The sequence below is a fragment of the Stenotrophomonas sp. CASM106 genome, from assembly GCF_049384825.1.
GTDB classification, from domain to species: Bacteria; Pseudomonadota; Gammaproteobacteria; order Xanthomonadales; family Xanthomonadaceae; genus Stenotrophomonas; species Stenotrophomonas muris.
Window position 1 is genome coordinate 397027 of record NZ_JBMRFS010000004.1, and the last position, 111036, is coordinate 508062.

The window sequence follows — 111036 nt, forward strand, 5'->3', positions numbered from 1 at the left end:
CGAGCCCACGCAGCCCCTGGATACCCGACCCACCGAGCCACCGGTTGCTGACCCCAGCGAACCGGTGGCCTCGGGCAACACCCCGGTGGCGGCGGACATCGCCGCCATCGCCGGGCTCGGCGCGCAGTTCGACCCGGCCCGCAACCCCGCCGACGACCTGGCCACCGCCAAGGTGGAAGCCCAGCGTGGCAAGAAGCGGATCCTGCTGGAGGTCGGCAACGCCGCCTGTGAGCGCTGCCGGGCGCTGGACGACGTGGTGGAAGGCAACGGCGACCTGCGTCGCTTCCGCGATGCCCACTACGTGTGGGTGAAGGTCAACGCCAGCGACGAGCAGCCCAACACCGCCTTCTTCGCCCAGTACCCGGTGATGGCGCGCGACTACCCGTACCTGCTGGTGCTTGATGCAGATGGCGGCCTGCTGGTATCGCAGGCCACCGGCGAGCTGCGCAGGGGCGAGGCGTTCCAGCCTGCGCGGGTGAGCGCCTTCCTCAAGCAGTGGGCGCCTGACAAACCGGAATAGGGTAGTGCCGGCCGTTGGCCGGCATGCTCTGGTGGGTGCCGACCGCTGACCGCCCACCCCGGTGGGTGCCGACCGTTGGTCGGCACTGAGGCGCATCCACGCATGGCGCGGATCTACTGCGCGCACCGTCACACTCTCTGAATCGGCGTCTCAACTTCACCGTGAGCACGCCGTTACCGGCAAGGACCTCAGTCGACACCCCGTCGATGCAACCTTCCGGAACGCCCATGCACAGCGACCACGCCGAACGATTGCCCGAACCCGCCAGCGACCTGGCCGAGGGTGGGGCAGGCGAGGGCGTGACCCTGCCGCCGCAGGAAGCGCTGCTGGATGACGCCGGTACCGGCGAGGACAGCGTCGACCTGGCGCCGCCACGCCATCGCCTGCCGCAGATCGCGCTGCCCGACAACGTGGTGCTGAAGGGGGCGGTGCAGAAGCTGGTCGAGCAGAAGTCCCGGCTTGATGCGCTGGCCGCTGAAGGCCAGCTGGCCGGGCTGCTGCCGCCCGAATGGCAGGGCCACGGCGCGCGCGCGATCGAGCTGTCCACCTTCATCCAGGGCGTGCTGCCCTTCCTGCAGACCGGCGAGCGTGGCGAGACCGCCCCCGCGCGACTGCCGGTGCGCCATGTGTTGGGTGACGACAGCCGCTGGGGCCTGGACGATGTGGCCGAACCGAAATCACTGGCGTGGTATCTGGCCAGTGACGAGCGCGCCACGGCCGGCAGCAAGGACGTCGCCGAGGCGTATCTGGTGGGCGCACTGGGCCTGGCGTGGATGCAGGAAGGTCGCAGCCGCCCCGGCTTCCTGCGCGCGATGGGCCAGGACAGCCTGGCCGCGCGGGTGACCATGCTCGGCTATCCGCCGGCCAACGAACTGGCGCTGTACAGCGTCACTGCGCACGGCCAGCCGCAGATCTGGTGCGTGCACGGGCGCCGCCGCATGCGCCCGCTGGTGGCGCCGTGGTTGAGCGTGCCGCTGCTGACCGCCTACGGCGTGCCGGCGCCGGTTGCATGGCCGTCCAGCTTCCCGCCGGTGGAAGCGGTGGCAGAGCTGCTGGCGACCGCCCGCCTGGGGCGCGCGCTGCCGGAAGTGGACCTGGCCAAGGCCGTGGCGAAGATCGCCGAGGACGCCGCCTCTGACGCCTGGCAGCCGGTCAGCCTGCTGCAGCTCAACACCTGGTCACCGCGCTGGCACTTCTTCCTGGGCACCTTCGTCGGCCTGCCGTCGTTGCTGCTGGTGGCGGCGGCGCTGGCGCTGCCGGGGGCGGTCGAAGCAGCGACGGTGGCCGCATCGCTGGGCTTCGCCGGCGGCGCCATCGCAGCACTGGCCGTGCCGTGGATCCACGCACGCCGCAAGCACCTCAGCTGAAAAAAGGGGACGGAGGGGATTAAGCCGCAATCAGCACAGGTGTGCCTGATGCGACTTAATCCCCTCCGTCCCCTTTTCTTTCAGACGCCTTCGCCCATCCGCTCCAGGCCTTCGCCGGCCAGGCGCAGGATCAGCTTTTCCAGCACCTGCTCTTCCTCTTCGCTCAGCACCGACATCAGCTTGCGGGTGATCTCGATCACCATCGGCGCGATGGTCTCGTACACCTCGAAACCGGCAGCCGACAGCGCCAGCACCGAGCGGCGGCGATCGTCGCCGTGGGTCTCTCGCTTGATGAAGCCGCGCTCCAGCAGGCGGGCCACGGCGCGGCTGACCGCCACCTTGTCCATCGCCGTGCGGTCGGAGACCTCGCTGGCCGAGGAGCCCGGGTACAGCGCCAGGATGGTGATGACCCGCCACTCGGGGATCGCCAGACCGTAACGATCGCCGTACAGCTTGGCGATGTTGCCGCTGACCCGGTTGGACAGCACGCTCAGCCGGTACGGCAGGAACTGTTCCAGGTCGAGCAGGACGTGCGAGGCACGCAGGCGGGTCGAAACGGGATCGGCGGGGCTCATGTTGCGGTGCACCTTGCTGGTGGTTTCAAGTGTAACTATAAGGGGTGGGTCCAGACCCTGCATTCTCGCCGGGTCCCTACCTGCCCGCACCTGGTTTGTACCGATGCGGTACCGATTCGGAGCCACGCCATGAATACCGCAGTCCCGACCGCCTCGCATCCCAATCCCGGCATGCAGGTCACCACCTTCGAGAACCCGATGGGCATCGACGGCTTCGAGTTCGTCGAATTCGCCGCCCCGGCCGGCCGTGGCCAGGAGCTGCACGAGTACTTCCGGAAGATGGGCTTCAGCGCGGTGCTCAAGCACAAGCAGCGTCCGATTACCGTCTATCGCCAGGGCGACGTCAACTTCCTGGTCAACGAAGACCCCGATTCGTTCGCCGCCGACTTCGCCGAAAAGCATGGCCCCTGCGCCTGTGGCTTTGCCATCCGCTTCAAGAAGCCGGGCCAGGAGGTCTACCAGACCGCGCTGGGCAACGGCGCCGAAGCCATCGCCTTCAAGCCGGACAGCAAGGCGGTCAGCGCGCCGGTCATCAAGGGCATCGGCGACTGCATGCTTTACCTGGTCGACCGCTATGGCAGCGCCGGCAGCATCTACGACGGCGACTACGAGCCGATCGCAGGGGCCGACCTGCACCCGTTCGGCTTCGGCCTGACCTTCATCGACCACCTGACCCACAACCTGTACTTCGGCAACATGCAGCAGTGGTCGGACTACTACGAGCGCCTGTTCAACTTCCGCGAGATCCGCTACTTCGACATCAAGGGCCTGAAGACCGGCCTGGTGTCCAAGGCGATGACCGCACCGGACGGCATCGTGCGCATCCCGCTGAACGAATCGTCCGACCCGAAGAGCCAGATCAACGAGTACCTGGACGCGTACAAGGGCGAGGGCATCCAGCACATCGCCTGCTTCACCGAGAACATCTACGAGACCGTCGAAGCGATGCGCGCGCAGGGCGTGGATTTCCTCGACACGCCGGAAACCTATTTCGACGTGATCGACCAGCGCGTGCCGAACCACGGTGAAGACGTGGCGCGCCTGGCCAGGAACAAGATCCTGATCGACGCCGATCCGGAAACCCACCAGCGCAAGCTGCTGCAGATCTTCACCCAGAACTGCATCGGCCCGATCTTCTTCGAGATCATCCAGCGCAAGGGCAACGAAGGCTTCGGCGAAGGCAACTTCACCGCGCTGTTTGAAAGCATCGAGCGCGACCAGATCCGCCGCGGCGTGCTGTAAGGTCCGCAGGCAATGTCGGCGTCCCGCCGGCATTGCCTGTCCGAATGGTAGTGCCGGCCGCTGGCCGGCAATCTCTGGAGTTCCCATGTCCCCCGCCATCTCCGCCCGCGGCTACCAGTCCGGCTTCGGCAATGAATTCGCCACCGAGGCCGTCGCCGGCGCGCTGCCGGTCGGGCAGAACTCACCGCAGAAGGTGGCCCACGGCCTGTACGCCGAACAGCTGACCGGCACCGCCTTCACCGCGCCGCGCGGCAGCAATCGCCGCAGCTGGCTGTACCGGATCCGCCCGGCGGTGACCCATGGCGAGTTCACTCCGTTCGCGCAGTCGCAGCTGCAGTGTGATTTCGGCGCACAGCCGGCTTCACCGAACCAGCTGCGCTGGAGCCCGCTGCCGCTGCCGGAGCTGCCGACCGACTTTGTCGAAGGCCTGTACACGATGGGTGGCAACGGCTCGCCCGACGCGCATGCCGGCGTGGGCATCCACCTTTACGCTGCCAACCGCGACATGGTCGGCCGCTACTTCTACGACGCCGACGGTGAACTGCTGATCGTGCCGCAGCTGGGCGCACTGCGCCTGCTGACCGAGCTGGGCGTGATCGAGATCGAGCCGCAGCAGATCGCGGTGATCCCGCGCGGCGTGCGGTTCCGCGTGGAACTGCCCGATGGCCCGAGCCGCGGCTACATCTGCGAGAACTACGGCGCGCTGCTGAAGCTGCCCGACCTTGGCCCGATCGGTTCCAACGGCCTGGCCAACCCGCGTGACTTCGAGACCCCGCACGCGGCGTTCGAGGATGTCGATGGCGATTTCGAACTGATCGCCAAGTTCGAGGGCCGCCTGTGGCGCGCGCCGATCGACCATTCGCCGCTGGACGTGGTGGCCTGGCACGGCAATTACGCGCCATACCGCTACGACCTGCGTCGCTTCAACGCCATCGGTTCGATCAGCTACGACCATCCGGACCCGTCGATCTTCCTGGTGCTGCATTCGCCCAGCGACACACCCGGCACCAGCAACATGGACTTCGCGATCTTCCCGCCGCGCTGGCTGGTGGCGCAGAACACGTTCCGCCCGCCGTGGTTCCACCGCAACATCGCCAGCGAGTTCATGGGCCTGGTGCATGGTGCCTACGATGCCAAGGCCGAAGGCTTCGTGCCGGGTGGCGCATCGCTGCACAACTGCATGAGCGGTCACGGCCCGGATGCGCCGACCTTCGACAAGGCCTCCAATGCCGATCTGTCCAAGGCCGATGTGATCAAGGACACGATGGCCTTCATGTTCGAGACCCGCGCGGTGATCCGTCCGACCGCGCAGGCGCTGGCCGCCGGCCATCGCCAGGGCGATTACCAGCAGTGCTGGAACGGCCTGCGCAACAACTACCGCTGACCCGAAAAAGGGGACGGAGGGGATTAAGCCGCAATCAGCACACGTGTGCCTGAAACGACTTAATCCCCTCCGTCCCCTTTTTCTTCAGGCGGCCTCGGTGAACGCTTCGCAATGCTCCAGCGGCAGCGCTTCCAGCAGGCGTTGCCGCACACGCTGGCAATAACCCTCCGAGGTCAGCCCGGGCAGCATCTGCATCGCCGAGTGCAGCACCTGCAGTACTTCACTTTCGGCGCGCGCCTGCTGCAGGTCGCGGAACAGCGCCGCCGCCTGCGGGTGGCGCTGCATTTCCAGGATGCCCAGTACATAGATGCGCGCGGCCACCAACGAGCGGCGGCGCTCGCTGCCGGTTGCGGGTGCAGCCGGTGCCGCCGCCGGCGTGGTGGGTGCCGGTGCTGCCGCGTCTGCGGGTGGTGGCGGTGCGGCTGTGGCGCCGGTACCGGTGCTCAGGTAGCCGGCCTGCACCAGCTGGATGACCATGGCGGGCGCGTCCTGGCCGAGCAGGCCGGTCAGGTCGGCGATGCTGCGCTGGCCGTCGCACAGGATCAGCAGCCGGCGCTGGCGCATGTCCAGCGGCGCGCGATGGGCCTGCAGCGCGGTTCGGGCGAGTTCGGTCTTGCGCGGTTGCATGGAAGGGACAGCCAAGTCGGTGCACGCCGAGCCTGAACGAAGGCGATGAAACCGCGATGACAATGCAGCGCCTGCACACGGGATGGGCTAGCGTGCAGCCATCTTCGTGCCAGGGAACCGCACCGATGAAGCACCTTCCGCTTGCTGGTCTGTTGCTCCTTTCGCTCACCGCCTGCAGTGCTGGCCCCGACAAGCAGGGGGCGGCCGGCAGTGGCAGCGACACTCCGGCCGAAACCGCCTCGGCGACCGGGCCCGCGCAGTCGGCGGATCCCGACCTGGCCGCCCGCCCGGCCAACGACCTCCGCAAGGACAGTCCAGCGCGCCTGGACGGCTTCGGCGGCGTCACGCTGGGCGCCGGCATCGCCGAGGTCCGCAGCGGCTTCGGCACGCCGCTGCAGGGACTGGGCACCGACGCCAATGGCAAGCCCCTGCCGGCCGACGACAGCAACGACGGCTGCTACTTCCTGCGTCCGCAGGGCGCCGAAGACCCTCGCCTGATGATCGAGGCACGCAAGCTGGTGCGCTATGACGTGCGCAGTGCGGCGATCGTCGCTCCGGGCGGCGGCAAGGTCGGCATGACCCTGGGCGAGCTGCAGGTGCTGTACCCAGAGCGCGCGGACGTCGGCCCTGACAAGTACGACGAGAAGGCGCAGCACCTGCGCGTGCGGCCGGCGCAGGAAGGCGGGGCGGTCATCGACTTCGCGCTCGGCGCCGATGGTCGGGTCAGCGCCTGGCGGGTCGGCCAGACCCCGCAGGTCGATTACGCCGAAGGCTGTGGCTGATCCTTGATCCACCGCCCAGCGATGCGCTCGGGCCAAGCGTAGAATCGCGCCACCACTGCTGGGGAGTGCTCGATGATCGCCATTGCCATTGCCTGGTTCCTGCTCGGCCTGCTGTTGCTGGCGCTGGGCGGGGATTCCATCGTCAAGGCCGTGTCCGGCCTGGCCCAGCGCTTCGGGGCCAGCCCGTTCACTGCCGGGCTGCTGCTGCTCGGGGTGACCACCTCGTTGCCGGAACTGGCGGTCAATGCGCGCGCGCTGGCGGTCGGCCAACCGGAGCTGGCACTGGGCAATGCCGTGGGCAGCAGCATCGTCAACCTGGGCTTCACCCTGGCGGTGGCAGCCATCGCCGCGCCCCTGTTGCTGCGCGCGCGCCTGCAGACGGTGCTGTGGTGGTCGCTGCTGGTGGCCGGCGTGCTGCTGGTCCTGTTCGGGCTGGATGGTCGCCTGGCGCGCTGGGAAGGCGGCGTGCTGGTGGCAGGCTTCATCGTCGTGCAGGTGCTGCTGCTGCGCCGCGGCCGCGTTGAGCGTGCCGAGGTGCAGGCGGCCATCGCCGAGTCCGCCCTGAGCCGCACCAGCCTGCCGTTGAACGTGCTGCGGGTGCTGATCGCAGCGCTGACGCTGTACTGGGGCGCGCGCCTGGTCGTGGGCGCCGCCGCTGACTTCGGTGCCGCGCTGGGCTGGACACCGCTGCTGGTCGGCCTGCTGCCGGTGGCGATCGGCACCGCACTGCCGGAGGTGGCAACCGCAATTGCTGCCGCGCGTCGCGGCCACGGCGACATGGTGCTTGGCCACGTGCTGGGCTCCAGCGTGGTCAACCTGCTGCTGGTGATCGGGGCGATGGCGGTGTTGCAGCCGTTGGCGTTGCCGGCCTCGTTCGTGCGCCTGGAACTGCCGGCACTGCTGGCGTTCGCCCTGGTGCTGTACCCGATGCTGCGTGGCGATCTGAAGATCAGCCGCAGTGAAGGCGGAATCCTGCTGGTCGCGTTCGCCGGCTGGTTCGTGCTGGAGCTGCTGCTGGTCGGCGCGGCATGAGGTAGTTCCGGCCGCTGGCCGGCAACCTCACTGCCTCTGACGGAACCCTTGCCACTGCCGGCCAGCGGCCGGCACTACCGGTTCTGCGTGGCTTCCTCTTCCCGCGCCGGTTCCGGCGGCGGAAGCTGTTCCTCGGCAGCCGGCTCGTTGCCCGGCAGGCTGGGACGGGTTTCCATCAGCAGCGACAGCGCCGCCTTGGCCATCATGTGGGCGCTGATCGGCGCGGTGATGAACAGGAATACGGTGATCAGCAGCTCGCGCGGCTGCGGGTCCTGGCCCAGGAAGATGTGGTAGCAGACCGAGCACACCAGCACGCAGCCCACGCCCAGCGTGCTGGCCTTGGTCGGCGCGTGCAGGCGCTTGAAGAACGTGGACAGCTTCACCAGCCCCAGTGCGCCGACCAGGATGAAGAAGCAGCCGAACAGCAGCAGGATCGACAGGCCGATCTGTATCGCGGTGATCATTCGACGATGTCCCGGCGCAGCACGAACTTGCTCAGCACCACGGTGCTGCCGAAGCCGAGCATGGCGATGACCAGTGCGGCTTCGAAGTAGATCGCGGAGTTGAGGTACATGCCGAACAGCATCAGCTCGGCAATGGCGGTCACCGACAACGTGTCCAGTGCGAGGATGCGGTCGGGCACGGTCGGTCCGCGCAGCAGGCGCCAGGTGGCCAGCAGCATGGCCAGGCCGACCACGTGCATGCACACCACCAGCGTGGTCTGGATGATCTGGAATCCAGTCATGGGAAGATCTCCATCAACGGTGCCTCGTAGCGGCGCTTGATCGTATCGATCAGGTCCTGTGGGTCCTCCAGGTGCAGCACGTGCACCAGCAGGAACTTGCGGTCGTCGCTGAGCGCGGCCGAGACCGTGCCCGGGGTCAGCGTGATCATGCTGGTCAGCGCCGCGATGCCGTGGATGTTGGCGATGTCCAGCGGCAGCCAGATGAAACCGGGGTGGATCTTCTTCTCCGGGCCCAGCACCTGCAGGGCCACGCGGATGTTGGACATCAGGATGTCCCACAGGGTCACGCATACCAGCTTGGGCAGCGGCCGCAACGTGCCGATGCGCGCGAACTCGCGGTCCAGGCGTGCGGCGAACAGCGGCACCACCACGCCCAGCACCAGCCCCAGCACGATCTGGCCGAGGGTGAAGCTGTCGGACATCAGCAGCCAGAATGCCACCACCATGATGCTGAGCATCGGCGAGGGAATCAGGCGACGGAACAGGGAGCGCTGGGCGGTCATGGCTGGCGGATCTCCGGTGCGGTCGCGCGCAGCTGCTGCACGTACTCGCTGGGTTGCAGCAGCTGTGCGGCGGTGGCGTCGGTGTAGCGCATCAACGGTGCAGCGGCCAGCGTCATCCCGATGCCGTAGGCCAGCAACAGGCAGGCGGCGTAGAGCTCCACCCGGCGCAGAGGAGCCTTGCGCGGCTTCGGCGCCTCCGGATCGACAGGCGGCACGCGCCAGAACAGGCGGATGCCGCCGCGGGTCAGGCCCATGATCACCAGCAGGCTGCTGACCAGCACCGCGGTCCAGACCGGAGCGGTGTACTGCGCCGGCATGCCGGCCAGCAGTGCGGCCTTGGCCAGGAAACCGGACAGCGGTGGCAGGCCGGCCACCGACACCGCGCCGATCAGGAACAGCACGGCGGGTGTCTCCTTGCCCGGCATCGGCGCGACCACTTCCTTGCGGTCGCTGGCACCGCCGCGACGACGGCGGATCAGGTCGGCGATCAGGAACAGCGCGGCGGCGACGAAGCTGCTGTGCGGCAGGTAGTACAGGCCGGCCGAGAGCACCTGCGGCGTGCCCACCGAGAAGGCGATGAACAGCGTGGCTGCCGACACGATGACCAGGTAGGAGATCAGCACGCGCAGGCGGGTCGCGGCGAGGGCGCCCAGGCCGCCCAGCACCAGCGTCGCCACACCGGCCCACAGCAGCCAGTCACGGCCGTAGCCGGCCATCGCGCCGGCATCGTCGCCGAACCACAGCATCTGGATGCGCAGCACCGAGTACAGGCCGACCTTGGTCATGATCGCGAACAGCGCAGCCACCGCCGCCGGTGCGCGCGAATAGGCTTCCGGCAGCCACAGGTACAGCGGCATCAGGGCGGCCTTGGCGCAGAACACCAGCAGCAACAGGCCCATCGTCGCCTTCACCAGGGTCAGCTGCGCCGGCGGTACCTCGGCGATGCGCTGCGACAGCTCGGCCATGTTCAGCGAACCCAGCGTGGCGTACAGCAGGCCCAGCGCGATCAGGAACAGGGTCGAGGCGGTGACGTTGAACACCACGTAGTGCAGGCCGATGCGCATGCGCAGGCCACGGCCACCACTGAGCAGCAGGCCGTAGGAAGCGATCAGCATCACCTCGAAGAACACGAACAGGTTGAAGATGTCGCCGGTCAGGAACGCACCGTTGAGGCCGACCAGCTGGAACTGGAACAGCGCATGGAAGTGCGGTGCGCGGCGGTCCCAGCCCGAGCAGGCGTGCAGCAGGCAGGGAATGGCCAGCAGCAGGGTGGTCAGCAGCATCCACGCCGAAAGCCGGTCGGCCACCAGCGCGATTCCCAGCCGCGACGGCCAGTCGCCCAGCAGGTAGACGTTGATATCACCGCCCGCGGTCGACGCGAACAGCAGGCCCACCGCCAGCGCCAGCGCCGACAGTGCGGTCCAGGCCACCGCGCGCTGCACCCTGGGGCCGTAGCGGCGGTGTTCGACGAACAGCGACAGCGCGGCGCCGAGCAGCGGAATCAGGATCGGCAGGATCACCAGGTGGTTCATGCGCGGTCCTCGCCCTGCCGTGGCGGCACGCGATCATCCTGCAGGTCGTCATCCGGCTCGTGCGCGTCCACATGGTCGCTGTGGTTGTCGCTGCGGCTGCGCATGGCCAGCACGATGCTCACCGCGGTCATCGCGAAGGCGATCACGATCGCGGTCAACACCAGCGCCTGCGGCAGCGGGTCGGTGTAGTTGCCCAGGTGGCTGTCCACGCCGTCCTGCAGTACCGGCGCCTTGCCCAGCACCACGCGGCCACCGGCGAAGATCAGCAGGTTGGTCGCATAGGACAGGAAGGTCATGCCGAGGATCACATCGAAGCTGCGCGCACGCAGCAGCAGGTAGATGCCGATGGCGGTCAGCACGCCGATCGCGGTAGCCAGGGCCAGTTCCATCAGTGCATCTCCCCGGTGCGTGCCGAGCGGCGTTGCAGGTCGATCTCACCCTTGCGGGCGGTACGGGTACGCGATGCCTTGATCGTGCCCATCATCGACAGCATCAGCATGGCACCGCCGAACACCACCAGATAGACGCCGATGTCAAAACCAATCGCACTGGCCAGCGGCACGTCGCCGATCAGCGGCAGGTGCAGGTCGAGGTGGCCGCTGGTCAGGAACGGCACGCCAAACAGCATCGACGCGCTGCCGCTGAGCAGGGCGATCAGCAGGCCCATGCCGATGCAGCGGATGTAGTCGAAGCCGAAGCGCGACTCCACCGACGCAGTGCCCTGGATCACGTACTGGATCAGCAGCGGCACCGCCAGCACCAGGCCGGCGATGAAGCCGCCACCCGGCGCGTTGTGGCCGCGCAGGAACAGGAAGATCGACACGGTCAGGGTCAGCGGGAACATGATCTGGGCCAGGTCGGCCGGCACCGGCAGCTTGATCGGCGGGCCGGGCATGATCTGCTCCGGCGCCATCCGCGTGCGCCGCAGCAGGGCATGCACCACCAGCGCGGCGATGCCGAACACGGTGATCTCGCCGAAGGTATCGAAGCCGCGGAAGTCGACCAGGATCACGTTGACCACGTTCTGGCCATAGGCCTCGGGCAGGGCACGGGCGAGCAGCTCGCCGGCCATGGTGTTCGGCGGCAGGGTCATCGCGGAATAGGCCAAGGCGCCAAGTCCGGCACCGGCGATGATCGCGATCACCGCGTCACGGCGCTTGCGCCAGCGCGGCCGCTCCGGCCCGGACTGCGCAGGCAGGTAGTTCATGCCCAGCAGCATCAGCACCAGGGTCACCATCTCCACCAGCAGCTGGGTCAGGGCCAGGTCCGGCGCGGACAGGAACACGAACGTCAGCGCCACCATCAGGCCGACGCCGCCGACCAGCAGCACCGCCAGCAGGCGCTGCTTGTAGATACGCAGGGTAGCCACCGCGCAGGCCATCATCACCAGCCACAGCGCCCAGCCCAGCAGCGGGATCGGCTGCGGCCTGGTCCAGTTCGGCGAGGCGGGGTTGGCCACGAACGGCGCGGCGGCGGCCACGATCGCCACCAGCACCAGGCCCAGCAGCATGCGCTGAAGGCTGCCGTTGGCGATGCCGTTGGTCAGGCGCATGGCCAGTGCGGAGATCGCGTCCAGCTGCGCATGGAACACATTGCGGCCAGTGCTGACGTTGGTCACGGCGTGCAGGTTGATCAGCTTGCGCAGGCCGAAGTACAGCGCCACGCCGCCGATCACGCCGATCGCGCTCATCGCCAGCGGCAGGTTGAAGCCGTGCCATACCGCCAGGCTGTACTCGGGCATGGCGTCGCCGAGGATCGAGGCCGCAGCGGCGTGCAGCACCGGCGCTACGGTCAGTGCCGGTGCCACGCCCACCGCCACGCAGATCACCACCAGCAGTTCCACCGGCACCTTCATCCAGCGCGGCGGTTCGTGGGGCACGCGGTCCAGGTCGTGCGGGCCGGGGCCGAAGAAGGTGTCGTGCACGAAGCGCAGGCTGTACGCCACCCCGAATACGCCCGCCAGCAACGCTGCGATCGACACCGCCGTGCGCATGATTCCCGGGCCGCCGGCCGTGATCGCTTCGGCGAACAGCATTTCCTTGGACAGGAAGCCATTGAGCAGGGGGATGCCAGCCATCGCCAGCGAGGCGATGATCGCCAGCGCGCTGGTAAACGGCATCAGCCTGCGCAGGCCTCCCAGCTTGCGCATGTCTCGGGTACCGGTCTCGTGGTCGATGATGCCGGCGGCCATGAATAGCGAGGCCTTGAAGGTGGCGTGGTTGAGGATGTGGAACACGCCGGCCACCACCGCCATCGGCGTGGACAGGCCGAACAGCAGGGTGATCAGGCCCAGGTGGGAAATGGTCGAGTACGCCAGCAGGCCCTTCAGGTCATGCTGGAAGATCGCATTCCAGGCGCCGATCAGCAGGGTCAGTGCGCCGATGCCGCTGACCGTGTAGAAGAACAGGTCGCTGCCGGCCAGTGCCGGATGCAGGCGCGCCAGCAGGAACACGCCGGCCTTCACCATGGTGGCCGAGTGCAGGTAGGCCGAGACCGGGGTCGGCGCCGCCATCGCGTGCGGCAGCCAGAAGTGGAACGGGAACTGCGCGCTCTTGGTGAAGATGCCGGCCAGTACCAGGAACAGGGCGTAGGGGTACAGCGCGCTGGCGCGGATCTGCTCGCCAGCAGCCAGCACCACGTCCAGGTCGAAGCTGCCGACGATGCGGCCGATCAGCAGCACGCCACCGAGCAGGGCCAGGCCACCGCCACCGGTAATCACCAGCGCCATGCGTGCGCCTTCGCGGGCGTCCTGGCGGTGCGACCAGAAGCCGATCAGCAGGAACGAACTGATGCTGGTCATTTCCCAGAAGATCATCAGCAACAGCAGGTTGCCCGACAGCACCATGCCCAGCATGGCGCCCATGAACAGCAGCAGGTAGCAGTAGAAGCGGTGCGCGTTGTCCTGCTGGCTCAGGTAGTAGCGCGCATACAGCACCACCAGCGCGCCGATGCCGAGCACCAGCCCGGCGAACATCCAGGCCAGCCCGTCCAGTCGCAGGGTGAAGTCCAGCCCGATCTGCGGCAGCCAGGGCACCAGGGTGCGGACCACCTGGCCATCGAGCACCGACGGGGTCAGCCAGCCGAGGATGGCCAGCCCGCCCAACGGCGCCAGCGCCGCCAGCCAGGCAGCAGTCGAGCGCGAACTACGGGGGAAGGCCGCAACAGCCGCTGCCATCAGGAACGGCAGGGCCAGCAGCAGGGGCAGGCTGGGGAGCATGCAGGGAATCCATGATTCACGAGCAGGTCAGGGAGGATAACAGGCTGCGAAATGTCGCCGAAACCCATCGAACAGCGATCAATTGCATGTAACGTTCGCTGATTCATTTTTTCTGCGATGCAACATCACATTCCTGCATCCCTTCCCTGGCTGCCCTCGGGGGACACCCTACGCCCACGCAGGGAGACCGCAGGCCCTGTCGCACAGGGGCTGCCGTCGACGGGCGGGCAATGGGGAGCGGATCACCGGCGCAGGCTGGCAGGGCTCCCGTGGACTACGGGTGACGGAATCCGCCCGTTCAGGAAACGACGGCCGCTGTCGGCCGCCGCCAGGTCAGTAGCGCCAGTCCAGCTTGCGGTAGAACTTGGCCATCACCCAGGCCGGGCCGATCAGCAGGTAGGTCAGGTCGGTCAGGAAGCTGGGCTTGCGGCCCTCGAATTTGTGGCCGATGAACTGCGCGATCCAGGCCACCACGAACACGCCCGCCGCCAGCCAGCGCAGGGCCTGCAGGCCGATCTCGGCCTCCAGCAGCCGGCACAGGCAGCCGAACACGAAGAACTGGATGAGCATGCCGATGCCCAGCGGGCGCGACAGCTTGTTGTAGAAGCACCACGCGCTGAACATCGCCAACGCCGACCAGATGCCGTACTGGAACCAGGTGATCAGCGGCGGCAGGCACCACAGCAGGGCCACCACCGACCACAGGATCGCCGGGACCGCCACCACGTGGATGCGCTGGTTGATCACATTGCGGTGGTCGTCGGAGTAGCTGGCGAAATAGCGGTCGATCGGCCGCGCAAGCTGGGTGGATGTCTGCATGCTGCGTCGCTTCCTCGGGCAACGGTAGTGCCGGCCGCTGGCCGGCACTCCAGAGCATAGCCGAGTTCGCGAGGTTGCCGGCCAGCGGCCGGCACTACCGCGATCAGAGCGCCCCCCCGCCTTTCCGGCCGGGGGGACGCGGGGGGATCAGTCGACGCTGATCCCGGCCAGGCGCTGCAGCGCCTCGGCGTACTTGGCGCGGGTGCGCTCGATGATCTCGGCCGGGATGCTCGGGCCCGGGGCGGTCTTGCCCCAGTCCAGCGTCTCCAGGTAATCGCGCACGAACTGCTTGTCGTAGCTCGGCGGGCTGGTGCCCACTTCGTATTCGTCGGCCGGCCAGTAACGGGAGGAATCCGGCGTCAGCATCTCGTCCATGATGTACAGGCGGCCATCGGCGTCGGTACCGAACTCGAACTTGGTATCGGCCAGGATGATGCCGCGCTCGCGGGCGTAATCGGCCGCGAACTTGTAGATGCGCAGGGTGGCGTCGCGCACGCGCTCGGCCAGTTCCGCACCGACCTGCTTCACCATCGCATCGAAATCGATGTTCTCGTCATGGTCGCCGACGGCGGCCTTGGTCGAGGGGGTGAAGATCGGCTCCGGCAACTGCTCGGCCTGGCGCAGGCCATCGGGCAGGTCAATGCCGCTGACCTTGCCGGTGCGCTGGTAGTCCTTCCAGCCGCTGCCGATCAGGTAGCCGCGGGCGATCGCTTCCACCGGCACCGGCTTCAGCTTGCGGGTGACCACCGCACGCTTGGCGTACAGGGCTGGGTCCACGCCTTCGGGCAGCACGCTGGCCACGTCGATGCCGGTCAGGTGGTTGGGCATCAGGTGCGCGGTCTTGGCGAACCAGAAGTTGGAGACCTGGCAGAGCATCTCGCCCTTGCCCGGAATCGGGTCAGGCAGGACCACGTCGAACGCCGACAGGCGATCGGTGGCGACCATCAGCAGGTACTCGCCCGGCGGGGTTCCGGCTGGCAGCCGCTCGCGCGGGATATCGAACACATCACGCACCTTGCCGCGATGGCGCAAGGGCAGGCCGGGGAGATCGGATTGCAACAGCGTGGTTGGCACGGGCACTCCTGGGGCGTTGTCGATACGGCTGCTGCCCAACGGACCCGGCGGGCCCGCTGACCAGCGGGCGGCCTAGTGTAAAGCGGTCCGGGCCCGCTGTGACGTAAAATGAGCGTCCATTTCGTCGGTCGACCCCGGAGCGCCATGCGCTGGTACGGAAAACTGCTCGGATTCATCGCCGGCGCCCTGCTGTTCCGGCCCAATCCGCTGTTCGGTGCGGTGGTCGGCCTGTTGATCGGCCACGCCTTCGATTCGGACTGGTTCCGCCTGAACAAGGAGAACCCGTACCGGGAGCTGGGGCTGACCTCCGAGGCCACCGATGCCGAGGTCGAGCGCGCCTACCGCAAGCTGATCTCGCAGTACCACCCCGACAAGCTGGGCGGTGCCGCCCCCGAGCTGCAGCAGCAGGCCGAGCAGAAGTCGCGGCGGATCAATGCCGCCTACGACCGCATCAAGACCCTGCGCAAGCGCTGATTCCAGAGTCCCGCCTGCGGGCGGGAGAACCTTTTCCCCGTTCCGAAGGCCCCGGCCATGTCCAACTGCCTCATCGCCCCCTCCATCCTGTCTGCCGACTTCGCCCGCCTCGGCGAGGAAGTCGACAACGTCCTCGCCGCTGGCGCGGACTGGGTCCACTTCGACGTGATGGACAACCACTACGTGCCGAACCTGACCATCGGGCCGATGGTCTGCCAGGCGCTGCGCAAGCATGGCGTCACCGCGCCGATCGACGTGCACCTGATGGTCGAGCCGGTGGATCGCATCATCCCGGACTTCGCCGAGGCCGGTGCCACCTACATCAGCTTCCACCCGGAGGCGAGCCGCCACGTGCACCGCACCATCCAGCTGATCCGCTCGCTGGGCTGCAAGCCGGGCATCGTGCTCAATCCGGCCACTCCGGTGGACATCCTCGACTGGGTGCTGGATGACCTGGACCTGGTGCTGCTGATGTCGGTCAACCCGGGCTTCGGCGGCCAGGCCTTCATCCCCTCGGCGCTGGACAAGCTGCGCGTGGTGCGCAAGATGATCGATGCCAGCGGCAAGGACATCCGCCTGGAGATCGACGGCGGCGTGAAGGCCGACAACATCGGCGAGATCGCCGCTGCCGGCGCCGACACCTTTGTCGCCGGTTCGGCCATCTTCAACGCCAGGACCAGCTACCAGGATGTGATCGCGCAGATGCGCGCCAACGTCGCTGCGGCACGGGGCTGAGCCATGAGTACGGTGGCCGTGTTGAACATCCGCCCGGCCACCGTAGCCGATGCTGGCCTGATCCTGCATTTCATCCGCGAGCTGGCCATCTACGAGAAGGCCGAGCATTCGGTGCAGACCGATGAGATCGGCATCGCCGAGAGCCTGTTTGGTCCCGATGCCACGGCACGCGCACTGATCTGCGAAGCCGACGGCGAGGCCATCGGCTATGCGGTGTATTTCTACAACTATTCCACCTGGCTGGGCCGCAAGGGCATCTACCTGGAAGACCTCTACGTCAGCCAGGAAAAGCGCGGTGCGGGCGCCGGCAAGGCACTGCTGAAGTACATCGCGCGCCAGGCCGTGGCCGAGGGCTGCGGCCGTTTCGAATGGTCGGTGCTGGACTGGAACACCCCGGCCATCGAGTTCTACACCGCTGCCGGTGCCAGGCCGCAGGACGAGTGGACCGTGTACCGGTTGCAGGGCCAGGCGCTGCACGATTTCGCCAACGGGTGAGGCGTGTGGTGGCTGCGTACCGCAACCCGGTGGGTGCGAACCTTGGTTCGCACTCCCTGCGTACCCCCCCCAAAAAAAAAGCCACGCCAATCACTGGCGTGGCCTCGCTGCATGCGTGGGAGGCTGATCCTGCCTCCATCCATCGTCCCTGCTATGGCCTTCCATTCTCCAGCAACTGAATGACACCTGCGTGACATTCACCGCGGGCAAACAGCGCATTGCTAGCCTGTGCCACCCCCTCCTGGAAGTACCGCATGACCACCCCGCGCTGGCGCCTGATCCTCAATGGCAAATCCGCTGGCAACGAGGAGCTGCGCGATGCCGTCGGCCACTGGCGCGGACAGGGCGTGCAGCTGGACGTGCGGGTGACCTGGGAGGACGGTGACGCCGAACGCTACGTGGCCGAGGCCATCGATCATGGCGTGGACGTGATCGTTGCCGCCGGTGGCGATGGCACGCTCAGCGCGGTGGCCGAAACCCTGGCGCATCGTGAGGAAGCGGCGGATGCGCTGCCCTCGCTGGCGCTGATCCCGATGGGGACCGCCAACGATTTCGCCACGGCTGCGGGTATTCCGACCGAGCCTGAGGGCGCGTTTGCGTTGATCGGACAAACCACGCCGCGTGCCATCGATCTGCTGCGCGTGGATGCCGATGGCACGCCCTGGTGGTGCGCCAACCTCGCCAGCGGTGGCTTCGGCACGCAGGTGACGGTGGAGACCGATGCCGGCCTGAAGAAGATGCTGGGCGGGCTGGCCTATGTGATCACCGGCATCGCCAAGCTGGGCCGCATCGAGCCGATCACCGCGCGGCTGTCCGGCCCGGATTTCGCGTGGGAAGGCGACTTCATCGCCCTGGGCATCGGCAATGGCCGGCAGGCCGGCGGTGGCCAGCAGTTGTGCCCGCAGGCCGTGATCGACGATGGGCTGCTGGATGTCACCGTGCTTCCGGAACTGGAAGGTGAGGTCACCGCCACGCTCGGCCAGATGCTGAAGTCGGGCACCCAGGCGGCGCTCGAACAGCTGGCCACGCGCGCGCGGCTGCCGTGGCTGCAGATCGACGCACCGAAGGCGCTGACCCTCAACCTGGACGGCGAACCAGTCCAGGCCCGCCAGTTCCGCATCGCGTGCGTGCCGGGCAGGGTGCGGATGCACCTGCCGACCGGATGCCCGTTGCTGGCCGGGCAGGGGTAGGGTCGACTGTTGGTCGACTGCTCTTCGTTCCGACGGCGTAAAACCCCGCGCTACGCGCGCAAGTCGACCAACAGTCGACTCTACCGGTCCGCGCCACCGGTCCCCGCGGCCGGCTCGGCCGTCCCGTGGTTCAGTTTCCCAGGGTTCCCCTCCCGCCCCGGCTGCGATACAGTCAGGGGGTGTCCAGCCTGACGACCCCGCATACCCTTTCTTCCGCACGCCGTTGGTGGCGATGGTGGCCCGTTGCCGTCGTCCGCCCCCATAACGCTGTGTCCCGGAAGGAAAGTCGTCTTGAACTCGCACGCTCAGTTTCAGCAGCAGGCCGCTGAAGGCCACACCCATATTCCCGTCGTCCGTGAAGTGCTGTCCGACCTGGACACGCCGCTTTCGGTCTATCTGAAGCTCGCCGACGGCCCCAATACCTACCTGTTTGAATCCGTCGAAGGCGGCGAGCGCTTTGGTCGTTACTCGATCATCGGCCTGCCGGCGCGTCGCGTGTACGCCTTCCATGGCCACACGCTGACCGTGCGCGAAGACGGCCAGGTGGTGGACACCCGCGAAGTGGCCGACCCGTTCGCCGAGGTCGAGGCGCTGCGCAGCGCCCACTCGGTGCCGAAGCTGGACGGCCTGCCGGGCTTCACCGGTGGCCTGGTCGGCTGGTTCGGTTTCGAGTGCATCGGCTACATCGAGCCGCGCCTGGCCCCGCCGGCCGGCCGCGATGAGCTGGGCACGCCGGACATCCTGCTGCTGGACTCCAACGAGCTGGCGGTGTTCGACAATCTGAAGGGCCGGCTGTACCTGATCGTGCACGCCGACCCGCGCGTCGACGGTGCCTTCGAGCAGGCCCAGGCGCGCCTGGATGCACTGACTGCCAAGCTGCGTGCACCGGGTGCCGGCTATCCGGCGCCGCTCAACAGCGACGTGCTGGACGAATCGGATTTTGTCTCCGGTTTCACCCGCGAAGGGTTCGTCGATGCGGTCCAGCGCAGCAAGGAATACATCCGCGCCGGCGACATCTTCCAGGTGGTGCTCAGCCAGCGCCTGAGCGTGCCGTTCAAGGCGCGCCCGGTGGATGTGTACCGCGCGCTGCGTGCACTGAACCCGTCGCCGTACATGTACTTCCTGGATGTCGGCGACCTGCAGGTGGTCGGTTCATCGCCGGAAATCCTGGTACGCCTTCAGGATGGCGAAGTCACCGTGCGCCCGATCGCCGGCACCCGCCCGCGTGGCGCCACGCCCGAGCTGGACCTGGCGCTGGAAGCCGAGCTGCTGGCCGATCCGAAGGAACGCGCCGAGCATCTGATGCTGATCGACCTGGGCCGCAACGATGCCGGCCGCGTCTCGAAGGCAGGTACCGTGGAGGTGGGCGAGCAGTTCGTGATCGAACGCTACAGCCACGTGATGCACATCGTCAGCGAAGTGACCGGGCAGCTGCAGCCGGGCCTGAGCTATGCCGACGTGCTGCGTGCCACCTTCCCTGCCGGAACGGTCAGCGGCGCGCCGAAGATCCGCGCGCTGGAAGTGATCCGCGAGCTGGAACCGATCAAGCGCAATGTCTACGCCGGCAGTATCGGCTACATCGGCTGGCACGGCGATGCCGATACCGCGATCGCGATCCGCACCGCGGTGATCAAGGATGGCCGCCTGTACGTGCAGGCCGGTGCCGGCATCGTCTACGACTCGGACCCGGACAAGGAATGGGACGAGACGATGAACAAGGGCCGCGCGCTGTTCCGCGCCGTCGCCCAGGCCGCCAAGGGCCTGTGATCCTCCCCGTGCCGTGGCCTGCGCCGCGGCACCTTCCGCTGTTCCCATTCAAGACAAGGAGTACCGCATGAAGCTGCTGAGCGCATTGCTGTGGTCGTCACTGCTGGCCACGATGGCCCCGTCTGCGTGGGCGCAGGCCAACACGATTCCCTCGCAGCCGCACCTGCTGGTGAAGGGGCAGGGCAGCCGCACGGTGATGCCGGATCGGTTCGGCCTGCAGTTGAACATCGAAGAGACCGACATGGACGCCGACGCCGCACGCCGCCGCGTGCAGGACAACGTTGCCCGCGTGCTGGCACTGTTCAAGCAGCACAAGGCGGTGGAGGGCAGCGTGCGCGCGGACAACCTGCGGATCGGCCCGGCCACGCGCTATGAGCAGAACCGGCAGGTCTTCATCGGTACCCGCGTATCGCGCCAGCTGCGTGCCAGCTTCGCCAGCGTGAAGGCGATGCAGGATGTGCTGGGGGCGTTGAAGGCCAACGAGAACGTACAGGTGAGCAGCCTGGCGCCGACCTATTCGGGCGAAGTGGCGCTGCGCCGCGAACTCAAGGGCGAGGCAGCGGCCCAGACCCGCGAGTCCGCGCAGGGCCTGGCCAAGGCCTATGGAACAAGAGTGCGTGGCCTGTACAGCATCTCCGATGTGGCGCCGGACTTCGCCTACGGCATCCGGGCCGGGCAATGGCCGCAGCAGGGCGAGGACGGCGGGGACCTCGACAGGATCTCGGTGACCGGCAGCTACGCGCCCGCCTCCGCGCCCGCGCCCGCGCCCGCTGAGCCCGAATCCATTGAAGCCGGCCCCATCACCTACACCGAAAACGTGTACGCCATTTTCCTGATAAGCGACGGAACCTGACCATGTTGTGGATGATCGACAACTACGACAGCTTCACCTACAACCTCGTGCAGTACCTGCAGACGCTGGGCGCCGAGGTGAAGGTGGTGCGCAACGATGCGATGAGCGTGGACGAGATCGCCGCGCAGAAGCCCGAGCGCATCGTCATTTCGCCCGGCCCGTGCACGCCCAACGAAGCGGGCGTGTCGCTGGAGCTGATCCAGCGCCTGGGCCCGACCACGCCGATCCTCGGCGTTTGCCTGGGCCACCAGGGCATCGGCCAGGTCTACGGCGGCACGGTCATCCGTGCCGGCAACATCATGCACGGCAAGACCTCGCCGATCCGCCATGAAGGCAAGGGCGTGTTCGCCGGCCTGCCGGACCGCTACCAGGCCACCCGCTACCACTCGCTGGTGGTGGACAAGAACAGCCTGCCCGATGTGCTGGAAGTGACCGCCTGGACCGAGAACGACGACGGCTCGATCGAAGAAATCATGGGCCTGCGCCACCGCCAGTTCCCGGTGGAAGGCGTGCAGTTCCATCCCGAATCCATCCTCACCGAACACGGCCACGCCCTGCTGCGCAATTTCCTGCAGCGTCCGGCGGCCTGATCCAAGGAGCATTCCCATGAGCTTCTCCCCCCAGGAAGCCCTGCATCGCACCATCGAACACCGCGAAATCTTTTTCGACGAAATGGTCGACCTGATGCGGCAGATCATGCGCGGCGACGTCTCGCCGATGATGACCGCGGCGATCCTGACCGGGCTGCGCGTGAAGAAGGAGACCGTGGACGAGATCGCCGCGGCGGCCACCGTGATGCGTGAATTCGCCCGGCCAGTGCCGGTGGCCGATACCTCCAACCTGGTTGATATCGTCGGTACCGGTGGCGATGGCTCGCACACCTTCAACATCTCCACCTGCTCGATGTTCGTGGCCGCTGCCGCCGGTGCGCGCGTGGCCAAGCATGGCAATCGCAGCGTGTCGTCCAAGTCCGGCAGTGCCGATGCGCTGGAAGCGCTGGGCGCGGTGATCGAACTGCAGCCGGATCAGGTGGCCGCGGCCATCGAGCGGACCGGCATCGGCTTCATGTTCGCGCCGATCCACCATCCTTCGATGAAGGTCGTTGCGCCGGTACGCCGCGAGATGGGCGTGCGCACCATCTTCAACATCCTCGGCCCGCTGACCAATCCGGCCAGCGCGCCGTCGGTGCTGATGGGCGTGTTCCATCCCGATCTGGTGGGCATCCAGGCCCGCGTGCTGCGCGAGCTGGGCACCGAGCGCGCCATGGTGGTCTGGGGCCGCGACAACATGGACGAGATCTCGCTGGGTGCCGGCACGCTGGTGGGCGAACTGCGCGACGGCAAGGTGCGCGAGTTCGAGATCCACCCGGAGGACTTCGGCATCGCCATGTCGGCCAGCCGCAACCTGCGCGTGGACAGCCCGGAGCAGTCCATCCAGATGCTGCGCGCGGTACTGGACAACGAGCCCGGCCCGGCGCTGGACATCGTTGCGTTGAATGCCGGCGCCGCGCTGTACGTTGCCGGCGTGGCCAGCGACATCGGCGACGGCCTGGCCCGCGCCCGTGCCGCCATCGCCAACGGCAGTGCCCGCCAGCGCCTGCAGCAGTATGTTGAGACCACCCGCGCGCTGGTTGCCTGAGCGCGCGGTTCAGCCTGACCCCGTCGATGGCCGATAATGGCCGTCCTCACCGCCCCCGCACCGAACCGAAGACGATGAGCGACATCCTGCAGACGATCCTGGCCCGCAAGGCCGAAGAAGTGGCCCAGCGCCGCGCCCAGCGCCCGCTCGAGGCGCTGCAGGCCGCCGTGGCCGGCGCCCCGCCGGTACGTGGCTTCGTGCGCGCCTTGCAGGCGGCGGTGGCCAACGGCGATCCAGCGGTGATCGCCGAGGTGAAGAAGGCCAGCCCGTCCAAGGGCGTCATCCGCCCGGACTTCCGCCCGGCCGACATCGCCGTCAGCTACGAATTCGGCGGTGCCAGCTGCCTGTCGGTGCTGACCGACGTGGACTTCTTCCAGGGCGCCGACGCCTACCTGCAGCAGGCGCGCGAGGCGTGCACGCTGCCGGTGCTGCGCAAGGACTTCGTCATCGACGCCTACCAGGTGTACGAGGCACGCGTGCTGGGCGCCGACTGCATCCTGCTGATCGTCGCCGCGCTGGACGACACCCAGCTGGCCACGCTGTCCGAACTGGCGCTGTCGCTGGGCATGGACGTGCTGGTGGAAGTGCACGACATCGACGAGCTGGAGCGTGCGCTGCAGGTGCCGGCGCCGATGATCGGCATCAACAACCGCAACCTGCGCACGTTCGAAGTGTCGCTGCAGACCACGCTGGACATGCAGAACGCGGTGCCGCGTGACCGCCTGCTGGTCACCGAGAGCGGCATCCTTGGCCCGCAGGACGTGGCGCTGATGCGTGACGCCGGCATCCATGCCTTCCTCGTCGGCGAAGCCTTCATGCGCGTGGAAGAGCCGGGCGAGGGCCTGCGTCAGCTATTCTTCGCGGCATGACAACGCACTATCCAACGCCGCGCGAGGATGCGCCGCTGGTGGTCTTCGACTTCGACCACACCCTGTACGACGGCGATTCGGGCACCCACCTGTTCGCCTCGCTGATCAAGCGCAACCCGCTGCGCATGCTGGCGGCGCTGCTGGTCACGCCGATCGCCGGGCCGATGGTGGCGATGCTGCCGACCCGTCGCGCGGGCATCTCGGTCTATGTGTGGATCGGCAGCTTCGGCCTGCACCGTGCGCGCGACTTCAACAAGGTGATCGACGCCTATGTGCTGCGCAACCAGGCGCAGATGCGCGCCAAGCTGCTGCCGCAGGCGCTGGAGGTGTTCGCCGCGCACCGCGCCAAGGGCGACCGCGTGGTGGTTGCCACAGGTGCGCCGCCGGAGCTGGCGCGCGCGATCCTGGCTTTCGTGGCCCACCAGGACGTACCGGTGATCGGCACCGAGGTCGGCCCACGGCTGGGCGGCGTCGGCCCGACCCGCCACTGCCACAACGAAGAGAAGATGCGCATGCTGCGCGAGCGCGGCTACGGCGACATCGATATCGCCTATTCCGACAGCACCGCCGACCTGCCGCTGCTGCTGGCAGCCAAGGCGCCGGTAGTGGTGAACCCCAAGCCGGGCCGGGTGGCGTTCTTCCGCCGCGTGCTGCCGGCGGGCACCCGCATCCTCAACTGGGGTTGCGTGGACCGGGGCGGCGACAAGGCCTGATCCCGCCGCACGGTGATGGATCTGCCGGCCAGCGGCCGGCACTACCCTTCTCCGTCGCGGTTGTGCCGGCGCTTCTCTGTCCCGGTAGTGCCGGCCGCTGGCCGGCAAACGCTCAGCGGTACAGGTGCCCGTACACCGCGTGGCCAATCTGGAACAGGCTGATCCCCAGCACCAGCACGCCGACGGCCACCAGCACCCAGCGCTCCTTCACCCGCTTGACCAGGATGGCCGCTACCGGCGCGGCCATCATGCCGCCGATCAGCAGGCCGGCGACGATCTGCAGGTGCTGCACCCCCATCGACAGCAGGAAGGTCGCCGACACCGTCAGCGTGACCACGAACTCCGCCGCATTGACCGTGCCGATCGTGGTGCGCGCCTGGCCACCCCGGGCGAGCAGGGTGGACGTGGCGATCGGCCCCCAGCCGCCGCCACCGCTGGCGTCGAGCAGGCCCGCGAAGAAGCCCAGCACCGGTACCCGGCGGATCTCGCCCTTGGGCATCCAGCGTCCGGCCGCGCGGGCCAGGATGATGATCGCCAGCACCAGCAGGTACAGGTAGATCAGTGGCCGGATGATCTCGCCCGGGATCTGCGTGAGCACGTACGCGCCCACGGCACCGCCCACCGCGCCAGGCAGGGCCAGGCGCAGGAACAGGCGCTTATCGACATTTCCGGCTGCGAGGTGCGACACACCCGAGGCGCCAGTGGTGAACACTTCAGCGGTGTGGATGCTGGCGCTGACCTGCGCCGGGGGCAGGCCCATGCTCAGCATCACCGACGAAGACACCAGGCCGAACGCCATGCCCAGCGCGCCGTCGACCAGCTGTGCGCCCAGGCCGATGAGGATGAACCACCAGAATTCGCTGCTCAGTTCCATGCCCCGAGCCTAGCGCGCGAAGGAGTGCGGACCAAGGTCCGCACCCACCGGGTGCTCAACGGTCAACGGGTGCCGTACAGCACCACGGTCTTGCCACGGGCATGCAGCAGGCCGTCGGTCTGCAGCTTCTTCAGCACGCGGCCGGCCATTTCCCGCGAGCAGCCGACCAGGCGTGCCAGCTCCTGGCGGGAGACGCGCAGCTGGCTGCCCTGCGGATGGCTCATCGCCTCCGGTTCCTGCGCCAGGTCGTGCAGGGTGCGCACGATCCGGTCGGTAACGTCCAGGAATGCCAGGCGGCTGGCCTTGCGGCTGGTGTCGAGCAGGCGCTTGGAGATCTGCTGGCCCAGCGCGTACAGCAGGCGCGGGGCGTCGGCCGACAGCGGGCCGAGGAACAGCTGATGCAGGCGCTCGTAGCTGATTTCAGCCAGCTCGCAGGCGGTACGGGTCCGCAGGATCACCTCGCGGCGGTCCGATTCGACGAACAGGCCCATCTCGCCGACGAACTCGCCGGCACCGAAGTAGCCCAGCACAAGCTCGCGATCGTCATCTTCCTCGGCCATGATCGAAACCGAGCCGCTGATGACGTAATACAGGGTTCCCGCCGGGTCACCGGGTCGGAAGACGTCGGTACGGGTGGGATATCGCCGCCTGTGGCTGTGCGCCAGGAAACGATCGATTGTGGCGATATCCAGGGCCAGTGGACTGCTAGCTAGGCGCACGGTTGACACGATAGGGGCGCTCCCTCTGCGCATGAACGGATTCACGGGGTCGATAGCGGAGCTTAACCAGCGCAATTGTTAAGGGCAAACAGTGTGCCAGAACTCTTGCGTCTTCACGTTCCCCCCGGGGGCAGTTTGCCCCATAATTCCCCCTTTCCCTTCTTACACAGGAATCGACCGCCGTGGTCAAGCCGTTGCCTCGCCTGAGGCTGCAGGGTTTCAACAACCTCACCAAGGCGCTGAGCTTCAACATCTATGACGTGTGTTACGCGCGCACCGAAGAGGAGCGTCAGCGTTACATTGAATACATCGATGAAGAGTACAACGCCGACAGGCTGACTCAAATCTTGACCGATGTCGCCGAGATCATCGGCGCCAACATCCTGAACGTGGCCCGCCAGGACTACGACCCGCAGGGTGCCTCGGTGACCATCCTGATCTCCGAAGAGCCGGTGATCGACAAGAAGCAGGCCGGCAAGGAACTGATTCCCGACGCCGTGGTCGCGCACATGGACAAGAGCCACATCACTGTCCATACCTACCCGGAAACCCATCCGCAGGAAGGCATCGCGACGTTCCGCGCGGACATCGACGTGGCCACCTGTGGCGTCATTTCGCCGCTGAAGGCCCTGAACTACCTGATCGAGAGCCTGGAATCGGACATCGTGATCATGGACTACCGTGTCCGTGGCTTCACCCGCGATGTGAAGGGCAAGAAGCATTACATCGATCACAAGATCAACTCGATCCAGAACTTCCTGGCCAAGAACATCAAGTCGCGTTACGAGATGTTCGACGTCAACGTCTACCAGGAAAACATCTTCCACACGAAGATGCACCTGAAGGACTTCGACCTGGACCAGTACCTGTTCGAGGAAAAGGCCAAGAACCTGTCGTTCAAGGAACGCATGAAGATCGAAGCGCTGCTCAAGCGCGAGATCGAAGAGCTGTTCCACGGCCGGAACCTGTCCGAGTAAGCCCCATGTGCGATGCCCGCAGGCATCGCCGCCCAGGCGGGACGACCCGCCCCGTGGAACCAGTGCCTCGCACGCGTTACAGTTCCACGGTGATGTACCGACCCACGGCCCGGTGTGAAAACACCGGGCCGTTTCGTTTTTCCCAAAAAGGTAAGGAGCCCCCACCCATGCCCTGGATCTATCTGCTGCTGGCCGGCCTGTTCGAGATCGGTTTCGCCCTCGGAATGAAGTACTCCGAAGGCTTCAGCAAACCCCTGCCCACCGTTGCCACGGTGGTGTCCGCCCTGATCAGCCTGTACCTGATGAGCCAGGCGATGAAGAGCATCCCCGTCGGCACCGCCTACGCGATCTGGACCGGCATCGGCGCCATGGGCGTGGCGGTGCTGGGCATCTACCTGTTCAACGACAGTGCGTCGCCGGCCCGCCTGGCCTGCGTGGGCCTGATCGTAGCCGGCGTGATCGGCCTGAAGCTGGTCTCGCCGAACTGATTGATGGCCCGACCAACGGTCGGGCCCCACCGTCGCCCCCGCACCTCCTGGTAGGCCCGCACCGTTGGTGCGGGCGACCCTTCAAATGCGGTAGGCGATGGTCTTCATCACCCTGGAAGCCAGCGCCATCGCGCCCGGGATCGGGAACGGCAGGCGGCGTGCGCCGGCCTGTTCGGCGTGCTCCGCATGGCGGGCCTCGTCTTCCTTCATCACCTGGATGACCGCGCGGCTGCGCAGATCGCCGGCCGGCAGGTCGACCAGGTGCTCGTCCAGATGGGCTTCCACCTGGCGCTCGGTTTCAACCACGAAGCCCAGGTTCCAGCCGTCGCCGCGCAGACCCGCCAGGGTGCCGATGGTGTAGCTGCCGGCGTACCACAGCGGATTGAACAGGCTCGGGCGGCTGTCCAGTTCATCCAGTCGGGTCGCGCACCAGGCCAGGTGATCGGTCTCTTCCTGGGCCGCTTCCAGCAGGTGTTCACGGGTGGCCGGGTCGCGGGCCACGGCCGCCTGGCCGAAGTACAGGCCCTGTGCGCAGACCTCGCCGACATGGTTGATCCGCATCAGCCCCGCGGCGTGGCGGCGCTCGGCGCGGTCCATGCCCGGCTCGCCGGTGCCTGCGGCCGGGTAGGGGCGGGCCGCCGGAGGGTTGCCGAACACCGTGTCCAGGGCGCGCTGCGCCTCGGTCAGCAGGTGGTCCAGCGGGGTGGTCTGGCGGAGCACGGTCATGGCGGCACGCGGTGGGGCGGGAGACGCGCCGATTCTCGCCCGCCCCCGCTCCCCTGCCAACCCGGGGCAGGGCCAGCTTGCACCGAGGGCGTGACCTGCGTACAATCCCGCCTCTTGCGCTTCACCTTTCACAACGCGTGGCAGAGTTCCGGCGAGTCCTTCGCCGCAATGAGCCCGACCTAACCTAGAGTTCTTCATGAGCACTTTCACTGCCAAGAACGAGACCGTCCAGCGCGACTGGTACCTCGTCGACGCCGAGGGCAAGACCCTGGGCCGTCTCGCCACCGAGCTGGCCCGCCGTCTGCGCGGCAAGCACAAGCCGGTCTACACCCCCCACGTTGATACCGGCGACTACCTGGTCGTCATCAATGCAGAAAAGATTGCCGTCACCAGCAAGAAGCTGCAGGACAAGATGTATCACCGTTTCACCGGCTACATCGGCAACCTGAAGACCGAATCCCTGGCCCAGGCGCTGGAGCGCCACCCGGAGCGCGTGATCGAGATCGCCGTGAAGGGCATGCTGCCGAAGGGCCCGCTGGGTCGCCAGATGTACCGCAAGCTCAAGGTCTACGCCGGCACTGAGCATCCGCACGCCGCACAGCAGCCGCAGGTTCTGGATATCTAATCATGGCTATCACTCAAAACTACGGCACTGGCCGCCGCAAGTCCTCCACCGCTCGCGTGTTCCTGCGCAAGGGTTCGGGCAACATCACCGTCAATGGTCGTCCGCTGGACGAGTTCTTCGGTCGTGAGACCGCGCGCATGATCGTGCGCCAGCCGCTCGAGCTGACCAAGAACACCGAAAGCTTCGACATCCTGGTCACCGCCGCTGGCGGCGGCACCACCGGCCAGGCCGGTGCGATCCGCCTGGGCATCGCCCGTGCGCTGGTCGAGTACGACGAAACCCTGAAGTCCGAGCTGCGCAAGGCCGGCTTCATGACCCGTGACGCCCGTGAAGTCGAGCGTAAGAAGGTCGGTCTGCACAAGGCCCGCCGCGCCACCCAGTTCTCCAAGCGCTGATCTACCGCGCCTGGTTGGGCTCCTGCGGGAGCCCGCTGGTTGGAAAAGCAAAAGCCCGGCTTCGGCCGGGCTTTTGTCGTTTTGGAGTCAGGCATTTCGTGGTTGCCGGCCAGCGGCCGGCACTACCCGGGGTTTCGCATCTCGGAAGGGGTGGGGTCAGAGCCTTTTCCTTTGGAAAAGGATCCGACCCCGGGCCTCTCTCTGGAGAAGAGCCCCCTTGATGTTCAAGGGGGCGCGCCGACAGGCGCGGGGATAAGGTGGGATGCGCGACCAAATTAAAAGCAAAAGGCCAGATCTTTCGATCTGGCCTTTTGCTTTTAATTTGGCTGCCCCGGATGGATTCGAACCACCGAATGCCTGAGTCAGAGTCAGGTGCCTTACCGCTTGGCGACGGGGCAAAACGTGCAACTATTTTCTCACTTTTCACACTGAAAAACAACTTGATTTTCAGTGTGGTGGCTATGGGTGGACTCGAACCACCGACCCCAGCATTATGAGTGCTGTGCTCTAACCGGCTGAGCTACATAGCCTTGGTGAGCCCGCTATTCTGCGGATGTGTATCGACCCTGTCAACACTTTTGTGTCGTGCTTGTGGGCCGACAGAGGGCATGGGATAGTCCCGACCAGTAGATTTTCTTAGGAGTCCGCATCGTGATCGATCCGGACGGCTATCGACCGAACGTCGGCATCGTGCTGATGCGGCAGGACGGCCAGGTGTTCTGGGCACGACGCGTGCGCCGGGATGGCTGGCAGTTCCCGCAGGGTGGCATGAACACCGACGAGACGCCTGTCGAGGCCATGTATCGTGAACTGCAGGAAGAGACCGGCCTGCTGCCTGAGCATGTGGAAGTGCTCGGGGCCACGCCCGGCTGGCTGCGCTACAAGCTGCCGGCGCGGGCCATCCGCCGCAACGAGCGGCAGGTCTGCATCGGCCAGAAACAGGTCTGGTTCCTGCTGCGCCTGACCGGCGACGAATCCCACGTGACGCTGGACCACACCGACTCGCCCGAGTTCGACCACTGGCGCTGGGTCGACTTCTGGTACCCGGTAGAGCACGTGGTGATGTTCAAACGCGGCGTCTATGCGCGTGCCCTGCGACACCTCGCGCCACTGGCGCGCGGCGTGGCCGGGCAGGGCGTCACCGCCATGCCCAAGAGCGCCGCGGAGGCCTGGATGCCGGGCCACACCGCCGGGCACGACCGCCCGCGCAAGCGCCCGCGGACCCGAGGGTACTGGCCGAAGAAGGTCACGGGCGACGGCCCGGCCAGCTGACCGGCTGAACGGTATCGAGAATGGTTCAGGTCTCTGATTGACAACCATTCTCGTTTCCATTGGAATAGCCACCAGGCCGCTTGTGGCCTGTCAGCCCGGTTCCCGCCTGTGTACGTCTGCATCTGCAACGGAGTCACCGACCACCAGATCCGCGAAGCCGCCAGCCATGGCGTCAGCACGGTGGCCGAACTGACCATGCGTACCGGTTGTGGTGCCACCTGCGGTTCCTGCCTGGACATGGCCGGCGACCTGCTGGCCAAGGCACGTGCGACCCACGATCTGCCGCTGCCGGTATTGGGCCTGGCGCAGGTCGCCTGATCGCCTTTTCGCGGCGCGTTGACGCCGCGCTTTCGCATCCTTCACTTTCGGCCGCGCAGGCCAATGCGCACGATTCGCGTTCCTTCACGAGCGCACGCGAGGCGTTAAAGTGCCTGCGTTTTCAGCGTGCAGGAGCACCCCCATGAAGGGCGACACCAAGGTCATCGAATTCCTCAACAAGGTCCTCTACAACGAGCTGACCGCGATCAACCAGTACTTCCTGCACGCCAAGATGCTGAAGAACTGGGGCATCAAGGAACTGGCCGAACACGAGTACAAGGAATCGATCGACGAGATGAAGCATGCCGACATGCTCGCCGACCGCATCCTGTTCCTTGAAGGCCTGCCGAATTTCCAGGCGTTGGGCAAGCTGCGCATCGGCGAGAACCCGACCGAGATCCTGCAGTGCGACCTGTCGCTGGAACGCGATGGCGTGGTCACCCTGCGCGAGGCCGTGGCCTATTCCGATTCGGTTGGCGACTACGTCAGCCGCCAGCTGTTCGTGAAGATCCTCGATTCGGAAGAGGAGCACATCGACTGGCTGGAAACCCAGCTGGACCTGATCGAGCGTATCGGCGAGCCGAAGTACCTGCTGAGCAAGCTGGAAGAGTGAGTCAGCCGCCCTGGCCGGCGCGGTGCTGTGCCAGGTAGCCCGTCAGTGCAACACGCGCCCGGGCGAATTCCGCAACCAGCAGCGCCACCGCCACCGCGGGGCGCTGCAGGCTGCCACTACGGGCTTCGTGCTCGATCCGCTGCGCGATCGCCGACAGCGACAATGCGCCGACGTTTGCACTCGATGACTTCAGGCTGTGCGCTGTGGCCTGCAAGCGCAGCTCATCGCCGTTCTGCGCGGCCAGCTGCAACTGCTGCACCATCACCGGCGCATCTTCAAGAAAGACCATGACGATCTGGGTGGCAGCGTCGCCGATCACGGTGTGCAGTTCATCCAGCACGTCGCGGTCGATCACCGGTTTCGGCGCGGCTTGGCTTGTCGTCTCCTGTAGAGCCGAGCCATGCTCGGCTGATGGAGTGGGAGTGCCACTGGCCGTCAGCCGAGCATGGCTCGGCTCTACAGACGGCTCCACAGAAAATTGTCCAGGTGATGCAGCTTTGCCGCCACCCCAACGCAGCAGCAGCGCATGCAGCGTGGCGCGCGCGATCGGCTTGGACAGGTAATCGTCCATGCCCGCCTGCAGGCAGCGCTCGCGGTCACCGGCCATGGCGTTGGCGGTCATGGCGATGATCGGCAGGCGCGCGCGCCCGGTCTCCACTTCTTCGGCGCGCCAGCGGCTCGTGGCGGCGTAGCCGTCCAGCACCGGCATCTGGCAATCCATCAACACGATGTCCACGCCGCCTTCGCGGAGGGCGGCCAGCGCCTGCTCGCCATCGGCGGCGTTGCGCACTTCGCACTGGAACACGCGCAGCAGTTGTTCGGCGACCATCCGGTTGACCGTATTGTCCTCCACCAGCAGCACACGCAGATGCAACGGCGGCAGCGTGGCAGCCGGTTGCTCGTTGTCCGCGCTGGCCAGCAGCGCAGCGGGGCGGGCGGGGGCGACCGGTGCAGCCAGCAGTGCATGCAGGGCCGCATCGTCGAAGTGCGGGGGCAGCTGGCGCTGGCGCTGGCGTTGTGGAAGTGCGCCCTCCTGCAGCCACAGCACCTGCAGCACATCGTCGTCACCACGTTCACTCAGCGCCAGCTGCAGCGTGGCCTCACCGTTGCGGCGTGCGCGGGCATCGACCAGCAGCCATGCCGGTGCCGGTTGTCCGGGCCGCGCGGGAGCGCGCAGGCGCTCGACCACGGCATCCAGCTGTGCCAGCACCTGCACCTGCAGCCCATGGTGGGCGGCGATGCGCTCGATACGTGCCTGCAGCGTTGCATCGGCACTGAACAGCAGCAGCGGTGCCGGTGCGCGCGCCATCGCCGGCAGGTCGCCAGCGACCTTCAGCAGCGGGATCTCGAACCAGAAGGTTGCGCCCTGGCCCGGCGTGGAGTGCACGCCGATGTGCCCGTGCATCAGGTCGATGATGCGCTTGCAGATGGCCAGGCCCAGGCCGGTGCCGCCATAGATGCGGGTGGTGGATGCGTCGGCCTGGCTGAAGGACTGGAACAGGCGTGCCTGCAGCGCGTCGTCGATGCCGATGCCGGTATCGATGATCTCGAAGCGCAGCTGGTGCTGCGCGGCACTTTCACCCAGGCGCAGCACGCGCAGCTGCACCTGGCCGCGGGCGGTGAACTTGATGGCGTTGGCCAGCAGGTTGCTCAGCACCTGGCGCAGGCGCACCGGGTCGCCGCGCACCGGCAGGCGCACCGATGGATCCAGTTGCAGGCCCAGGGCCAGGCCCTTGGCGTCGGCGGCCCGCTGCATCAGCTGTACCACGCCATCGAGCAGGTCGCGCAGGTTGAAGCTGGTGATCTCCAGTTCCAGCGCCTGCGCTTCCAGCCGGGAGTAGTCGAGGATGTCGTCGACGATGCGCAGCAGCTGTTGCGAACTGGCCGAGGCGGTGGCCAGCATCTGCCGCTGGTCTTCGCCCAGCGGCCCGCGTGCGATCAGCTCCAGCATCGGCAGGATGCCGTTGAGCGGGGTGCGGATCTCGTGGCTCATCGTGGCCAGGAACTCGCCCTTGGCCAGCACGGCCGCCTCGGCGGCCTGCTTGGCCTGCAGCAGCTGTTGTTCCAGCTGGCCCTGGCGTTCGGTGGTATGGCGAAGCTGGTCGCGTTCGGCGGCCAGCGCACTGTGCGTGCGCTGCAGCTGGGCCAGCGCATGGTTGCGCGCGCGCAGGCGCAGGCCCAACAGCAGCAGCGCGATGGCGGCCGCAGCAAGGGCAACCAGCAGCACGCCCCACAGCGGCACGTCAGAGCACCGCGTTGTGGAAGTCGAAGTTCAGGTCGCTGCCGGCCGACTGCACCATGTTGCCCTGGATGTAGTCGACGCCGCCTACCCACATCGCCGCTGCAGCCTGCGGATCCTCGATCTGCTGGCCGATGATCTGCAGTCCGGCGGCATGGGCCTGTTCGATCGTCTTGCGCAGTTCCTCGCGCGTGGCCGGATTGGAGTGGCTGCTGGAGAAGCGCGCAGCCATGCGCACGAACGACAGCGGCAGCTGGGTCAGCAGTGCATCGGCCTCGCCGCTGGGTTCGAACTGGCTCAGGCAGAAGCGCACCCCCGCGCTGGCCATGCGCTGGCAGAACTGCTGCAGCGGCACGGTGTGGATCAGTGCGTCGGGCAGGCGCACGTCGATCACCAGCGCACTGCCGGGCAGGTCACGCTGCTGCAGTGATTCCAGCAGCCAGTCGGCGAAGGCATCGCGCTGCAGGGTGCGCAGCGACTGCGAGACGAACAGGCTCAGCGGCTGCGTTGCGTGCCGGTACAGATCCAGCAGGCCCAGTGCGTGGTCCATCACCTGCTGGTCGAGGTCGGCGATGCGCCCGGCGGCTTCCGCGGCGGGGATCACCTGGCCGGCCGCCAGCACCGTGCCATCGGCCTGGCGCAGGCGCAGCAGCAACTGGTATTGCGCGGTGTTGCCGCCTGCCACGGCGACGATCGGCTGGTAGGCCAGTTCCAGCTGGCCCTCCAGCAGCGCCAGGTGTTCCTGTTCGGTGACCGCCTGGCGATGCACATGGCCCGCCACGCCGGCGCTGAGCAGGCGCGCCTGCAGGGTGGTGCGCTCAACCGCTTCCAGCGCACTGCTGGCATCCTCGAAGCCCGGCGACAGCGGCGCATAACCGACCACGCCGCGCAGATGCACGGATTCGTCGTCGCGGATCACGAAGGCGCGGGCCGACAGCTGCTCGCGCAGGCTCGCGGCGATGCCTTCGAGGGCGTCCTCGTCGGCGTTGCGGGCCAGCAGCAGGAAGCTGTTGTCGTTCAGCCGCGCCAGCAGGTGCGGATGGCCGGCTTCGGCCAGGCGCTGCCCGGCCTGCACCATCAGCCGTTCAAACGCGGCATAGCCATAGCGTTCGCGCAGGCCCAGCGCACTGGCCACTTCGATGAAGAACACGCCGCCCCGGTCGCGGTGGGCGAGTGCGGTGTTGAGCTGCTGCAGCACATGGTGGCGCGTCGGCAGGCCGGTTTCCGGATTGCTGGTGGCCGGTGCGCCGGTGGCGCCCGGCAGGGTCGCGGCCTGGGCACGTGCGCGGCGGATGCGGTTGGCCACCGCTGCGATCAGGTGGCGCGGCCGGATCGGCTTGCTCAGGTAGTCGTCGGCGCCGCTGTCGAGCACTTCGAACTGGCGCTCTGGATCCGGATCGCCGCTGAGGAACACGATCGGCAGCAGCTGCAGGCCGGGCTGCTGGCGGATCAGCGCGGTCAGGCGCATGCCGTCCAGCCCGGGCAGGTGCAGATCCATCAGGATCAGGTCGGGGCGGTGCTCCTTGATCGCCTGCAGCGCGGCATCGGCATCGCTGTGCACGATCGCCTGCATGCCGGCGCCGTGCAGCACGCTCTGCGCGAACAGCGCCTGGGCGCGATCGTCTTCAACGATCAGCACGCGGTAGGGCGAGTCCGAGGGCGGCGGGGCCAGATCGTTGTTGCCGGCTTCGGCCAGTGCGATCGGGCCGGGCAGCGGCGGCGGTGCGCTGTTGACCGACGCCGGGGCATCGGTCGCGATGGGCGGCGGGGTCGCAGCCGTCGGTGCGGCCACAGCGGGGCCTGCCGCCTCGGGCGCCCAGCGCTGCCAATGATCGGCCGGAGGGGTTTCAGCGCGTCCCGGGCGGGCGCCCGCGGGGGATTCGTTTGCGGCCATCGGTGCTCCTGGTGTTCGCGTCCATTATGCGACAAGCCCGGTGCTCAACCGGTACTGCTGTGCCCCGGCGGTGCTGCCGATGCACCGCGCGCCAGCCAGCGCACGCCCTTCCACAGCGCGCGCCAGACCAGCCACACCAGCAGCGCGCCGGCCAGGCTGCAGGCCAGCACCACGATCAGCGCGATCCACGGGTGTGCCAGGGCCAGCGCCAGGCCACCGACTACCACGGTGTCCTCGGCGGCGGAGGCGACCCAGTTGCTGGCCGGTTCCGGCGAGGTATTGAGCAGCGCGCGGGTACCGGCCTTCAGGCCGTGGCTGGCGAGGGCGACGCCGGCACCGGCGGCGAGTGCGCCGGCGCCGAGCTGACCGTCCGGCGACAGGGTAGCCGCTGCGAGGAACGCGCCGGCCGGCACGCGTGCGAGCGTCTGCACCAGGTCCCAGACCGAGTCCACGCCGGGAATCTTGTCGGCGAAGAACTCGGCGATGGCCAGCGCCGCCGACGTGCCCAGCACCCACCAGGATTCGGTGGCCTGCAGGGCGGGCGGCAGGTCGACCCAGCCGAGCAGGCCGGCAAGGCCGACGCCGAACACGGTGAGGTAGACGCGGATGCCGGCCAGCCAGGCCAGCAGGATGCCGATCACGAACAAGTGGGCTTCGGTCATGGCGATGCTCCGGCGACGGAACTGTGCAGGGGACCACACTATCGACGATGGCATGCCTGAACGCCACAGACCGTGGCCGGCCACGGCGCAGGAAACCCACCCGTCCTGTCATACACTAGCCCGTCGTTTGCCACAGGGGCCGTACCGGTGTCGCCCTCGCGATACCCCCGGAAACCACCCATGACCAACCGTCCTCCCATGCGCGTGCAGGTACGCCTGCCCGGCGCGCCGCAACCGCCGGCCGACCGTCGTGGCCTGCTGGTGATCGGCGGCATCTGGCTGCTCAGCCTGGTGCTGGCGGTGCTGGGTGGCTGCTGGATGGCCACGCCACGCGATGCCCAGGGCCAGCGCCTGCAGGCTGCCGAGAAGCGCGCCGAGACGCTGCAGGCGCAGCTGACCGAGCTGCGCCAGAAGCAGGCCACGCTGGAGGCCTCCGACCGCATCAGCCGCGCCGCCAATACCGAGGTGCAGTCCTCGCTGGCCGAGCGCGATGAGGAAATCGCCGGCCTGCGCGCCGACGTTGCCTTCTATGAGCGCCTGGTGGGTTCGACCAGCCAGCGCAAGGGCCTGAACACCCATTCGATCGAGTTCAGCCCGGAAGCGGCCGGCACCTGGCAGTACACCGCCGTGCTGACCCAGAACCTCAACCGCGGCGCCATCAGCCAGGGGCAGATGCGCTTCACCGTGGAAGGCGTGAAGAACGGCAAGCTGGCCACGATCAGCTGGGATGATCTGCACCAGCGCAGCAAGGTGCCGGGACAGGATTACTCGTTCCGGTACTTCCAGCAGCTCACCGGCAGCGTGATGCTGCCGGCTGACTTCACCCCGCAACGCGTGCGGGTGACATTGGGGAGTGGTACGGGGGGTACCACCCAGGTATTCGACTGGAAACAGGCCGGTGCGCCGGCCAGCAAAGGGGAGTAGGCAGATGTTCGGAAGCAGCAAATCCAACCGTGAAGGCCAGCTGGTGGTGGATGCCCTGATCGGCAACCAGGTGGTGATCCGCGGTGATGTGGAATTCAGTGGTGGCCTGTATGTGGAAGGTCGCATCCACGGCAAGGTGATCGCCACCGAAGGCGCCAGCGGCGCGACCCTGACGGTCGCCGAGCATGGCGTGATCGAGGGTGAGATCCGGGCCCAGGTGGTGGTCATCAGCGGCCGTCTGGACGGCGATGTACACGCCACCGAGAAGGTCGAGCTGACCCCCAGCGCACGGGTCAATGGCAACGTCCATTACCAGGTGGTGGAGATGAATGCGGGCGCCCAGCTGAACGGCCGCCTGATCCATGCCAGCGCCCCGATGGCGGCCCTGCCGGCGCCGGAAGGCGATGAGGCCAATGGCGGCAAGGGCGACACCGCCGCACGCCGCAAGCTGGCCGAGGCGATGGCTTGAAAGCCATCCCCGGCACCCCCATGCTGGCACCATGAGCACGCTAGTCTCCCTGCCCGGCGCCACCCCGGTTGCCGCGCCCGATTACCAATCGCTGGAGCGCCCGCTGAACTTCACCGAGTCGGCGGCCGCCAAGGTCAAATCCCTGATCCAGGAAGAGGGCAACCCCGACCTGGCCCTGCGTGTGTACATCGAGGGCGGCGGCTGTTCGGGCTTCCAGTACGGGTTCGAGTTCGACGAGAACCGTGCCGAGGATGACCTGGCGGTACAGACCAGCGGGGTGACCCTGCTGGTCGACCCGCTGAGCCTGCAGTACCTGATGGGCGCCGAGGTGGACTACACCGAGAGCCTGACCGGTGCCCAGTTCGTGATCCGCAACCCGAACGCAAAGACCACCTGCGGCTGCGGCAGCAGCTTCAGCATGTAAAAGGCCTGTGGCCGGAATGTGCCAACCAGGGTTGGCACCTGCCAGAGCGGGTAGATCCACGCCATGCGTGGATGATCCTTCCTGCATCCACAACGGCAGATTGCGCACAGCGCCGACCTTGCCACCCGCATCGATTGGCGGCACGCTTGCAGGATGCCCAATACTCCTTCGCCGCTTTCCGGTTTCGCCTTCGTGGGTGAACCGCTGGAGCGCGCCGATGCCCTGCGCGAAGATGCCGATGCACTGGCGCGCCTGTGGCCGGGCGCGCGCATTCTCGTGCTCGATCAGGACGGCAGCGCCTTCACCGGCGATGACGATCAGCCACTGGCGCTGACCGGCGCCGACATCGGCGGCGGCCCGGGTGCCGCGATCTTCCTCGGCCTGCGCGGAGAGCAGGCGTGGTTCTCGGTTGAAGCCACCAACGTCACCATCAGCGCACCAGGCCGGCTTGATCTGCGCCAGGCCGCGCTGCTGTGGTCGATGGCCGATGCGACCGCCTTCAGCTATGCCCGCGGCATGTCGTACTGGCACTCGCGCACCCGCTTCTGCGGCGTGTGCGGCGGCGCCGTGGCGTTTGCCCGTGGTGGTTTCGTCGGCCGCTGCGGGCAGTGCTCCACCGAACACTACCCGCGTGTCGACCCCGCGGTGATTGTCGCCGTGGAAAACCAGGGCCGGCTGCTGCTGGGCCGGCAGTCGAACTGGGCCCCGCGTCGCTACTCGGTGCTGGCCGGCTTCGTCGAACCCGGCGAGACCTTCGAGCAGACCGTGGTGCGCGAAGTCCATGAAGAGAGCAAGGTGCGGGTGACCGCCTGCCAGTACCTCGGTTCGCAGCCCTGGCCATTCCCGGGTGCGCTGATGGTTGGCTTCCGCGCACAGGCGCAGGATGACCTGCCGACCGTGGACGGTGAGCTGGAAGACGCGCGCTGGTTCAGTGCCGACGAGGTCGGCGCGGCACTGGCGCGCGACGTGGAGGACGATGGCCAGGGTATCCGCCTGTCGCCGCCGATCTCGATTTCGCGCGGCCTGATCGAGCATTGGTACCGGCAGCAGAAGGGCTGAGCCGGGCCGGCTGGGGCGATTGCATTGCCGCCACCTGAACACGGCCCGGGTTACAGTGCGGGTCATCGCGGAGGGCGCCGCTGCGACAGGTAAGGTAGCGGCGCCGAGCGTTCTGTTTCGTAGGGAGACCTGCCATGTTCACCACTCTGGCCGCCGTGCTGGTGGCACTGGCCCTGGGCCATGTTGCTCCGGCCGCTGCTGCCTCGCTGCGCCGTTTCGACGGTTTCCGGCGTTGGCTGGGCTGGCTGGATGCGCGTGGTGGCAAGGCCTGGCAGGGACCGGCCGGCGTTGCCTTGGCACTGCTGCCGCCGCTGTTGCTGATGGTGCTGCTGGCGTGGCTGTTGCGCGGGGTGCTGTTCGGCCTGCCGTCGCTGCTGCTGGGCGTGGCGGTGCTGGCCTGGTGCTGGGGCCCGCGTGACCTGGACCGCGATATCGAGGCCATTATCGATGCCGATGATGCGGCGACGCGGCAGGCTGCAGTGCGCAACCTGCAGTCGGCCGGCGGCAGCCTGCGCGAGGACATTCCGTCACTGGTCGAGGCGACGGTGCTCAACGCACTGCGGCGCTGGTTCGCGGTGCTGTTCTGGTTCCTGTTGCTGGGCCCGGCTGGCGCGCTCGGTTACCGGCTGCTGGCGCTGATGGCGGAGAGCCCGATGCGCGCACGCGTGCCGGTGGAGCCGCTGGCGCTGGCGCAGCGCCTGCTGGGCTGGATCGAGTGGCCGGTGGCGCAGCTGATGGCCTTCTCGATGGCGCTGGTGGGCAATTTCGATACGGCGTGGAAGGCCTGGCGCCAGGCCCATGGCGAACGCCTGGCCGGCAACATCGGGTTCCTTGGCGCGGTGGCGCGGGCCAGCGTCAACGCCGAGCTGCGTGAGGATGCGCACGATTACACCGAGGCAGGGTTGCTGCCGGTGTGGCAGCGGTTGCCGGACCTGCGTGATGCGATGAGCCTGGTGTGGCGGATGCTGCTGCTGTGGCTGGCGGTCCTCGCCCTGCTGGTGATTGCAGGCTGGGTGACGTAGTTGCTGTTGCAGGGCTTGCAGCCCTGCACCTGCAGAGGCCAAAGCCAATGCCAGAGCCAAAGCGGCTCTGGATTGCTGAGGGTTGGGCGGGGCGGTGTGGGGCTGCAGGACACGCCGTAAACCCGTCCCTGGGGGCTCGATGGCGCCATCCATGGCGCCAACGGTCCTGCTGCCCCACACCGCCCCACCCCCGACAGTTTCCCGGTGACGGTGGGTCAACCGCGACTGCCGGTGGGTGTCGACCTTGGTCGACACGGTCGATCCACGCCATGCGTGGATACAGAGCGAAGCGATCCGCTTCTGTTTTTGATCTTCTCTTTCTTTTCCGTGGTGGACGCACACGGAAACTGTCCGTGGCCGGGCGGGATGGGTTTGCGGGGGTGTCCGCGGCATGGATGCCGCGGCCAAGCCTCCACGGACGGATTCACGGCGTCCCCCGCAAACCCATCCCGTCCGGCCAACCCCAGGGCTTTTGCCTTCAAACGTCGCCCACCGCGAGGGGCTGCGCCGTTGGCTGGAAAACCTAGATCGGTGCCAGTGCGGTGAACGGTGCCCACGGCAGGTTGCGCAGCAGCGCATACCCGGGCAGCACCCAGAGCCAGAACGTGGGATTGGCCAGTACCCGCATCAGCGGGTCGAGCACGCGCGGACGGATGCCGGCGACGTTCAGCAGCATCAGCAGCAGGAACGGCAGGCTGATGACCAGCAGCGGGTTCATCGCCATCGCGCCGGGCAGGTCGAAATGGACCAGCGAATACAGGCAGCGGGTGCTGCCACAGCCCGGGCAGTACAGGCCTGTCAGCGCGTACAGCGGGCAGCTCGGCAAAGGATTGCCGGCGACATACGGATTGACGTTGCGCAGCACCACCGCGGCACCGGCGGCCAGGCCGGTGGCGGCCAGCAGCGGTGCCCAGCGGGCGAATCGGGAGCGGGCGGGAAGTGCGGACATTGCAGCAACGGATCCGGCGCAGGCGCCGGATCCGTCCACGCGGATCAGTAGCCGCTGTTGTTCATTGCACCCATGCCGCCGACAGCGACGATCAGGATGCCGTACAGCACGCCGACCACGACGGCGGCGATGGCCGACCAGATCGCCCACTTCTTGGCCTTGGCGGCGGAGTCCTGGGCACCGGCGATGTCGCCAGCGGCCAGCTTGCCGTTGACCTGCGCGGCGTAGACGATCGACACGATGCCGGCCGGCAGGCAGCAGAACAGGGTGCTCAGGATGGCCCAGACCAGATTGTTCGGGACCTGCGGAGTGGCGGTGTTCATGGGTTCAAGCTCCTTGATGGGTGGTGGTGGTGAATCATTGGTCGGAAAGAGCGCCCAGTACGGCCAAGCCGCCGAACAGCCCGAACCACAACAGCAACAGGACCGGCAGGGCCACGGCCGAAGCCACCGCCCACCAGCCCGCCTTGCGCGACGCACTGTAGGCCCCCGGCAGGTCGCCGGCGGCGCGGCGGCCATCGACCTGGGAGGCATAGACGATCGACACCACGCCCAACGGCAGGCAGCAGAACAGCGTCGTCAGGATCGCCCAGACCAGATGGTTGGGGATGTAGACCGGACGGCTGAGCGGTGGCGGTTGATTCAAAGCAAGACTCCATTCCTTGGTGGCCGGCCATGATGAAACGGCCGAACCTCCCCCCTGTGGGTGCGTAATCTACCTCAACCCGCGCTGCATGTATGCGTTTACAGTCAGATACTGGCCGGTATGGCCCTTGATCTGACGCATCTGACGGACCTCTGCGATGCATCGGAGGGCGAGGATGGGGGCTTGTCGCTGGGACGGTCTACCCGTGTCCGTGCGGTCGATCAGGCGTGATCACCACGCAGGGCCCGCACCTGGGCCTCCAGCACCGGGGCGCTGGTGGTGCGGCCATCCACGGCCGGTGCCGCCACCACCTCGACCGTGGCGCGGAAACGACGCGGCACCCGCATGCGGCCAAGGCGGCTGTCGCGGCGGCTCCACATGCTCGACCACATGCCGCGCAGCGCCATCGGCACCACCGGCACCGGCCGCCGCTCGAGGATCTTCTCGACGCCGGACTTGAACGGCGCCATCTGCCCGTCGCGGGTCAGCGCGCCCTCGGGGAAGATGCAGACCAGTTCGCCTTCGGCCAGCGCCGCGTCGATCTCATCGAACGCACGCTGCATCAGCGCCGGGTCTTCGCGCGCCCCGGCAATCGGGATCGCCTTGGCGGTCCGGAAGATCCAGCGCATCACCGGGATGTTGAAGATCCTGTAGTACATGACGAAGCGCACCGGGCGCGGGATGGTCGCCGACAGGATCAGCGCGTCCATGTAGCTGACGTGGTTGCAGACCAGCAGTGCGGCGCCTTCGTCCGGCACGTTGGCCTCGATGCCGTGCGGGCGCAGCCGGTACAGGGTGCGCACCATCAGCCAGCTGAGGAAGCGCATCAGGAATTCGGGGACGATGGTGAAGATGTAGATCGCCACCAGGGCGTTGGCGATGGCCAGCGCCAGGAACTGCTGCGGAATGGTCCAGTGCAGCAGCTTGTGGGCGGCCAGCGACAGCAGCGCCGCAGCGACGATGAAGCCCGAGTTCTGGATGTTCAGTGCGGCGAACACGCGCGACATCTGCGCCTTCGGCGTGCGGCTCTGGATCAGTGCGAACAGCGGCACCACGAAGATGCCGGTGAACAGGCCGATGCCGATCAGGTCGATGACGATGCGGATGCTGCCGGGCTGCTGCAGGAACGGCCCGATGGTCAGCCCGTGCACTGTCGCTTCGCCGCTGCGGGCGAAGTACAGGTCGAGCAGGAACGCGGTCATGCCGAACGCGCCCAGCGGTACCAGGCCGATTTCCACCGTACGTGCTGACAGCTTCTCGCACAGCAGCGAGCCGACGCCGGTGCCCACCGAGAACAGGGCCAGCGCGAAGATGTACAGGGTCGGCTGGCCGCCCAGGTTGGTCACCGCATAGGCCGGCAACTGCGAGGTCAGCACGGTGCCGACGAACCAGAACCAGGACACGCCCAGGATCGAGTTGCGTACGGCTTTCTGCTGGCGCGCCATGCGCAGCACCGCCAGCGATTCCGGCAACGGGTTCCAGTTGATCTTCAGATTCGGGTCGCCGGCATCGACCTTGGGAATCAGGCGCGCGGCGATGTTGCCGCAGATCGCCAGGGCGATGATCGCGCACGCGGCCACCACCGTGCCGTGGCTGCCAGCCACGGTGAACACCAGGCCGCCGACGATCATGCCGGAGAGGATTGACATCGAGGTGCCCATCTCGACCAGGCCGTTGCCGCCGGTCAGCTCTTCTGGCCTGAGCACCGACGGCAGCACTGAGTACTTCACCGGGCCGAACAGGGTGGACTGCATGCCGGTGCAGAACAGCGCGACCAGCAGCACCGGCAGGCTCTGGGTGAGGAAGCCGGTGGCCGCCAGCGACATGATCACGATCTCCATGGTGGTGGTGATCACGATCAGTCGCGATTTTTCCAGTTTGTCGGCGATCTGCCCGGCCAGCGCCGAGAACAGGAAATATGGCAGGATGAAGATGGCCGGTGCCAGGGTGGCGTACAACCCCAGTTCTTCCTCCGGCACAGCCATGAACAGCAACATGCTGATGATCGCCTGCCGGTACACGTTGTCGTTGAACGCACCGAGCGCCTGGACCACGAAGAACGGCAGGAAACGGCGCTGGCGCAGCAGGGCGAACTGGTTGTGACCGGACATGGAACCTCCTTGACCGGCGCAGCCTAGCATTCCTTCCCCTCCGCTGTGGATGCGGACCTGTGGGTGCGGACCGTTGGTCCGCACACCTGCCAGCACTCTCAGACGATATCGTCGACCACGCCGCCATCCACGCGCAGCGCCGCACCCGAGGTTGCCGAGGCCTGCGGCGAGGCCAGGTACACCACCATGTTGGCCACTTCCTCGACCGTGGCGGTGCGCTGGATCACCGAGGACGGCCGGTGCGCCATCACGAACTCACGGCCGATCTGCTCCAGCGGCTTGCCGCTGCGCTGGCGTTCATCCTCGAACATCGCCGCAAAACCGTCGGAGAGGGTCGGGCCGGGCAGCACCGCGTTGACGGTGACGCCACTGCCGGCCACGCGCTTGGCCAGGCCGCGCGACAACGACAGCTGCGCGGTCTTGCTGACCCCGTAATGGATCATGTCGGCGGGAATGTTGCGCGCTGATTCGGAGGAAATGAACAGCACGCGGCCCCAGCCGGCATCGACCATTGCCGGTAGCAGCGCACGCGACAGGCGCACGCCGGACATCACGTTGGTCTGCCAGTAGCGCTCCCAGGTCGCGTCATCGGTCTCGAAGAAGTCCTGTGGGCCGAAGATGCCGGCGTTGTTGACCAGGATGTCGACCTTGGGCAGGCCGGCCAGCAGTGTTTCGACACCGGCTGCATCAGAGAGATCGGCGGCGACGCCGAGCACGTCGGCTCCCGGCACGGTGGCGAGCAGGTGCCGGCGGGCGCGCTCGACGCTGTCGGTGCTGCGGCCATTGAGAATGACTCGCGCACCAGCGCTGGCCAGTCCTTGGGCGATGGCCCGGCCGATGCCGGCGGTGGAGGCGGTGACCAGCGCGGTGCGGCCACTGAGCTCGATTTTCATGGCGATAGTCCGGAGCGGGGGGATTGCCCAGTATCCGCGCGGCCGCGTGATCGAACCGCAGCGCCAGGCGCAACGCGCCGTTGCACACGGCGCAATTGACCCATGCCACGCGTGGGTGGGCTCTCCGATCAGCGATGAGGAGTCAGGTCAGGCTGGTCACCGCTTCATTGGCCGCTGCCCGCACCTTCGGCAGCATCCGCAGTACCAGCGCCATCTGCGTGCGGATCAGCTGCAGTTTCGGCGGCATCGCCTCGTCGATCTGCTCCAGCTCGGCGGCCACCGCGCGGTCGGCGTCGTTGTCATCGTCGGCGACCGGTTGCCGTGCGGTCAGCGCCGAGGCCAGTTGCTGCAGTGCCTTGCGCACGCGCTCGCCGGCCGCCAATGCCAGCGGGTCGCCCGCATAGCTGTCCACCTGGTCGCGATGCGCGCCCAGCGCCGACAGGTGTCCCAGCAGTGTGTTGGACAGCGCCAGGAAGCGGAAGCCGGCATCCAGATTGCGGCGCACATGGCCGGGCTCATGCAGCATGTTCGACAGTGCGGTGGACAGCGCGGCATCGGCATTGTGCATGTCGCGCCGCGCGATGCGGTAGGCCAGGTCGTCGCGCATGCCGCTGCGGTACTGGCCCAGCACCGAATCCAGGTAGCGAGCCGCAGTGTCCAGCACGCGTGCCAGGACGAGATGCAGCTGCCGGCCCTGCCAGTCGGGCAGGACCAGGAACGCGGCCGCCGCTGCGATCGCGCAACCCAGCACCGTATCGACCATGCGCGGCACGATCAGCACGAAGCCGTCGCCGATCAGGTTGAAGCAGGTCAGTGCCATCACCGTGATCGCCGCCGACGCCACCAGGTAGCGGTCGGTGCGGGTGAAGAAGAACAGAAGTGCAGAGAGCAAGGCGATCAGCAGCTGCACGTGCAGCTGCGGGAACAGCTGCAGCAGCGCCCAGGTCAGCACCAGTCCGGCCAGGGTACCGACGATGCGCTGGGCCAGGCGTTGGCGGGTGGCGCCGAAGTTGGGCCGGCACACGAACACGATGGTCAGCAGTACCCACGAACCGTTCTGCGCATTGAACAGGCGGATCGCTGCAAAGCCGGCAATCAGCGCCAGCGCCATGCGCAGCCCATGCCGGAACAGCACCGAGCCGGGCGTGAGCTGCTGGCGGATGCGCACGCCCATCTCGCGCAGGGTGTGCGGGTTGCTGTCGCGCAGGCGGGTATCGACGTTGTCCAGGCTGGCTTCGGAGCGCTCGGCATCCAGCAGGCGCCGTTCGATGCTGCGCAGGTTGTGCACCAGCAGGTCCAGCGAGCCCAGCAGGCGCTGCCATTGCGGCCGCTGCTGGTCGCGCAGGTAGGCCAGCGCATCGGCCAGGTCGCGCCCGGCCTGCTGGTTGCCTTCTCCGTACACGAACGGACGGCGCAGCCGGATTGCCTCGCCCAGGCGGGCACAGGCCTGTCCCTGCAGGTCAAGCAGGCGCTGGCAGCGGTACAGCACGTCGCTGTGGAAGAACGCGTCCACCAGCGCGCCGTACGGGTAATGCGAGGAACTGGCGCGCTCGTGGAAATCCTGCGCCATGTAGTACAGGCGCAGGTAAAGGCCGGAGTTCACGCCGGGTCGGCCGGAGCGGCCGAAGCGGGCCAGGATCGCGGTCTTGGCCTCGTTCAGCGCGCCGACCACGCGGCGGTTCTGTTCGGCCAGGTCGAGCTGGCGACGTTGCAGGTCGGCTTCGCGCACCGGCTCGAACAGCGCGGCCTTCAGCTGCAGGTAGCGGCCCAGCTCAACGTACAGTCGCGCCACCCGCTCGCGGACCGGCCGGTTGGCGAACAGCGCGGTCCACAGGATCGACAGCAGGCCGTACCAGACCGCACCGGCCAGCAGGTGGCTGACCGCTTCCAGCGCACTGTGCAGGTCGCTGGCACCGTGCTGTTCCAGGCCGATCATGGTGTAGATCGCCAGCGTCACCGTGGCCTGGGCAATGGACGCATAGCGCTCGCCGAGCGCGCCGAGCAGGGTCAGGCCGAAGGTGGACAGCGCCAGCGCGCCGATGAAGATCCACGGCCACGGGAACAGCCAGATGACCGATGCTGCGGCAATGCAGAAGCACAGCAGCGACAGCGCCACCGCCTTGGTCCGGCCCCACCAGTTGTCATCGGTTTCGGCGATGGCACTGGCGATGATGCCGAGGAACACGCCGGGCAGGGCGGTCAGCGCATCCAGCTGCCAGCACACCGCCAGCGCCGCGGTCAGGGCGATGAACACCCGCAGGCCGTAACTGGCCTTCTCGTGGGCCCACAGGCGGCTGAGGCGGGATTGTCGGGCGGACATGCAGGCTCGGCGGAAGGGTCTCCGACCATTATTGCGGGTGTGGGGTGAAATATGGAGTGCGGACCAACGGTCCGCACCCACGGTAGTGGTAGTGCCGGCCGCTGGCCGGCAGATTTGCGGTACGGAGAAAGCCGGCCAGCGGCCGGCTCTACCCATAGATCCACGCCGCGCGTGGATGGGCCCTTCTACGCCCGCTGCGCGCGCTTGAGCAGCTTGGCTTCGCGCCTGCGTGCGCGGCGTGCGCGCCAACGCTCGGCCAGGCACGAGAAGATCACGTACAGCGCCGGCGTGCTGAGAAGGGTCAGGCTCTGCGAGAACAGCAGGCCGCCGATCATCGCGATGCCCAGCGGGCGGCGCAGCTCGGACCCTTCACCCAGACCGATCGCCAGCGGCACCGCCGCCAGGATCGCGACCATCGTGGTCATCATGATCGGGCGGAAGCGCACGATGCTGGCCTCGCGTGCGGCATCGCGCGGCGCCAGCCCATGCTCGCGCTGCGCCACCAGGGCGAAGTCGATCATCATGATCGCGTTCTTCTTGACGATGCCGATCAGCAGAACCAGCGCGATCATCGAGATCACCGACAGTTCGGTGTTGGTGCCGAACAACGCCAGCAGCGCACCGACGCCCGCCGCCGGCAGCGTGGACAGGATGGTGACCGGGTGGATCAGGCTCTCGTAGAGCATGCCCAGCACCAGGTAGACGGTCAGGATCGCGGCAAACACCAGGATCAGCATGTCGCTGGGATCTGAATTGAAGCCGAAGCCCGCATCGTCGGCCAGGCGGATGTCGCCAGGCATGCGCATGCCGGCGACGGTGGCATCGATGATCGCCTTGGCCTCACCCATGCTCACGTTCGGAGCCAGGTTGTAGCTGAGGTCCATCGTCGTGTACTGGTTCTCGTGGGTGATCTGCGAGGGGGCCAGGCCGGGCATCTGTGTGGCCACCGCGGTGATCGGCACCATGTCGCCGTTGCGCGCACGCACGTACACCTCATCCAGCGCCGCCGGGGTGGCGGTCTGCGAGGGCAGGGCGTTGACCACCACGCTGTACTGGTTGATGTCCGAATAGATGGTGGAGATCTGGCGCTGGCCGAACGCACCGTACAGCGCGCCGTCGATGGCGCCGACAGTGATGCCCAGGCGCGCGGCCTTGGCGCGGTCGATCTGGATGTTCTGGCGCAGTCCGGCATTGTCCACGTCGGTGCCGACGTCACGCAGCTTCGGGTTCTTCTTCAGTTCCGCCTGCAGCTTGGGCAGCCATTCCTGCAAAGCAGCCAGGTCGTTGCCCTGCAGGGAAATGCGGTACTGCGCGCCCTGGCTGGAACCGCCGCCATCGTTGCTGGGCAGGTCCTGGATCGCGCGCAGGCGCAGCTGCAGGTCGGGGTAGCGATCGGCCTTGGCACTGAGTCGCGCCAACGCATGTGCGGTGGTTTCGCGGCGACCGTCGCTGCGTGACTTCAGCTCGATGTTGAACTGTGCACTGGAGCCCTGACGGCCGCTGCCGAGGCGCACACCCACGGTTTTCACTGCCGGGTCGGCCATCAGCATGTCGGTGATGCGACGCTGGCGGGCGACCATGTCCTCGAAGGAGACGGTGGCGCTGGAATTGGCGCGGCCCCAGATCAGGCCGGTGTCCTGCGGCGGGAACGCGCCCTTCTTCACCGCCCCGAACAGGAAGATGGTGACGCCGATCAGGATCAGCGGCGTCAGCGACAGCAGCAGCGCGTGGCGCAGCGAGAAGTCCAGGAACACGGTGTAGATGCGCAGCATGCGCTCGTGGCCGGCATCCAGCCAGCGTCCGAAGCGCGACGGCGGCGCGCTGTGGTCATGGGCGCTGAGGAAGCGGCTGCACAGCGCCGGGGTCAACGTCAGCGAAACGATCATCGAGACCACGATGGCCGCCACCAGGGTGACGGTGAACTCGCGGAAGAACGCGCCCATCATGCCGCTGGCGAACAGCAGCGGGATGAACACCGCGACCAGCGAGGCGGTGATCGAGACAATGGTGAAGCCGATCTCGCGCGCACCGGTCAGCGCCGCCTGCATGCGCGGCATGCCCTCATCGAGGTGGCGCATGATGTTCTCGATCACCACGATCGCATCGTCCACGACGAAGCCGATCGCGATCACCAGCGCCAGCAGGCTCAGGTTGTTCAGGGTGAAGCCCATCACGTACATCACCAGCGCGGCACCGGCCAGCGACAGCGGCACGGTCACTGCGGCGATCAGCGTCGGTGCCAGCCGGCGCAGGAACAGCGCCATGGTCAGCACCACCATCGCCAGGCTGATCAGCAGGGTGATCTGCACTTCATGCAGCGACGAACGAATGGTCGGCGTACGGTCGAAGTACGGCGTCATCGTGGTGCCGGGCTGCAGGTAGTCGCGCAGGGTCGGGATCTGCGCCTTGACCCGGTCCACGGTCTCCACGATGTTGGCGCCGGCACGGGTGAACACGTACATCACCACCGCCGGTTTGTGGTCGAACCATGCGGCCTGGTAGGCATCCTGCTGGCCGTCGTAGACATTGGCGATGTCCTTCAGGCGGATCACCCGGCCATCGCCCTGGGTCTTGACCACCAGGTCGGCGAAGTCGGCCGCACGCGCCACCGAATCGTTGGCGATGATCGCAGTGGTGGTGTTGCCATCGCTGAGGAAGCCGGTGGGCGAGGTCACGTTGGCCGCGCGCACGGCGTTGCGCAGGTCGTCAGCAGTGAGTCCCAGCGCGTTCATCAGGCGCAGGTTGACGTCCACCCGCACCGCTGGCGTGGAGGCACCGGCGATGTCGACCGAGGCAACGCCGCTGATCTGGCGGATGCGCTGCGCCAGCAGTGAATCGGCGACGTTGTACAGTTCGTCGGCCGACTGCGTCTGCGAGGTCAGCGCGATGGCGATGACCGGGTCGTCGTTCGGGTTCGCCTTCTGGTACATCGGCGAGCCCATGCCCGAGGGCAGGTCGGCTTGCGCCGAGTTGATCGCGGTCTGTACGTCCAGCGCGGCCGAATCGATGTTGTGGCCGCTCTGGAAGATCATGAACACCAGCGAGCTGCCTTCCGAGCTCGACGAGCGCATGCGGTCGATGCCCGGCAGCTGGCCGAGATGGCGTTCCAGCGGCGCGGTGACCGTGGAGGCCATGGTCGCCGCATCGGCGCCGGACTGGCTTGCATGCACGAAGATCACCGGGATCTCGATATTCGGCAGTGCCGATACGCCCAGGCGCAGGTAGCAGATCAGGCCGACCATGAACAGGCCGATGGCCAGCAGCGCGGTGCCGATCGGGCGGCGGATGAAGGGGCCGGACAGGTTCATCGTGCGGCCCCTTGCAGCAGCGGGGCGTGGATCATGCCTGCGGCTCCTGCAGCGAACCGTCGCGCAACGCACGCTGCTCGCGGCGGCGGGCAAGCCACTCGGAGAAGCGCTCCATGTACAGGTAGATCACCGGGGTGGTGTACAGGGTCACCAGCTGCGACAGCAGCAGGCCACCGACGATGGCGATGCCCAGCGGGCGGCGCAGCTCCGAGCCGATCCCGGTGCCCAGGGCCAGCGGCAGCGCGCCCAGCATGGCCGCGGCGGTGGTCATCATGATCGGGCGGAAGCGCAGCAGGCAGGCACGGCGGATCGCTTCGTGCGCGTTGGCACCGGCGCGGCGGGCCTCGATCGCGAAGTCCACCATCATGATGCCGTTCTTCTTGACGATGCCGATCAGCAGCACGATGCCGACGATGCCATCCACCGACAGGCTCAGGCCGCACAGCATCAGCGCCAGCAGCGCGCCGACACCGGCCGGCGGCAGCGTGGAGATGATCGTGATCGGGTGGATGTAGCTCTCGTACAGCACGCCCAGCACGATGTAGATCACCACCAGCGAGGCCAGCAGCAGCCACACCACGTCCGTCTGGCTGCCAGTGAACTCGGCGGCCTTGCCGATGAACTCGGCATGCAGGTGGGTGGGCATGTCCAGGCTGTCCTTGGTCTCCTGGATTGCACGCACCGCTTCGGACAGCGAATAGCCCGGCGCCACGTTGAACGAGACCGTCACCGCCGGCAGCTGCTGCTGGTGGCTGACCACCAGCGGCGCGCTGCTGACCTTGCCTTCGGCCAGCGCCGACAGCGGGATGATGTTGCCGGCGCCGACGGTGATGCCGGTGTTCTGCGCGCCGATGCCGGTGGCGGTCGACGAGTTGGACGAGGTGACCTGGCCGAAGCTGGTGGCATTGGTGCCGGTCAGTGCGCCGGCGCCGTTGGAGGCCACCGCCAGCTGCTCCATCAACGCGGTGCTGGTGCGGAACTCCGGCGCCACTTCCAGCACCACGCGATACTGGTTGAGCTCGGTGAAGATGGTGGAGATCTGGCGCTGGCCGAACGCATCGTAGAGCGTGTCGTCGATGGTCTGCATCGGCACGCCCAGGACACTGGCCTTGTCGCGGTCGATGTTCAGCTCCAGGGCGCGGCCCTGGTTGGACAGGTTGTTGTCCACTTCAGCCAGTTCCGGGCGCTTGCGCAGCGCTTCGGTCAGGCGCGTGGCCTGGGTGGCCACCGTTGCCGAATCGACGTCCGACAGCGAGTACTGGTACTCGGTAGCGGCCACGCGGGTATCCAGGGTCACGTCCTGCACCGGCTTCAGGTACAGCGCCACGCCGGGAATGCCGGCCACCGCCTTCTGCAGGCGCGGCAGGATCTCGTCCAGGCCATCGCGCTGGCTGCGCTCCTTCAGCACGATCGACAGCTGGCCCTGGTTGAGCGTGGGGTTCATGCTGCCGGCACCGATGAACGCCGACACGCCGGTCACATCCGGATCGTGCCGCAGTGCTTCGGCGACCTGCTTGGTGCGCTGTTCCATCTGCGGGAAGGCGATGTTCTGGTCGGCCTGCACCACGCCGGTGATCAGGCCGGTGTCCTGTTCGGGCAGCAGGCCCTTGGGAATCAGCACATACAGCAGCACGGTCAGCACCAGCGCGCCGCCGGCCACGGCCAGGGTCAGGCGCTGGTGGCCCAGCACCCAGTCCAGGCTGTGCTCGTACAGGCCGACGGTGCGCGTCCACAGGTTCTGCTTGCCGGCCGCTGCCGCGCGCTCATGCGCGTCCTCGCCCTCGGGCAGGGCGTCGGGCTTGAGCAGGTAGGCACACATCATCGGGGTGAGCGTCAGCGAGATCAGCATCGACAGCACCACCGCGATGCTCAGCACCCACGCGAACTCGTGGAACAGGCGTCCGGTGACGCCGGGCATCAGCAGCAGCGGCAGGAACACCGCCACCAGCGAGACGGTCAGCGACAGCACGGTGAAGCCGATCTGGCGCGCGCCGATCTCGGCCGCTTCCTTGCCACTCTTGCCCTGCTCGATGTAGCGCACGATGTTCTCGATCATCACGATCGCATCGTCGACCACGAAGCCGGTGGCCACCACCAGCGCCATCAGCGAGAGGTTGTCCAGCGACATCCCGGCGAAGGCCATCACCGCGAAGGTGCCGGCCAGCGACAACGGCACTGCCACCGACGGGATGATCGTGGCCCACAACCGGCGCAGGAACACGAAGATCACCGCCACCACCAGGCCGATGGTGAGGATCAGGGTGAACTGCACTTCATGCACCGAGGCGCGGATGGTCTCAGTGCGGTCGTTGAAGATCTCCAGGTGCACGTCGGCCGGCAGCACGCCCTGCAGCTGCGGCAGGATCGCGCGGATGCGCTCGACGGTCTGCACGATGTTGGCACCAGGCTGGCGCCGGACTTCCAGCAGCACCGCCGGCTTTCCATCGGCCCAGGCGGCCAGCTGGTCGTTCTCCACGCCATCGATCACCTCGGCCACGTCCGACAGCCGCACCGGGCGGCCGTTCTTGTAGCTGATGATGGTGTCGCGGTACTCGGCGGCGCTGGCCAGCTGGTCGTTGGTGCCGATGCTGTAGGACTGTGTCTTGCCGTTCAACGAGCCCTTGGGCGCATTGACGTTGGCCTGGGTCAGCGCGCTGCGCAGCTGCTCCAGGGTCAGGCCCATGTTCGACAACTGCGCCGGATTGACCTGGATGCGCACGGCAGGGCGCACGTTGCCGGCGATCGACACCAGTCCCACGCCCTGCACCTGCGACAGGCGCTGGGCCAGGATCGAGTCGGCGTAATTGTTGACGTCGCGCAGCGGGCGCGTGTCGGACGTCAGTTTCAGTGTGACGATGGCTGCGTCGGCCGGATTCACCCGGTTGTAGACCGGCTGGTAGGGCAGCGACGAGGGCAGGGTGGCCTGGCGGATCGCCGCCTGCACGTCCTGCGCGGCGATGTCGATGTCGCGGTCCATCGAGAACTGCAGGATGATCGTCGACAACCCGGCCGACGAGTCGGAGGTCATCAGCTCCAACCCGGAAATCTGCCCGAACTGGCGCTCCAGCGGGGTAGTGACCAGCGAGGCCATGGTGGTGGCGTTGGCACCGGGGTACTGGGTGGTGACCACCAGGCTGGGCGCATCGATTTCCGGCAGCGCCGACACCGGCAGCTTGCGGTAACCGAGGATGCCCAGCAGCAACAGGCCCGCCATCAACAGCGAGGTGGCGATCGGGCGGCGGATGAAGATCGTCGAAAAGCCCACGGACTGATCCTTGCTGGCACTTCAATGTCGGCGCCGGCGGGTATGCCGGCGCGAGGGAGAACCGTGGCCTGCGCTCAGCGCGGGCCACCACCGCGGCGGCCACCGCCGCCTGCGTTCTTCTGCTCGGCCGCCTTCAGTTCGGCCTCGGTCGGTGCGGCCGGGGTCTCGCCCGGCTTCAACGCGGTGACCTTGCTGCCCGGCTTCAGGCGGAACTGGCCTTCACTGACCACCCGCTCGCCGCCCTTCAGGCCTTCGGCGATCTGCACCTGGCTGTCGCCCACTTCCACGCCGCTGCGCACGGTCTGCATCTTTACCGTGTTGTCGCCCTGCACGATGTAGACGTACTCGCCATCCGGGCCACGCAGCACCGCCTGGGTGGGGATGACCACACCACCGGCGATCGTGCGCAGCTGCATGCGCACGTTGACGAACTGGCCCGGCCACAGGCCGTTGTCGGTGTTGTCGAAAATCGCGCGCGCCTTGAACGTGCCGCTGTCGGCACTGATCAGGTTGTCGACCACGTCGAGCTTGCCGTCGCCGGACAACACATGCGAATCGGCACGGTCCAGCGCGGCCACCGGCACCGTGCCGGCGGCCTGCGCCTGGCGCACGTCGCCGAGCTGGCGCTCGGGCAGGTTGAACAGCACGTGGATCGGATGGATCTGGGTCAGCGTGACCAGCGCGGTGCCGGCGTTGACCACGTTGCCCGCGTCGACCGCGCGGATGCCGGCGATGCCGGAGATCGGTGCGGTGACCTTGGTGTACTGCAGCTGCACCTGCGCCGAACGCATGCTGGCCTCGTTGGCGGCCACGGCGCTTTCGTACTGTGCCACTTGGTTTCGCTGTGTATCCAGATCGGTCTTGGCGACGTACTGGCGATACTCAGGCGCGTTCGAGCGCTGGAAGTTGGAGCGCGCAGTGGCCAGCAGGGCTTCGTTCTGGCGCTTGGCTGCGGCGGCCTGGTCATAGCTGGCCTGGGCCGTGCGCGGATCGATCACCGCCAGCACGTCACCCTGCTTCACTTCCTGGCCTTCGCGGAAATTCAGGCTCATCAGCTGGCCGCCGACCTGCGGGCTGACGGTAACGGTGTTCATCGCAGTCACCGTGCCCAGCGCGCTGGCATACACCGGCACGTCCTGGCGCGTGGCCTCCACCACGGTCACCGGTACTGGACCGGCATTCGGATCCTCGCCGCCCTGGCGCGCCCCCGCAGCTGCACCACCGGCCTTGTCCTTGCCCCCGCCCATGACGCGCAGGCCGACCACGGCCAGCACCAGCACTGCCACGACCAGCAGCACGATCTTCCAAACACGTGACATTACGAGGACTCCGAGAGGGCTGGACCAGGCGGGACGCCGGGGCAATGCGCAAAGCATACCTGTGCCACATCACGTTTCCTGCATGACGGATGGGACGGGCGCTAAGACCGGATCGAGCGCCGGAGGTTCCCGTGGCGGCGGTGTTGCCCTACATTCAGCTGGAACCCTTCTGCCGTGGAGATTGCGATGCGCCGTTCGCTGCTGCTGTCCGCCCTGCTGCTGGCCCTGCCGGCCCTTGCCCACGCCCAGGACGGGCAGCGCCCGGAAGTGACCGCCGCCGCGCAGCGGCTGCAGGCCAAGGTGGTCGAATGGCGCCGCGATTTCCACCAGCATCCGGAGTTGTCCAACCGCGAGGCGCGCACCTCGGCCGAGGTCGCCAAGCGCCTGCGTGCGATGGGCCTGAAGCCGAAGACCGGCATCGCCCACCACGGCGTGGTTGCGATCATCGAGGGCGGCAAGCCGGGGCCGAAGATCGCCCTGCGCGCCGACATGGACGCGCTGCCGGTGACCGAGCAGACCGGCCTGCCGTTCGCCTCCAAGGCCACTGACCAGTACCGCGGGCAGACCGTGGGCGTGATGCATGCCTGTGGCCATGACGCCCACACCGCGACCCTGCTCGGCGTGGCCGAAGCACTGGTGTCGATGAAGAAGGACCTGCCGGGCCAGGTGATGCTGATCTTCCAGCCGGCCGAGGAGGGCGCACCGCCGCCGGAAGAGGGTGGTGCGGCACTCATGCTGAAGGAAGGCCTGTTCGCCGATTTCAAGCCGGAAGCGGTGTTCGGCCTGCATGTGTTCTCCAGCGTGCAGGTGGGTCAGATCGCGGTGCGCGGTGGCCCGTTGATGGCGGCCTCGGACCGGTTCGGGATCAAGGTGATCGGCCGCCAGACGCATGGCTCGGCGCCGTGGAACGGGGTTGATCCGATCGTCGCCACCGCCGACCTGGTGGGCACCGCGCAGACCATCGTCAGCCGCCGCGCCAACCTGTCCAAGCAGCCGGCAGTGCTGACCTTCGGCGCGATCAACGGCGGCATCCGCTACAACATCATTCCCGATGAAGTGGAGATGGTCGGCACCATCCGCACCTTCGACGAAGGCATGCGCCAGCAGATCTTCGCCGACCTGCGCAACGTGGCCGAGCACACCGCCGCCGCGCATGGTGCCAAGGCGGTGACCGAGATCTACGAAGCCGATGGCAACCCGGCCACGGTGAACAACCCGGCACTGACCGCGAAGATGCTGCCGAGCCTGCAGGCGGTGGTGGGCAAGGACAACGTATACGAGCCACCGCTGCAGATGGGTGCGGAAGATTTCTCGCTGTACGCCAAGGAGGTGCCGGGCATGTTCTTCTTCGTCGGCTCCACCAGCGCGGGCATCGATCCGGCAACGGCGCCGGCGAACCATTCGCCGAAGTTCCTGCTGGATGAGAAGGCGCTGGATGTCGGGTTCCGCGCGCTGCTGCAGGTGAGCCTGGATTACCTGCACGGTGCCGGCACCCCGGCGGGGTGAGCGGTACCGGCAGGGCTTGCAGCCCTGCACCCGCTTGGATCAACGGCAACGTCAACGTCAAAAGCGGGCATTCCGTGGGATGGCGGGGTGGGTCCGGTTGAGGGGGACGCCGTAAACCCGTCCCTGGGGGCTTGGCCGCGGCATCCATGCCGCGGACACCCCCTCAACCGGACCCACCCCGCCTTCGACAGTGTCCCGCGGCTGTTGGTGCCCGCTGCTGTTGGTGGGTGCCGACCGTTGGTCGGCACGGCGGACGTCATGAACGTCTGAAGGATCGGATTCTGATTTTGATTTTCCTGATCTTTCCCGTGGTGGCGCGGGAAATTGTCCGTGGCCGGGAGGGTGGGTTGGCTGGGGGCGTGAGCCGCATGGATGCGGCGACCGAGCCTCCATGGATGGATTCACGGCGTCCCCCGGCCAACCCACCCTCACGGCCAGCTCCTGTATCCGGCAACACAACCACCACGGAGGGGCTCCGCCGTTGGCCAGCCCGGCCGAAGGCCCGCCGTCCGCGCGATACAATGGCGCCCATGAACACCCCACAGGATTCCAGCCTCGGTCGCGAGGTCAGTTACCCGTCGCAGTACGATCCCGGCCTGCTGTTTCCCATCCCCCGCAGCGGCGCCCGCGCCGAGATCGGCCTCGATGACGCCGCGCTGCCGTTCGTTGGCCACGACCGCTGGCATGCCTTCGAGCTGAGCTGGCTCGACGCGCGTGGCAAGCCGCAGGTCGCCGTCGCCACCGTGCAGGTGCCGTGCACCTCGCCGCGGTTGATCGAATCGAAGTCGTTCAAGCTGTACCTGAACTCCCTCAACAGCACCCGTATCGACAGCGCCGAGGCACTGCGCGCGCGCATCGTGGCGGATCTGTCGGCCTGCGCCGGTGCGCCGGTGGAGGTCGAATTCGGCCTGCCGGGCCTGCGTGAGACGCCGCTCGGCGAATCCATCGATGGGCTGGACCTGGAGATCGACTGCTACGGCCCGCCGCAGGCAGACTTCCTCGCCGCTGATGCCGGCGAGGTGGTGGAGGAAAGCCTGGTCTCGGCGCTGCTGAAGTCCAACTGCCCGGTTACCGGCCAGCCGGACTGGGCCACGGTCAGCCTGCGCTACCGCGGGCCGAAGATCGACCGCGCCGGCCTGCTGCGTTACCTGGTCAGCTACCGCGAGCACGCCGAGTTCCACGAGCAGTGTGTTGAACGGATCTTCAGCGAGGTGTCTGCGCGCTGCCAGCCGCAGTGGCTGGAAGTGGAGGCCCGCTACACCCGTCGTGGCGGCCTGGACATCAACCCCTGGCGTGCCAGCCCGGGCATCGCCGCCCCGGCCGCGACCTACCGCGAACTGCGGCAGTAACCGCCACAGGCGGTTGCCCGTTGCGCCGGGCCATGCCCGGCGAGCGCCGGCCAGCGGCCGGCACTACCATGATTCGCAGGTGGTTACGGGTAGAGCCGGCCGCTGGCCGGCAATCGGCCAAGGCCGGATCCCCCTGGCACAGCCGGCCAGCGGCCGGCACTACCGGGCGTCCATTCCCCCGATTGTTCAGCCGCCCCGGGGGGCGGCTTCACATCTGCACCATCCCCATTTAACAACCTCCATGGCACCGTGCGAATCACGTAGTCATGCAGACGGGAGTTGTGGATGAGTACCGAGAAGAAAGCCGATTTCTCCGGCGTCAGTGGCAGTGTCGACAGTACCGCCGAGCAGGTGCCGAAGGCGGACTTCTCCGGCGTCAGCGCTTCGGTGGACAGCACCGCAGACGTTGTCAGCGGCGGCACCTATACCGTGCAGAAGGGTGACTCGCTGTCGAAGATCGCCAAGCAGCATCTGGGCGACGCCAATGCCTGGAAAAAGATCTTCGAAGCCAACCGCGATGTGCTTGATGACCCGGACAAGATCTTCCCGGGCCAGACCCTGAAACTGCCGCCGAAGTAAGCCGGCCATCGAACGCCGTCCGACAATCCCTGGGAGGAACCCCGAATGATCAAGACCACCCCGCTACAGACCGCCCTGATCGCCGCCCTGCTGGGCAGCGTTGCCCTGGTCGGTTGCAAGAAGAAGGAAGAGTCGACCGACAGCAACGCCGCTCCGGCAGCGACCGCCCCGGCCGAACCCGCAGCTCCCGCGCCGATGACCGGCGCACCGCCGCCGATGGCCGAAGCCTCTGCGGTCAACGTCTCGTCGGTCACCGTCGGCAAGACCGCCGCCGCCGACAAGTCGGTTGCGACGACGGCTTTGTTCGCACCGAAGGATGACATCATCGTCTCGGTCAAGACCGACGGCGCTGCAAACAACGTCACCGTTGGCGCCAAGCTGACCTATCAGGACGGCCAGGTAGCCGGCGAACAGAACGCTACCCTGAACACCAGTGGTGCGGAAACCACCAACGTCACGTTCAAGAATGCAAAGGGCTGGCCGGCCGGCAAGTACCGCGCCGAGGTCACCGTCGATGGCAAGGCGGCCGGAACGCCGCAGGAGTTCGAGGTCAAGTAGGTCCTGCCGACTCTCTCCCGGCAGGGCTCACGATGGACGCAGCCGCGAGGCTGCGTCCTTTTTTGTTGGGCGATGGCTGGCTTCATCCACGCATGGCGTGGATCTGCTGATGCTGTGGGGGGCTTCATCCTGGCGCGGATGGATCACAGCGTTGCCGCCGTGCAGTACCGCCGCGTATGGCGCGGCTTTGCCCCGCGCGGCTGAAAACGCGACAATGCAGGGGTTTCCCCGCCGCGCGCCCACCCTGACGGCGACGGGGGAAAGCGTGGGGCCCGGCCCCGCGCGCGACACGGTTGCACGTGGCCCGGCGCTGGCGCCGGCCTTCCCCTGAGCACTGCTACAGAGTCCAAGTCCCCCATGTCCAAGATTCTCTACACGCTGACCGACGAAGCACCGTTCCTGGCCACCCAGTCGCTGCTGCCGATCGTCGGCGCCTACACCGCCACCGCAGGCATCGTGGTGGAAACCCGTGACATCTCGCTGTCCGGCCGCATCCTGTCGCTGTTCCCTGAACTGCTCAGCGACGCGCAGAAGGTCAGCGACGACCTGGCCGAGCTGGGCCAGCTGGCGACCACCCCGGACGCCAACATCATCAAGCTGCCGAACATCTCCGCCTCGGTGCCGCAGCTGAAGGCGGCCATCAAGGAACTGCAGGACCAGGGCTATCCGCTGCCGGATTACCCGGAAACCCCGGCCGACGACCAGCAGCGCGACTACAAGGCGCGCTACGACAAGGTCAAGGGCAGTGCGGTGAACCCGGTGCTGCGCGAAGGCAACTCCGACCGCCGTGCACCGCTGTCGGTGAAGAACTACGCGCGCAAGCATCCGCACCGCATGGGCGCCTGGGCGTCGGATTCGAAGTCGCACGTCGCGCACATGGCCGCCGGTGACTTCTACGGCAGCGAGAAGTCGGCCACCCTGGCCAACGCCGGTTCGCTGAAGATCACCTTCCACGGCAAGGACGGCAGCGCCGTGGTGCTGAAGGAAAAGACCGCAGTGAAGGCGGGCGAGATCGTCGATGCCGCCGTCATGAGCCGCAAGGCACTGGCCGCGTTCATCGGCGAGCAGATTGCCGATGCCAAGGCCCAGGGCGTGCTGTTCTCGCTGCACCTGAAGGCGACCATGATGAAGGTCTCCGACCCGATCATGTTCGGCGTGGCGGTGAACGAGTTCTACAAGGACGTACTGACCAAGCACGCCGACGTGCTCAAGCAGGCCGGTTTCGATGCCAACAACGGCATTGGTGACCTGGCTGCGCGCCTGCCGTCGCTGCCTGAAGCCACCCGCGCCGCGATCGAGGCCGACCTGGCCGCCGAGTACGCGCAGCGCCCGGGCGTGGCCATGGTCAACTCGGACAAGGGCATCACCAACCTGCATGTGCCGAGCGACGTGATCGTCGACGCCTCGATGCCGGCGATGATCCGCGACTCCGGCAAGATGTGGAACGCCGAAGGCAAGCTGCAGGACACCAAGGCGGTCATTCCGGACCGTTGCTACGCCGGCGTGTACCAGGCCGTCATCGACGACTGCAAGGCGCACGGTGCCTTCGACCCGGCCACCATGGGCTCGGTGCCGAACGTCGGCCTGATGGCGCAGAAGGCCGAGGAGTACGGCTCGCACGACAAGACCTTCCAGATCGCCGCCGACGGCGTCGTCAAGGTCACCGATGATGCCGGCGCCGTGGTGTTCGAGCACGCCGTGGAAGCTGGTGACATCTGGCGCATGTGCCAGACCAAGGACGCGCCGATCCAGGACTGGGTCAAGCTGGCCGTCGAGCGCGCCCGCCTGAGCAGCACCCCGGCCGTGTTCTGGCTGGACGCCGCCCGCGCCCACGACGCGCAGGTCATCGCCAAGGTCGAGCAGTACCTGAAGGACCACGACACCACCGGCCTGGACATCCGCATCCTGCCGCCGGTGGAAGCCACCGCGTTCTCGCTGGACCGCATCCGCAAGGGCGAGGACACCATCTCGGTGACCGGCAACGTGCTGCGTGACTACCTGACCGACCTGTTCCCGATCATGGAACTGGGCACCAGCGCCAAGATGCTGTCGATCGTGCCGCTGATGGCCGGTGGCGGCCTGTTCGAGACCGGTGCCGGTGGTTCGGCCCCGAAGCACGTGCAGCAGTTCGTTGAAGAGGACTACCTGCGTTGGGATTCGCTGGGTGAGTTCCTGGCCCTGGCCGCGTCGCTGGAACACCTGGGCAACCGCTACGACAACGCCGCTGCCCGTGTGCTGGCCAAGGCGCTGGACGAAGCCAACGGCCAGTTCCTGGACAACGACAAGTCGCCATCGCGCAAGCTGGGTGGCATCGACAACCGTGGCAGCCACTTCTACATCGCGCTGTACTGGGCCCAGGCCCTGGCCGCGCAGGACGAGGACGCCGCCCTGAAGGCGCGCTTCGCCCCGCTGGCCAAGACGCTGACCGACAACGAGCAGAAGATCGTCGAAGAGCTGATCGCAGTGCAGGGCAAGGCCGTGGACATCGGTGGCTACTACCGCCCGGACGTGGCCAAGGCCAGCAAGGCGATGCGCCCGAGCGCGACCTTCAACGCCGCGCTGGAGCAGCTGCGCGGCTGATCCACTGCCGTTCGGCCGTGACACCGGAACCCGCGCTTCGGCGCGGGTTTCTTTTTATGGCGCTGGGGTCAGATCCCTTTTGCAAGCAAAAGGGATCTGACCCCATTCGACCCATGTCCAGAACCGTGACATCCGTCGGTCGTCGGAATGCCGTCAACGGGGCATGAAACTTGCCCGCGATGGCGGTCGCAGAATGGATCGGCGCGGTCTCGCAGTCGCCTTGAATCTGAGTAATCGATCACGACGGCCGCCGCTGGCGATGCCCTAGCCTTGGCGACGCGAGGCCACCGGGGAGGTGGCCGCACGGGGAACACGGATGGCACGCGTGCTGGTAGTGGGAACCGATATCCAGGGCGAGCAGGCCCTGCTGCAACGGCTGCGCCTGGCCTCGGCGCTGCCGGATGGCCAGGTCCGCCGCAGCCAGGATCTGGACGATTGCGATCTGCTGGTCATCCGCGATACCCCGGCGCTGCGCAACGCCGCCCAACGCATGCGACAGCAACGTCCGCGCCTGCAGTGCTGGATCGAGGACATCGGCGGCCAGCTGCGTGATGGCGACGGGCATCAGGACGTGCTTGATGACGGTGCCATCGGTCGCGCGTTGCGTCGCATGCAGTTGGCACCGGAGCCCCTGGCCATGCAGACACCTGCGCCGATCCGCCTGGCAGATGGCGCGCACGCCATCACCCGCCTGCTGCGCGAGCGGCTGCCGCTGCGACAGGGCCAGGCACTGCTGGGTGATGCGGGCGAGCCTCTGCTGCTGATGGATCTGGAGCACGATCAGGCCGTGCTGTTGCAGGAGCCGGCTGCGGCGCTGGTGGAGCGGCTGGCCGATGCCTTTGAGCGCCTGCAGCTGGACGCGCTGACACCGGCGCGCCTGCAGGCCCTGGCCGGCGAGCGGCCACGCCAGCCGCTGCGGCCACTGCTGTGGCAATGGGCGCAACGCAGCCGCCATTGGCAGGCGCTGGACGAGCGCCTGCGCGGCGCCTCGGTGAAGCTGCTGCGCTGGCCGGACTTCCGCGTACTGGGCCATGACCACGATGGCTTCCGCCTGTGCTCGCTGCTGCTCAAGCGTGCGTGCACGGTTGAGGAATGCGCGATGCTGCTCGAACTGCCGGCGGCGGCGGTTCGCGATTTCATCCATGCCGCCTATCTGTGTGGCTACGCGCAGCTGCAGGCCGCCCCGGCGACGCTGATGATGGCGGCAGGTGGCACTCGCACCGACAACGGACTGCTCGCCCGCCTGTGGCGGCACCTGCGCGGGAGCGAGCGCAATGCGTGAGCACAAGGTGGTCGTGCTGGGCGGCATGGGCAGCGGCAAGTCGACGCTGGTACGCAGCATCGCGGCTGGCGCGGTGGTCGACACGGATGTGGCCAACAGTGATCGCCTCGGCGCCGACAAGGCCTCCACCACCGTGGCGCTGGACTACGCAGACATCGACCTGCCCAACGGCGAACGCCTGCGTCTCTACGGTACACCCGGCCAGCAGCGTTTCGATTTCCTGTGGCCGATCCTGCTGCAGGGCGCCCGTGGCGCGGTGCTGCTGCTGGATGCGCGCCGCGCCGGCCTGGCCAGCGAGCTGGAAGGCTATCTGCAGGTGCTGCAGCCGTTCGCATCATCCTTGGCACTGGTCGTGGCGGTCACCCACCTGGACCAGGCACCGCAGGCCGCACTGGATGACTGGGCCATCCGTGCCTGCCTTGACGACCAGCCGCTGCCGCTGCTGGCCGTGGATGCCCGTGACCGAGGACAGGGACTGCTGCTGATGGATGTACTGATGAGCGAAATGGAAGCGCACGCACTGGTGGCTGCACATGGCTGACGGGCAGCTGGCGGTACTGCCCGACGCCGGTCAGCGTGAGCGCCTGCAGCCCCTGCTGCAGGACCTGCAGCAGCGGGTCGAAGGCGTGCGCACGGTCGTGCTGGCCAGCGTCGATGGCTTTGCCCTGGTCAGCGCCGGCGCCGAAGGGCGCGGCGAACGGCTGGCGGCGATGACCATCGCGATGCTGGCGCTGGCTGCGGCGGTCGGGCGCGAACTGGTGCTGGGCGATCTGCAGACACTGATGCTGGAAGCGGCGGGCGGAAAGGTGCTGATGCTGGCGATCCAGGCCGAAGGGCGCGCACCGTTGCTGCTGATGGCGGCCTGCGACCAGCGCAGCGTGATCGGCCAGGTGCTGTGGCAGAGCAGGGAATGTGGCCAGGCGATCCTGGCCGAACTCGGCGGATCGTGAGCCCGGCCGCAGGGGAACAAGGGGCTCGGACCAACATCGACAAGGGGTGCGACGTGGCTGGATTGAATGATTCGTTGAACGCACTGATGGGCATCGACGGCGCGCAGGCAGTGGCGCTGGTCGATTACGAAAGCGGCATGCTGCTGGGCGAAGCCGGTGCTGGCATGGACATGGAAGTGGCCGCCGCCGGCAATACCGAAGTGATCCGCGCCAAGATGAAGACCGCCGCATCGCTGAACCTCAACGACAGCATCGAGGACATCCTGATCTCGCTGGGCAAGGCGTACCACATCATGCGCCCGGTGGCGAAGAAGAAGGGCCTGTTCTTCTACATCGTGCTGGACCGTGCCAAGTCCAACCTGGCATTGGCCCGGCGCAAGGTGCAGGACGTGGAGGCCGAACTGGCGATCTGAGTGGCCGCCTCCGTAGCGCCGGACCATGCTCGGCTGCTTCCAGCCGAAGCAGCCGAGCACGTTCGGCGCTGCCTTCAGGCTGCTGGAAGCAGCAGTGCAGAGACCAACGAGAGAGCCTTGCTGTCGCGTGCGGCGAAGTACCTGGGCGCATGATCTGGCAGCCACACTTCGTTGAAGTGGCGGCGGAAGTCCTCGTAGAACTCGTTGGGATACAGCTTGGCCGGCACCGTGCGGCCGTCCGGGTAGGCATGGTCGTACGTGGGCAGCGCATCGGTGTCGACGCCGCGATGATCCCTCAGCTACTTGCAGAACAGGCGGCCTCCGGAGATGTCCGGCACCAGCGCCTGCGGGAGCGTATAGCCCGCCTGCTCCAGCGGTGCGATCAGGTTCAACGTCAGCTCGTTGAGCATCGAGAAATGGGTGTACGGCACCTTGGCACGGTTCTGCATGTAGCGGTCGATGTGCACGGGCAGCAACGCATTGGCGCGACCCTGCTGCCATTCCACCACCCACTGCGAGACCTTCACTGCGAACCTGCGCGACAGCCACTGGCCGAGGTGGATGGCGAGGTACGGGTGGATCCAGGTGCCCTGCATGGCCGGGTTCCCACCGGATACCACGTGGATCAGCTCGTTCTCGGACAGCTTCGTCTGCGCCATGAGCTCCTGCAGGAACTCCTCCGTCGATTTCAGTGCCCGGTAGTCGGACCAGCGCTTGCCGACGGACTGGCACAGGGCGGTCGCGCTGATGTAGCCGTCGCGGGCGCGCTGCGGGATGACGTTGCCTTCCTCCACGCGCGGAATAAAGGTCATTTGCTGCATGCGTCACCTCGTGCCGTTGTTGGGCCTGAAAGGGTAGGCAGCAGGGAGGCATCAGGTCTGTAGGAATCGTTGCGTTTGTCGCGGCATGCAGTGGCCCTACACAAGCCACCCCACGCCAGCGTATGGTGAGGCAGGTCCTCCCGGGTGAGCCCTGCATGTCCGAGCCTGACACCGTTGCCGACTTGGCGTCGCGCATCGCCGGCGCCATTCACGCCGGCTTCGAGCAGTATCACGCCCGCTTTGCGGCGATCACCGCCCGTGCGCGGCAGCGTTTCGAGCAGCGCGACTGGGTGGGCGCGCGCCGGGATGCAGTCGAGCGCATCGCGTTGTACGACCTGTGCATCGCCGAACAGATGGATGCGCTGCGGCGTCTCGCCGGCGAAGCCATCGGGGAACGCGCGCTGTGGCTGCAGGTGCATGCGCGCTATAGCGCACTGCTGCGGGGGCTGATCGACGCCGAACTGTACAAGACCTTCTACAACACGCTGTCGCGGCGCTTGTTCTCCACCCGTGGCGTGGACCCGGCGCTGGAGTTCATCGCCTTCGATGTCGAGCCGTCCGATGCGATCACCCACCCGGTCGCACGGCATACCTATGCGGTCTCGCCGACGCGGCCGGTGGAGGCTCTCCAGCGCGTGCTGGCCGATTACCGCTTCGACATTCCCTATGCGCACCAGCTGCGCTGCGCGGCGGCCATCGCTGTGCGCCTGCAGGATGATCTGGCCCACTGGGGTGATACGCCGGTGCGCAGCATCGAGCTGCTCGACACCGTGTTCTACCGGGAGCGCCGCGCCTACCTGGTGGGTCGCGTGTTCGGCGAACACCGCTTCTCACCGTGCGTGATCGCCCTGGTCAACGATGGGCAGGGCCTGCGTGCAGATGCGGTGCTGACCCGGCGTCGCGATGTCGCCCATCTGTTCGGCGTGTCGCGCAGCTATTTCCAGGCCGACCTTGCCACGGTGGGCGATGCGGTGGTGTTCCTGCGCAGCCTGTTGCCGGGCAAGCCCATCGATGAGATCTACACCGTGCTGGGTCGCGCCAAGCAGGGCAAGACCGAGCGCTACCGGACCTTCTTCCGCCACTTCAACGAACATCCGCAGGAGCGGCTGGTGCCCGCCGAAGGCACGCCGGGCATGGTCATGGCGGTGTTCACCCTGCCCAGCTATCCGCTGGTGTTCAAGCTGATCCGCGACCGCTTCGCCTGGCCCAAGGCGATGTCGCGGCAGCAGGTGGAAGAGAAGTATGCGCTGGTGTTCAATCTCGACCGCGTCGGCCGCCTGCTCGATGCGCAGCCGTATCGCCACCTGCGTTTCCCGCGCGACCGCTTCGCCCCGGCCTTGCTGCAGGAGCTGCTTGCGCAATGCGCGCAGAGCGTTCGCGTCGATGGCGACCAGGTGGAAGTCGCACTGTGCTATGTGCAGCGTCGCTTCCGTCCATTGAACCTGTACCTGCGCGAGCAGGGCGGCGAGGCGGTGCGCGCGGCGGTACTCGACTACGCGCAGGCGATCACCGACATGGCGCGCAACAACATCTTCCCCGGCGACATGCTGCCGAAGAACTTCGGCGTATCGCGGCATGGCCGGGCCGTGTTCTACGACTATGACGAGCTGTGCCTGGTCAGTGACTGCGTCTTCCGCGCCTGGCCGCAGCCGCGCACGCCGGAGGAAGCCATGGCCGACGAACCCTGGTTCCATGTCGGGCCACGCGACGTGTTTCCCGAGCGCTTCGGCCCGTTCATGGGCCTGCCGGCGGGCGAGCTGGCGGCGGTGCGCGAACATTACCGGCACCTGTTTGATCCCGCGTGGTGGCAGGGCCTGCAGGCGCGCTTCGCCAGCGGTGATTATCCGGATACCCCGCCCTATGCGGCGGTCCATCGCCTGGCCTGAACGGCGTGGCGTGTACTGCCTGCCGGTCCCGCTCGGACTGCGGTACGCTCGGGGTTCACCTCATCACCATGGATCCGGCAATGATGCGTTCCCCCCTGTTCCTTGCGCTGGCCCTGGCGTTCGCCGCCGGTGCTCCCCTGCTGCCGGCCGATGCCATGGCCCAGAACGCGCGCGCCGTGCGCGCCACTGCCGAGATGAGCATGGTGCTGTCGGGCAGTATCGACGTGGCGGCCGATGGTTCGGTCAGCACGCTGGTCCTGGACCAGCGTGCCATGCTCGCACCCGGCATCGTGTCGTTCGTGGAAGGCGCCATCCGCGGCTGGCAGTTCGAACCGACGTTGCGCGATGGCACGCCGGTGGCCGTCCACGCGCCGCTGCGCGTACGCCTGCGTGGCAAGCAGCAGGAAGACGGCAACTACCAGATCAGCATGACCAGCGTCGACTTCAGTGAATATGATCCGAAGGCTACCGATTCGATCACCCAGAAGCGCATGCCGCCGCCGCGCTACCCCGAAGAGGCCTTCCGCAATGGGGGGCAGGGTGACGTACTGCTGCTGGTCAAGGTCGCACGCGACGGCACCGTGGCCGATGTCATTGCCGAGCAGGTGAACATGACCGTGGTCGCACCGGAACGGACCATGGCCAGGATGCGCGACATCTTCGCCAAGGCCAGTATCAGTGCGGCCCGCAAGTGGACCTTCTCGCCGCCGACCACCGGCGAGGACAGCGCGCGGGATTCATGGACCGTGCGCGTGCCGGTCACTTTCGCCCTGAACAACAGCGACAACGGCCAGCCGGAACGCTACGGCCGCTGGCGTGCCTTCATCCCCGGCCCGCGCCAGGCCGCACCCTGGCGCACGCCGGATGGCGCCGGACAGGCGGGAAGTGATCTGCTGCCGGCCGGCGGCGTGTACATGGTCGATGGCACCCAGCGCGGCCTGCGCCTGCTGACGCCGCTGGCGCAGCGCTGAGCCCGGTGCGATGGAGCGGTCGGCCAGGCCGGCCGCTTTTCAGTCCGCGTACGGGTAGACCACCACGCGGTTGCGGCCCTGTTCCTTGGCCATGTACAGGGCCTTGTCGGCCAGCCGCAGCGCCTGCTCGGCATCGACATGGAAGCTGGGGAAGTGGGCCACGCCCAGCGACACGGTGATGGTGCCGACCGGCTCGAACGGATGATCGGCGATGTGCTGGCGCAGGCGCTCGCCGGCCTGGCGCGCCGAGTCGGTACTGATGCCCGGCAGCAGCAGCAGGAATTCCTCGCCACCGGCACGGCAGAGGATGTCGCTGTCGCGCGAGTAGCGGCGCATCTGGTCGGCGATATGGACGATGGCGGCGTCACCGACGTCATGGCCGTGGCTGTCGTTGATCGATTTGAAGCGATCGATGTCCAGCGCCAGGATCGCGAACGGAATGCCCTGCACCTGCAGCGCATCCAGCGCCTGCTGCAGGCCGCGGCGATTGAGCAGGCCGGTCAGCGGATCGGTACGGTTGGCGCGGTTGAGTGTGCCAATGCGGTCCTGCAGGGCGTTGAAGCTGTGCAGGACCGCCTGCTTGAGCTGGGCAACCTCGAAGTACCATGCGCGGATGCCGCTGACGTGGTTGATCGCGCTGCCGGTGTCCTCGCCACCCTGCACGTTGCGCGCCAGCTGCCACAGCGGCATCGAGATGCGCCGGGCGAACCACCAGGTGATCAGCAGTGACAGCAGGCCGAGCGGGATCGCGTTCCAGATCACCGCGGTCATCAACCGTGACAACGGCTGCAATGTGGCCTCGGTCGGCCGCTGGGCGATGATGCCCCAACCAGTGGCCGGTACCGGCGCGTAACCGGCCAGCATCGACACGCCCAGGTTGTTACGGACCTGCTGCGCGCCGCGCTCACCGCGCACCACCGCCTTCACCGCCGGGTTGCCGACCACGTAGTCGCCGACCCGCTTGCTGTCGGCGTGGTACAGCAGGCGGCCATGGCGGTCGACCACGTACAGGTAGGAGCCGTCGCGGTAGTAGTGCTTGCCCAGCAGCGTATGCAGCGCGCTGCGCTGGCGCAGGTACAGGGTGCCGCTGACGTAGCCGCGATAGTGGCCCTGGCGGTCGAAGATCGGGTGCGACAGCGAGACCAGCAGCTTGCCTGTGGTCGACTGGTACGGGTCGCTGATCATCGGCTGGCGTGCAGCCAATGCGGCATTGTTGCCGACGCTGTGCAGGATCTCGCCCTGCAGCTGCAGGGTCTGCGGCGAGGTGGCGATCACCAGGCCGTCGGCGTCCACCACCAGCGAGGAATTGAAGCTGTTGGTCTGCAGCTGCAGGCGGCTGGCCTCGTCCTGCGCCTGTGCCGGATCGAGGTCACTCTGGCCGAGCCGGGTGGCGGCGTAGGCCAGCTCCTGCTGCGCGGCCAACAGGAAGTTCTGGGTGGTCTCGGCCAGCTTGGTGGCATAGACGCGGTTGGCTTCCAGGGTATTGCCGACCAGCTGGTCGCGCTGCACGCGGTAGCTGGCCAGCAGGGTATTGGCCAGGGCGATGATGGCGCTGAGCAGGGCCAGGGCGAGGATCAGCTTGCCCAGGTTGAGGCGGGGAGACAGCGTTCGCATGCGTCGACGGATCCGGCAGGAGGCTGGACCCGACCGGTTCTCCGGAAGGGGCGACAGCGGAATCGGTGGCCACGCCCGCAGGGCCGGGCAGGGTATCGGGCGGATTATCGCCAAAAGTCGGCGGCGGCAAAGTGAAGTGGGTCGCCCTGCAGGCAAAAAAAAACCTGCCGCAGCGAGCTCGGTGCCAGGACGCGTGGGCGCAGGGTCAGTCTGGCTGGTCAAGGAAATCTACAACTATTCGCATGGTACCTGCCCCCGGGAACTGAAAGCATGGTGCGTTTGGAGGATGCACGTTCATGCGATTTCTGCTGCAGAGCTTGAGGGTTCTTCCTTGCGCAACCCATCGAGGCCACTTTGTCGAATCCCATCTTTCGCGGGTTCGCATGCACCTGAATGCCGGTGACCATGCTTCGGCCGAGGCCGTGATGGCGGGGGTGCCGGCTGAAACCCATGAGCACCTTGTCTGGCGCTTGTCGGTGGAACGTCGGGTTGGTCGATGGATCAAGACGTGGACGCAGGCGTTGCCACAGTCCTCTCACCCTCTACTGGTTTCTGCATATGCGGAAATCAACAAGGCATGGTCAGTCCGCGGTGAGAGCTACGCAGCGGATATCCCGATGTTGCGGCGACGCAGATACCCCGGGATCATGATGCAGGCATATCGGAAGCTCTCGGACATCGTGGCCCAGGAGCCTGGCAATGCAATGGCGTTGGCTGGCCTGATTCACTGTGACGTCGTGGTCGGCACCGGTGACGGAAACAGGGATGACTGGCTCAATGCGGCGATGGCGGCCGAGCCGTTCCATTGCCCTTCGATCGTGCAGTATGCGAGAGGGACATGGCAGCGCTGGGGAGGCGAGCCGGATGATCACTTTCGATTTGCCGATTGGGTGGTTGAGAACGCGCCCGCTGGCAGCTGCTCGCACATCGTGGCTGCACAAGCGCTGCTGGATGATGCCCTGACCGTGGCGGACGGCTTCAGCTCAATGCGAGGAATCTCCCGCCATCTCGGAAACGAGACAACCGCTGCGTGGCTACGCCGCGCAATACTGAAATGGGCCGGTGCCACGCCGGAAACCCTGGAGTGTCGTCTGCGGGACATTGCATCCCTTCATGGCGACAGCTATCACGGGATCTGCATGGAGACATTTGCATTTGCGGCGTATCTCGCGGGTGCCAAAGATGAGGCCCGCCAGCTGCTGATCGCATTGAGGGGGCGATTGCAGGCTGATGTATGGGAGATGCTCTTGCCGTCCATTCCCGGCTGGCTGGCTGCCGTTGGCCTCAGGCATCGGGCGGCGCACCTGGCGCATGATCGCATCTGTCGTGATCTGGAGTTGGACCCGCGGCAGATCTGCCGATAGCTCCATGGTGCCCACGGACGGGGACGCTGGTTCCAATGAAGAGGCCCCGCATCGCGGGGCCTCTTCTGGTTCCATCTATGCCGTGGATCAGCGCTTCATCGAGCCGAAGAACTCGTCGTTGGACTTGGTGTTCTTCATCTTGTCCAGCAGGAACTCCATCGCGGCCATTTCATCCATCGGATGCAGCAGCTTGCGCAGGATCCAGATCTTCTGCAGCAGTTCCGGCTCGATCAGCAGGTCTTCGCGGCGGGTGCCGGAACGGTTGATGTCGATGGCTGGGAACACGCGCTTTTCAGCGATACGGCGGCTCAGGTGCACTTCGCTGTTGCCGGTGCCCTTGAACTCTTCGTAGATCACCTCGTCCATCTTCGAGCCGGTGTCGACCAGCGCGGTGGCGATGATGGTCAGGCTGCCGCCTTCCTCCACGTTGCGCGCGGCACCGAAGAAGCGCTTCGGGCGGTGCAGGGCGTTGGCGTCCACACCACCGGTCAGCACCTTGCCCGAGCTCGGCACCACGTTGTTGTAGGCGCGGGCCAGACGGGTGATCGAGTCGAGCAGGATCACCACGTCCTTCTTGTGCTCGACCAGGCGCTTGGCGCGCTCGATGACCATTTCGGCCACCTGCACGTGGCGCGCGGCCGGCTCGTCGAAGGTCGAGCTGATGACCTCGCCGCGCACGGTGCGCTGCATTTCGGTCACTTCTTCCGGGCGTTCGTCGATCAGCAGCACGATCAGGTGCACGTCCGGATGGTTGGTGGTGATGGCAGTGGCGACCTGCTGCATCATCATCGTCTTGCCGGCCTTCGGCTGGGACACGATGAGCGAGCGCTGGCCCTTGCCCTGCGGCGCCATCAGGTCGAGGATGCGGCCGGTAATGTCTTCCGACGAACCGTTGCCACGCTCCAGGGTGAAGCGGCGGCGCGGGAACAGCGCGGTCAGGTTCTCGAACAGCACCTTGTTCTTCGACGCTTCGATCGGCTCACCGTTGATGGTGTCGACGATGTTCAGCGCGAAGTAGCGCTCGCCGTCCTTCGGGAAGCGGATGCGGCCGGAGATGTGGTCGCCGGTGCGCAGGTTGAAGCGGCGGATTTGGCTGGGCGAGATGTAAGTGTCGTCCGGGCCGGCCAGGTAGCTGGCTTCGGCCGCGCGCAGGAAGCCGAAGCCGTCCGGCAGGATTTCCAGCACGCCATCGGCGGCAACGCCGTCGCCGTGGCGGGTCAGCACCTTCAGCAGGGCGAAGATCACGTCCTGCTTGCGGGCACGGGCCACGCCTTCGGAGATCTGCAGCTGCTCGGCGATCTCCAGCAGCTTCTGTGCCGGCATGCGCTTGAGGTCGCTCAGCGAGTAGACCGGGAAGCCCTCGGGCACGTTGGCGTGCGGGCGCGGCACGAAGGGCTGCTGCTCGCCGCCGTCCTGCGGCATGCCGTCATCGCGGCCACCGCGGTTGCGGTCGCGGTCGCGACGGTTGCGGAAACGGTCGCGGCGATTGCCCTGGCCCTGCTGGCCGTTCTGGTTGTAGGGGTTGTTGTTCTGACCCTGGCCCTGGTGCTGCCCACCGCCCTGGTGGTTCTGCTGGCGCTGTCCGGATTCGCGGCCTTCGCCACCCTCACCGCCGCCGGAGGCGGGGGCTTCAGTGGCAGGCGCGCTCGGCGCGGGGGCGGCTGCAGCCGGTGCCGGCGCTTCGGGCGCGGCTGCCAGCGGCAGGGTCGGTTGCGCCGGAGCGGCGCTGGTTTCGGCGGCTGCCGGGGCGGCGGCCTTGCTCACTCGGGGCTTGCGCACGCGCTTTTCGGCGGGCGCATCGGCGCTGCCGGTTTCGGAAGTGTTATCGGACAAGAGCGTTATTCCTCGCTTGAAGGTGCGAGCGCCCGGCTGGGGCGGCGAACGTTGGGAATGGGTCTGGAAGAAACTGCGTCCAGAGGGTGCGGCACGCGAGCGCGGCCGGATATGCCGACACTATCATCGGCCTGCGGCGGCATGCAAGGGTCGCCGGGAACAGCATTCATGATGGACGCGGGGCGCCCGCCGGCAGCCGCGGGCGGCGGCTGCCGGGAACAGCAGGATCAGGCCAGGGCCTTGTCCAGCAGGCCGGCCAGCTGGGCCTTGCCCACCGCACCGATCTGCTCGCCGACCTTCTCGCCGTCCTTGAACACGACCAGGTACGGAATCGAACGCACGTGGTACTTGGCGGCCAGTGCGCGGTTGTGGTCGACGTTGACCTTGGCGATCTTGGCGCGGCCCTGGTAGGCATCGGCCAGTTCGTCCAGCGCCGGGGCGATCATCTTGCAGGGGCCACACCACTCGGCCCAGAAATCGACCAGCACCGGTTCCTTGGAATTCAGCACTGCGCTATCGAAGTCGGCGTCGCCGACATGTACAACCTTGTCGCTCATCTTGGTTTCTCGTCTTGGATTGCACCCGGCCATGCCGGAGGTGGGTGAACTGGGCCATGCCCGGTGGCGCGACCCTCGTCGTTGCCTCGCGGCGCACTGCCGCGGTGCGTTCGGCGGGATGCCTGGACGCTCACGGCCGGCAGTGTACCCCTATCGCAGGGCAGGGACAGGCGCCGGTTGGAACCCAGCGTATCGTGATCGCTTCGATGGCCGGTATGTGTCGGATTTCACTGTCTTCCTGTACATGGGGCTGGCAGTGGGCGACACCAGCGAACCCGGGCAGGCCGTTCAAGTCCGGTGTGGCTGGGTGAAGGTGGCGTCTCTGGATGCCATGAGACGCTGCATTCCGGTTTGCCTGCCCGAGTGCGGTAAACTGGGGCATTGTGCGGCGCGCGGACCGGTGGTCCCAGCCTGCCAACCCGCCGCAGGGGCCGCAGTTTGCGACGGTGCCCCTAGACGATGAAGTGCCAGCCGCCCCACGGGCCGGCGGCCATACCAAGACGGACTCATGAGCGACAAACCGCTGACCGATTTGACCTTCTCCTCCTTCGAGCTGCATCCGGCCCTGCAGGCCGGCCTTGAAGGAGCCGGATTCACCCGCTGCACCCCGATCCAGGCGCTGACCCTGCCGGTCGCGCTGCCCGGCGGTGATGTTGCCGGCCAGGCCCAGACCGGCACCGGCAAGACCCTGGCCTTCCTGGTCGCTGTCGTGAACCGCCTGCTGACCCGCCCGGCGCTGGCCGACCGCAAGCCGGAGGATCCGCGTGCGCTGATCCTTGCCCCGACCCGCGAACTGGCCATCCAGATCCACAAGGATGCGGTGAAGTTCGGTTCCGACCTGGGCCTGCGTTTCGCGCTGGTCTACGGCGGCGTGGATTACGACAAGCAGCGTGAGCTGCTGCAGCAGGGCGTGGACGTGATCATCGCCACCCCGGGCCGCCTGATCGACTACGTCAAGCAGCACAAGGTGGTCTCGCTGCATGCCTGCGAGATCTGCGTGCTGGACGAAGCCGATCGCATGTTCGATCTGGGCTTCATCAAGGACATCCGCTTCCTGCTGCGCCGCATGCCGGAACGCACCATCCGCCAGACCCTGCTGTTCAGTGCCACCCTCAGCCATCGCGTGCTGGAGCTGGCCTACGAGCACATGAACGAGCCGCAGAAGCTGGTGGTCGAAGCCGAGACCATCACCGCTGCGCGCGTGCGCCAGCGCATCTATTTCCCGGCCGACGACGAGAAGATCCCGCTGCTGCTGGGCCTGCTGTCGCGCAGTGAAGGCGCGCGCACCATGGTGTTCGTCAATACCAAGGTGTTCGTCGAGCGCGTCGCCCGCTCGCTGGAAAAGGCCGGCTACCGCGTCGGCGTGCTGTCCGGCGACGTGCCGCAGAAGAAGCGTGAGAGCCTGCTCAACCGCTTCCAGAAGGGCCAGCTGGAAATCCTGGTGGCCACCGACGTGGCCGCGCGTGGCCTGCACATCGACGGCATCAAGTACGTCTACAACTACGACCTGCCGTTCGACGCCGAAGACTACGTGCACCGCATCGGTCGTACCGCGCGCCTGGGCGAAGAGGGTGATGCGATCAGCTTCGCCTGCGAACGCTACGCGATGGGCCTGCCGGACATCGAGGCCTACATCGAGCAGAAGATCCCGTCCGAGCCGGTCACCAAGGAACTGTTGACGCCGCTGCCGCGCCCGGAACGCCCGGCCCCGGCTGCTGGCGAGGAAGGTGAGGAGAACGAGAGCGTCGGCCAGATCTTCCGTGAAGCGCGCGAAGCCCGCGCCGCTGAAGAAGAGCGCCGTGGTGGTGGTCGCAGTGGGGGCCGCTCCGGCGGTGGCCGTGGCGAGCGTCGCGACGGTGAGCGCAGCGGCGAGCGCCGTTCGCGTGGCCCGCGCAAGCCGCGCGTGGAAGGCGAGCAGGTTGCAGCTGCCCCGGCCGAAGGTGCTGAAGCCGCTGTCGCCCAGGCTCCGCGTCCGCCGCGCCCGCCGCGCGCCGAGGGCGCGCCGGAAGGCGCCGTGGATGGCGAACGCAAGCCGCGCAAGCGCCGTCGTCGTCGCCACGGCCGTCCGGTCGAGGGTGGCGAGGGTGTGCAGGCCAACGCCGGCAACGGCGCCAGCCCGGTGACCCCGGTGCAGGTGGTGGCCAAGCCGGTGCGCACGGCGGCCGACAGCGGCGATTCGTTCCTGACCCGCATCGGCCGCAAGATCCGCCGGATGCTGTCGGGCAGCTGATCGGCGCTGCCGATCAGCGGGTAGCACCCGACCGCTGGTCGGGTGGCTTTGAACGGTAGTGCCGGCCGCTGGCCGGCAACCCACATGGCTGCCGGCCAGCGGCCGGCACTACCTATCGCGCGACCGTCTCCACGAGGTCGCGCCGCTCCTGCATAATCGGGGCATGAGTGTCCTGCGCTTCGACAATGTCAGCAAACAGTACGCCGGTGGCCACGAGGCGCTGATCGATGTCAGCTTCGAGGTCGCGCCGGGCGAGATGCTGTTCGTCACCGGCCATTCCGGTGCGGGCAAGAGCACCCTGCTCAAGTTGATCCACCTCGACGAGCGGCCCAGCCGCGGCGCGGTGGTGTTCGACGAGCGCAACCTGCTGAAGGTGCGCGGCGGCGACGTGCCCCGCCACCGACGCGCGGTGGGCGCGGTCTACCAGGACCACCGGCTGCTGATGGACCGCTCGATCGCCGAGAACGTGGCGCTGCCGCTGATCCTGCGCGGCACCCGCCGTGGCGACATCAGCAAGCGCGTGCGCTCGGTGCTGGAGCGGATGGGCCTGGGCCATCGCGAGAAGGCGCTGCCCTCGCAGCTGTCGGCCGGCGAGCAGCAGCGCGTGGGCATCGCCCGCGCCATCGTCGGCGAGCCCAAGCTGCTGGTGGCCGATGAGCCGACCGGCAACCTCGACCCGACCCTGGCGGCGGAGATCATGGCCCTGTTCGCCGAGCTGCCCTCGCGCGGCACCAGCGTACTGGTGGTCAGCCACGACCTGCCGCTGCTGCGCCGCATGCGCAAGCGCGTGCTGATCCTCGACCATGGCCGGCTGGTGGATGACATCTCGCCGCAGGACCTGGCGGAGTAACCGATGGCGAAGAACGAAAACAGCGAAGCCGCCGCCCCCTCACGCGTGGGCGTCTGGTTCCAGCACCACGTGCACAGCGTGGTGTTCAGCCTGGGCCGCGCCTGCCGCAAGCCATGGGCGACCCTGCTGACGGTGATGGTCATGGCGCTGGCGCTGGCGCTGCCGCTGGGCCTGTCGATCGCGCTGGACAACCTCAAGCAGTTCGCCGGCAGCGTGCAGCAGTCGCGCGACATCAACGTGTTCCTGAAGGGCAACGTCGATGCACCCGGCGCGCTGCGCCTGGCCGGCCAGCTGCGCGACCGCGACGACGTGGCCGAAGTGAACGTGCGCACGCCCGAGCAGGGCCTGCAGGAACTGCGCGATGCCGGCCTGGGTGAGGCGATCGACGCACTCAACGACAATCCGCTGCCTTCGCTGCTGGTGATCACTCCCGGCCAGGGCAAGGACGACGCACGCCTGGCGCGCGCGCTGGAAAGCCTGCCCGAGGCCGATCTGGTGCAGCACGATGCGCTGTGGCGCCAGCGACTGGATGCCTGGCTTGCCTTCGGTGCGCGGCTGGTGCAGGTGCTGTCGGTCCTGCTCGGCGCAGGTGCCGCGCTGGTGGTCGGCAACACGGTGCGCCTGGACATCCAGGCCCGCCGCGAAGAGATCGGCGTGCTGCAGCTGCTCGGCGCCAGCGATGGCTTCATCCGCCGCCCGTTCCTGTACCTGGGCGCGTGGTACGGCCTGGGCGCCGGCGCGGTGGCGCTGGCCCTGATCGGCGCTGCAGGTGCCGCCCTGCGCATGCCGCTGGCCGAACTCTCGCGCAGCTACGGCAGCCCGTTCGTACTGCACGGCCTGGACCTGCTGCACGGCGGCCTGGTCCTGCTCGGCACGCTGCTGCTGGGTTGGCTGGGCGCCTGGCTGGTCACCGGCCACTTCCTCCGCCAGACCCGCCCGACCGACACCTGAGACCGGCATGCAACCGCAAGCGCTGAAACACCTTGAAGGGCCCGCGACGCGGGTGATGGTGGTCGATGGCTCGAAGCTGGTGCGCAAGCTGATCGCCGACGTCCTGCAGCGTGACCTGCCGGGCGTGGAGGTGATCGGCTGCGACAGCATCGAGGACGCACAGCAGGCGCTGGCACAGGGGCCGGTGGACCTGGTGACGACCTCGCTGACCCTGCGCGATGGCGACGGCCTGGCGCTGGCGCGGATGGTGCGCGAAGCGGCCGGCCAGGCCTATGTGCCGGTGATCGTGGTCTCCGGCGATGCCCAGCAGCACCTGGAGCAGCGCCGCTTCACCGAGTACGTCACCGACTATTTCGACAAATCGCTCGGCCATGAAGCACTGGCGACCTTCATCCGCGGCTACGTGCAGCCGCAGACCATCCCCGGTGCCACCATCCTCTATATCGAGGACAGCCGCGTGGTGGCCGAGGCCACCAAGCGCATGCTGGAACGCCAGCAGTTGAACGTGCTGCACGTGGTCAGCGCCGAAGAAGCGTTCACCCTGCTCACCGCCGAGTCGCTGGGCCGCAGTCGCCACCGTATCGACCTGGTGCTGACCGACGTCACCCTGAAGGGCGAACTGAGTGGTCGCGACGTGGTGCAGCGCGTGCGCGTGGATTTCGGCTACGGCAAGCGCCGCCTGCCGGTGCTGGTGATGACCGGCGATGGCAACCCGCACAACCAGACCGGGCTGCTGCAGTCCGGTGCCAACGACCTGGTGCTCAAGCCGATCGAAGAACGGCTGCTGGTCACCAAGGTGCTGTTCCAGCTGAGGCTGGCCCGATTGAACGATGGACCTCTGTTGCGATGATGGATGAAGTAGCCGACACCCCGACGATCCAGCTGGAACCGAGCTGGAAGCAGCATGTCGGCGATTACCTGTTGCAGCCGCAGATGCGCGAGCTGTCCAGCTTCCTGCGCCAGCGCAAGGCCAGTGGCGCGGCGGTGTTCCCGCCCGGCCCGCAGATCTTCGCCGCGTTCGACGCCACGCCGTTCGAGCAGGCGAAGGTGGTGATCCTCGGGCAGGACCCGTACCACGGTCGCGGCCAGGCACATGGCCTGAGTTTCTCGGTGCCGCCGGGCGTGCCGGTGCCGCCGTCGCTGCTGAACATCTACAAGGAGATCGAGAGCGATCTCGGTATCCCGCGTCCGGACCACGGCTGCCTGATTCCGTGGGCGCAGCGTGGCGTGCTGCTGCTCAATGCGGTGCTGACGGTGGAAGAGGGCAAGGCCGGTGCGCACCAGGGTCGTGGCTGGGAAGGCTTCACCGACCACGTGGTGGATGTGCTCAACCGCGAGCGCGAAGGGCTGGTGTTCATGCTCTGGGGCGCCTATGCGCAGCAGAAGGGCAAGGTGATCGACACCCGCCGCCATCGCGTGCTGAAGTCGCCGCATCCGTCGCCGCTTTCGGCCCATCGGGGCTTCCTCGGCTGTCGTCATTTCTCGATGGCCAACGAGTACCTGCAGCGCCGCGGCCAAGCCCCGATCGACTGGTCGCTGCCGCCGCGCTCGGCACTCTGAGGGCCGGCGGGCCGCTGGGCCTGAACAGCGGGCAACGTTCCCGGGCCTGAATGGGCCTTCAGAACGGCCCGTTCAGCTCCGCTTGACCGGAATCGGCCGCTTTACGGCAGGTAATTGCTTGAATTCCAAGGGATTGTGAATCCCGAAAAGCGTGCTCGCCACTGTCATCAAATCGCGCTACGGTAGGGCTCTGTTTGGGACCAGTGTTGCATCAATGGGACGCTGGAACTTTTTCCTCCTTTAGCAGTCCAATTGCCGGACTGCTAAGATGGGTGCCTATGAGCCAGAACACCTCTACTGCCCTTGTGGCAAACAATCTCCCGATTCCCAGTGCGCTCGGTTCGCTGGACGCCTACATCGGTGCCGTGCACCAGATCCCGGTGCTGTCGGTCGATGACGAACAGGACCTGGCCCGTCGCTTCCGCGACGGCAACGATCTGGACGCCGCCCGCGAGCTGGTGCATTCGCACCTGCGCTTCGTGGTGCACGTGGCCCGCGGTTACAACGGCTACGGCCTTGCCCTGGGCGACCTGATCCAGGAAGGCAACATCGGCCTGATGAAGGCGGTCAAGCGCTTCGACCCGGACATGGGCGTGCGCCTGGTCTCCTTCGCCGTGCACTGGATCCGTGCAGAGATGCACGAGTTCATCCTGAAGAACTGGCGCATCGTGAAGGTCGCCACCACCAAGGCGCAGCGCAAGCTGTTCTTCAACCTGCGCAAGTCGAAGACGCGTCTGGGCTGGATGAACGCGGCGGAAGTGAGCGCGGTGGCCAAGGACCTGAACGTGTCCGAGCGCGAAGTCATGGAAATGGAGTCGCGCCTGTCCGGCCGCGATATCGGTTTCGACGCGCCGACCGACGAGGACAACGAACACGCACCGCCGTCGCCGGCTGCGTTCCTGGTTGCCGATGACGAAGACCCGTCGATGGCCTACGAGCGCGAGGACAGCGAAGACAACCAGATGCAGCTGCTGCGCGAAGGCCTGGCCGAACTGGATGCCCGCTCGCGCGACATCATCCGCCGTCGCTGGCTGGACGCCGACAGCAAGGTGACGCTGCAGGAGCTGGCCGACGAGTACGGCGTGTCCGCCGAGCGTATCCGCCAGGTTGAGGCGAACGCGCTGAAGAAGATGAAGGCGCTGTTCACCGCGTAAGCGGGAAGGCGTTGGAATGAAGAAAGGCCCGGCGGTGATGCCGGGCCTTTTTGTTTTTGGAGCGCATCCACGCATGGCGTGGATCAATCCTGACGCCAGGGCGGCAGCTGCGCCGACCGCAGCATGCGCTGGACGCTGATTTTCACGCCGTACCACTCGGTGGCACGGTATGATCATGTCACGTGTCTTCCGCACCCGAAGCTTCAACCGCAGTACACGACGTTCTTCACTGACCGATAGAGCCTTGTGCCGCGCGGTGGTGGAAATGCGTCAAGGACTGATTGATGCAGACATAGGGGGCGGCCTTCTCAAAAAGCGAGTTGCGCTGCCGGGCCGCGGAAAGCGCGGTAGCGCCCGCGTTATTGTCGCAACCAAGGTGGGGCGCTACTGGTTCTTTCTCTTCTGCTACGAGAAGAACGCGCGCGCGACCATCAGTAGTGCGGAACGGGATGCCCTTCAGCTGTATGCGTCTGAGTTCTTGAGAATGAGCCCTGCACAGTTGGACAGGGCAGTTATCTGCGGAGAACTGCAGGAGATTTGCCATGACAAAGACGGTTGAACATAGACGTGCAAAGAGTGCGATCCTCGATGCGGTGCATGAAGGCGCGGCGGGCCTTTACGCCAGCGGCTTCATCGACAAGCGGCGCATGAGCATGTACGAGGCGCTTTGTCTGGAGCCTGTGCCCGAATACAGCAGCGCCCAGATCCGTGCACTTCGCACGTCGTTGGAACTTAGCCAGCCGGTGTTCGCAGGTTTGCTCAACACCAGCGTTTCGACGGTCCGTAGCTGGGAACAGGGCGAGAAGAAGCCGAGCGGGCCGTCGCTGAAGCTTTTGAACCTGATTGATCGGAAGGGTCTCGAAGCAGTCCTGTAAAGCAAAGGCCCGGCAATGCCGGGCCTTTGCTTTACCGTGGTATTCAATCCGCGCCATGCATGGAAGCGGGGGTGTGCCTCACCCCTCGCGTGCGATCGCGCGCCAGCCAATGTCGTTGCGGTGGAACGCGTTGGCCCAACTCACCTTGGCCACGCCGGCGTAGGCATTGGCCTGCGCGTCGCGCACGCTGTCGCCCAGTGCGGCCACGCACAGCACGCGACCGCCCGCACTGACCACGTGGCCCTGAGCATCCAATGCCGTACCGGCATGGAACACCTTGGCACTGGCCGGCACGTCGTCCAGGCCGGAAATCACGTCGCCGGTGATCGGCGCTTCCGGGTACGGCCTGGCCGCCAGCACCACGCCCAGCGACGGGCGCGCGTCCCACTGCGCTTCGACCTCATCCAGGCGGCCATCGATGGCCGCTTCCACCAGCTCGACCAGGTCCGACTGCAGGCGCAGCATCACTGGCTGGGTTTCCGGGTCGCCAAAGCGCACGTTGAATTCGATCACCTTCGGTGCGCCGCTGGCATCGATCATCAGGCCGGCGTAGAGGAAACCGGTGAACGGGATGCCGTCGGCGATCATGCCCTGCACGGTGGGGTTCACCACCTCGCGCATCACCCGTGCATGCACCTCCGGCGTCACCACCGGGGCCGGCGAATAGGCGCCCATGCCGCCGGTATTCGGGCCGGTGTCGCCGTCGCCGACGCGCTTGTGGTCCTGCGAGGTGGCCATCGGCAGCGCATGCACGCCGTCCACCATCGAAATGAAGCTGGCTTCCTCACCGTCGAGGAATTCCTCGATGACCACGCGCGCACCGGCATCGCCAAACGCGTTGCCGGACAGCATGTCACGCACGGCGTCTTCAGCTTCGGCCAACGTCATTGCGACAATGACACCCTTGCCGGCGGCCAGGCCATCGGCCTTGACCACGATCGGTGCGCCCTTCTCGCGCACATACGCCAGCGCGGCGTCCACGTCGCTGTGCACGGCGTAGTACGCGGTGGGGATGTTGTGGCGCGCCAGGAAGTCCTTGGCGTAGGCCTTGCTGCCTTCCAGCTGCGCGGCGGCGGCGGTTGGCCCGAAGATGCGCAGGCCGGCGGCGCGGAAGCGGTCGACCACGCCGGCCACCAGCGGTACTTCCGGGCCGACCACGGTCAGCGCTACGCCTTCGGCCTGGGCCAACGCCAGCAGGCCGTCGATATCGGTCACCTTGACTGCCACGTTGCGGCACGTGTCTTCGCTGGCGGTACCGGCGTTGCCGGGCGCCACGATCACTTCGGTGACACGGGAGGACTGGGCCAGCTTCCATGCCAGGGCGTGTTCGCGGCCGCCAGAGCCGATGACGAGGATCTTCATGGGACAGGGTTCTCGGGTACGGAAGAGAAAAGCCGGGCAGGGCCCGGCTTGGTGATGCGGATCAGTGGCGGAAGTGGCGCACGCCGGTGAACACCATGGCCAGGCCATGTTCGTCGGCGGCGGCGATCACTTCGGCATCGCGCATCGAACCGCCCGGCTGGATGACCGCCTTGATGCCGGCGGCTGCAGCGGCATCGATGCCATCGCGGAACGGGAAGAAAGCGTCGGAGGCCATCACCGAGCCATCGACCACCAGGTTCGCATCGGCGGCCTTGATGCCGGCGATGCGGGCCGAGTACACGCGGCTCATCTGGCCGGCACCGACACCGATGGTGCGGTTGTCCTTGGCATAGACGATCGCGTTGGACTTCACGAACTTGGCGACCTTCCAGGCAAACAGCAGGTCGGTGAACTGCTTGTCGGTCGGCGCCAGCCTGCTGACCACCTTCAGTTCGTCGCGGGTCATGCCGCGGTTGTCCGAGGACTGCAGCAGCAGGCCCGAGCCGACGCGCTTGCTGTCGAAGTTGTTCAGGCCGTCGCCGTGCGGGATGCGCAGTACGCGCACGTTGGCCTTCTTCTGCGCGTACTCCAGCGCGGCCGGCTCGTAGTCCGGGGCGATCAGCACTTCGACGAACTGGCGGTCGAGGATCACCTTGGCGGTGGCGGCATCCAGCGGCTTGTTGAAGGCGATGATGCCGCCGAAGGCGCTGGTCGGGTCGGTGGCGTAGGCCAGCTCGTAGGCATCGCCGTTGCCGGCGCCGACGGCCACGCCGCACGGGTTGGCGTGCTTGACGATGACGCAGGCCGGCGCATCGAACTGGCGCACGCATTCCCACGCCGCATCGGCGTCGGCCAGGTTGTTGTAGCTCAGCTCCTTGCCCTGCAGCTGCTGGAAGGTGGCCAGCGTGCCCGGCACCGGGTACAGGTCGCGGTAGAACGCGCCGCTCTGGTGCGGGTTCTCGCCATAGCGCAGGTCCATCACCTTCACGAAGGTGGAGTTCATCTGCGCCGGGTACTCGGCACGGGCCGGCACGGCGGCGTCAGTGGCGGTGACCGCCGACAGGTAGTTGCTGATCGCCGCATCGTACTGGGCGACGCGGTTGAACGCGGCCACCGAGAATGCGAAGCGGGTGGCCGCCGTAAGCTGGCCGTTGTTGGCCTCCAGCGAGGCCAGCAGCTCGGCGTACTGCGACGGATCGGTGGCCACCGCCACGCGGGCGAAGTTCTTGGCCGCCGAGCGCAGCATGGCCGGGCCGCCGATGTCGATGTTCTCGACCGCGTCGGCCAGGGTGCAGTCGGCCTGGGCGGTGACCGATTCGAACGGGTACAGGTTCAGCACCAGCAGGTCGATGGCACCGATACCGTGCTCGGCCATCACTGCGTCATCCAGGCCGGAGCGGCCCAGCAGGCCGCCGTGCACCATCGGGTGCAGGGTCTTGACCCGGCCGTCCATCATTTCCGGGAAGCCGGTGACCTCGGCCACGTCCTTCACGGCCAGGCCCGCATCGCGGATCGCCTTGGCGGTGCCGCCGGTGGACAACAGCTCCACGCCGCGTGCCGCCAGCGCAGTGGCCAGCTCGACCAGGCCGGTCTTGTCGGAAACGGAGAGGAGGGCCCGGCGGACGGGCAACAGATCAGCAGTCATGGGACAGAATCGGCAGCGGAGCGGGGCCGATATTGTAGGCGGTGGGGGCCGGTGGCGGGCGCCGGCGGGGAAAATCGACCCGCACCCACGGCCTGTGGCCGCCTTCAGCACAGCCTGGCCGGGGACGGTCCGCAAGCAATTCGATGGGGCGCGCTGCTCCAATCGGGTAGGCTGTGCCGGAACTGCCAAGGATCAGCGGGTTCGGATCGTGTCGATCTATGCATTGAAAGGACGTTTTCAGGACCTGTTGCGTCCGGCCGTACGCGGTCTGTACCGCATGGGGATCACCGCCAATGCGGTGACCTTGACCGCGGCCGCGGTCTCGCTGCTGGTGGCTGCCGCCGTCTGGTGCTGCGCGCCGGCCCAGCCCCTGCTGTACCTGCTGCTGCCGCTGTGGATGCTGCTGCGCATGGCGCTCAACGCCGTGGACGGCATGTTGGCCCGCGAGTTCGGCCAGCAGTCGCGGCTGGGCGCCTATCTGAACGAGCTGTGCGATGTGATCGCCGATGCGGCGCTGTACCTGAGCCTGCTCAGCGTGCCGGGCGTGCGCCCGGAAGTGCTGTGGCTGCTGGCCTTGACGGCGGCGCTGAGCGAGTACGCCGGGGTGCTGGGGCTGATGGTCGGTGCCAGCCGCCGCTATGACGGCCCGATGGGCAAGAGTGACCGCGCCTTCGTCGTCGGCGTGCTGGGTCTGCTGCTGGCGTTTGAGTGGGTTGGCGCGATGACGGTCACTGGCGTGGCTGCGGCCATGGCGGTGCTGTGCATGCTGACCATGATCAACCGCGTCCGTCGCGGACTGCGGGAAGCAGCGGTTTCGCCGAATTAATCAAGCAGATACAAGAAGACAATCAGGAGATTGCATGCGTCAGGCGCAGGAACGGGAATTCCACAGCTTCGACCAGGTACCGCTGTTCTACCGGTACTGGGCGGGCACCACCGCAACGCCGGCCACCAAGGCCATCGTGCTGCTGCACCGCGGCCATGAGCACTCCGGCCGGGTCACCCACCTGGTCGATGAGCTGGACCTGCCCGACACCGCCTTCTTCGCCTGGGACGCGCGCGGCAATGGCCGTTCGCCGGGCGCACGGGGCGATGCACCGGGCTTCCCGGCGCTGGTGCGTGATCTGGACAGTTTCATCGCCCACATCGGCGCCGAGCACGGCATTGCGGTGGAAGACATCGTGGTGATCGCGCAGAGCGTAGGGGCGGTGGTCGCCGCGACCTGGGTGCACGATTACGCGCCACGCCTGCGCGCGCTGGTCATGGCCTCGCCGGCGTTCAAGGTGAAGCTGTACGTGCCGTTCGCGCGGTCGGGCCTGGCCTTGATGCAGAAGCTGCGTGGCAACTTCTTCGTCAACAGCTACGTCAAGCCGCAGTGGCTGACCCACGATCCGGCGCGGGTGGAAAGCTATCGCACCGACCCGCTGATCACCCGGCCGATTTCGGTGCGCGTGCTGCTGGGCCTGTACGAGGCGGCCGACCGCATCGTGGCCGATGCGCAGGCAATCAGCGTACCGGTGCAGCTGCTGGTGTCCGGCTCGGATTTCGTCGTGCACCGTGGCCCGCAGGACCGCTTCTACGAGCGCCTGTCCAGCCCGATCAAGGAGCGTGTGCATCTGCCGGGCTTCTTCCACGACACGCTGGGCGAGCGCGATCGGGCACCGGCACTGGCGCGCATCCGCAGCTTCATCCAGGCGCGTTTTGCCGAGCCGCTGCGCGAGCTGTCACGGCGCGACGCGCACCGTCACGGGCCAACCTTCGAAGAATCCGAGATCCTGGCCTGGCCACCGGAGCGCAACAGCCTGGCCGACCTGCGCTGGCGCGTGGTGCGTGGCGGCCTGCGCTTCGGCGGCACGCTGTCCGAAGGCATCGCGCTGGGCCTGCGGACCGGTTTCGATTCCGGTAGCACGCTGGACTACATCTACCGGAATGAGGCGCGCGGCAAGGGCCCATTGGGGCGGATGGTCGACCGCAACTACCTGGATGCGATCGGCTGGCGTGGCATCCGCGTGCGCGGCCAGCACCTGCAGGAACTGCTGCGCGACGCTGCCCAGCGCCTGCGCGGGCAGGGCACGCCGGTGCGTGTGCTGGACGTGGCCGCCGGCCATGGCCGGTATGTGCTGGAAGCGCTGGGCCAGGGCGAACAGCGCGCCGACCGTATCGTGCTGCGTGATTTCAGCGATCTGAACGTGACCCAGGGCCAAGCGTTGATCGAGCGCCTCGGTGCGGCCGACATCGCCCGCTTCGAGCAGGGCGATGCGTTCGATCCGGCGCAACTGGCCAAGGTCGATCCAGCACCGACACTGGCGGTGGTCTCGGGCCTGTACGAACTGTTCCCCGACAACGACGCCGTGCTGCGCTCGCTGCAGGGCATTGCCGCAACGGTGCCGGCGGGAGGCTACCTGGCTTACACCGGCCAGCCCTGGCACCCGCAGCTGGAATTCATCGCGCGCGCCTTGACTAGCCATCGCGGTGGCGCGGCGTGGGTGATGCGTCGCCGTACCCAGCAGGAGATGGATGAGCTGGTGCGCCTGGCCGGCTTCGAGAAGGTGACGCAGCGCATCGACGACTTCGGCATCTTCACCGTGTCGCTGGCGCGCCGGACCGCGTGATGGCGACGCTCGCCGCAACCCCGCTGGCCGCGGAAGGGCGCCCTTGGCGGCGCGCCCTGCTGTGGCTGGCCCTGCTGGGTCCGTTCTTCTTCGCAAGCTACGGCTTCGCCAACTGGATGGCCGGCCGCCACGCCACCCTGCCGGTGATGGCGTTCGCGTGGGAGACACGCATCCCGTTCGTGCCGTGGACGATCGTGCCGTACTGGTCGATCGACCTGTTCTACGCAATCTCGTTCTTCCTGTGCCGGCATCGCTTGGAACTGGACCGGCATGCGCTGCGACTGTTCAGTGCGCAGGTCATCGCGGTGGCCTGCTTCCTGCTGTGGCCGCTGCGTTTCAGCTTCGAGCGTCCGGAGATCGGCGGTGTGTTCGGCTGGCTGTTCGATGTGCTGCTGGGCTTCGACAAGCCGTTCAACCAGGCGCCGTCGCTGCACATCGTGCTGTTGATCGTGCTGTGGGTGAAGTTCGCGCAGTACCTGCATGGCGTGTGGCGCGGGGTACTGCATGTGTGGGCACTGCTGATCGGCGTCTCGGTGCTGACCACGTTCCAGCACCATTTCATCGATATCCCGACCGGCCTGCTGGCCGGTTGGCTGTGCGTCTGGCTGTGGCCGGAGCAGGGCACGCCACCATTGCGGGCCTGGCACACCGCGCGTGATGCGAGGCGTTGGCGATTGGCAGCGTTGTACCTGCTGGGGGCCGCCGTATTGCTGGTGCCGGTGGTGCTTCTGCGTGGCGCCGCGTTGTGGCTGCTGTGGCCGGTGGCGTCGTTGCTGCTGGTGGCGCTGGCCTATGCCGGGCTGGGTACAGCGGTGTTCCAGAAGCGCGCCGATGGCCGCCTGACGATGGCCGCGCGATGGCTGCTGGCACCGTACCTGGGCGCTGCCTGGATCAACTCGCGGCTGTGGACGCGGCGTGCGCCGCAGCCGGTGCCGGTGATGGACGGTGTGTGGCTGGGGCGCATTCCCTCTGAGGCATTGCCGGCCCCCCTGGTGGGCGTGGTCGATGCCTGCGCCGAGCTGTCCTGTCGCGCGCAGGGCGCCGCGTATGCCAGCGTGCCGATGCTGGACCTGGTGGTCCCTGCACCGGAACAGCTGCGCGAAGCGGCCGAGGCCATCGAGCGCCTGCATGCGCACGGCCCGTTGCTGGTGTGCTGCGCGCTGGGCTATTCGCGCAGTGCCGCCAGCGTGGCCACCTGGCTGCTGCGCAGTGGTCGTGCGGCCGATGCGGACGCGGCGGTGGCGATCGTGCGTGCTGCGCGCCCTGGCATCGTGCTGGGTACGGCCCATCTGCGTGCCATCACCGACGCGGCAGGAGTGCGCGCATGAGCACGGTTCCCGATCTGGCGACCATGCAGCTGCTGCTGCGGCAGGGGCGTTGGCCGGCATGCCTGTCGCTGGGGCTGCTGCTGGTGGCATTGCTGCTGCTCGGCACCGAGCCGGGCCTGGCGATGATCGCTGCAGGGTTGCTGCTGGCCAGCATGTCTGCAGGGGTGGCCCAGACGTACCACGCGTGGCGGGTTGCGCTGGACGCCAGCCTGCTGCAGCTGCTGCGCGATGAGCGTATGGACGGCGATGCCGCCGCGCGCCGCACTGATCAGCTGCTGCAGGACAGCGGCCTGCGCCGCGCGTCGCCCGATGCGCCACTGCGTGGCTGGGATGCGCGCTGGTCCGGCATGCGCCGCCTGCTGCTGCGCCAGTACCTGCTGACCGCAGTGCAGTTCGCACTGCTGGTGCTGGCCGTGGTGTGGCCGCAGACGTGAATGGGAGTGACCGATGTTTGCCGAACTGATTGCCCGCGCCTGCAGTGGCGCGATCCATGTGGTGACCGGCGCACGCGCGCTGTGGATCGGTTGCGCGCCGTCCAGCGAGCGCCGCGTGTACTACGGCAACCACGCCAGCCATGGTGACTTCGTGCTGATCTGGTCATCGATGCCACCGGCACTGCGGCGCCAGGTGCGCCCGGTGGCCGCGGCCGAGTACTGGCAGCGTGATGGCCTGCGTCGCTACCTGATCGATGCGGTGTTCAACGGTGTTCTGGTCGAGCGCGAGGCCGGCCATCGCCAGCAGGACCCGTTGCAGGTACTGCGCGATGCGGTGGACGAAGACTGCTCGCTGATCCTGTTCCCGGAAGGCACGCGCAATATCGGCGATGAACCGCTGTTGCCGTTCAAGAGCGGCATCTACCACCTGGCGCGGCAACGGCCGGAGCTGGAGTTCGTGCCGGTATGGATCGACAACCTGAAGCGGGTGATGCCGAAGGGGCGATTCCTGCCGTTGCCGCTGCTGTGCACGGCCACCTTCGGCACGCCGCTGCGGCTGCAGGCCGACGAGGACAAGGCCGCATTCCTGGCCCGCAGCCGGCAGGCGCTGCTGGACCTGGCGCCGAATGGGGGTCGTGCATGAGTTTCGTGCTGGATGTATCTGGCGATCTGGCAACGCAGAGTGTCGGCCAGCAGACCGGCCTGCTGTTTGCCGGCGTCGGCGCGGTGCTGGTGCTGGCCACGCTGGTGGCCGAGACCCTGCGCTGGCGCCAGCGCGGTCAGCCCAGCGCGGTGATCGCCAACCTGGTGTCGCGTATCCGTGCATGGTGGGTGATGGCGATCGTGGTCGGGCTGGCGCTGTTCTTCGGCCGCGCCGGGGTGATCGTGCTGTTCGCGATCATTTCGTTGTTCGCGCTGCGCGAGTTCATCACCCTGGCGCCGACCCGTTCAGGCGACTACTACGCGCTGCTGGCTGCGTTCTACATCGTGCTGCCGTGGCAGTACTACCTGGTGTGGATCGACTGGTACGGCATGTACACGCTGCTGATCCCGGTCTATGCGTTCCTGTTCCTGCCGATCCTGTCGACCATCGGTGGCGATACCACGCACTACCTGGAGCGCACCGCGAAGGTGCAGTGGGGGTTGATGATCTGCGTGTTCTGCATCTCGCACGTGCCGCTGCTGCTGAACCTGCACGTGCCCGGTCACGACCCCTCGCGCAACGTGCTGCTGTTCGCCTTCCTGGTGATCGTGGTGCAGTCCTCGGACGTGTTGCAGTACATCTGGGGCAAGCTGCTGGGCCGGCACCTGATCGCGCCGAAGCTGTCGCCGTCGAAGACGGTGGAGGGCTTCGTGGGTGGCGTGCTGAGCGCCAGCGCGCTTGGGGCGGCGCTGTGGTGGATCACCCCGTTCACGCCGCTGCAGGCGTTCGGCCTGTCGCTGCTGATCAACCTGATGGGATTCTGGGGCGGCCTGGTGATGTCGGCGATCAAGCGCGACCGTGGGATCAAGGACTGGGGCCACATGATCGAGGGCCATGGCGGCATGCTCGACCGGCTAGATTCGGTGTGCTTCGCCGCGCCGGTGTTCTTCCATGTGGTGCGGTACTACTGGAAGGCGGGCGGCGGCGGGTGATCCCGCCGGGGCTGCATCCACGCATGGCGTGGATCTACCGGTAGTGCCGGCCGCTGGCCGGCAACTGCGACATCCTGCCATCGTTCATGGGGTTGCCGGCGAGCGGCCGGCACTACCCGCGCGCGCTCAGGCGCTGATGCCGTATTCCTTCAGTTTCTTGCGCAGGGTGGCGCGGTGGATGCCCAGCATCGCGGCGGCGCGGCTCTGGTTGCCTTCGCAGTGGTTGAGCACTTCCACGAACAGCGGGATTTCCATCTCGCGCAGCACGATCTCGTAGACATCGTCCGCGTCGCAGCCATCAAGATCACGCAGGTAGCGGCGCACGGACTGGGCGACGTGTTCACGCAGCGGTGGCCGGGGAGCGCCACGACTGTTGTCAGGACGAGAGAGGACAGCGTTCAAGGGGGTTCCCGATTCGGTTGGCCCGTGCGCGCGGAGCGCGCGGCCGGACGAGGTGGTGGCGGCCAGTCTAGCGCGAGCGTGCCCGACCTGCCACGGCTGGTCGCCTCTACCCTGGTCAGAGGAAGTCGAAGGTGAATGCGACGGTGGACGCGGCGGGCTCCTGCACGCGGAACGCGATGCGCGCACTCTGGCCCGGTTCCAGCACGGTCGTGGCCGGGCTTTCGCCAAGGTATTGCGCGGGCGTGAACACGCCGCTGCCGATCACCCGGCCATCGGCATCGGACAGTGACAGGCGCAGGTCCGGCCAGGCCTGTGCCCAGCGCGCATCGTTGCGGATGCTGGCCTGCACCTGCAGCACACCGGCCTGGCCGGGCAGGGGGCGGATCTCGCGGCTGGTCATGGTGAACGCGGTCGGCTCGTGCCAGGCTGGCAGGCTGCAGCGCAGCACGCCGCACAGTGCGCCCAGCCAGGTGCGGTTGCCGGCGTCGGCGGCCAGGCGCGCACGATCGGCCAGCACGCTCTGCAGTACCAGCAGCAGTGCCAGCCCGGCGACCAGCACCCAGTGCCAGCGCGGCGTCGGCAGCGCGCGCGGCCGCGAAGTGCCCAGGAAGCTCGGCGCATCGCCGGCCACCGCCTGCGCGGCGGGGACGGCAAGGACGGGTTCGATCACGGTCGCTTCGTCGAGGATGACGGTGTCATCGAGCTGTCGCGTCTCCGCCATCGGCGGCAGCGCCGCGTCGACCGGGTCCCCGGACTTCGCGGCAGGGATGTCATGCGCCGACGGGTCGGGCGTGCGCGCGTCGGTCGCAGGTGCGGCCTCGCCTTCCGACGCGGGGCGCAGGAAGGTGGCCAAAGGGCGGCGCGGCGGGTTCGGCTCGGACATGCTCAGGGCGCGGGCTCGGATCCAGCGGTCATTCAATCACGATCAGGCGCGGCGCGTGCCGGTGATGCGCATCCAGTCGCCATCCTGGGTGGCCTGCAGATCGTCGAACCACGCGGCATAACGCTGCAGCAGTTCGCCTTCCTGGCCCTGCAGGATGCCCGACAGGGCGATGCGACCGCCGGCGGCGACGCGTGCGGCCAGCAGCTCGGCCAGCGCATCCAGCGCCGAGGCAAGGATGTTGGCGACCACGATCGGGTAGGTGGCGACCGGTTCGTCCTGCGGCAGGTACACCTGCATGCGGGCCTGCTCGCCATTGCGCTCGGCATTGTCGGCGGTGGCGACCAGCGCCTGCGGGTCGTTGTCCACGCCGATCGCTTCGGCGGCGCCCAGCTTCAGCGCGGCCAGCGCGAGGATGCCCGAGCCGCAGCCGAAGTCGAGCACGCGCTGGCCCTGCAGCTGGCCGTCCACGGCCAGCTGGTCCAGCCAGCGCAGGCACAGGGCGGTGGTCGGGTGGGTGCCCGAGCCGAAGGCCAGGCCCGGGTCCAGCCGCACCACGGCGGCATCGGCGGCCTGTGCAGCGTCCGGCAGTTCATGGTTCCACGGCACGATCCAGGTGCGGCTGCCGAAATCCATCGGCTGGAACTGGTCCAGCCATGCGCGCTCCCAGTCTTCGTCTTCGACCGCGCGGAAGCTGCCATTGCTCCAGTCCAGTTCCGGGTCGAAGGATTCCAGGGCGGCCAGCAGCAGCAGCGCATTGCTGTCGGCGGGGAACAGCGCGCTCAGCACCAGGGTGTCCCACAGCGGCGTTTCCCCCACGCCGGGTTCGAGGATGGCCTGTTCGTTGCTGGTGTCGGCTTCGGCATCAAGCAGGGTCACGGCCAGTGCGCCGACGTCCTCCAGCGCATTCTCATAGCGGGGCTGGGTGGCTTCGGTGCAGCGCAGGGTCAGTTCCAGGAACGGCATGGCGGTGGGGACAGTCGCGGGAAAGGGGGCAATGCTAGACCATCGGGGCGTCTCCGTATTGCCTGAGATGCCGCTTTGAGATGAATGGGGGCAGTTCAGACAGGCCTGCCGGGCCTTGCTAAACTCGGCGCTTTCCTGTGTGCCGTGAACGCTCACCACCGCCGATGGCCTTCGCTCCGACCCTGAAAACCTGGTTGCTCGTGCTGCCGGCGGTGGCCGTGCTGGGCGTGGCCGGGTATCGGGCCAGCGGCCATGCCGCGGGCGTGGCGTCGACGTCGGCGTCGCCGGACCTGCCGCTGGCCATGGCCAGCCGTGACGGCGGAGCGCCGCTGCCGGTGGTGCCGGAAGCCCTGGCGCGGCGGCTGGCGGCTTTCGAGCGCGGCAACACGCTGCCGTCGGGCCTGCCGCTGGACCTGCGCGCCGACATCGAAGACGCCAGCGACCTGTATGCCTACGCCCAGCGCCTGCGCGCACAGGCCGACACCGGCAATCACGAGGCGCGCTGGATGCTCAGCCGCGTCTATGACTATTGCGCGCAGTACGCACTCGATCCGGGTGGCTACCGCCTGGACAACAACGTACTGAGCGGGTTGGGCCTGACTGCGGCGCCGGCGATGATCGAGGCACGCGAGCGCGTGGCACAGCGGTGTGGCGGTTTCGTGCCGGGCGACAAGCTGGGCGCGGCGCTGGTGCTGGCCGAACGCCGCAAGGCGGCCGCGCAGGGCAACCTGGCCGCGGAAGCGTCGCTGTTCGCCGAGGGCGAGCCCTTGCATGACAGTGCCGAGTACCGCCGCGACCTGGTCGAGCGCGTGCGCACCTCGCGCGACCCCGAGGCCTACATGGCCATCGCGCCAGGCATGGGCGTGCGTGCGGCCGGTGACCGCGCGCTTGACGGGCTGGTGGCGGGCGAGCAGCTCAGTGAACTTGCATGGCGGCTTGCGGCCTGTGAACTCGGCCTGGCCTGTGGAGCGGACAGCGTGCTGGTCAACAATTTTTGTGCGAACGGAGGGATCTGTTCGCAGGATGGAGCGCAGGATTTCCGGGATTTCGTGTATGACGCTGCGGTATCGCGGCAAGGTGCTGGGAAAATGAAGGAATGGATCAAGCGATTGGTTGGAAAGAGGGACGGGCGATGAATTACCGTCGATTCCTGCATGGGGCCAAGTTCTGGTTCTGGGTGGCGCTGTTCGTGGCCTACTCGGCTGGGGCGGTTGGCCTGCTGATGATCGATACCTACGAGGACCGCTACCGGCATCTGTCGAAGGTGGAGCTGACCACGGTGAAGGCGCAGGAAGACGTGCGCCGCGCCGGTGCCAGCCAGGTCGCTGCGGTCTACCGCGCGCAGAGTGGCATGCCATTCGCTTCACTGCCGGCCGGCAGCACCTTCCAGGTGGTGTGGCCCGATGGTTCGACCGAAACCATGGTGATCGTCGATCCGACCTCGCCCAATGGCGTGCGGCCGCTGGCCCATTCGCAGATTCCGGCCGACGTGGCCGACAAGCGCTGACGTGCTCGCTAGCCGAGCATGGGCCCGGCTCTACAGGAACAGAAAAGGGCGGGGAGATCCCCGCCCTTTTCATGTCCAGCACCTGGCGCCGATCAGGTCAATGCGATCGGCTTGTTCTTGCGCTCGGCCAGGCGCTTTTCCAGGTAGTGGATGTTCTGGCCACCGGCCTGGAAGCCCTTGTCACGCATGATCCGCTGCTGCAGGGCGATGTTGGTCTTGATGCCATCGACCACCATTTCGCTCAGTGCCACCCGCATGCGGGCAATGGCGGTTTCGCGGTCCGGGCCGTGCACGATCAGCTTGCCGATCATCGAGTCGTAGTTCGACGGCACGCGGTAGCCACTGTAGATGTGGGTGTCCACGCGCACGCCGGGGCCACCCGGCGGATGGAAGCCGGTGATGGTGCCCGGGCTCGGCACGAAGGTTTCAGCATCTTCAGCGTTGATGCGGCACTCGATGGCATGGCCGGTCAGCACCACGTCGCTCTGCTTGATCGACAGCTTCTGGCCGGCGGCGATCTTCAGCTGCTCGGCCACCAGGTCGATGCCGGTGACCATTTCGGTGACCGGATGCTCCACCTGGATGCGGGTGTTCATTTCGATGAAGTAGAAGCGGCCGTCCTCGTACAGGAACTCGAACGTGCCCGCGCCGCGGTAGCCGATGCGGATGCAGGCTTCCACGCAGACCTTGCCGATCTGCTCGCGCTGCTCGGCGGTGATGCCCGGCGCCGGTGCCTCTTCCACCACCTTCTGGTGGCGGCGCTGCATCGAGCAGTCGCGCTCACCGAGGTGGATGGCGTTGCCCTGTCCGTCGGCCAGCACCTGGATTTCCACGTGGCGCGGATTCTCCAGGAACTTCTCCATGTAGACCTCGCCATTGCCGAACGCGGCCTTGGCCTCGCTCTTGGTGGTTTCGATCGAGGTCTTCAGCGAGGCTTCGGCATGCACCACGCGCATGCCGCGACCACCGCCACCGCCGGCCGCCTTGATGATGACCGGGTAACCGATCTCGCGGGCGATCTTGGTGTTGGCGACGATGTCCTCGCCGAGCGGGCCGCCCGAGCCGGGCACGCACGGCACACCGGCGGCCTTCATCGCGCGGATGGCTTCGACCTTGTCACCCATCATGCGGATGGTGTCGGCCTTGGGGCCGATGAAGATGAAGCCGGACTCTTCCACGCGTTCGGCGAAGTCGGCGTTCTCCGACAGGAAGCCGTAGCCCGGGTGGATGGCCTGGGCATCGGTGACTTCCGCCGCCGCGATCAGGGCCGGGATGTTGAGGTAGCTCTGCGGCGACGGCGCCGGACCGATGCAGACCGACTCGTCGGCCATGGCCACGTGCTTGAGGTTGCGGTCGACCGTGGAGTGCACGGCCACCGTGCGGATGCCGAGGGTATGGCACGCGCGCAGGATGCGCAGCGCGATCTCCCCTCGGTTGGCAATGACGACTTTGTCGAGCATGGCGCGCCCCTCAGCCGATCACGAACAGCGGCTGGTCGAATTCCACCGGCTGGCCGTTCTCGCCGAGGATGGCAACGATGGTGCCGGAGGTGTCGGCTTCGATCGGGTTGAACATCTTCATCGCTTCGATGATGGCCAGGGTTTCGCCTTCCTTGACCTGCTGGCCCACGGTGACGAAGGCCGGCTTGTCCGGGGCGGACGAGGCGTAGAAGGTGCCGACCATCGGCGAGCGCAGCACGTGGCCTTCCGGCAGTGCCGGGCCCGGCTTGGCGCTGCCGCCGGTGGAGGCTTCGGTCGGCGACTGCATCGGCATCGCCTGCGGCGCCGGGGCGGCCGGAGCGGCATACACCGGCGCGGCGACCGGGGCGGCATAGCCGGCCACCGGGGCGCGCGACAGGCGCACCGACTCTTCGCCTTCCTTGATTTCGATTTCAGCCAGGTTCGACTCTTCCAGCAGGTCGATCAGCTTCTTGATTTTGCGGAGATCCATGGTGGCCTCTTTGCTCGTGATGTCAGTGTGGTGGAGAGTGCGGTTGCACTCGGTTCAAAGCAGTTCGTAGAACTCGCGCAGCTGCCGCGTACGGTCGCGCGTCTGGGTGATCAGGCATTGCATCTTCGCGGGGTTGCGCGAGGTGCCGTCTGCATTGAAGGCATACACCGCCTCGCAATCTGCATCGCGCAAGGTGATCCAGATGCGCTGGGCCTTCACCAGCTGCTGTTCGGCCGCCGCGCAGCGGCTGCAGCTGCCATCGGTTGCCTGCGCCTTCAGTTCGCCACGCGCCTGCGCGTAGACGGCGTTCAATGCGCTGTCGGCATCATCCAGGCGATCGGAATCGCACATGTCGCGCTCGTAGCCGCCGCTTGCCTGTGCGCAGTCGATGCCCGCGGCCGCGCGCTCGGCAGCGACACTGGCGCCGCACAGACCGGCCCACAGCAGGATGCCGGCAAGCACACGCGGCGGCATCTTCACGCGCTGGCCGCCTGCACGCGCAGCAGCGCCGCGTCCATCGCGTAGCGGTAGCTGTCTGCACCGAAACCGCATACCACGCCCACTGCCTTGTCACTGAAGTAGCTGTGCTGGCGGAACGGCTCACGGGTATGCGGGTTGGACAGGTGGATCTCGATGAACGGCACCGCCACCGCCGCCAGCGCATCGCGCAGGGCGACCGAGGTGTGGGTGAAGGCGGCGGGGTTGATCAGGATGAAAGCGGTTCCGTCGCTGCGCGCAGCCTGCACGCGGTCCACCAGCACATGCTCGGCGTTGGACTGCAGGCGTTCCACGGTGTGTCCGGCGGCCGATGCCTGGGCAGCCAGGGCCTGGTCGATGTCGGCCAGCGTGGTGTGGCCGTAGACCTCCGGCTCGCGGGTGCCGAGCAGGTTGAGGTTGGGGCCGTGCAGGACCAGCAGCTTCGCCATGGGATCCGGAAGACGGGAAAGGGCGGCAGTCTGGCGGAACCGGCGGATGCTGTCCAGTTCGGCGAAGTTTGCAGCGTTTCAATCGCATGTTTGAAATCTGCCGGAGCGCTTGCGGCCGTATGGCGGGCGCTGGATCAAGGCGCGCTGAACGTGGTGCTGGACGGGGATGCGTGCACGTAGGCCGACGATGCCGGCATCCACGCCATGCGGGGAGACGGGGTTCGGTGGCAGCACACTGCGCCTCCACATGGAGCTGTCCGGCACTCGGCCGCTCAGATCTCCAGCGGCACCGTCGGCACCACGTTCGGGAACACCTCTTCCAGCGGTTCCGGCTGCCCGGGCTTCGGCGCCGGCCAGTTGTAGGCATTGACCGGCTGCGCGCGGTTCACCCACAACGCGTAATGCAGATGGTCAGCGCGGCCATCGCCGGTATTGGGGTGGATCAGGATGGTCAGGCCCAGGCTGTTGAGCTGCAGCCAGGGCACCAGCACCGGCAACAGGTCGTTGGTGAAGCCGAAATAGAACGACGGGGTGACGTGCGGCCCGCGTGGCTCAAGGTTCCAGTTGCCCAGCTCCACAGGGAAGCGCTCGGCGGCCCAGCGCCGCAGCAGCGCGGCCTTCTCGAAGCTGTCCTCGTCGAAGTAGATGTGGGCGTGGTAGCTCTTGATGGCGGTGTAGGCACGTGGCCGGGTGGGCAGCGTGGCCTCGCCGGGGCGCACGCTGGCCGGCCGCGGGGTAGGCTCGCTGGCCGTGGCCTGGCCCCAAGGGCTGCGGCCCTCGGGCGCTGGCGGAACGATGGCGCGGAAGCCGGGTCGCCCGGGTTCGGTGGTGTTCACGGCGTTGTCGCTGCGCGCGGCTGCGGTGGCAGCCGACGCGCTGGCCAGGCCGCCAGCGGCCAGCCCGGCCGACGCGATCAGGCGACGGCGCGCGGGTGAAAGCAGGTCGGCCCAATGGGCGTCATCGTCGCCGGCGTCGATCAGGGTCTGCGGGTCCGGGTGCATCTGGGGTTCCGTGGGGCTCTGTGTGGCAGGCAAGCACGCTCGGGCAGCGTGCACGGTGGTGTCCAATAAGCAGCCGGCATCACCTCATGCACGTTGGCCCACGCCGTGATTGAGTGCCGCCGCAGCGTGGGCTAGGGTGCAGGTCCGCCGCCCGGGAACCCGCCATGACCCCGCTTGATGCCGACACCCAGCGCAAGCGCGCGCGTTTCCGCCAGCTGCATGCGCGCGGTTGTTTCGTGCTGCCCAATCCGTGGGACGTGGGCAGCGCCCGCTACCTGCAGCGGCAGGGCTTCCAGGCACTGGCCACGACCAGTGCCGGCTGCGCCTGGAGTGAAGGGCGGCCGGATGGGGCGGTTTCGCTGCAGGCCACACTGGAACATCTGCGGCTGATGGCGGCCGCGACACCGCTGCCGTTGAACGCCGATTTCGGTGATGGCTTCGGCGCCACGCCACAGGCAGTGGGCGAGGCGGTGGCGGCGGCCATCGACACCGGTATCGCGGCGCTGTCGATCGAGGACGCCAGCGGCGTGGCCGATGCGCCGCTGCGGCCGATCGGGCAGGCGGTCGAGCGACTGTGTGCGGCACGTGCGGCCATCGACCGCGCGGGGGGCGATGTGCTGCTGGTCGCGCGGGCCGAGAATTTCTTCGTTGGCGTGCCGGATCTGCAGGACACCCTGCAGCGCCTGCGCGCCTATGCCGAGGCCGGCGCCGATGTGCTGTATGCACCGGGCATCAGCACGCGCGAACAGATCAGCGCGGTGGTTGCCGCTGCGGGGGCGAAGCCGGTGAACCTGCTGGTGGGTGGACCGACACCGCTGAGCCTGCAGGACATCGCCGCACTCGGCGTGCGACGGGTCAGCCTGGGCGGTGCGCTGGCGCGAGCTGCGTGGGGTGGGCTGATGCAGGCCATCGAGCCGATCATGCAGGACGGCCGCTTCGATGGCCTGCAGCAGGCGGCTTCGGGCGCGGCGTTGAACGCGCTGTTCCGCTGACACACGCCCAGGCCTGCAATGGATCCAGCCCGGGCGTGGATGGACGCGCACCTGCGACTACAGCGCTTCCATCCCACCCCTGGGCAGCGTCACGCCCGGCTCCAGCGCCGGCAGCAGTTGCCGCAGCAGTGCCGGGTTGTCCAGCATCGCCGCGCCGTCCAGATAGCGCCATTGCGTTGTACCGACGCGTCGCACAGCAACCATGAATGACGTGCTGCGCATCGGCGCTTCGCGCACGCGCAGCAGTGACTGGCGCGGTACGAAGCAGACTTCCTCGTCACCGGCCGCATAGGTGCGGCCCGGCACGCCTGCCTCGTCGCTGATGATGGTGACGCCGGCCTTGCGCAGCGCCTTCACGGTGTCGCGGGTCGCCCGCGCATAGGCCTCGTCGCCACCGGCCAGCTGCTTCAGGCTGGGATGGGTACGCGCGATGATCAGCTCGGTATCGCCACGGGCGAAGGCGCCCATCATCGCCTGCACCTCCTTGCGCAATGCGGCCGAGTCTTCCGGACTGAGTTCACCGGCCAGCGCGGGCGTAACGTCCATTGCCATCGGCAGGGCCAGCAGAAGGGCAAGCAGATACCGGTGCATCGTCGGGCAGCTCAGTGGGAACCGCCGCACTATACGGTGGATGCGGAAACAGCGTCCCACGCATGGCGCTGGTATCCCGGGCGACACTACTTACTATTGGTAGTTAGTGAATTCCGGACATGCCCCATGCACACCCTCATCGTTACCGCCCACCCTGAACCCGGCGCGTTGACCCATGCCATCGCCAGGCGCATCGGCGAAGCCATCACCGCGTCGGATGCCGCCAACAGCGTGACCCACGCCGATCTGATGGCTGAAGGCTTCGATCCGCGCTTCAACATGCAGGACCAGGCGCTGTTCCGTGGCACCGGCGCAACTCCGGCTGACGTCGCCGCCGAGCAGGCGCGGCTGCAGGCTGCCGACACGCTGGTACTGGTCTATCCCCTGTACTGGTGGTCCTTCCCCGCGCTGCTGAAGGGCTGGATCGATCGTGTGTTCACCCAGGGCTGGGCCTACCAGGACGGCGCCGATGGCAAGGTGCAGAAAAAGCTGCAGCGGTTGGGCGTGCATCTGGTCGGCATCGGCGGGGCTGGCGCGGACATGATCGAACGGCGCGGCTACGGTGCGGCGATGAAGACCCAGATCGACATGGGCATCTTCGACTACTGCGGCGCGCGCGTGCTGTCGTCCGACCTGCTGCTGGACGCCGATTCCGGTGCAGCCGAAGCGCATCTGCAGACCGCGCTGGCGATCGGCCGTAAAATCGGTGCTCCGATGCGCTGACCGCCGTGCTCCACCGATGCCTGCCAACGCCGCTCCCACGCGCCGCCGATTGACCCGCGAGCAACGCGCCCGCCAGTTGCTGGACGTGGCCTGGGCGCTGGTCGGCGACGAAGGCACCGACGCATTGACGCTGGGGCGGCTGGCCGAGGCGGCCGGTGTGACCAAACCGGTGGCCTATGATCACTTCGTGACCCGCAACGGGCTGCTGGCCGCGCTCTACGATGACTATGACGGGCGGCAGACGGTGGTCTTCCACGAGCGTATCGGCCGTGCCAGGGCGCACCTGGCCGATCGTGCGGCGGCCATCGCCTCCGGCTACATCGACTGCGTCCTCAGCCAGGGCAGTGAAGTGCAGGGCATCCTCGCTGCGCTGGTGGGCGCGCCGGAACTCCATGAAGTGCGTCGGCGCTACCAGCAGGACTTCATCGACAACTGCGACACCTGGCTGGGCCCGTTTGCGGCCGATGGCACGGTCCCCCTGGCCGGACGCTGGGCGATTCTCGGTGCGGCCGAAGCCCTGTCCGAAGCCGTGGCGGCAGGCGCGCTGGACAAGGTCGGCGCCGAGGCCGAGCTGCAGCGCTTGATCGTGGCGACGGTCAAGCGACGCTGATCCGCTCAGGCGTCGGCGGTGGTGTCGGCCAGCGCCGCAAACCCGGCGGCCAGCCGCTCGCGCACAAGGGCATCGCGTGCGTCGCGGCTTTCAGCGCCCAGCACCACGGTGATCAGGCGTACCGGCAGGTTCCGCCCGGGCACAGCCCGGCAGGCAGTGGCGGCCAGGCAGAAGCCTGCGGCCTGGGTGTAGCCGGTCTTCAATCCATCCACGCCGTCTTCGCCAAGCAGGGCGTTCTGGTTGCTGCGGCTGAAGCGGCCATGCGCGAACGTGCGCTGCGCGGTGATTGCCAGGATCTGCGGATGGTCATTCAGCAGGCAGGCGGCGAGTACCGCCATGTCGCGCGCGCTGGAGGCATGGTGCGGGGTGGTGATGCCGGACACGCTGGCGAACCGCGTGCTGCGCAGGCCAAGCTGGCGCGCGTGCCAGTTCATGCGGCCCAGGAACGCAGGCTGTGATCCGTCCAGATGGCGTGCGATGGCCAGCGCCGCATCATTGCCGGAGACGATCATCAACCCTTCCAGCAGGCGCGCCAGCGTGACCGTTTCGCCGGGCACCAGGCCCATGCGTGTTTCATCATCGGCTACGGCATGCACATCCTCGGCGGCGATGGTGACCGCCTGGTCCCACGTGCCACCGTTCTCTTCGACGCATCCGTAAGCGGCGTAGGCGGTCATCAGCTTGGTCAGCGAGGCCGGTTGCCGCGCGATGTCCGCGTTGTGCTGGTGGACCACCGCGAAGGTTGCCGCTTCCAGGGTGATGGACGAGACCGGCAGGTGGGCAGGCGCAGGAGCAGGCATGGTGGCGGTGATGACAGCGGCAGCCAGCAAGGATAGTCCGAAGCGGCTGCATGAAGCCGTACTGCCAAAGCCCTGCGGCGCCCACCGCAACGCCCGGTTGCGCCCGGGCTGCAGTGGAGGCAGCCTGCGCACATGCAGTCGCATATCCGCATCGACGGTCGTGTCTTCGCCTACGTCTTCCCCTGTGCGTGGGAGGACTACGCGAAGATCGGCTTTTCACGCGATCCGCTCGGGCGCATCAGCGCATTGCACCGGCGCTGGTTCGAGTTCTTCGACCTTGATGCCGGTACGCTGGTGGAAGCGGAGAGCGAGCGCGATGCGCGTGATCTGGAGCTGCAGCTGCGTTCGCCGTTCAAGGCGCACCGCGCGCCGGCGCCGATGACGGTCCAGGACAAGGCCGGAGGTCGCACCGAATGGGTGCGTGGTGCCAACCAGGCGTTGTCGCTCGCGGTTGATGCGTTGGGCGCACAGGGCTATCGCTGTTTCCAGCTCAAGGCTTGGCTGCAGGCCGCCCAGCGCCTGCGCATGGACCGGCTGCACGACTGGGCGGCGGTGCAGCTTCCGGAAGAGGATGGCCTGCGCATGCCCGGTGGCCCCGGCGAGCGCGTGCTGCGTGACACCCTCGACGGTTGCCGGGCGCTGGATATCGACCCAATGCCATGGCTGCCTGAACACGTCCAGCGTTGGTATGCAGGTTGAGCCGTGTTCAACGGCCACGCGGTTTCTGAACCAGCGCGGCCGGTTGCGGCGCACCCGTGGGGGAGCCGGTGGACGGGCAGGCCAGCTGCCGGGCCAGTTCGGCGTTGGCCACGTGGCCCTGCAGGAACAACAGGCTGCCGTAGATGTTCATGAGCGTCCCTCCACTTGAGTGGATTGCACGATACGGGCAGCATTGACCGGGAAAAAGCGACATTTCCGCAAGCATGCCTTGAGAGGAATTCAAGCCTGATGTCCCGTCCGCCCCTTCACGCCCTGCAGGGTTTCGTGGCCGCCGCGCGGCTGGGCAACCTGTCACGCGCAGCGGCGTCGATGAACCTGACCGTCAGTGCGCTCAGCCATCAGATGCGCCAGCTGGAAGAGCGGCTGGGGCAGCCGCTGCTGGTCCGCCAGCCACGCGGCGTCACCCTCACCCTGGAAGGGCAGCGCCTGCTCGACCAGGTAGGCCCGCATCTGGATGCGATCAACGAGGCCTTCCAGCCCTATGCCGCACGCGCCGAGCACGTGCTGACGATCAGCGCGGTACCGTCGATGGCGTCGGCGTGGCTGGTGCCGCGCTTGGGGCACTTCGTTGCCGAGCATCCACAGATCGAGATCAACCTGCAGTCGAGTGAACGCCTGATTGACTTCGAGCGACAGCGCCAGTTCGACGCCGCGCTGCGGCTGGGCAGCGGGCAGTGGCCGGGCCTGGTGGTGGAGCCGCTGTTCGACGAGTGGCTGCTGCCGATGGCCAGCCCGGCGCTGATCGAACGCATGGGAGGGATCGACCGCGTGCCGCTGAACCAGTGGCCGCTGCTGGGGGATCCCGATGGCGCGTGGGGCGCCTGGTTCGCGCTGAGTGGGCAGAACCCGCCGCCGCGCTTCGTGGCGGTGCTGGATGATTCGGAGGCGCATCACCGTGCGGCGCTTGACGGGGTGGGCGTAGCGCTGGGACGGGTGACGCGGGCGCGCCTGCTGCTGGATTCGGGCCACCTGGTGGCGCTGTCCAGCCTGCGACTGAAAACCGCCTGGCCGCATTGGCTGGTCTACCCGCAGCGCTCGGCCCGCCATCGCGGCTTCCTGGCCTTCCGCGACTGGCTGCACGCTCAGGCGGCCGAGCACGTCCGGCACATGGCAGGCGCGCATTTATAGCGTCGAGCCATGCCCGACTGCGTGTGTCCCGCAGTCACCGTACCAACGTAACCGCCTGCCCGGCACGGGCGAAGGCTTCGCCCAGCAACGAGCCTGCCTTGATCGCCTCCACTTCCTCGAACAGCGCCTGCAATGCATCGGCCGGGCGCGAGGCCGGCGCCGCGACCGCCTGCTGGATCACGGTGAAACGGTCGGCCAGCACGCGGTGGCCGGGATGCGCCTGCGCCCAGGCGGCCAGCGGCTGGCGCACGCCGGCGGCGGCATCCAGGCGCTGCAGATCGAACAGGGTGATGGCAGCGGCCGACGTCTCGGCCCGCTCGATCATGGCGTGGCGCAGTTCGCGGCTGAGGAACAGGTCGTAGGCGGCGCCACGACCGACCGCGATGCGCAGGCCATCGCGGTCCAGGTCGGCCACCTGCTGCGCAGGGCTGTCCTCGCGCACCAGGTAGGTGCCTTCGATCTCCACATAGGGGGCGCTGAAGGCGATGCGGTCGGCGCGCGCCGGATCGATGGCCAGGAAGGCCAGGTCCCAGGCATCCTTGCTGGCTGCAGCGACCACCGCGGCCGCGGCGTCGTGGCAGGTGAAGCGTGCCTGCACGCCCATGCGCTGCGCCAATGCCGTGGCCAGTTCCAGTGACGGCCCGCGCGGTGAGCGCGCGTCCCCCTGCGCCAGCACTGGATTGCCCAGGTTGATGGCCACGCGCAGGAAGCCCAGCGGTGCCAGCGCACCACGATGATCGGCCAGGGACATGCAGGACTCCGCGGGGAAAGGGCGGTCCAGCATGCCAGTACGGACCTGCAAGGCAGTGTCAGCATCCGGTTATCCTGCGGACATGAACCCCATCCTGCACGTCGAGATACCGGTCACTGACCTGGGCCGGGCCATCACGTTCTACCAGCACTGGCTGCAGGTGGCGGTGGACGAACCGATCCTGCTGCACGACTGCAGGATGGCCTACCTGCCGTTTGCCGATGAGGCCACCGGTGCCAGCATGGCGCTGGTGCGGGGGGCCGACTATCTGCCCTCCGTCCACGGTGCGCGCATCTACATCGGGGTTGACGACCTGGATGCCAGCCTCGAGCGTGCGCTGCAGGCCGGGGCCGAGCTGCGCTTCGGCCCGGCCGACGCGGGTGACTGGCGTGTGGCCGAGATCCGCGACAGTGAAGGCAACCGGATCGCAGTGCAGGCGCGCGCGATTCCGTAGAGCCGAGCCCATGCTCGGCTGAGCTGGAGCGGCTGGGCCAACAGCAGCCGAGCATGGGCTCGGCTCTACAAGGGCGCGGCGCGCGAGCGCTGCAGCCAGTCGTTGATCGCCGGGTCCAGCCGTGGGTCGTCCGGCAGCTGCATGCCGAAGCGCTGCTGCAACACCTCGCGCACGTCGCCCACATCGCGCAGCGGACGCTTGTCCGGTGCCTGGCCGGGACGGTACTCGGTGTAGTTGCCACTGCCGATGGTGCGTCGCCAGTCCGGCCCGGTCAGGGATGCGCGCAGCTGGCCGGGGAAACTGGAATCGGGATGGGTGCACACGTACCAGTTGCCCACGACGTTGTCGATCGGTGCCGGCGCGTGCAGGTCGAAGCGATACATCGCCCGCCAGCCATCGCCGGACTCGGCGGACAGCACGAAATCCCCCTCGCCGGGCAGGCGCTGCAACAGGAAGCGCTCGTGGGGCGTGGCCTGCGGCTGCGGATCATGCAGCCGCAGCGGCACGGTCGGGGTCAGGCTGCCGAAACCGGCATCCACCAGCCAGTCATCGCCGTCCACCTGCACGCGCAGCAGCAGGTGGGTGCGTGCGGTCAGTTCGCCGTCCTGGGCGGCCAGCAGCACGCGCGCGCTCAACGGCTGTGCATCGAAGCCCAGCGCCTGCAGCAGTGCCAGCAGGCCGCCATTGAGTTCGAAGCAGTAGCCGCCACGACGGTCGTCGAGCAGCTTGCGCTGCACGCTGTCCAGGTCGATCGGTACTGCATCGCGCAGCAGGCAGCTGAGGGTTTCGAACGGCAGCAGTGCGTTGTGGCGCTGCTGCAGCAGGGTCAGGCCCGCCAGCGTCAGCGGTGGCGGTGCATCCAGCTGCAGGCGTTGCAGGTAGCGGGGGACATCGAGCGTCGTCATGCGCGCGCCGGGCGGGGGAGGGAGATCTACTGTGCTCTCCCAACCGGGGTTGAGGTCAAGCATTGCGCGGGTGTCATCCCCCCGTCGCCTGTGCCGGGTACAAAGGCCGCGTCCGCCAGCAATCGGTGGGAGTGAACCAGGAGCGCCCTAAAGTTGCGCCATTTCCCGCCGATACAGGTGCGTCCTTCCGCCTGGAGCCTGTCATGTCGGCCGTCGTCCCCCACCTCCGGTCCCTGCGCATGCGGCTTGCCGCACTGCGCTCGGCGTCCCCCGGCCTGCTGCTGTGGCTGCAGCCGCATCGGCTCAGTGTGGCCAGCAAGCTCAAGGCGACCCTGTGGGTCTGTGGGCTGGGCCTGATCGCGATCGCCGCCGTCTACGCCTGGACCGGCCATGCCAGCACGCAGGCGGCGCGCAGCCAGGCCAGCTACCAGCACGGCAGCGATCTGGCCGCGAGCGTGGCCACGCAGGTGGCCGAGGCGCGTCGTCTGCAGACCCAGTATGCACGTAGTTTCGACGATGCCGACCGCGCGCAGCTGCTGGCGACGCAGAAGGCGCTCCAGGCCGATCTTCAGGCGCTGCGCGCGATGCCGATGGATCCCGGCCGGCGCGAGGCGCTGCAGGCACTGACCGAAGCCGCCGGCGCGTTCTCGCAGGGTGTGGCCGCCCTGTTCGAACGCGTCGATGAGATGGGTCGTGGCGATGCCGGCCTCGCCGCGCAATTGCAGCAGGCCGCCGACGCCCTGCAGGCGCAGGTGGATGCGTTGCAGCGGCCTTCGTTGGCGTTGTCCCTGCAGAAGATGCGCCGACAGGAGGCACTGCTGCTGCTCGATGGCGACTCCACCCATGCCGACCGTGCGAGCGAAGAAAAGCTGCCGTTCGATCTCGCACTGGTGGGCCTGCCGACCGATGCGCAGGATGCCCTTCGCAACGGCATGGAGGCCTATCAGGCCGCATTGCTGGGCTATACCGCCGCCCGCGTGGGCCTGGATGTAGAGGCGCAATCGCTGCTGGATACCGCCGCCGGCGTGGCGCCGGCGCTGGCCGCCTTCCAGCAGGCCCAGGTGGCGGCGCTGGCCAAGGCACAGGCGCGCCAGCAGGCCGGCGCACGCACCATGAGCGTGCTGTTCGCGGTGACCCTGCTGCTGGTCGCCGGTGTGTTGATCACCAGCCTGGTGCTGGTGCGGCGTGCGGTGCGCCAGCCGATCCAGGACACCCTGCGCTTCGCCAGCGACATCGCCGACGACCGACTCGACACCACCCTGCGCGTCTACAACGCCAACGATGAAATCGGCCAGCTGGCGCAGCGCCTGGTCGACATGCAGCAGCGCCTGCGCGCGCGCATCGAGGCCGAGCGTGCCGTGGCGCGCGGCAACACCCGTGTGCGGCAGGCATTGGACAGTGCGCAGACCGGGCTGATGGTGATCGATGCCGAGGGCCAGGTGGCCTACGTCAATCCGGCACTGCTGCAGCAACTCGAGCGCGAGGCCGAAGATCTGGTGGGCAGCGATGCCGTGCGCCTGCATCCGGCGCTGGCCAGCCTGGCCGGCGCGCGCCAGCGCGAGGAGCGCGAGATCGGCCATGCCGGCGTGCGCTACCAGCTGATTGCCAACCCCATCATCGACGAAGGGCAGTTCCTCGGCGTAGCGGTGGAATGGAGCAGTCGTGCGCTGGAGACGCTGCTGGAAACCGAGGTCGCTGCCCTGGTCGACGCCGCCGCACATGGCGACCTGCACGGCCGCATCGCGCTGGAGGGAAAACAGGGCTTCGTGCGCACCTTGTCGACCAGCATAAACCGCCTGCTGGCCACCTTTGAAACCAACCTTGGTGACCTGCAGGCACTGCTGGCTGCGCTGGCCCGCGGCGACCTCAGCGTGCGCATGGAGGGGGACCTGCAGGGCGTGTTCGCGCGCATGCGCGACGATGCCAATGCCACCGTCGCGCAGCTGGGCCGCATCGTCACCCGCATCCAGCAGGCCACCTCCAGCCTGGATACCGGCGTTGGCGAGATCGTCGCCGGCCATCACGATCTGTCGCGGCGCACCGAGCAGCAGGCCGCCAACCTGGAAGAGACCGCGGCGTCGATGCAGGAGCTGACCGATACCGTCGGCCGCAACGCCGATGCCGCAGGCCGCGCCGATGCACTGGTGCAGGGCGCGGCGGCGGTGGCCCAGCGGGGTGGCGAGGCGGTCGGCCAGGTGGTCGCGACCATGCATGGCATCAGCGAAGCCTCGCGACGGATCGGCGACATCACCCAGTTGATCGACGGCATCGCCTTCCAGACCAACATCCTTGCCCTCAATGCGGCGGTGGAAGCGGCGCGTGCCGGCGAGCAGGGCCGCAGCTTCGCCGTGGTGGCCGCCGAAGTGCGCCTGCTGGCGCAGCGCAGTGCCGAGGCGGCCAAGCAGATCAAGGGGCTGATCGAGGATTCGGTGGCGCGTGTCGGCCAGGGCAACCAGCAGGCCGCGCAGGCCGGCACCACGATGGGCGAGATCGTCGGCAGCGTGCAGCAGCTGGCCGAGCTGCTGGCAGGTATCCGCAGTGCGTCGCAGGACCAGCATGCGGGCATCGCTCAGGTGAACCAGACCATCGTGCAGATGGAAGCCAGCACCCAGCGCAACGCCAGCCTGGTGGAAGAGGCGGGGGCCTCGACTGCGCAGATGCAGGCGCAGGTGCGTGCCTTGGCAGAAGCCGTGGGCGCGTTCCGCTTGCAGTCGATGCCGCAGGCGCGCGCGGCGGCCTAGTCAGGCGAGCGTGGGCTCGGCGCTACATCGGCTGCACGAACACTGTAGAGCCGAGCCCATGCTCGGCTCACACCAGCGTTCGGCGGCAGGAATCAATACACGTCGCGGCGGTAGCGCCCGTTTTCCAGCAGCGTTTCCACCGCTTCATCACCCAGCGCGGTTCGCAGCACCTGGTCCACGCCTTCGGCCATGCCCTGCAACGACCCACAGACATGGATCACCGCACCACGCTGCATCCAGTCGCGCAGCGCATCGACGGCCGCACGCAGGCGATCCTGCACGTAACCACCCTCGCCATCGCGCGAGAACGCCAGGTCCACCCGCGTGAGATGGCCATTGGCCTGCCAGGCTTCGATCTCGTCGGCGAACAGGAAGTCGTGTGCGCGCTGGCGTTCACCGAACAGCAGCCAGTGCCCGCGCTCGCCTGCGTGGGCAGCTTCGCGCAACAGGCTGCGCAGCCCGGCGATGCCGGTGCCGTTGCCGATCAGCACCATCGGCGCGCCGCTGACGCGATGGAAACCGGGGTTGCGATGCACGCGGGCGACGATGCCGGCACCGATCGGTGCATGCAACGACAGCCAGCCCGAGCCCAACCCGGCGCGACCGGAGGCGTCATGCACCAGCCGCACCACCAGCTCCACCACGCCATCATCCGTGCAGGAGGCGATCGAATACTCGCGGCTGGGCAGCAGCGGCAGCCCGGCCAGCCACAGGCAGGCATCCTGCACCGCCAGCGCGGCATCGGCCTCGGGCAGCTCGCGTTCACTGGCCAGTGCCAGCAGCGTGCGCGGATGGCCATCGACCAGCAGGGGCTGCAGCGGATCCAGACCGTGTCCCTTCAGCACGGCACCGGCATGCCGCGCGTTGTGGCGGGGTGCGATGTGCAGGATGTCACCCGCCTGCCACTGCACGTCGGCCGGTGCGGCAAGACGGATACGCCAGATGGCTCCGCCGACGCTGCCCGGGTTGAGGTGGTCGCGGCCGAGCAGGCGCCACTCATGCATCTGCGTAGCCGCAGGCAGCACGCTGTCATCGGTGACGATGCCGGTGAGCGTACCCAGCTGCTGCTGCCATTGGCGCAATGCCGGCACCGAAGCGGCATCGACATCGATGCGCTCGAACAGCGGGCGCGCGCCGTTGCCGATCAGCCAGCCATCGAACTGGCGGCCGAAGCCGCAGTAATGCGGGTACTGGCGGTCGCCCAGCGCGAGCAGGCCGAACTGCAGGCGCGACAGGTCCAGGCGTTGTGCGAGCAGCAGCCGCGCCGCGCGGCGCGTGGCATCCGGTGGCTCGCCGTCGCCGAACGTGCTCAGCACGAGCAGCGCCTGGGAGGTGGCCTGCAGCGTCGCGGCATCGACGCGGACCAGCGACTGCACCTGCACCGCATGACCGGACGCCTGCAGCTGCGCGGCCGCACGCCACGCCAGTTGTTCGCCCAGTCCGCTCTGGCTGGCATGCACCACCAGCCACGGCGGACCACGGCCATCGGTGGTCGTGGCCGGCAGCGCGCGGCGCAGCCCTCGCGCCGCACGCTGGCTGCGGCGGCGGTCCAGGTACAGCATCCAGCCGGTGATGAAGAACAGGCTCATGCCCAGGCTGCTGAGCATCACCACCACGCGCCCGGGCACACCGAAGTAGCTGCCCGAATGCAGCGCGAACACGCTGGTGGCCAGCTGTCCGCCCGCGCCCTGGCGTGCGTACGGGCGGGCATCGAGAACCGCGCCGCTGGCCGGATCGAGCTGCAGCAGGTCATGCGCACGGTCGTGGTGGCCGCCGCGCTGCGACGGATCACCGGCCATCACCCGCACGTTCAGCGCCTGCCCCGGCTTCTCCGGCAGGCGCAGGTCGATGAAGCCGGTGCGCACGCCGGGTAGCGCGTACAGCGTGGCCTCGATGCGATGGACGTCCAGTGCCGCGTCGGCGGCAACCGTGTGCTTTGCCGCCGGCGCCACACCGAGCAGCGTGTTGGCCGCGTTGCGGTACCAGTCAAACGACCACCACAGGCCGGTCAGCGCACTCATCAGGTAGATCAGCAGCACCCAGGTGCCGACCACCGAGTGCAGGCTCCACAGGAAGCCTCGGCCGCTGCGCGTCCACTCCACCGCCAGCCAGCTGCGCCAGTGCCACCAGCGTCGTGGCCAGCGCAGGTAGAGACCGGACAGGGTGAAGAACAGCAGCGCGATTGCACAGCTGCCGGTGATCCACTTGCCGCGCTCACCGGCAGCGAGGTGGCGATGCAGGTCCTCGACGACGTCGAAGAATGCCTGCCCGCGCAGGGCGCTGAAGCGCTCGCCGCTGTACGGATCGAAGTACACCCAGTGTTCCTTGCCGCCGGCAAAGCGCGCGACCGACGGCCGCTGTCCGGTGGCATCCACGCGCAGGCGTTGCAGGGGACGCTCGCTGCCAGCCTGCAGCAACGGCACCAGTTCGCTGAGTGCAAGGGGATGCTGGCCGTCCGCATGGTGCTCGGCGATTTCAGCGAAGCCAGGATTGGCCGCGCGCAGCAGCTCGTCCTCGAAAGACAGCATGGCGCCGCTGAGGCCCATCAGGGCCAGGACGGCACCGGCGGTAATGCCCAGCAGCCAATGCAGTTGGAACAGGACGTTCTTGAACATCGAAGGAGAGGGGCCCGGGAGGCTGCCGCCCGCATCCTGCGCAACAGCAAATGAGAATTAGTCGCGGAATTCTCCGTGGCGGACGGCCTACGGTCAAGGAGGGTTTTGTTGCAGGGCTTTGCAGCCCTGCACCCGCTACAAGCCGGAGCAACGTCAACGTCAAAAGCTGGTTTTCCGTGGGTTGGCGGGGCGGGCCCGGTTGAGGGGGACGCTGCAAGTACGTCCATGTAAGCTCGGTCGCCGCATCCATGCGGCTCACGCCCCCTCAACCGGACCCACCCCGCCTTCGACAGTTTCCTGCGATCTGTCGGAACGACGTTCTGCTTTGGTGGGTGCCGACCGTTGGTCGGCACGGGGTCTGATTCCGTTCTGGATATCGATATCTGACAGATGTGCCGACCAACGGTCGGCACCCACCAACAGCCGCCGCGGGGATCTGTCGGGGGTGGGGCGGTGTGGGTGGGCAGGACCGTTGGCGCCATGGATGGCGCCATCGAGCCCCCACGGACGGGTTTACGGCGTGTCCTGCACAGCCACAGCGCCCCGCCATCCCACGGAAAGCCCGCTTTGGCTGTTGCCATTGCATTGAGCAGGGTGCAGGGCTCCAAGCCCTGCAAAAAACACCTTCACTTCACCCAGCCGTCGATCTCGCCGTGGGCGAACGGCCCCAGCTTTGCCTTCACCAGCCGCCCCTGCGCATCGAACAGCACGCTGTAGGGCAGCAGGCCCTGGGTATTGCCCAGCTGCACGCTGGCATCGCGCGGCCCCGGGGTCTCGATCACGATCGGGTAGTCCACCGGCACCCGCAGCAG

General features: G+C 67.4%; 110 protein-coding genes and 2 tRNA genes (2 of these 112 cut by a window edge). 63 read left to right on the forward strand and 49 right to left on the reverse strand.

The window, feature by feature from the left end; all coding sequences use genetic code 11:
- Both VG556_RS12365 and VG556_RS12370 read left to right on the forward strand, forming a co-directional pair.
- A protein-coding gene (locus VG556_RS12365) for a thioredoxin family protein (RefSeq protein ID WP_014648687.1) crosses the window boundary here: on the forward strand, positions 1-520 show its 3' portion. 86 nt of this gene lie to the left of the window's left edge; the window shows 520 of its 606 coding nt (coding positions 87-606); its start codon lies beyond the left edge, outside the window; the stop codon is at positions 518-520.
- Positions 521-747: 227 nt separating this feature from the next.
- Positions 748-1887 (forward strand): hypothetical protein, encoded by a 1140-nt coding sequence (locus tag VG556_RS12370; protein WP_014648686.1) that lies wholly within the window; start codon positions 748-750, stop codon positions 1885-1887.
- A gap of 80 nt (positions 1888-1967) precedes the next feature.
- On the opposite strand, the gene VG556_RS12375 is transcribed toward VG556_RS12370, so the two are convergent.
- Positions 1968-2462 carry a MarR family winged helix-turn-helix transcriptional regulator gene (locus tag VG556_RS12375; RefSeq protein WP_014648685.1) on the reverse strand — a complete coding sequence of 165 codons (495 nt, stop codon included), beginning with the start codon at positions 2460-2462 and terminating at the stop codon, positions 1968-1970.
- Between the two features lie 129 nt (positions 2463-2591).
- Between VG556_RS12375 and hppD the strand changes: the two genes are divergently transcribed.
- Positions 2592-3704 (forward strand): 4-hydroxyphenylpyruvate dioxygenase, encoded by a 1113-nt coding sequence (hppD, locus tag VG556_RS12380; RefSeq protein WP_014648684.1) that lies wholly within the window; start codon positions 2592-2594, stop codon positions 3702-3704.
- Between the two features lie 85 nt (positions 3705-3789).
- Positions 3790-5088 carry a homogentisate 1,2-dioxygenase gene (gene hmgA / locus VG556_RS12385; protein WP_100450713.1) on the forward strand — a complete coding sequence of 433 codons (1299 nt, stop codon included), beginning with the start codon at positions 3790-3792 and terminating at the stop codon, positions 5086-5088.
- Between the two features lie 84 nt (positions 5089-5172).
- Here the strand turns inward: hmgA and VG556_RS12390 are convergent, their stop codons facing one another.
- Positions 5173-5715: a hypothetical protein gene (locus VG556_RS12390; protein WP_100450712.1), complete on the reverse strand. Its 543-nt coding sequence runs from the start codon at positions 5713-5715 to the stop codon at positions 5173-5175.
- A gap of 125 nt (positions 5716-5840) precedes the next feature.
- Between VG556_RS12390 and VG556_RS12395 the strand changes: the two genes are divergently transcribed.
- Both VG556_RS12395 and VG556_RS12400 read left to right on the forward strand, forming a co-directional pair.
- On the forward strand, positions 5841-6497 hold the full coding sequence (locus tag VG556_RS12395) for a hypothetical protein (RefSeq protein WP_046432891.1): 657 nt from the start codon (positions 5841-5843) through the stop codon (positions 6495-6497).
- 72 nt (positions 6498-6569) lie between these two features.
- Positions 6570-7529 (forward strand): sodium:calcium antiporter, encoded by a 960-nt coding sequence (locus tag VG556_RS12400; protein WP_100450711.1) that lies wholly within the window; start codon positions 6570-6572, stop codon positions 7527-7529.
- 74 nt (positions 7530-7603) lie between these two features.
- On the opposite strand, the gene VG556_RS12405 is transcribed toward VG556_RS12400, so the two are convergent.
- The 8 genes from VG556_RS12405 to VG556_RS12440 all read right to left on the reverse strand — a co-directional run bounded on the left by VG556_RS12405 (position 7604) and on the right by VG556_RS12440 (position 15419).
- The gene (locus VG556_RS12405; RefSeq protein ID WP_014648679.1) at positions 7604-7993 is read right to left on the reverse strand and encodes a Na+/H+ antiporter subunit G; all 390 of its coding nucleotides are present in this window, start codon (positions 7991-7993) and stop codon (positions 7604-7606) included.
- Positions 7990-8274 carry a K+/H+ antiporter subunit F gene (locus VG556_RS12410; RefSeq protein ID WP_006399171.1) on the reverse strand — a complete coding sequence of 95 codons (285 nt, stop codon included), beginning with the start codon at positions 8272-8274 and terminating at the stop codon, positions 7990-7992. The genes VG556_RS12405 and VG556_RS12410 overlap by 4 nt, the downstream gene beginning before the upstream one ends.
- Positions 8271-8777, reverse strand: a complete 507-nt coding sequence (locus VG556_RS12415) for a Na+/H+ antiporter subunit E (protein WP_032957141.1) — start codon at positions 8775-8777, stop codon at positions 8271-8273. Before VG556_RS12415 ends, VG556_RS12410 begins: the two co-directional genes overlap by 4 nt.
- Positions 8774-10309 (reverse strand): monovalent cation/H+ antiporter subunit D, encoded by a 1536-nt coding sequence (locus tag VG556_RS12420; protein ID WP_053494952.1) that lies wholly within the window; start codon positions 10307-10309, stop codon positions 8774-8776. Before VG556_RS12420 ends, VG556_RS12415 begins: the two co-directional genes overlap by 4 nt.
- Positions 10306-10698, reverse strand: coding sequence for a Na+/H+ antiporter subunit C (locus VG556_RS12425; protein WP_100450710.1), 393 nt, complete (start codon positions 10696-10698; stop codon positions 10306-10308). The genes VG556_RS12420 and VG556_RS12425 overlap by 4 nt, the downstream gene beginning before the upstream one ends.
- Positions 10698-13526, reverse strand: a complete 2829-nt coding sequence (locus VG556_RS12430; protein WP_423179989.1) for a monovalent cation/H+ antiporter subunit A — start codon at positions 13524-13526, stop codon at positions 10698-10700. Before VG556_RS12430 ends, VG556_RS12425 begins: the two co-directional genes overlap by 1 nt.
- Positions 13527-13859: 333 nt before the next feature.
- Complete coding sequence (locus VG556_RS12435; protein WP_100450709.1) at positions 13860-14345, reverse strand: DUF962 domain-containing protein; 486 nt, start codon at positions 14343-14345, stop codon at positions 13860-13862.
- A gap of 147 nt (positions 14346-14492) precedes the next feature.
- Complete coding sequence (locus VG556_RS12440; RefSeq protein ID WP_014648673.1) at positions 14493-15419, reverse strand: phosphoribosylaminoimidazolesuccinocarboxamide synthase; 927 nt, start codon at positions 15417-15419, stop codon at positions 14493-14495.
- A gap of 144 nt (positions 15420-15563) precedes the next feature.
- Between VG556_RS12440 and VG556_RS12445 the strand changes: the two genes are divergently transcribed.
- From VG556_RS12445 to VG556_RS12490, 10 genes are all read left to right on the forward strand, one after another.
- Positions 15564-15893 (forward strand): J domain-containing protein, encoded by a 330-nt coding sequence (locus VG556_RS12445; RefSeq protein ID WP_005411327.1) that lies wholly within the window; start codon positions 15564-15566, stop codon positions 15891-15893.
- Between the two features lie 57 nt (positions 15894-15950).
- Positions 15951-16628, forward strand: a complete 678-nt coding sequence (rpe, locus tag VG556_RS12450) for a ribulose-phosphate 3-epimerase (RefSeq protein ID WP_100450708.1) — start codon at positions 15951-15953, stop codon at positions 16626-16628.
- A gap of 12 nt (positions 16629-16640) precedes the next feature.
- On the forward strand, positions 16641-17123 hold the full coding sequence (locus tag VG556_RS12455) for a GNAT family N-acetyltransferase (RefSeq protein ID WP_075076652.1): 483 nt from the start codon (positions 16641-16643) through the stop codon (positions 17121-17123).
- 254 nt (positions 17124-17377) lie between these two features.
- Complete coding sequence (gene yegS / locus VG556_RS12460) at positions 17378-18313, forward strand: lipid kinase YegS (RefSeq protein WP_100450707.1); 936 nt, start codon at positions 17378-17380, stop codon at positions 18311-18313.
- Between the two features lie 291 nt (positions 18314-18604).
- Positions 18605-20080, forward strand: coding sequence for an anthranilate synthase component I (gene trpE, locus VG556_RS12465; protein ID WP_100450706.1), 1476 nt, complete (start codon positions 18605-18607; stop codon positions 20078-20080).
- Positions 20081-20147: 67 nt separating this feature from the next.
- On the forward strand, positions 20148-20933 hold the full coding sequence (locus VG556_RS12470; protein WP_049404521.1) for an SIMPL domain-containing protein: 786 nt from the start codon (positions 20148-20150) through the stop codon (positions 20931-20933).
- A gap of 2 nt (positions 20934-20935) precedes the next feature.
- Complete coding sequence (locus VG556_RS12475; protein ID WP_014038739.1) at positions 20936-21523, forward strand: anthranilate synthase component II; 588 nt, start codon at positions 20936-20938, stop codon at positions 21521-21523.
- Positions 21524-21539: 16 nt separating this feature from the next.
- The gene (gene trpD, locus VG556_RS12480) at positions 21540-22571 is read left to right on the forward strand and encodes an anthranilate phosphoribosyltransferase (RefSeq protein ID WP_100450705.1); all 1032 of its coding nucleotides are present in this window, start codon (positions 21540-21542) and stop codon (positions 22569-22571) included.
- A 74-nt stretch (positions 22572-22645) separates the two neighbouring features.
- The gene (gene trpC / locus VG556_RS12485) at positions 22646-23440 is read left to right on the forward strand and encodes an indole-3-glycerol phosphate synthase TrpC (protein ID WP_032960709.1); all 795 of its coding nucleotides are present in this window, start codon (positions 22646-22648) and stop codon (positions 23438-23440) included.
- Entirely contained in the window at positions 23437-24153 is a 717-nt protein-coding gene (locus VG556_RS12490) for a haloacid dehalogenase-like hydrolase (RefSeq protein ID WP_005419826.1), read from the forward strand. The genes trpC and VG556_RS12490 overlap by 4 nt, the downstream gene beginning before the upstream one ends.
- A 112-nt stretch (positions 24154-24265) precedes the next feature.
- Here VG556_RS12490 and VG556_RS12495 read toward each other — a convergent pair whose 3' ends face one another.
- Positions 24266-25027, reverse strand: coding sequence for a sulfite exporter TauE/SafE family protein (locus VG556_RS12495; RefSeq protein ID WP_010482650.1), 762 nt, complete (start codon positions 25025-25027; stop codon positions 24266-24268).
- A gap of 62 nt (positions 25028-25089) precedes the next feature.
- Positions 25090-25779 carry a cAMP-activated global transcriptional regulator CRP gene (crp, locus tag VG556_RS12500; protein WP_010482649.1) on the reverse strand — a complete coding sequence of 230 codons (690 nt, stop codon included), beginning with the start codon at positions 25777-25779 and terminating at the stop codon, positions 25090-25092.
- Positions 25780-25928: 149 nt separating this feature from the next.
- On the opposite strand from crp, the gene speD reads away from it, so the two are divergent.
- Complete coding sequence (speD, locus tag VG556_RS12505) at positions 25929-26723, forward strand: adenosylmethionine decarboxylase (protein ID WP_014648662.1); 795 nt, start codon at positions 25929-25931, stop codon at positions 26721-26723.
- 167 nt (positions 26724-26890) lie between these two features.
- Positions 26891-27211 carry a DMT family transporter gene (locus tag VG556_RS12510; RefSeq protein WP_005419816.1) on the forward strand — a complete coding sequence of 107 codons (321 nt, stop codon included), beginning with the start codon at positions 26891-26893 and terminating at the stop codon, positions 27209-27211.
- Between the two features lie 81 nt (positions 27212-27292).
- Here the strand turns inward: VG556_RS12510 and coq7 are convergent, their stop codons facing one another.
- On the reverse strand, positions 27293-27937 hold the full coding sequence (coq7, locus tag VG556_RS12515) for a 2-polyprenyl-3-methyl-6-methoxy-1,4-benzoquinone monooxygenase (protein WP_014648661.1): 645 nt from the start codon (positions 27935-27937) through the stop codon (positions 27293-27295).
- Between the two features lie 196 nt (positions 27938-28133).
- Between coq7 and rplM the strand changes: the two genes are divergently transcribed.
- The gene (gene rplM, locus VG556_RS12520; RefSeq protein WP_111144270.1) at positions 28134-28562 is read left to right on the forward strand and encodes a 50S ribosomal protein L13; all 429 of its coding nucleotides are present in this window, start codon (positions 28134-28136) and stop codon (positions 28560-28562) included.
- A 2-nt stretch (positions 28563-28564) separates the two neighbouring features.
- On the forward strand, positions 28565-28957 hold the full coding sequence (rpsI, locus tag VG556_RS12525) for a 30S ribosomal protein S9 (RefSeq protein WP_005411311.1): 393 nt from the start codon (positions 28565-28567) through the stop codon (positions 28955-28957).
- A 323-nt stretch (positions 28958-29280) separates the two neighbouring features.
- Here the strand turns inward: rpsI and VG556_RS12530 are convergent.
- Both VG556_RS12530 and VG556_RS12535 read right to left on the reverse strand, forming a co-directional pair.
- Positions 29281-29355 (reverse strand) — tRNA-Gln (locus VG556_RS12530).
- Positions 29356-29410: 55 nt separating this feature from the next.
- A tRNA-Met gene (locus tag VG556_RS12535) sits at positions 29411-29487 on the reverse strand.
- 121 nt (positions 29488-29608) lie between these two features.
- Here VG556_RS12535 and VG556_RS12540 point away from each other — a divergent pair.
- From VG556_RS12540 to bfr, 3 genes are all read left to right on the forward strand, one after another.
- Positions 29609-30229: an RNA pyrophosphohydrolase gene (locus VG556_RS12540; protein WP_014648660.1), complete on the forward strand. Its 621-nt coding sequence runs from the start codon at positions 29609-29611 to the stop codon at positions 30227-30229.
- A 108-nt stretch (positions 30230-30337) separates the two neighbouring features.
- Positions 30338-30547: a (2Fe-2S)-binding protein gene (locus tag VG556_RS12545; protein WP_005411309.1), complete on the forward strand. Its 210-nt coding sequence runs from the start codon at positions 30338-30340 to the stop codon at positions 30545-30547.
- A 142-nt stretch (positions 30548-30689) separates the two neighbouring features.
- On the forward strand, positions 30690-31160 hold the full coding sequence (gene bfr / locus VG556_RS12550; RefSeq protein WP_005419804.1) for a bacterioferritin: 471 nt from the start codon (positions 30690-30692) through the stop codon (positions 31158-31160).
- Between the two features lies 1 nt (position 31161).
- Here bfr and VG556_RS12555 read toward each other — a convergent pair whose 3' ends face one another.
- From VG556_RS12555 to VG556_RS12565, 3 genes are read right to left on the reverse strand one after another with little or no spacing between them, the layout of a single operon-like run.
- The gene (locus VG556_RS12555) at positions 31162-33402 is read right to left on the reverse strand and encodes an ATP-binding protein (RefSeq protein ID WP_100450704.1); all 2241 of its coding nucleotides are present in this window, start codon (positions 33400-33402) and stop codon (positions 31162-31164) included.
- 1 nt (position 33403) lies between these two features.
- Positions 33404-35293 (reverse strand): EAL domain-containing protein, encoded by a 1890-nt coding sequence (locus VG556_RS12560; RefSeq protein WP_100450703.1) that lies wholly within the window; start codon positions 35291-35293, stop codon positions 33404-33406.
- 44 nt (positions 35294-35337) lie between these two features.
- On the reverse strand, positions 35338-35955 hold the full coding sequence (locus VG556_RS12565; RefSeq protein ID WP_049407839.1) for a DUF4126 domain-containing protein: 618 nt from the start codon (positions 35953-35955) through the stop codon (positions 35338-35340).
- Between the two features lie 180 nt (positions 35956-36135).
- Between VG556_RS12565 and VG556_RS12570 the strand changes: the two genes are divergently transcribed.
- From VG556_RS12570 to ampE, 5 genes are all read left to right on the forward strand, one after another.
- The gene (locus tag VG556_RS12570) at positions 36136-36879 is read left to right on the forward strand and encodes a DUF6776 family protein (protein ID WP_053494959.1); all 744 of its coding nucleotides are present in this window, start codon (positions 36136-36138) and stop codon (positions 36877-36879) included.
- A gap of 4 nt (positions 36880-36883) precedes the next feature.
- Positions 36884-37348, forward strand: a complete 465-nt coding sequence (locus tag VG556_RS12575; RefSeq protein WP_032956754.1) for a bactofilin family protein — start codon at positions 36884-36886, stop codon at positions 37346-37348.
- A gap of 31 nt (positions 37349-37379) precedes the next feature.
- A complete protein-coding gene (gene erpA, locus VG556_RS12580; RefSeq protein WP_005419789.1) occupies positions 37380-37772 on the forward strand; it encodes an iron-sulfur cluster insertion protein ErpA in 393 nt (130 codons plus the stop codon).
- A gap of 153 nt (positions 37773-37925) precedes the next feature.
- Positions 37926-38831: an NAD(+) diphosphatase gene (gene nudC / locus VG556_RS12585; RefSeq protein ID WP_032956756.1), complete on the forward strand. Its 906-nt coding sequence runs from the start codon at positions 37926-37928 to the stop codon at positions 38829-38831.
- Between the two features lie 134 nt (positions 38832-38965).
- Entirely contained in the window at positions 38966-39853 is an 888-nt protein-coding gene (ampE, locus tag VG556_RS12590; protein ID WP_014648654.1) for a regulatory signaling modulator protein AmpE, read from the forward strand.
- Between the two features lie 523 nt (positions 39854-40376).
- Here ampE and VG556_RS12595 read toward each other — a convergent pair.
- From VG556_RS12595 to VG556_RS12635, 9 genes are all read right to left on the reverse strand, one after another.
- Positions 40377-40802 (reverse strand): DUF2752 domain-containing protein, encoded by a 426-nt coding sequence (locus VG556_RS12595; RefSeq protein WP_014038725.1) that lies wholly within the window; start codon positions 40800-40802, stop codon positions 40377-40379.
- 44 nt (positions 40803-40846) lie between these two features.
- Positions 40847-41125 (reverse strand): CD225/dispanin family protein, encoded by a 279-nt coding sequence (locus VG556_RS12600; RefSeq protein ID WP_014648653.1) that lies wholly within the window; start codon positions 41123-41125, stop codon positions 40847-40849.
- A gap of 34 nt (positions 41126-41159) precedes the next feature.
- Positions 41160-41447 carry a CD225/dispanin family protein gene (locus VG556_RS12605; RefSeq protein ID WP_005419784.1) on the reverse strand — a complete coding sequence of 96 codons (288 nt, stop codon included), beginning with the start codon at positions 41445-41447 and terminating at the stop codon, positions 41160-41162.
- 221 nt (positions 41448-41668) lie between these two features.
- On the reverse strand, positions 41669-43558 hold the full coding sequence (locus VG556_RS12610) for an MFS transporter (RefSeq protein WP_014648652.1): 1890 nt from the start codon (positions 43556-43558) through the stop codon (positions 41669-41671).
- A gap of 98 nt (positions 43559-43656) precedes the next feature.
- Positions 43657-44451: an SDR family NAD(P)-dependent oxidoreductase gene (locus VG556_RS12615; protein WP_014648651.1), complete on the reverse strand. Its 795-nt coding sequence runs from the start codon at positions 44449-44451 to the stop codon at positions 43657-43659.
- A 142-nt stretch (positions 44452-44593) separates the two neighbouring features.
- Positions 44594-46771, reverse strand: coding sequence for a YccS family putative transporter (gene yccS, locus VG556_RS12620; protein WP_100450702.1), 2178 nt, complete (start codon positions 46769-46771; stop codon positions 44594-44596).
- A 185-nt stretch (positions 46772-46956) separates the two neighbouring features.
- The gene (locus VG556_RS12625) at positions 46957-50079 is read right to left on the reverse strand and encodes an efflux RND transporter permease subunit (protein WP_049403847.1); all 3123 of its coding nucleotides are present in this window, start codon (positions 50077-50079) and stop codon (positions 46957-46959) included.
- Between the two features lie 31 nt (positions 50080-50110).
- Positions 50111-53344, reverse strand: coding sequence for an efflux RND transporter permease subunit (locus VG556_RS12630; RefSeq protein ID WP_100450701.1), 3234 nt, complete (start codon positions 53342-53344; stop codon positions 50111-50113).
- A gap of 74 nt (positions 53345-53418) precedes the next feature.
- On the reverse strand, positions 53419-54663 hold the full coding sequence (locus tag VG556_RS12635; protein WP_014648647.1) for an efflux RND transporter periplasmic adaptor subunit: 1245 nt from the start codon (positions 54661-54663) through the stop codon (positions 53419-53421).
- Between the two features lie 186 nt (positions 54664-54849).
- Here VG556_RS12635 and VG556_RS12640 point away from each other — a divergent pair, with 186 nt between their 5' ends.
- From VG556_RS12640 to VG556_RS12680, 9 genes are all read left to right on the forward strand, one after another.
- Complete coding sequence (locus VG556_RS12640) at positions 54850-56169, forward strand: M20 family metallopeptidase (protein WP_032957881.1); 1320 nt, start codon at positions 54850-54852, stop codon at positions 56167-56169.
- A 530-nt stretch (positions 56170-56699) separates the two neighbouring features.
- On the forward strand, positions 56700-57518 hold the full coding sequence (gene queF, locus VG556_RS12645; RefSeq protein ID WP_100450700.1) for an NADPH-dependent 7-cyano-7-deazaguanine reductase QueF: 819 nt from the start codon (positions 56700-56702) through the stop codon (positions 57516-57518).
- A gap of 285 nt (positions 57519-57803) precedes the next feature.
- Positions 57804-58097 (forward strand): LysM peptidoglycan-binding domain-containing protein, encoded by a 294-nt coding sequence (locus tag VG556_RS12650; protein WP_005419771.1) that lies wholly within the window; start codon positions 57804-57806, stop codon positions 58095-58097.
- A 45-nt stretch (positions 58098-58142) separates the two neighbouring features.
- Complete coding sequence (locus tag VG556_RS12655) at positions 58143-58655, forward strand: hypothetical protein (protein WP_049404042.1); 513 nt, start codon at positions 58143-58145, stop codon at positions 58653-58655.
- Between the two features lie 357 nt (positions 58656-59012).
- Positions 59013-61235 carry an NADP-dependent isocitrate dehydrogenase gene (locus tag VG556_RS12660; protein WP_046432822.1) on the forward strand — a complete coding sequence of 741 codons (2223 nt, stop codon included), beginning with the start codon at positions 59013-59015 and terminating at the stop codon, positions 61233-61235.
- 316 nt (positions 61236-61551) lie between these two features.
- Entirely contained in the window at positions 61552-62517 is a 966-nt protein-coding gene (locus VG556_RS12665; RefSeq protein ID WP_053496027.1) for a hypothetical protein, read from the forward strand.
- Complete coding sequence (locus VG556_RS12670) at positions 62510-63058, forward strand: GTP-binding protein (RefSeq protein ID WP_014648641.1); 549 nt, start codon at positions 62510-62512, stop codon at positions 63056-63058. The genes VG556_RS12665 and VG556_RS12670 overlap by 8 nt, the downstream gene beginning before the upstream one ends.
- Entirely contained in the window at positions 63051-63467 is a 417-nt protein-coding gene (locus tag VG556_RS12675; protein ID WP_111144255.1) for a roadblock/LC7 domain-containing protein, read from the forward strand. Before VG556_RS12670 ends, VG556_RS12675 begins: the two co-directional genes overlap by 8 nt.
- 53 nt (positions 63468-63520) lie before the next feature.
- Positions 63521-63880 carry a hypothetical protein gene (locus VG556_RS12680; protein WP_049404047.1) on the forward strand — a complete coding sequence of 120 codons (360 nt, stop codon included), beginning with the start codon at positions 63521-63523 and terminating at the stop codon, positions 63878-63880.
- Positions 63881-63954: 74 nt separating this feature from the next.
- On the opposite strand, the gene VG556_RS12685 is transcribed toward VG556_RS12680, so the two are convergent.
- Positions 63955-64107: a hypothetical protein gene (locus VG556_RS12685; protein WP_202909972.1), complete on the reverse strand. Its 153-nt coding sequence runs from the start codon at positions 64105-64107 to the stop codon at positions 63955-63957.
- Positions 64108-64179: 72 nt separating this feature from the next.
- Positions 64180-64701, reverse strand: a complete 522-nt coding sequence (locus VG556_RS12690; RefSeq protein ID WP_202909971.1) for a KilA-N domain-containing protein — start codon at positions 64699-64701, stop codon at positions 64180-64182.
- Between the two features lie 155 nt (positions 64702-64856).
- Between VG556_RS12690 and aceK the strand changes: the two genes are divergently transcribed.
- Both aceK and VG556_RS12700 read left to right on the forward strand, forming a co-directional pair.
- Positions 64857-66587 (forward strand): bifunctional isocitrate dehydrogenase kinase/phosphatase, encoded by a 1731-nt coding sequence (gene aceK, locus VG556_RS12695; protein ID WP_100450699.1) that lies wholly within the window; start codon positions 64857-64859, stop codon positions 66585-66587.
- An 80-nt stretch (positions 66588-66667) separates the two neighbouring features.
- Positions 66668-67558 carry an energy transducer TonB gene (locus VG556_RS12700; RefSeq protein WP_100450698.1) on the forward strand — a complete coding sequence of 297 codons (891 nt, stop codon included), beginning with the start codon at positions 66668-66670 and terminating at the stop codon, positions 67556-67558.
- A 39-nt stretch (positions 67559-67597) separates the two neighbouring features.
- Here VG556_RS12700 and VG556_RS12705 read toward each other — a convergent pair whose 3' ends face one another.
- Positions 67598-69172: a sensor domain-containing diguanylate cyclase gene (locus VG556_RS12705; protein WP_100450697.1), complete on the reverse strand. Its 1575-nt coding sequence runs from the start codon at positions 69170-69172 to the stop codon at positions 67598-67600.
- Between the two features lie 296 nt (positions 69173-69468).
- Between VG556_RS12705 and VG556_RS12710 the strand changes: the two genes are divergently transcribed.
- Positions 69469-70536 (forward strand): hypothetical protein, encoded by a 1068-nt coding sequence (locus VG556_RS12710; protein WP_049439328.1) that lies wholly within the window; start codon positions 69469-69471, stop codon positions 70534-70536.
- 87 nt (positions 70537-70623) lie between these two features.
- On the opposite strand, the gene rho is transcribed toward VG556_RS12710, so the two are convergent.
- Entirely contained in the window at positions 70624-72369 is a 1746-nt protein-coding gene (rho, locus tag VG556_RS12715; protein WP_046429862.1) for a transcription termination factor Rho, read from the reverse strand.
- Positions 72370-72596: 227 nt separating this feature from the next.
- On the reverse strand, positions 72597-72926 hold the full coding sequence (gene trxA / locus VG556_RS12720; RefSeq protein WP_005411275.1) for a thioredoxin: 330 nt from the start codon (positions 72924-72926) through the stop codon (positions 72597-72599).
- 508 nt (positions 72927-73434) lie between these two features.
- On the opposite strand from trxA, the gene rhlB reads away from it, so the two are divergent.
- The 8 genes from rhlB (at position 73435) to VG556_RS12760 (ending at position 80546) form a co-directional block, all read left to right on the forward strand.
- On the forward strand, positions 73435-75156 hold the full coding sequence (gene rhlB, locus VG556_RS12725; protein WP_049439326.1) for an ATP-dependent RNA helicase RhlB: 1722 nt from the start codon (positions 73435-73437) through the stop codon (positions 75154-75156).
- 163 nt (positions 75157-75319) lie between these two features.
- Complete coding sequence (gene ftsE / locus VG556_RS12730) at positions 75320-76006, forward strand: cell division ATP-binding protein FtsE (RefSeq protein ID WP_014648630.1); 687 nt, start codon at positions 75320-75322, stop codon at positions 76004-76006.
- 3 nt (positions 76007-76009) lie between these two features.
- Complete coding sequence (gene ftsX / locus VG556_RS12735) at positions 76010-76957, forward strand: permease-like cell division protein FtsX (RefSeq protein ID WP_032961674.1); 948 nt, start codon at positions 76010-76012, stop codon at positions 76955-76957.
- Positions 76958-76964: 7 nt separating this feature from the next.
- Positions 76965-77807, forward strand: coding sequence for a response regulator (locus VG556_RS12740; protein ID WP_019660837.1), 843 nt, complete (start codon positions 76965-76967; stop codon positions 77805-77807).
- Positions 77804-78517 carry a uracil-DNA glycosylase gene (gene ung, locus VG556_RS12745; RefSeq protein WP_006397704.1) on the forward strand — a complete coding sequence of 238 codons (714 nt, stop codon included), beginning with the start codon at positions 77804-77806 and terminating at the stop codon, positions 78515-78517. The genes VG556_RS12740 and ung overlap by 4 nt, the downstream gene beginning before the upstream one ends.
- A gap of 278 nt (positions 78518-78795) precedes the next feature.
- Positions 78796-79671 carry an RNA polymerase sigma factor RpoH gene (gene rpoH / locus VG556_RS12750; RefSeq protein WP_005411269.1) on the forward strand — a complete coding sequence of 292 codons (876 nt, stop codon included), beginning with the start codon at positions 78796-78798 and terminating at the stop codon, positions 79669-79671.
- A 175-nt stretch (positions 79672-79846) separates the two neighbouring features.
- On the forward strand, positions 79847-80230 hold the full coding sequence (locus VG556_RS12755) for a type II toxin-antitoxin system RelE/ParE family toxin (RefSeq protein WP_033834072.1): 384 nt from the start codon (positions 79847-79849) through the stop codon (positions 80228-80230).
- Positions 80214-80546 carry a helix-turn-helix domain-containing protein gene (locus tag VG556_RS12760; RefSeq protein WP_100450696.1) on the forward strand — a complete coding sequence of 111 codons (333 nt, stop codon included), beginning with the start codon at positions 80214-80216 and terminating at the stop codon, positions 80544-80546. Before VG556_RS12755 ends, VG556_RS12760 begins: the two co-directional genes overlap by 17 nt.
- A gap of 78 nt (positions 80547-80624) precedes the next feature.
- Here VG556_RS12760 and purD read toward each other — a convergent pair whose 3' ends face one another.
- Complete coding sequence (purD, locus tag VG556_RS12765) at positions 80625-81908, reverse strand: phosphoribosylamine--glycine ligase (protein ID WP_100450695.1); 1284 nt, start codon at positions 81906-81908, stop codon at positions 80625-80627.
- Between the two features lie 61 nt (positions 81909-81969).
- On the reverse strand, positions 81970-83553 hold the full coding sequence (gene purH / locus VG556_RS12770; protein ID WP_423179990.1) for a bifunctional phosphoribosylaminoimidazolecarboxamide formyltransferase/IMP cyclohydrolase: 1584 nt from the start codon (positions 83551-83553) through the stop codon (positions 81970-81972).
- Between the two features lie 208 nt (positions 83554-83761).
- Between purH and VG556_RS12775 the strand changes: the two genes are divergently transcribed.
- From VG556_RS12775 to VG556_RS12800, 6 genes are read left to right on the forward strand one after another with little or no spacing between them, the layout of a single operon-like run.
- Complete coding sequence (locus VG556_RS12775; protein WP_100450694.1) at positions 83762-84379, forward strand: CDP-alcohol phosphatidyltransferase family protein; 618 nt, start codon at positions 83762-83764, stop codon at positions 84377-84379.
- A 34-nt stretch (positions 84380-84413) separates the two neighbouring features.
- Complete coding sequence (locus tag VG556_RS12780) at positions 84414-86165, forward strand: bifunctional alpha/beta hydrolase/class I SAM-dependent methyltransferase (RefSeq protein ID WP_100450693.1); 1752 nt, start codon at positions 84414-84416, stop codon at positions 86163-86165.
- On the forward strand, positions 86165-87493 hold the full coding sequence (locus tag VG556_RS12785; protein ID WP_100450692.1) for a phosphatase PAP2/dual specificity phosphatase family protein: 1329 nt from the start codon (positions 86165-86167) through the stop codon (positions 87491-87493). The genes VG556_RS12780 and VG556_RS12785 overlap by 1 nt, the downstream gene beginning before the upstream one ends.
- Complete coding sequence (locus VG556_RS12790) at positions 87490-87927, forward strand: hypothetical protein (RefSeq protein ID WP_100450691.1); 438 nt, start codon at positions 87490-87492, stop codon at positions 87925-87927. Before VG556_RS12785 ends, VG556_RS12790 begins: the two co-directional genes overlap by 4 nt.
- A gap of 13 nt (positions 87928-87940) precedes the next feature.
- Positions 87941-88570: a lysophospholipid acyltransferase family protein gene (locus VG556_RS12795; RefSeq protein WP_014648619.1), complete on the forward strand. Its 630-nt coding sequence runs from the start codon at positions 87941-87943 to the stop codon at positions 88568-88570.
- Positions 88567-89562, forward strand: coding sequence for a phosphatidate cytidylyltransferase (locus VG556_RS12800; protein WP_014648618.1), 996 nt, complete (start codon positions 88567-88569; stop codon positions 89560-89562). The genes VG556_RS12795 and VG556_RS12800 overlap by 4 nt, the downstream gene beginning before the upstream one ends.
- A gap of 126 nt (positions 89563-89688) precedes the next feature.
- Here VG556_RS12800 and fis read toward each other — a convergent pair whose 3' ends face one another.
- The 3 genes from fis to prmA all read right to left on the reverse strand — a co-directional run bounded on the left by fis (position 89689) and on the right by prmA (position 91810).
- Positions 89689-89964, reverse strand: a complete 276-nt coding sequence (fis, locus tag VG556_RS12805) for a DNA-binding transcriptional regulator Fis (RefSeq protein WP_005419706.1) — start codon at positions 89962-89964, stop codon at positions 89689-89691.
- A 115-nt stretch (positions 89965-90079) separates the two neighbouring features.
- Complete coding sequence (locus VG556_RS12810; protein ID WP_049407899.1) at positions 90080-90847, reverse strand: DUF3426 domain-containing protein; 768 nt, start codon at positions 90845-90847, stop codon at positions 90080-90082.
- A gap of 42 nt (positions 90848-90889) precedes the next feature.
- Positions 90890-91810: a 50S ribosomal protein L11 methyltransferase gene (gene prmA / locus VG556_RS12815; RefSeq protein WP_014648616.1), complete on the reverse strand. Its 921-nt coding sequence runs from the start codon at positions 91808-91810 to the stop codon at positions 90890-90892.
- 164 nt (positions 91811-91974) lie between these two features.
- On the opposite strand from prmA, the gene VG556_RS12820 reads away from it, so the two are divergent.
- Both VG556_RS12820 and VG556_RS12825 read left to right on the forward strand, forming a co-directional pair.
- Positions 91975-92946, forward strand: coding sequence for a hypothetical protein (locus VG556_RS12820; protein ID WP_032959076.1), 972 nt, complete (start codon positions 91975-91977; stop codon positions 92944-92946).
- Entirely contained in the window at positions 92943-93317 is a 375-nt protein-coding gene (locus tag VG556_RS12825) for a hypothetical protein (RefSeq protein ID WP_032959077.1), read from the forward strand. Before VG556_RS12820 ends, VG556_RS12825 begins: the two co-directional genes overlap by 4 nt.
- A 92-nt stretch (positions 93318-93409) precedes the next feature.
- On the opposite strand, the gene accC is transcribed toward VG556_RS12825, so the two are convergent.
- The 5 genes from accC to VG556_RS12850 form a co-directional block, all read right to left on the reverse strand.
- Positions 93410-94777 carry an acetyl-CoA carboxylase biotin carboxylase subunit gene (gene accC, locus VG556_RS12830; protein ID WP_014648613.1) on the reverse strand — a complete coding sequence of 456 codons (1368 nt, stop codon included), beginning with the start codon at positions 94775-94777 and terminating at the stop codon, positions 93410-93412.
- A gap of 10 nt (positions 94778-94787) precedes the next feature.
- The gene (accB, locus tag VG556_RS12835; protein ID WP_005419696.1) at positions 94788-95267 is read right to left on the reverse strand and encodes an acetyl-CoA carboxylase biotin carboxyl carrier protein; all 480 of its coding nucleotides are present in this window, start codon (positions 95265-95267) and stop codon (positions 94788-94790) included.
- Between the two features lie 54 nt (positions 95268-95321).
- Positions 95322-95747 carry a lysozyme inhibitor LprI family protein gene (locus VG556_RS12840; protein ID WP_032959079.1) on the reverse strand — a complete coding sequence of 142 codons (426 nt, stop codon included), beginning with the start codon at positions 95745-95747 and terminating at the stop codon, positions 95322-95324.
- A complete protein-coding gene (gene aroQ, locus VG556_RS12845) occupies positions 95744-96193 on the reverse strand; it encodes a type II 3-dehydroquinate dehydratase (RefSeq protein WP_032959080.1) in 450 nt (149 codons plus the stop codon). Before aroQ ends, VG556_RS12840 begins: the two co-directional genes overlap by 4 nt.
- Positions 96194-96465: 272 nt before the next feature.
- Complete coding sequence (locus VG556_RS12850) at positions 96466-97194, reverse strand: DOPA 4,5-dioxygenase family protein (protein WP_014648610.1); 729 nt, start codon at positions 97192-97194, stop codon at positions 96466-96468.
- 164 nt (positions 97195-97358) lie between these two features.
- On the opposite strand from VG556_RS12850, the gene VG556_RS12855 reads away from it, so the two are divergent.
- Positions 97359-98186 carry an isocitrate lyase/PEP mutase family protein gene (locus VG556_RS12855; protein WP_100450690.1) on the forward strand — a complete coding sequence of 276 codons (828 nt, stop codon included), beginning with the start codon at positions 97359-97361 and terminating at the stop codon, positions 98184-98186.
- 57 nt (positions 98187-98243) lie between these two features.
- Here the strand turns inward: VG556_RS12855 and VG556_RS12860 are convergent, their stop codons facing one another.
- Positions 98244-98777: a hypothetical protein gene (locus tag VG556_RS12860; protein ID WP_049407907.1), complete on the reverse strand. Its 534-nt coding sequence runs from the start codon at positions 98775-98777 to the stop codon at positions 98244-98246.
- 126 nt (positions 98778-98903) lie between these two features.
- Between VG556_RS12860 and VG556_RS12865 the strand changes: the two genes are divergently transcribed.
- Both VG556_RS12865 and VG556_RS12870 read left to right on the forward strand, forming a co-directional pair.
- A complete protein-coding gene (locus tag VG556_RS12865) occupies positions 98904-99500 on the forward strand; it encodes an NAD(P)H-dependent oxidoreductase (RefSeq protein WP_049407909.1) in 597 nt (198 codons plus the stop codon).
- A gap of 16 nt (positions 99501-99516) precedes the next feature.
- Positions 99517-100110 (forward strand): TetR/AcrR family transcriptional regulator, encoded by a 594-nt coding sequence (locus VG556_RS12870; RefSeq protein ID WP_032959084.1) that lies wholly within the window; start codon positions 99517-99519, stop codon positions 100108-100110.
- A 5-nt stretch (positions 100111-100115) separates the two neighbouring features.
- Here the strand turns inward: VG556_RS12870 and VG556_RS12875 are convergent, their stop codons facing one another.
- Entirely contained in the window at positions 100116-100910 is a 795-nt protein-coding gene (locus VG556_RS12875; protein WP_046432803.1) for a D-alanyl-D-alanine carboxypeptidase family protein, read from the reverse strand.
- A gap of 132 nt (positions 100911-101042) precedes the next feature.
- On the opposite strand from VG556_RS12875, the gene VG556_RS12880 reads away from it, so the two are divergent.
- Positions 101043-101609, forward strand: a complete 567-nt coding sequence (locus tag VG556_RS12880) for a GIY-YIG nuclease family protein (RefSeq protein WP_049439308.1) — start codon at positions 101043-101045, stop codon at positions 101607-101609.
- Between the two features lie 7 nt (positions 101610-101616).
- Here VG556_RS12880 and VG556_RS12885 read toward each other — a convergent pair whose 3' ends face one another.
- Positions 101617-101760 carry a hypothetical protein gene (locus VG556_RS12885; protein WP_181452942.1) on the reverse strand — a complete coding sequence of 48 codons (144 nt, stop codon included), beginning with the start codon at positions 101758-101760 and terminating at the stop codon, positions 101617-101619.
- 98 nt (positions 101761-101858) lie between these two features.
- On the opposite strand from VG556_RS12885, the gene VG556_RS12890 reads away from it, so the two are divergent.
- Entirely contained in the window at positions 101859-102758 is a 900-nt protein-coding gene (locus tag VG556_RS12890) for a LysR substrate-binding domain-containing protein (protein ID WP_111144254.1), read from the forward strand.
- Positions 102759-102792: 34 nt separating this feature from the next.
- Here VG556_RS12890 and VG556_RS12895 read toward each other — a convergent pair whose 3' ends face one another.
- Positions 102793-103509 (reverse strand): transporter substrate-binding domain-containing protein, encoded by a 717-nt coding sequence (locus tag VG556_RS12895; RefSeq protein WP_014648602.1) that lies wholly within the window; start codon positions 103507-103509, stop codon positions 102793-102795.
- An 82-nt stretch (positions 103510-103591) separates the two neighbouring features.
- Between VG556_RS12895 and VG556_RS12900 the strand changes: the two genes are divergently transcribed.
- Positions 103592-103963: a VOC family protein gene (locus tag VG556_RS12900; protein ID WP_075076459.1), complete on the forward strand. Its 372-nt coding sequence runs from the start codon at positions 103592-103594 to the stop codon at positions 103961-103963.
- Between the two features lie 65 nt (positions 103964-104028).
- Here VG556_RS12900 and VG556_RS12905 read toward each other — a convergent pair whose 3' ends face one another.
- On the reverse strand, positions 104029-104868 hold the full coding sequence (locus VG556_RS12905) for an arylamine N-acetyltransferase family protein (protein WP_075076458.1): 840 nt from the start codon (positions 104866-104868) through the stop codon (positions 104029-104031).
- Between the two features lie 203 nt (positions 104869-105071).
- Between VG556_RS12905 and VG556_RS12910 the strand changes: the two genes are divergently transcribed.
- A complete protein-coding gene (locus VG556_RS12910; RefSeq protein WP_100450688.1) occupies positions 105072-107609 on the forward strand; it encodes a methyl-accepting chemotaxis protein in 2538 nt (845 codons plus the stop codon).
- 92 nt (positions 107610-107701) lie between these two features.
- Here VG556_RS12910 and VG556_RS12915 read toward each other — a convergent pair whose 3' ends face one another.
- Together VG556_RS12915 and VG556_RS12920 are read right to left on the reverse strand one after the other, a co-directional pair.
- On the reverse strand, positions 107702-110224 hold the full coding sequence (locus tag VG556_RS12915; protein WP_100450687.1) for a PepSY domain-containing protein: 2523 nt from the start codon (positions 110222-110224) through the stop codon (positions 107702-107704).
- A 626-nt stretch (positions 110225-110850) separates the two neighbouring features.
- Positions 110851-111036: the 3' end of a TlpA family protein disulfide reductase gene (locus VG556_RS12920; RefSeq protein WP_053494578.1), read on the reverse strand. It continues 378 nt past the right edge of the window; 186 of the gene's 564 nt are visible here — the last part of the coding sequence; its start codon lies off the right edge, out of view — the gene reads right to left on this strand; it ends in the stop codon at positions 110851-110853.

What these genes read in the sequence shown, in the direction of transcription:
- VG556_RS12370 (WP_014648686.1), top strand. Translation starts at nt 748, where the DNA reads ATGCACAGCGACCACGCCGAACGATTGCCCGAACCCGCCAGCGACCTG.
- VG556_RS12375 (WP_014648685.1), bottom strand. Translation starts at nt 2,462, where the DNA reads ATGAGCCCCGCCGATCCCGTTTCGACCCGCCTGCGTGCCTCGCACGTC.
- hppD (WP_014648684.1), top strand. Translation starts at nt 2,592, where the DNA reads ATGAATACCGCAGTCCCGACCGCCTCGCATCCCAATCCCGGCATGCAG.
- hmgA (WP_100450713.1), top strand. Translation starts at nt 3,790, where the DNA reads ATGTCCCCCGCCATCTCCGCCCGCGGCTACCAGTCCGGCTTCGGCAAT.
- VG556_RS12390 (WP_100450712.1), bottom strand. Translation starts at nt 5,715, where the DNA reads ATGCAACCGCGCAAGACCGAACTCGCCCGAACCGCGCTGCAGGCCCAT.
- VG556_RS12395 (WP_046432891.1), top strand. Translation starts at nt 5,841, where the DNA reads ATGAAGCACCTTCCGCTTGCTGGTCTGTTGCTCCTTTCGCTCACCGCC.
- VG556_RS12400 (WP_100450711.1), top strand. Translation starts at nt 6,570, where the DNA reads ATGATCGCCATTGCCATTGCCTGGTTCCTGCTCGGCCTGCTGTTGCTG.
- VG556_RS12405 (WP_014648679.1), bottom strand. Translation starts at nt 7,993, where the DNA reads ATGATCACCGCGATACAGATCGGCCTGTCGATCCTGCTGCTGTTCGGC.
- VG556_RS12410 (WP_006399171.1), bottom strand. Translation starts at nt 8,274, where the DNA reads ATGACTGGATTCCAGATCATCCAGACCACGCTGGTGGTGTGCATGCAC.
- VG556_RS12415 (WP_032957141.1), bottom strand. Translation starts at nt 8,777, where the DNA reads ATGACCGCCCAGCGCTCCCTGTTCCGTCGCCTGATTCCCTCGCCGATG.
- VG556_RS12420 (WP_053494952.1), bottom strand. Translation starts at nt 10,309, where the DNA reads ATGAACCACCTGGTGATCCTGCCGATCCTGATTCCGCTGCTCGGCGCC.
- VG556_RS12425 (WP_100450710.1), bottom strand. Translation starts at nt 10,698, where the DNA reads ATGGAACTGGCCCTGGCTACCGCGATCGGCGTGCTGACCGCCATCGGC.
- VG556_RS12430 (WP_423179989.1), bottom strand. Translation starts at nt 13,526, where the DNA reads ATGCTCCCCAGCCTGCCCCTGCTGCTGGCCCTGCCGTTCCTGATGGCA.
- VG556_RS12435 (WP_100450709.1), bottom strand. Translation starts at nt 14,345, where the DNA reads ATGCAGACATCCACCCAGCTTGCGCGGCCGATCGACCGCTATTTCGCC.
- VG556_RS12445 (WP_005411327.1), top strand. Translation starts at nt 15,564, where the DNA reads ATGCGCTGGTACGGAAAACTGCTCGGATTCATCGCCGGCGCCCTGCTG.
- rpe (WP_100450708.1), top strand. Translation starts at nt 15,951, where the DNA reads ATGTCCAACTGCCTCATCGCCCCCTCCATCCTGTCTGCCGACTTCGCC.
- yegS (WP_100450707.1), top strand. Translation starts at nt 17,378, where the DNA reads ATGACCACCCCGCGCTGGCGCCTGATCCTCAATGGCAAATCCGCTGGC.
- VG556_RS12470 (WP_049404521.1), top strand. Translation starts at nt 20,148, where the DNA reads ATGAAGCTGCTGAGCGCATTGCTGTGGTCGTCACTGCTGGCCACGATG.
- VG556_RS12475 (WP_014038739.1), top strand. Translation starts at nt 20,936, where the DNA reads ATGTTGTGGATGATCGACAACTACGACAGCTTCACCTACAACCTCGTG.
- trpD (WP_100450705.1), top strand. Translation starts at nt 21,540, where the DNA reads ATGAGCTTCTCCCCCCAGGAAGCCCTGCATCGCACCATCGAACACCGC.
- trpC (WP_032960709.1), top strand. Translation starts at nt 22,646, where the DNA reads ATGAGCGACATCCTGCAGACGATCCTGGCCCGCAAGGCCGAAGAAGTG.
- VG556_RS12490 (WP_005419826.1), top strand. Translation starts at nt 23,437, where the DNA reads ATGACAACGCACTATCCAACGCCGCGCGAGGATGCGCCGCTGGTGGTC.
- VG556_RS12495 (WP_010482650.1), bottom strand. Translation starts at nt 25,027, where the DNA reads ATGGAACTGAGCAGCGAATTCTGGTGGTTCATCCTCATCGGCCTGGGC.
- crp (WP_010482649.1), bottom strand. Translation starts at nt 25,779, where the DNA reads ATGCGCAGAGGGAGCGCCCCTATCGTGTCAACCGTGCGCCTAGCTAGC.
- VG556_RS12510 (WP_005419816.1), top strand. Translation starts at nt 26,891, where the DNA reads ATGCCCTGGATCTATCTGCTGCTGGCCGGCCTGTTCGAGATCGGTTTC.
- coq7 (WP_014648661.1), bottom strand. Translation starts at nt 27,937, where the DNA reads ATGACCGTGCTCCGCCAGACCACCCCGCTGGACCACCTGCTGACCGAG.
- rplM (WP_111144270.1), top strand. Translation starts at nt 28,134, where the DNA reads ATGAGCACTTTCACTGCCAAGAACGAGACCGTCCAGCGCGACTGGTAC.
- rpsI (WP_005411311.1), top strand. Translation starts at nt 28,565, where the DNA reads ATGGCTATCACTCAAAACTACGGCACTGGCCGCCGCAAGTCCTCCACC.
- bfr (WP_005419804.1), top strand. Translation starts at nt 30,690, where the DNA reads ATGAAGGGCGACACCAAGGTCATCGAATTCCTCAACAAGGTCCTCTAC.
- VG556_RS12560 (WP_100450703.1), bottom strand. Translation starts at nt 35,293, where the DNA reads ATGGCCGCAAACGAATCCCCCGCGGGCGCCCGCCCGGGACGCGCTGAA.
- VG556_RS12565 (WP_049407839.1), bottom strand. Translation starts at nt 35,955, where the DNA reads ATGACCGAAGCCCACTTGTTCGTGATCGGCATCCTGCTGGCCTGGCTG.
- VG556_RS12570 (WP_053494959.1), top strand. Translation starts at nt 36,136, where the DNA reads ATGACCAACCGTCCTCCCATGCGCGTGCAGGTACGCCTGCCCGGCGCG.
- VG556_RS12575 (WP_032956754.1), top strand. Translation starts at nt 36,884, where the DNA reads ATGTTCGGAAGCAGCAAATCCAACCGTGAAGGCCAGCTGGTGGTGGAT.
- erpA (WP_005419789.1), top strand. Translation starts at nt 37,380, where the DNA reads ATGAGCACGCTAGTCTCCCTGCCCGGCGCCACCCCGGTTGCCGCGCCC.
- nudC (WP_032956756.1), top strand. Translation starts at nt 37,926, where the DNA reads ATGCCCAATACTCCTTCGCCGCTTTCCGGTTTCGCCTTCGTGGGTGAA.
- ampE (WP_014648654.1), top strand. Translation starts at nt 38,966, where the DNA reads ATGTTCACCACTCTGGCCGCCGTGCTGGTGGCACTGGCCCTGGGCCAT.
- VG556_RS12595 (WP_014038725.1), bottom strand. Translation starts at nt 40,802, where the DNA reads ATGTCCGCACTTCCCGCCCGCTCCCGATTCGCCCGCTGGGCACCGCTG.
- VG556_RS12600 (WP_014648653.1), bottom strand. Translation starts at nt 41,125, where the DNA reads ATGAACACCGCCACTCCGCAGGTCCCGAACAATCTGGTCTGGGCCATC.
- VG556_RS12610 (WP_014648652.1), bottom strand. Translation starts at nt 43,558, where the DNA reads ATGTCCGGTCACAACCAGTTCGCCCTGCTGCGCCAGCGCCGTTTCCTG.
- VG556_RS12615 (WP_014648651.1), bottom strand. Translation starts at nt 44,451, where the DNA reads ATGAAAATCGAGCTCAGTGGCCGCACCGCGCTGGTCACCGCCTCCACC.
- yccS (WP_100450702.1), bottom strand. Translation starts at nt 46,771, where the DNA reads ATGTCCGCCCGACAATCCCGCCTCAGCCGCCTGTGGGCCCACGAGAAG.
- VG556_RS12625 (WP_049403847.1), bottom strand. Translation starts at nt 50,079, where the DNA reads ATGAACCTGTCCGGCCCCTTCATCCGCCGCCCGATCGGCACCGCGCTG.
- VG556_RS12635 (WP_014648647.1), bottom strand. Translation starts at nt 54,663, where the DNA reads ATGTCACGTGTTTGGAAGATCGTGCTGCTGGTCGTGGCAGTGCTGGTG.
- VG556_RS12640 (WP_032957881.1), top strand. Translation starts at nt 54,850, where the DNA reads ATGCGCCGTTCGCTGCTGCTGTCCGCCCTGCTGCTGGCCCTGCCGGCC.
- queF (WP_100450700.1), top strand. Translation starts at nt 56,700, where the DNA reads ATGAACACCCCACAGGATTCCAGCCTCGGTCGCGAGGTCAGTTACCCG.
- VG556_RS12650 (WP_005419771.1), top strand. Translation starts at nt 57,804, where the DNA reads ATGAGTACCGAGAAGAAAGCCGATTTCTCCGGCGTCAGTGGCAGTGTC.
- VG556_RS12655 (WP_049404042.1), top strand. Translation starts at nt 58,143, where the DNA reads ATGATCAAGACCACCCCGCTACAGACCGCCCTGATCGCCGCCCTGCTG.
- VG556_RS12660 (WP_046432822.1), top strand. Translation starts at nt 59,013, where the DNA reads ATGTCCAAGATTCTCTACACGCTGACCGACGAAGCACCGTTCCTGGCC.
- VG556_RS12665 (WP_053496027.1), top strand. Translation starts at nt 61,552, where the DNA reads ATGGCACGCGTGCTGGTAGTGGGAACCGATATCCAGGGCGAGCAGGCC.
- VG556_RS12670 (WP_014648641.1), top strand. Translation starts at nt 62,510, where the DNA reads ATGCGTGAGCACAAGGTGGTCGTGCTGGGCGGCATGGGCAGCGGCAAG.
- VG556_RS12675 (WP_111144255.1), top strand. Translation starts at nt 63,051, where the DNA reads ATGGCTGACGGGCAGCTGGCGGTACTGCCCGACGCCGGTCAGCGTGAG.
- VG556_RS12690 (WP_202909971.1), bottom strand. Translation starts at nt 64,701, where the DNA reads ATGCAGCAAATGACCTTTATTCCGCGCGTGGAGGAAGGCAACGTCATC.
- aceK (WP_100450699.1), top strand. Translation starts at nt 64,857, where the DNA reads ATGTCCGAGCCTGACACCGTTGCCGACTTGGCGTCGCGCATCGCCGGC.
- VG556_RS12700 (WP_100450698.1), top strand. Translation starts at nt 66,668, where the DNA reads ATGATGCGTTCCCCCCTGTTCCTTGCGCTGGCCCTGGCGTTCGCCGCC.
- VG556_RS12705 (WP_100450697.1), bottom strand. Translation starts at nt 69,172, where the DNA reads ATGCGAACGCTGTCTCCCCGCCTCAACCTGGGCAAGCTGATCCTCGCC.
- VG556_RS12710 (WP_049439328.1), top strand. Translation starts at nt 69,469, where the DNA reads ATGCGATTTCTGCTGCAGAGCTTGAGGGTTCTTCCTTGCGCAACCCAT.
- trxA (WP_005411275.1), bottom strand. Translation starts at nt 72,926, where the DNA reads ATGAGCGACAAGGTTGTACATGTCGGCGACGCCGACTTCGATAGCGCA.
- rhlB (WP_049439326.1), top strand. Translation starts at nt 73,435, where the DNA reads ATGAGCGACAAACCGCTGACCGATTTGACCTTCTCCTCCTTCGAGCTG.
- ftsE (WP_014648630.1), top strand. Translation starts at nt 75,320, where the DNA reads ATGAGTGTCCTGCGCTTCGACAATGTCAGCAAACAGTACGCCGGTGGC.
- ftsX (WP_032961674.1), top strand. Translation starts at nt 76,010, where the DNA reads ATGGCGAAGAACGAAAACAGCGAAGCCGCCGCCCCCTCACGCGTGGGC.
- VG556_RS12740 (WP_019660837.1), top strand. Translation starts at nt 76,965, where the DNA reads ATGCAACCGCAAGCGCTGAAACACCTTGAAGGGCCCGCGACGCGGGTG.
- ung (WP_006397704.1), top strand. Translation starts at nt 77,804, where the DNA reads ATGATGGATGAAGTAGCCGACACCCCGACGATCCAGCTGGAACCGAGC.
- rpoH (WP_005411269.1), top strand. Translation starts at nt 78,796, where the DNA reads ATGAGCCAGAACACCTCTACTGCCCTTGTGGCAAACAATCTCCCGATT.
- VG556_RS12755 (WP_033834072.1), top strand. Translation starts at nt 79,847, where the DNA reads ATGTCACGTGTCTTCCGCACCCGAAGCTTCAACCGCAGTACACGACGT.
- VG556_RS12760 (WP_100450696.1), top strand. Translation starts at nt 80,214, where the DNA reads ATGACAAAGACGGTTGAACATAGACGTGCAAAGAGTGCGATCCTCGAT.
- purD (WP_100450695.1), bottom strand. Translation starts at nt 81,908, where the DNA reads ATGAAGATCCTCGTCATCGGCTCTGGCGGCCGCGAACACGCCCTGGCA.
- purH (WP_423179990.1), bottom strand. Translation starts at nt 83,553, where the DNA reads ATGACTGCTGATCTGTTGCCCGTCCGCCGGGCCCTCCTCTCCGTTTCC.
- VG556_RS12780 (WP_100450693.1), top strand. Translation starts at nt 84,414, where the DNA reads ATGCGTCAGGCGCAGGAACGGGAATTCCACAGCTTCGACCAGGTACCG.
- VG556_RS12785 (WP_100450692.1), top strand. Translation starts at nt 86,165, where the DNA reads ATGGCGACGCTCGCCGCAACCCCGCTGGCCGCGGAAGGGCGCCCTTGG.
- VG556_RS12790 (WP_100450691.1), top strand. Translation starts at nt 87,490, where the DNA reads ATGAGCACGGTTCCCGATCTGGCGACCATGCAGCTGCTGCTGCGGCAG.
- VG556_RS12795 (WP_014648619.1), top strand. Translation starts at nt 87,941, where the DNA reads ATGTTTGCCGAACTGATTGCCCGCGCCTGCAGTGGCGCGATCCATGTG.
- VG556_RS12800 (WP_014648618.1), top strand. Translation starts at nt 88,567, where the DNA reads ATGAGTTTCGTGCTGGATGTATCTGGCGATCTGGCAACGCAGAGTGTC.
- VG556_RS12810 (WP_049407899.1), bottom strand. Translation starts at nt 90,847, where the DNA reads ATGTCCGAGCCGAACCCGCCGCGCCGCCCTTTGGCCACCTTCCTGCGC.
- prmA (WP_014648616.1), bottom strand. Translation starts at nt 91,810, where the DNA reads ATGCCGTTCCTGGAACTGACCCTGCGCTGCACCGAAGCCACCCAGCCC.
- VG556_RS12820 (WP_032959076.1), top strand. Translation starts at nt 91,975, where the DNA reads ATGGCCTTCGCTCCGACCCTGAAAACCTGGTTGCTCGTGCTGCCGGCG.
- VG556_RS12825 (WP_032959077.1), top strand. Translation starts at nt 92,943, where the DNA reads ATGAATTACCGTCGATTCCTGCATGGGGCCAAGTTCTGGTTCTGGGTG.
- accC (WP_014648613.1), bottom strand. Translation starts at nt 94,777, where the DNA reads ATGCTCGACAAAGTCGTCATTGCCAACCGAGGGGAGATCGCGCTGCGC.
- accB (WP_005419696.1), bottom strand. Translation starts at nt 95,267, where the DNA reads ATGGATCTCCGCAAAATCAAGAAGCTGATCGACCTGCTGGAAGAGTCG.
- aroQ (WP_032959080.1), bottom strand. Translation starts at nt 96,193, where the DNA reads ATGGCGAAGCTGCTGGTCCTGCACGGCCCCAACCTCAACCTGCTCGGC.
- VG556_RS12850 (WP_014648610.1), bottom strand. Translation starts at nt 97,194, where the DNA reads ATGCACCCGGACCCGCAGACCCTGATCGACGCCGGCGACGATGACGCC.
- VG556_RS12855 (WP_100450690.1), top strand. Translation starts at nt 97,359, where the DNA reads ATGACCCCGCTTGATGCCGACACCCAGCGCAAGCGCGCGCGTTTCCGC.
- VG556_RS12860 (WP_049407907.1), bottom strand. Translation starts at nt 98,777, where the DNA reads ATGCACCGGTATCTGCTTGCCCTTCTGCTGGCCCTGCCGATGGCAATG.
- VG556_RS12865 (WP_049407909.1), top strand. Translation starts at nt 98,904, where the DNA reads ATGCACACCCTCATCGTTACCGCCCACCCTGAACCCGGCGCGTTGACC.
- VG556_RS12870 (WP_032959084.1), top strand. Translation starts at nt 99,517, where the DNA reads ATGCCTGCCAACGCCGCTCCCACGCGCCGCCGATTGACCCGCGAGCAA.
- VG556_RS12875 (WP_046432803.1), bottom strand. Translation starts at nt 100,910, where the DNA reads ATGCCTGCTCCTGCGCCTGCCCACCTGCCGGTCTCGTCCATCACCCTG.
- VG556_RS12880 (WP_049439308.1), top strand. Translation starts at nt 101,043, where the DNA reads ATGCAGTCGCATATCCGCATCGACGGTCGTGTCTTCGCCTACGTCTTC.
- VG556_RS12885 (WP_181452942.1), bottom strand. Translation starts at nt 101,760, where the DNA reads ATGAACATCTACGGCAGCCTGTTGTTCCTGCAGGGCCACGTGGCCAAC.
- VG556_RS12890 (WP_111144254.1), top strand. Translation starts at nt 101,859, where the DNA reads ATGTCCCGTCCGCCCCTTCACGCCCTGCAGGGTTTCGTGGCCGCCGCG.
- VG556_RS12895 (WP_014648602.1), bottom strand. Translation starts at nt 103,509, where the DNA reads ATGTCCCTGGCCGATCATCGTGGTGCGCTGGCACCGCTGGGCTTCCTG.
- VG556_RS12900 (WP_075076459.1), top strand. Translation starts at nt 103,592, where the DNA reads ATGAACCCCATCCTGCACGTCGAGATACCGGTCACTGACCTGGGCCGG.
- VG556_RS12905 (WP_075076458.1), bottom strand. Translation starts at nt 104,868, where the DNA reads ATGACGACGCTCGATGTCCCCCGCTACCTGCAACGCCTGCAGCTGGAT.
- VG556_RS12910 (WP_100450688.1), top strand. Translation starts at nt 105,072, where the DNA reads ATGTCGGCCGTCGTCCCCCACCTCCGGTCCCTGCGCATGCGGCTTGCC.
- VG556_RS12915 (WP_100450687.1), bottom strand. Translation starts at nt 110,224, where the DNA reads ATGTTCAAGAACGTCCTGTTCCAACTGCATTGGCTGCTGGGCATTACC.